Origin of the sequence: Saccharobesus litoralis, assembly GCF_003063625.1 — a bacterium.
Taxonomy (GTDB): Bacteria; Pseudomonadota; Gammaproteobacteria; order Enterobacterales; family Alteromonadaceae; genus Saccharobesus; species Saccharobesus litoralis.
Genome location: NZ_CP026604.1, coordinates 1,268,770 through 1,384,112 on the forward strand (window position 1 = coordinate 1,268,770; position 115,343 = coordinate 1,384,112).

A 115,343-nucleotide genomic window follows, 5' to 3' on the forward strand; every position below is an offset into this window, starting at 1 on the left:
TTTGGTTTTCTTACTACCTCGGTGCTTTCAACTGATCATTTTTTCTGGAAACAGTACTAGTCACTTGCTTATTTAGCGATTGAGTTTTTCACCGCCTCAGTTGGCATTAATCTAATATTGCTCCACACTTTTAAAAAGCCTGCTTGTTTGCTAGGCATAAATTGGGGGCTGGAATTATGATTAATAAGCTTTTAAGCCAAGCTGACTACTTGCCAGATTTAGCACAATTAACCCAATTAATCGCCGACACTTATTGCTGTGATGAACAGGACTTTATTAAGCAAATAGCCTTACCCAGTCAACAAAACTTAGCTTTGGATGAAATAAGCCTAACCTGCGAGAAAATAATTACAGATTTACGCCAACATCAATCCGTGTCTGGAATAGCCGCATTTTTGCAAGAGTATGGGCTTTCCAATCAAGAAGGTTTGGTATTAATGGGCTTAGCAGAAGCCCTATTAAGGATCCCTGATGCGATCAGTGCCGAAGCGTTAATCGAAGATAGGCTTAGTGCTGCCGATTGGACTAAGCACAGTCAACACAGCTCTTCGAGTTTAGTTAATTTGACAACTTGGGGGCTAGAATTAGGTAGCAAGGTTACCGCCAGCCATGCCACTGCCAATCCGTTAGCCAATATGCTTAAACGCTTAGGCAAGCCAGTTATCAAACTAGCTTTAGACACTGCCGTTAAGTTAATGGCTAACCAATTTATATTGAGTGAAAGTGTTGACAAGATCGGCGTAAATAGCCGTGCTTTACAAGCAAAGGGCTATTGTTTTTCCTATGATATGCTGGGTGAAGCGGCAATGACCCAAGCCGATGCCACTCGCTATTTAAAATCTTATCAACACGCCATCATAGCAGTGGCAAATCAACAAGATGCTCATATCTCAGTCAAACTTTCCGCTTTGCATCCCAAATTTCAAGCCAATAATCAACAACAAGTTATCGAGCAATTAGTACCAAACTTAGTCAAACTCCTGACATTAGCTAATCAGCACGGTGTTGCTATCACCTTGGATGCCGAAGAAGCAGACCGCCTAGAACTCACCTTAGCTGTGTTTAAAGCAACTTTTTGTCAAATAGCAACGCTTAACAAAACTCATTTTGGTTTAGCCGTACAAGCCTATTCAAAACGTGCGATTGCAGTCATTGCATGGTTAAGGGAGCTTGCGCGCAGTCACTATAAAGTTATACCTGTGCGCCTTGTAAAAGGTGCTTATTGGGACCAAGAAATCAAACACAGCCAACAACTGGCAATAAGCGATTATCCAGTTTTCACCCAAAAAGCGGCAACCGATATTAATTACCTTGCTTGCGCCCAACTCTTGTTTCAACAGTCTAGTCAACGTTGGTTATACCCACAGTTTGCGACCCATAATGTTCATACACTGTTATGCATTATCGCCCTAGCCAAACAAAAACGGCTGAATGGCCAAGCGGCGCAATTTGAATGCCAACGCCTATATGGCATGGGGCAAGCTATCTATGATTTAGCACTGAATCACCCACAACAACTAGGCGGCGAAACACTCGAGCCATTTAGTTGTCGTATTTACGCCCCAATTGGTGATCACAAACAGCTATTGCCCTACCTTGTTCGTCGCTTATTGGAAAACGGGGCTAACTCATCTTTTGTTCATCAACTATTAGATGACAGCATTAGTGCTCAACAACTCAGCCTATCGCCTTTTGGTACGTTAACCCAATCAAAACCATTACATAAACCCCGAGCTTTGTTTACTGATCGCTTGAGTGCCGCGGGTATCAATCTCAATCTGCAACATAATCAAAAATATGTAACCAGTCACCTTGCCCAATTCAATAACAAGCAATGGCAAGCAGCAAGTTTAGTGCAAGGGCAAAACGTGACTAATGACAAAAGTGTCAATGTTTTTAATCCCGCGTTTCCGCTGCGCAAAATAGGCAGTTACGCATTATGTCAAGAATCGGATGTGCAGCAAGCATTTGATTTTGCGCGCGCTAATCTGAGCCAGTGGCAACATGAAGCACTTGATCAGCGCTGTCACAAACTCCATGCTTTTGCCGACAAGCTGCAAAAAAATCAATTTGAATTGATGAGCCTATTGATCTGTGAGGCAGGTAAAACGTGGCAAGATGCGATTGACGAAATTAAAGAAGCTATCGATTTTTGCCATTATTACGCCCAGCAAGCTAAAGACACATTACTACCGTGTTCATTACAAGGCGTAACGGGTGAAAAAAACACCTTACACTTAACGGGGCGCGGCCTGTTTTTATGCATTAGCCCTTGGAATTTCCCACTGGCTATTTTTGTTGGGCAAATAGCGGCAGCCTTAGTTTGTGGCAATAGTGTTATCGCAAAACCATCTTCCCATACTAACTTGATTGCTTTTCGCACCACTCAACTGGCATATGAAGTTGGCATTCCATCTTTTGCCCTGCAATTACTGCTAATTGATGGTCAGCAGCTAACCGATTGGGTATTACATAAGCAATCAATCGACGGCTTATGTTTTACTGGCTCTAATCAAACAGCACATCACATACAACAGCAGCTCACCCTGCATCAATCCGCTATAGTGCCCTACATTGCTGAAACAGGTGGACAAAACTGTTTAATTGCTGATTCAACTGCACTACCAGAACAAATAGTCAAAGATGTTATCCATTCAGCATTTACCAGTTGTGGACAAAGATGCTCGGCACTACGAGTGCTGTATATTCAGAATGAAATAGCAGAAGAAATTGAAGCCATGTTAATTGGTGCTTTGCAAACCTTAAAAATTGATGATCCCAGTTTGTTTTCTTCTGATATTGGCCCTTGTATTTCACAAGACGCTCAACAAGCGTTAATCAGTTACATTGACAGCCAACGGAAATTAGGGCGCGTTGTTTTCCAAGCCAACAAAGTTCAAACAAGTACTGGATATTATGTGCCTCCTACCATTATCAAGATTAATAGTGTGCTGGCTCTCACCAAAGAGCACTTTGGTCCTATATTACATATTGTGCACTTTCAACGATCTGAATTAGAGCAAATCATTGCTGATATCAATCAATCACAATTTGGCCTAACGTTAGGCATTCATAGTCGCCATCAATCGACCATCGAGCATATCTGCCAAACCGCCAATGTTGGTAATATTTACATTAACCGCAATCAAATTGGTGCTGTCGTCGGTAGTCAACCTTTTGGTGGTAGAGGGTTATCTGGTACAGGCCCCAAAGCAGGCGGCCCACACTATTTAAGTCGTTTTGTGTGTGAAAAAACCATTAGCAACAATACTGCCGCAATGGGTGGCAATATAGAGCTGCTAATGGCTAAACGATAACGAAGATAAATAAATTAACCTGTGTTGAGGTTAGTTATTTTGTTTTTGATGTTTTTTAATTGCTTTGGCAATACGTTTGGCCGCTTTACGCGTGGTTTTATCATTTGGGTGTAAGCCATCACCTAAATGCTCAAAACCTTGCCACATATTGTCTAAGAAAATAGCTGAAGGTAATTCAGCTTGAATGCGACTTTTGTAAATAGAACCATATAAATTATAGGCATACTCACTAACTATCCAATCCCATCCTAACGTATCTCTAAATAACGGCAGATCTAAATTTTGATAGGCAGGTGCCGTACCATAAATTGGCGTAATACCAAGATCGATAGCGCGCTGGCCTACCGCAATCATGTTATCAACTGATTGATTAATTTGCTCAACGGTACATTCACTCGTTTGATCCATAGGGATACCGAAAGCATCAGGGTGATTACAATCATTGCCGCGCAATATTAAAACGTAGTCAGCGAAAATATCTGGGCCCGCCGTAACGCGAGCTAACGCTTTAGTTAGCTGTTTATCAAAACCCTGCCAACCTGGTCCCACACATTCAGGGCCAGGAAAACAAGCAAGCCGATCAAATGAGGTGGCGCCCGCTTGCGCTTCATTGATAACGTGGCCAGATAAACTGCGCTCACGCACTAATGCATCTCCTAAAGCCAAATAACGTCCTGAATTAACCGCAATGCCACCAAGAGGGGCTTGCATGCCACTAATAAACGGCGTCGATGCATTACCATACGATGCACCAATCACTAAAATGGCATTTTCATCCTGCTTACTGTTGGCAAATGCGGTAGACGATAACAACACAGTCGCCGCAACACAGGTGGTTAGAACAGATTTAACTTTTTTAACGCTAAAAAGATCTCGCATACTACTAAATTTCCTTTGTACAAAATCAATCAATTGAGTCCAGTTATACCTAATGCAGTACCACAAGCGGATGAGCTAATCTGCACAAGCAGTAAATGAACGAGTGAACAATTTAACAACTTTAATCAGTGTCAAACTAAAACTTAAGATATAACAAAAATTTAACAATTTAAACCATTTATTAATACTGTTAAATTAAATCGTATTTTTAGTGGTTTAAACCACGAATTATCCACCTAAACTATGAAAACAAAATGTAATGCTATGTATTAATCTGTTCTCACGCTTCACAACGAAAGAGTCGATGAGCCTAGGGTTTTATCTACACCACAAGCTATTAGGAATAATAGAGGCATAATTGAAGTATAAAAAACCAAGTGGTTAAAATTCAACCAACCTCGAGTCATTTGCGCTAAGCCTTTTTATACAAAATACGAAAACAAATATGAAAGAATGACGACTAAGAAGTGACAAGCAAGTTGCCCATCAATGACAGACAGAGGTTTGACCAGTAAAAAATTAAATGACCTTAGGACAACTATTTATTTACCCGTCAAGAGAAACCCCTTAAAAACAAATATAACCATAAAAAATCAACTATATATAAATTTTAAAATTCAGATACCCTGAGATTTAGCCAACAAAAAAATTTCATTGCTGTTCGTCACATTAGTATCAATTGGCCTTAACTGACTCGCAATCTCATTGTCATCTTTGCCCCTAAAACTTAGCCGCGGTTAAAAACAAAAATGATGGCGCTTATTTTTAACCCCAACATATCAATAAAAATAAAGCGCCTTTTACTATCCACGGAAAATACAAAATGACTAACTTAACTCTAAAACATTCGCTGTTAGCGCTTGCTATTAGCGGTATTCTTACAGGTTGTTCTTTAGAAGGTGACGATGGTGCACAAGGCGCTATCGGTGAAACAGGTGCAAAAGGCGTTCAAGGTGAAAAGGGCGATACCGGTGAAACTGGCGCGCAAGGTGAGAAAGGCGACCAAGGCGAAACCGGTGCACAGGGTGAAAAAGGTGACCAAGGCGAAACTGGCGCACAAGGTGAAAAAGGCGATACAGGTGAAACTGGTGCACAAGGTGAAAAAGGCGACCAAGGTGAAACAGGGGCGCAAGGCCAGTCTGGTTATATCAATCAAGGCTTAACGCGTTTAGCCACTGTGCCTTTAGGTGCCGAAGTCACTGGCGCATTTGTCAGTAAAGAAGGTTACTTGTTCTTTAATGCACAACACCCAGATTCAGCTAATACCGCTACCGACAAAGCGGGCAAAATGATCAACAAAGGCACTGTAGGCGCAGTCACTGGCATAAACTTAAATCAGCTGCCTAAATCATTGCCTGAATTACCATTGGCAAAAACTGATGCAGAAAAACAATCAGTGCGTGTCGCTATCGGTGAATACCAAGTATTAGGCCAAAACGGCGATACTTACAATAACACCATTCAAGGCGCTTCAGCGTTAGGTCACATCATGGACAGTACGCGCCAAAACCTAGTAGTTGACACTGATATGCCTGATTTCAACGGCTTTATCAGTACTGGCGAAGGCGAAGGCTATTTATTTACTAACTGGGAATATGTACCAGGTGGCATGAGCCGTATGCGCTTAAAAATGCAAGATGACTTTTCTTGGAAAGTGGACTTTGCTGATATGATTGACTTCTCAAGTGTGCACGGCACGGCAGCAAACTGCTTCGGTTCTATGACACCATGGGACACTCCATTAACTTCTGAAGAATGGACAATCGACGACGATCTCGATCGTACATCAGCCGGTTGGAATACACGCCCTAATAACTTCCAACAATCTCAGTTAACTAAATTTGTTGACTTTGACGCAGATGGTTCTGACTTCCCTAACCCATATCGCTACGGCTACATTGTTGAAATTAAAGATCCAACTGAAGCAAAACCAGAACCAGTTAAGCACTTCACAATTGGTCGTGTAGAGCATGAAAACTCGGTTGTCATGCCAGACAGAAAAACCGTTTACACCACGCAAGATGATACCGGCGGGTTACTGCTTAAGTTTGTTGCCGATCAAGCTGAAGATCTTTCTTCAGGTACTTTATATGCCGCTAAATTAACCCAAGACAAATCAAACGAACCTTTAGTAACAGGTTTCGACGTATCTTGGGTTGAACTGGCTTCTGGTAACAATGCACAAATCGAAGCTTGGGTAGCTCAATTTGACGGCGTAAAGGCTGACCCAGACGGAACAGGCGAAGAGCAATACTTAACAATAGCTGATGTAAAAGCGTGGGCGAATGGCGATGCTACTTATCCGCTTGTGACTAATGATAAAGATACAACAGGTAACGCCATAACAGCTGGTAAACCAATGGATAATCGCGTGGCCTTCCTTGAGACTCGTCAAGCCGCTAAAGCCAAAGGCGCAACTGCTGAATTCCGTAAATTGGAAGGTATCAACGTTAACATCAAGCGTGCGATGGAAGCGGTTGAAGGTAAGGATATGATTGACGGCGAAGACGTAAACAAAGCATACGTTTACTTCGCTATCTCTGATATCGACAGCACCATGACTGACGGTACTGGTGATATTGCGCTTAACACGCGTGTTAAAGATTGTGGTGGTGTTTACCGTATGCCGCTTGAAGCTAACTATAACGTATCTCGTATCGAACCTATCTTAATGGGTTCAACTATGGTTTCAGGCGTGAGCGGTTCAGAAAAATGTGCAGTAGACCAAATTGCCCAACCTGACAACGTATTAGTGCTAGACGACGGTCGCATCATGATTGGTGAAGACGGTAGTCAAACTAACAACACTTTATGGTTATTTGACCCTAAAGTAGCGCAATAATACGTAGTTAAGCGAAATACGGCGCAATAGCCAAATACCAGAGAGCTATAGTCAAAGCGATCAGGTTTTAGGGGCAGGTTTCTAGTTCCAGACGAAACCTAAGTACCTACATCCATGTAGGCAAAGCTGTCAAGCTTCGAGACCCCATGAGCATATGCTCTACTATGTGATTGGGGCGAGTAAGCGCAGACAATGAACCATAAGACCTGAGCGAGAAGACTATACCTTGTAGCTCTCTCTTTTATTTAGTTCGTCCAAGAAAGTCCATGAAAAAGTTTATTTTTAAATACGTTTTGTTGATTGCCAGTACCTTGCTACTAGGGTGCAATGAGTCACAAGTCACCGCAACTAGCAGCACTGCTACCGCCAATAGTAATCAGTCTTACCCTGCGACTGAATACCTTAAACACGATGAAACATATAACCCTGAAGCGGTTATTCCACCACAGTGTTATACCAAAACTAATGGGGTTAACAACCCTTGCTATGTTTGCCACCAAACTTATAAAGAAAATCCATCTCGTCCTAATGTAATGAACGACGGTAACTTACAAGGTGCTTATGAATTTTCTGAGGTTGGCGAAACCAATAGCTGGCAAAACTTATTTAAAAATAGAACAGACATCATAGCTAAAATTGCCGATCAACAAATACTTAGCTACATCGAACAAGACAACTACACACCGTTTATTAATACCTTAAAAAACAAGCAAGACTGGGTTGGTGGGATCCACCACATTAAAGATTTAGAAAAAGGGGCTGTCGCCTTTGATCATCAAGGCGTTGCCAAAGACAACAGCCATTGGGTGGCTTTTAACTACAAACCTTTTCCTAGTACGTTTTGGCCGACAAATGGTTCGACTGGCGATGTTATGATCCGCTTACCGCAAGCATTTCGTGAACTTAACGGACAATACCAACGCGACATTTACTTTGCCAACTTAGCATTGCTTGAAATGGTCATTAAGGATTTAAGCCAAATTTCAGTACCGACACTAAACGAAAAAGCGCTAGGTCTCGACTTAAACCAAGATGGCCAACTAACCACTATCGACCAATTAAAACGACACGCTTATTACTTTGGTGACGCTGCGCAAATTAAAACCACAACCATGCTGTATCCTGAGAATACTGAATTTTTACACACAGTGCGTTATTTAGGTGTCGACGAAAATGGCAATATTCATATTCCCAAGCGCATGAAAGAAGTGCGCTACATGAAAAAGACCCTATTTCGTGAGCCTGTTAGTTTAGCCAGTGCCTATTACAAAGAAGTCAAAGAAAAACATTTTGAAAACTTGCCGATCACAACCAACCTTGGCGATAGAGGGATAGGCAATGGTTTTGGTTGGGAGATCCAAGGCTTTATTGAAAACAAAAACGGGCAACTTCGTCAGCAAAATCACGAAGAGATGACATTTTGTAATGGTTGTCACAAAACCGTCGGCTCAACTATCGACCAAACCTTTTCATTTGCTCGAAAAATCGATGGTGTTGCCGGCTGGGGCTATATCGATTTAACCAAAATGCAAGATGTACCCAACAAAGGTGAATCGCAAGGCGAATACTTAACCTATATGCAACGAGTCGGTGGTGGCGATGAGTTTCGGCAAAACCAAGAAATGCTAGCCAAATGGTTTAATCTTGACGGCACAGTTAATACCCAAAAAGTTCTGGCCGTTGATAACTTGTATGACCTTATCATGCCTTCTAAAACCCGCGCGCTAAAATTAAACAAAGCGTATTACAGCATAGTGCAAGAACAGAGCTATATTTTTGGCCGCGACGCAACCGTGTTAGAAGCAAGCAATGTACTAACTCACATAGACGGTAGCCAAGCACCGTTAAAAGCCGAACACAGATTTCAATGGGATATGCGGCTTAACTGGCAAGGCAAGCAACACATAGCAGCTACTCAGGTAAATCCATAACCATGGACTCTTTACTTATTGATTTTAGCCTTGCTAGTTGCTTAATGGCCATCGGCATTGGCATAGATGTGGTGCTCGCTACTTTATTGCGAGCCGAACATTTAACATCGAATAAACAAAAATGGTTGTGGTTATCTGGCGTAACCGCAACCCACACATTATTCCCTATGCTAGGTTATTTAATCACCTTGTACAGCGTACAGTTTTTCCCGCAAATTACGCCACTTGTCGGCATAATAGCCTTTTGTTTAGTCGCTCATTTTTTATGGCAAGAGCTGACGACGACTGAAGATGAACCTAAGGGGTCTCTGGCCTTAATCAATGTGGCTATCATCTTAGCGATATCTTGGGATGCCTTATGGTCAGGACCTGCAAAATCAGCGCAAGTCACCGCATGGCCAGACTATTTAATTTGGTTATCCTTTATTTTGGTCGGTGCCATCGTTTGGTTGTTAGCTTATAGCGCATTGAATTTTAGCCAATCAATAACAATTAAGTCGTTAAACAATCAACTCGGTAAACAATTAAGTACATGGTTGCAGTACTCAATTATTGCCTATTTCGGTTTATTGGCTCTAGTAAAATATACGCTCAACCTATCACCGCCAGCCTTAATCATTTTTGCTTGCTCAGCATTAAGTATTGGCGTCGCGTTAAAAATATTACCTTTTAAAAAGCCAATGTTCGTGACGAATTAGTCCCTTAGCTGCAAAATTTATAGGGGTTAAATCGATAACCATGCACACATCGATGGGGTCAACTTACATAAACAAACCTTATGCTAGCCGAAATAAATTTAACCCTATAATAGATAGGGTCAATCGCAGCATCCTAACTAATCTCCCAGTCAAAACAATCACTGAACACTTCCAACAAAAATCGACAAATCAGTCTGGGTAAAAATTCCACCTAGTATTTACATAAAATTGCTAAATTAATCAGCAAGCTGCAAATTTATTAACTATGCTTTGCTTGTATCAAAAAATTTGTCTTAGATATGTGTAAGACACATAAATACGGGCCTTGATATGCAAATTAAATATAAAATTTATATTTTGTTTACAATTTTCAGCTTTCCAAATTTTATAAAATCTAATATTGTAAACGCACCTAAAAGCAAACATGGACGCTAACACCCTTAGGGTATACATAGGCACGGAACATCGATTTAGGCTAAACACGTAACTGGCAAGTATCAATAATAAAAACAACGGTCAGATAAGAAGTTCACAAGACACTGGAAAACATACGGTACTATGACTAACGCACAACAAGATACGCGCGATAGCCGCGTTTTGTATATGAGCCTTGCAACCCTTATTGTTGCAGGCGTTTTAACCAGCTTTACCCCCAATTTGGTGACATGGGGATGGATAGTCATTGCCATTATTGGGCTAATAGTCACTTACAAGATGCAACAGCAAACCGTTGTCGCTCATCAAGTTGAGCAGGACAATCGCGAGCTTGAAAAAGTACAAGCGGAAAAAGCCCAATTAGCCGAACAATTACAAACATTACAGCAACAGCTTGAAACCGCGCAGGCCAACGAAACACTATATCATTCAGTTCTCGACTTGATCCCAGATTGGATATACGTAAAAGATACGCAACATAATTATGTATTTGCCAACAAGTCTTTTCTGGAGGCCTTGCCTGATTTAGAAATTGGTTACAGCGACGACAAGTTTATGCCACCCGATTTTTGTAAAAAAATCTGGCATGATGAACAAGCAGTTATTCAGCGCAATATGCGCTTAAAAGATGTTGAAGAACAAGCCGGTGAAACTTGGTTTTCAACCACCAAAGTTCAATGGAAAGACCCAAAACAAGCCAATCAAGTGGTTGGTATCATTGGTGTCACTCGAAACGTTACAGAAGCTGTCAATGACCGTTTGACTGTACAAAATAACTCTGAACAGATTAAACAAAAAATTAGTCGAGTACATGCCATTCAAAGCGATACCACACAAGCCCGCGAAAAAGCCGCTCAGTGTTCAACGGTTGTTGACAAAATGTCGCAGATCATCGTTGAAATTAATTCAGGTAACGAACAAATTGAACAAACCATTGAACTTATCAAAGGTTTAGCTAGTCAATCCAAACTTCTCTCAATTAACGCAGCAATTGAAGCAGCAAAAGCAGGTGAAAGTGGCCGAGGGTTTGGTGTTGTAGCTCACGAAGTACGAGATCTCGCTGAGCGTAGCGAACAAGCGGTAACCGAAATCCAATCCGCAATTAATTCTAGCTCGCAAGTTATCAATACTGGAACAGGTACAATGGAAGAAACCAACAAAGCGTTTGAAGTGACCATTCAGCACATCGAATCAATTTCTGGTAGCTTGGATGAATTAAGTGACGACTTAAGCCGGTTTTAATAACCGTTCCTCGCTCAAATTTTTAATTCCTTCTTTAACCCGATCGTAATATACGGTCGGCTTTCCCCTAACAACTCCTAAACCCAAACACAGCAAACATAAATGCTCATCTGAATAAATCTAATTGCAAATTTTCGTAAACAACTTTTTATTCACAAATTTCATACGTATGATGTTTATATAAATCACTCATTGTATAACACCAGTATGCGACATTATCTTGCTGTGCAAAAATTATGGATTGGTTTTTTAAGCTTAGTTTGCCTAACCAATTGTAGCCACACAGAATCAAATGCGGCGGTTCTTGCCGTTAAGCCAAGCACCTCTAAAACTTGGTTTACACAAGTAGAACGAGAATTTCCAACCGCTAATAAAAAGTTACGCCAATGGGATGCCCCTGTCGTAGCTGATTTGGATCAAGATGGCTATCCAGATTTACTGCTCAATGATCACGGCTTTAGTATTCGGGTTATGTGGAACAATAAAGGGCGTTATAGCAAACCCTACGATTTAATTATGGGCGACATGCATGGTATTTCGGTTGCAGATTTTGATAAGGACGGCTTAAACGAGATTATTCTCGCGCCAGGTGGCGGGTCTGGCAGTAATGCGCGTAATGCTAAAATTTTTCGGGTAAGCAAAGATCGTCAATTTACCCGTGTTGCTGATTTTGATACGCCATTAGCCTACATGCGTGGGCGCACGGTTAAATTCGTCGATTTAAATAATGATGGTTTGTTAGATTTAATCGATTTTGCCTTCCCGTCCGCAGAAAAAAAGGGAGAAAGCGAAAACTACCTATATAAAAATAATCAGCAACAGCAACTTGTACTAGCGGCAAGGTTACCTGCCTCGCAACGCGACGGCCAAAAAGTTTTGCTCTCTGACTTCAATAGTGACAAGCAAATCGATATTTTGGTTTATGGCCACGGTACAGTAAAAGCTTATGAAAATAACGGCCAATTTACATTTAAAAACGTCTCTAAGCACATCTTCCCGAGCTTATATCAACACGTAAGTGGTATAGCCGAAATTGATTACGATAACGATGGCGATTTTGACCTATTACTAACAAGAGGCCAAGAGTTTAAAGGTGGCGAAACGTTTTACCATGCCGCCAGTCAAACTTGGGGATATTACACCAAACGTGGCGCTTTTCATTTTGATAATTTGGTTGCTGGCGACGTACTTAACATCATTAACATGCAGTCACAATGGCCAACTAAAGCCTTGTATTTAGGTGAGTCGGCTTATGAATATCAATTCGCAGGAGAAACTCACTCAGGGCGTGATATTCGCTTGGTCAACAGCGACACATTAGGTTTTCCAGACCAACTCAGTAGTGACAAAAAAGGCGCCTATTTAGGCTATGTTGGAAATCGCACTTGGCACTTCGCAACGAATACTTGGTCTCCTTCATCTGGTGTCATTCAGGGGATCGAAAGCGCGCCAACACCGACTCAAGAACCTGGGTTTAGCAACATTTTATTGGAAAACCGACAAGGTAAATTTATTGATGTTAGCCACAAGTTACCAAAACAAATTGCCCATACCATGGGATCAGCCATACTGGATATCAACAACGATGGCTATCAGGATATAGTGTTAGTGATGCGAGGCCAAATGGTTACCGCAACCCACTCGCCACTATTGGTCAATCAACAAGGCGCAGGTTTTAAACTAGCCAGTAATACAGGTTTAATCTCACCAGAGCTTGGCGCAATTGGTATGGGCGCACAAGGGGTAGATTATAATCTCGACGGTAAAATGGATATTATTCAAGGCAACGAACGCGGAAAATGGCACTTATTTAAAAACCAAATTGTCAAATCTCAACTAGGGGCTTATATCAAAGTGAATGTCGGCGAGTCACCTAAAGCCAACGCATCACCGCTAGGTGCACTTGTCAAAGTAACGGCCTGTGCAAACTCACAAACGCAACGAGTAGGGGCAACAGCCGCGCAGTACTCACAAAGTTATGACAAGTTAGTTCACTTTGGCTTGGGTTCTTGTCAACAAGCGCTACAGCTCCAAGTGACTTGGCCAAATGGTGAAGTGGCAAACCAAAAAATAACAAGCATCAATCAAATCATTAATATCTAGTTAAACAACCGGAGCTTTTGGCTCCGGTCATTTAACATCAACGGCGTAATAGCCATCCGTATATACGCATATATGATTACAGCGTTTTTAAGTACTCAATTAGGGCCCACGCCCCTTGCGGATTGTCGCTCCAATCTAACTTAAAGGTTTTGCCATCCATGACAATGTCTTTATCATGTCCGGCATGACTTAAAGCAGGCGAAGATTGGCTATCAAATAAATAACCTTCTTGTTGATCCCATTTTGCCACTTGCCAGTTAAAGCCAACCATTTTTTTGTCATAAGTTAATTGGCTTTTTACAAAAACATCGGGCCGTGTATTAGGCATTAACAAATGATATAGGGTTGGCACTGAACCATTGTGTAAATATGGGGCTTGTGCCCACAACCCTGGCAATGGCAGCGCGTTGTAGCCATTGTGTACGCGTGGTGGCAACATGGCTTGTTTACTTTGACCGGTTAACGACACGCCTCGGTATTCTGCGCAAGGGAATACCTCTTTACCTTGCATTACAACTTTAGTGGTCACTGAACAGTCGTTATCGCTAGTAAAGCCAGATTGTGCAGCAACCGTGATCAAGGTGCCTGCGACCTTAGCCCGCCCCATATCTGTGCCCATTTGGGTATACACTTTACCGTTATTAGGTTGGTGACAGACTGCACAATTTTCTGCAAATAAGATTTTACCCTGATTAGCCAAAGCTATATCGACATCAAACGGATAGCGCGGTGGTGGTAAAAATTGTAGGAGCTTTTCAGCATGAGCCGACACACTGACATCAATATCGTCAAAGCCAAGGGTAACTTGCGCAGCCACATTTTTATATATAGGTAATGGAATGTGACCCGTCCATTGACCACCACCATTAACCAAGCGTGTTTGATCATCGTTCCAGCGTGGATCATGTGAATCTTGATCCCACACCACCATAATATCTGTTAAGCCATGTGCGCCGGGCAAGGCCAAAGATGCAAAAGGTTTGGTATACCATTTTGCCTGTAAGTTTTGATAGGCAGCGGCGGCATTAAAACCAATCGCATCTTCCATACCCGCAAAACCAGAAGTTATACGTTGTTTAATGTCTGGATAAAATTTATCTGCGATGATTTGCCAACCCTGATAAACACTATATTGGTGCTGCATAAAAGCTGGAATAACTTGTGATGCCTGTTGCTTAAATAAGGCGATTTGCTGGGCTTCATATTCAGCATCAAAATGTCGATCTTGATACTGATAGTTATTGTAAAAATAATGAGGTTCAGCCTGTGCGACTTGATCTAACGCCGTTAAAAAAGCCTGGATCACGCGTTGTTCTTGCTTGGCGGGATCGGTTTCGTTGCCAATCACTTTATCTAGGGTTTGCACTATGCGTTGCCGGTAACCCACCACATTAAATTCTTGGTTTACACCGCCATCTAAATACTGATAACTGCCATCATCGTGGCGTAACCGACCAATATGACAACCTCCACAAGTAAACGATGCATAGTCTATATCAGCGTTAAGCTTGGCTCGTGTAAGTCCAGTAAAGCCTATTCCCCGAGGAAAAGGATAACCCTGCAAGCGTTCATCATTAAACAAGCCCATTACAGACAAAAAGTTTTGCTCATCACCCCAAAACTCCGGTGCGACTTTAGGCAATAACTTTAAAACAATAAGTGGGATCCCTTGAGTATGACTAACAGGGAAATTGGCAAAATGATCAAAATTTTCTTGGTGCTTGGCTAAATGTTGGGCAATAGCTAATTGACGCTCAGCTTGCGCTTGTTGCCAGTTATTTGGCACTGGCGGCACGTAAGGTGTGCCTGTCGGTGCAGCTAAACGACTCGCAAAAAGTCCGCTGGCATTGCCGTATAAAACAAAGCCAATTACCGGCAAGACCACCAGTAATATCATTGATATTTTTTTAAACATAGGGAGTACAATCTTGTTGTTAAATAAGCTGGAGAACTGAATTAAAAACGAAAAAAACAAAGGCTGCTGCGCAGCCTCTGTAATTAACTTAGCTTGACAATTAACGCCAAGCTAAATGATATTCCTCAGGGAACGGTCCATCTTTGTAGTCCATCTCAGAAGTCGCATTAATATCAGTACGGCGCAATACTTGGCGTACCATTTCTGGGATCATGACCATACCAACATACTTACCTAAGCAATCATGCGAAGCAAAACCATAATTAAAGTTGTGATACCAAGTGCGATCTGCGTCGAACAACTCAGGATTATCATAAGCATAGGTATCGAACATCGCTGATTGAGTTAGCATCAACACATTCGTACCGGCTGGGATTGTCGTAGCATGATCGGTACCTTTGGCAACCGTATAGTCTTGCGACGTTTGGCGAAACAAATACGGGCTAATCGGCACGAATCGCAGAGCTTCCCATACTAACGCGTCAATTTGCGCAGTATCGTCTTGTAAGCTGGCAGTTTTAGCTTGTTCAAGCAAATCAGGCCGTTGTAAAAAGAAGGCAATCACTTGCGAAACCGCCTGCGAGGTGGTTTCGACCGCGCCAATTAACAAGCCACCGGCGTTAACCCCAATACGAGTTAGTGGAAAGTCGACATGATCAGAAAATTGACTACGCAGCATACGCTTAACAATATCGTCTTTTAACTCTATGGGTTTGCGTTTAAATAACTGGCGGATCACATTAATAATTTTTAAGCCGCGACCAAAAATACGCTCTTTAATTTTAACCGTGAGCAATTTACGCACCATTAAAATAGCCATGTATTCGGTTAGCTCTTTGGTACACTCAGCGTGCGTATTAATTATCTCGTCATATTTTTGCTTAGTATTTAAATCAAACGGCTGATTATGAAAGGTATTGTATTGATTCCAAAACGACCATTTCAGTAGTTTTTTCTTATCGATACCATCTAAACCAAAGTAATCCTGTACCAATATTGCTGGCACCATACGGCAATAATGATTGACGATTTCAATACTGCCACCGGCTTTATCTAAAATGTCTTGGCTGGCTTTGGCGATCAGGCGGCGGACATCAGGCAAATCATCGCGATTTAACATGCCCTGCATTAACGACTTTTCGCGATAGTGTAAGGCATCGTCGTCATGCGCCATTAAATAGCCCGGTTCAGTGTCTGTCACACCCATTTTCGGTTTATATAAATTAACCGTAAATATTTTTGGCATTTGCAGCACATCACGTACATCCGTGAAATTGGCCAACAAGGTACATTCTGGCGTAACCAAAATAGGCCGTTCCGCACGTAACTGTTTAAAAAAGGGTAAAGGTTCCGTCTTCATCCACTTTTGCACTAAAGGATATTTATCTTGTGGTTCGGCGGCATCAAACTCTGCTAAATAATTGGTAGTCATTGTTTGTCCCTTACAAGGTTTTTAAATATTCAACTAAGTCCCAACGCTGTGCCTGACTTAATGCCGGTAACACAGTGCCATCCATTTGGGCAGTTTTGCCAGCAGCATATTCATGACCACTGTTTAAATCCCCTACCCGCATTGTTTGATATTTAAAGCCGTCATAACCACTCGAACGGAAACCGACTTTTTCAGTATCCAATTCACGGCTACCTACCACAAACTCATCAGGACGATATTCACCAACTTCAGGATCACCCGGACGCTTTTTCGGGAGTAATAAATCGTACAATGTCGGCACTGAGCCATTGTGTAAGTAAGGAGCCGTCGCCCAAATACCATTTAACGAACGACCTTTATAGGCTAATAACGAGTTGTAAGGTGCGGTCGTTGTATCGGGTCGATAATCGCCTTTTTTAACTGTGGCTGGCATATCATTGGTAAACAACGACAAGCCAATCACGTAAAGCCTATCCAACCAACGACGAATAAAGGTTTTGTCAGCATCTGGCGTTGCAATAACCCCTTTGGTCGCAGAAGTTAAAATTTGCACTACCGGTGCATCTACCTGAATAAAGACATCGCCGACACCGTCAACACTCTGCGTTGTATGCTGGAAGTTGCCTGATTTACCCGTATAGGTCACGCTATTCACCGCCATTGCAGGGTCCGTTTTCACCTTATCAATATCCATCATGTTGGCGATAACTACGCGATCATAGTTATTACGATCAATCACTTCATGACAAGATTCACAATACTGAGCGTACAGTAAACGACCTCGCTCAGCTTTTTGTTGATCAATCTTGCCCAAAATAGACTCAGGCCACACTGGCGATTTCAAGCTTTTTAAATGCGCTTCTAAACGCTGCAAATTGGTCACGTCGATAGACGATTTAAAGTCGATCACTTCATTTTTTCGATCTTGCTTGGTTAAGTAAGCAGACAAACTAAACCCGCTCTTTTTATGCGAAGTCCAATCTAAAATACCAAATACGCCAATCACCTCACCTGTATTTCGCCCCAATGGCCCAACGCTGGCGTTATTAGCTAACCCATTCCATTGCACATAATCTGATTGAGCAATATCCCATAAGAAGGGATAACTAACAGGCGCATCGGGTTCGTTAAATACAGCATTGCGCACACGCAGCATATCTTTAACACCTAAGCCTGGCATACCCGGTGCTTTCGACATTAAGCGCTCAATCACTTCTGAAAATTGGCTGTCGACAATAATATTCTCATCAATGCCCGCTAACACATTGTTAATTTGCGCATCAGTTAAAATACGACGACCACCCGGTGCTGTGACTAAACTCATGGCGCGCGCTAATTGCGGCTTGCTGATCATATGCTGTAAAACACGGTTATAAATACGGCCAAATGCGTCTAACCTCGCGTAACCGTAGTCGATATGGCTGTGGTTAACCGTGTTATATAAACGAATGGTTTTAGCGGCTTGCTCTAGCTCGGTCAGCACCTGGTCTTGATTGCTGTAATCATTGTTTAATGCAATTACATTTTTAACAAAGCGCTGTTGTTTGGCGCTGTCTTCTAACGTGGCCTGAAGTGACTTTTCTAAAGCGGTTAAAAAGCCCACCATGTCAGCCATGGCCGGACCACCGTCAATACGAATAGCCGTAGTTTTGCCATCTTTACCTGTGTAGTTAACCTGCCCAGTGTGACAAGCAGCACAGGTATAACCTATGTTGTCCCTGCCTTGATAAGTGTCTTTAACAAATCCCACTGGTAATCCATCAGGGTTAAAAAAGGTTGGCTTTTGCGGTAAGTAACGATACTTATCCATATTGGCATTGGAACGAAATAGTTCCTGTGAGTCGGCTTGTTCTAACGCAATAAACAAGTCATAAGGCATTAAACCAGACCCTTGTGTGGTGTTGTAAAACCATAAGCTGTCTGCTTCAGACCAACCTTGCTCAAGATAAATAGGCGTTTGGTAACTTTCGCCAAAAGCGCCATTTTCAATCGGGATCGCCCCACGATCTTGATCTTTATCTAGGTTTTGATAGATCTTACCGCCAATTAACGCTAAAACCATAGCACCAATGACGATGCCAAGGATTAACCATTTTCTTTTATACAGATGGTATAAAGCCGTAAGTAAATTTTGAAATAACGTGGCCATGCTCGTTCCTATTTTTAATGTTATTTTCCTAATACCAAGCATTAATAATTCAAGCAGTAACAATTATTGATGTGGCTCACTTGGCAACTGGAGTATGCAAAGCTTTAAAAAGCTTCTATAAACAGGGGATAAAATACCGGTTTTACTAACTAAACACCATAAAATTATCATTAAAAACCAGGGGTAATTTCCTATATTTGTCATGTTTATTAACTTTGCCCTTCCGTTTTTTATCGACTAGGATCAATACAAAACCCGATTTATTTCAATTACTTCCTTGGAGAAACCCAAATGGAAGCTAGCTTGTTATCACAAGTCATTCTGCCCTTATCATTATTTATTATTATGTGGGGGTTAGGCCTATCACTAACCTTGCAAGACTTTAAACGTGTATTACACCAACCCAAAGCCGCAGTAATAGGTATTGTCTGTCAAATGCTTATGCTTCCCATTGTTGGCTTTGCCATTATTCAGCTTTTTAATTTATCCGGTGAGTTGGCCGTTGGCTTAATGTTACTAACATTTTGCCCTGGTGGTGTTACATCGAATATGTATAGTTATCTCGCCCGTGGCGATACCGCCTTATCTATCAGCTTAACCGCGGTGGTCAGTGTATTAACCCCCTTTACCATTCCGCTTTTAACCCTGTTAATGATGCAAAACTTCATGAGTGAAGCTCAGCAATTTGATTTGCCTATTGGTACAACTATGATGCAGTTATTGGTGATCACGGTTTTACCTGTCGGGTTGGGTATGGCTATCCATCATAAATGGCCACTTTTTTCTGCCAAAGCGGAAAAGCCGATTAAAATCGTTTCGGTTGTTTTTTTATTTCTGATTATCGCGGGAATAATCGCTAAAGAATGGACCAATATGGCTAGCTTCTTTTTACAAACAGGGTTCGCAACCTTATGTTTAAATTTGGCAACTTTGGGATTAGGCTACTATATTGCGTTACTACTTAAGCTAAATAAACCACAAGCAAAAACCATTGCGATTGAAGTTGGCATTCAAAATGGGACTTTAGCATTGATGATTGCCGGTAGTATTTTACAAAGTACGCTTATGACTGTTCCCGCCATAACCTATAGCTTGATTATGTTTGCCACGGGGGGCGGATTTTGTATATTGATAAATCGTAACAAACCATCACTATAATCAGGCACTATAATCGAGTCTGCGATTAGCTAGAATCAAATAAGGACGCAATACATGATTTCCATTTCGTTTTCACTCGATCGCAGTATCGAAATTGCTAAACCAATTGAGGAAGTATTTCAATTTGTCGCCGATTTTAATAATTGGCGTAGTTGGTCTGCTTGGATCATTCAAGAGCCACAGTGCCCTGTCACCATTGAAGGGGAGCCTAACACACAAGGCCATAAACAAACTTGGGATGGCGACTTAATTGGCAAAGGCAGCATTAGCATCGCGTCTTTATTTGAAAATCAATATTTAGATTTTGATCTGCACTTTTTTGCACCTTGGAAAAGCCATTCCAAAACCCAGTTTAAATTTAGCCCAATAGAAATGGCTGACGGTAGCGAAGGCACAAGCGTAACTTGGGCAATGCAAGGTTCCCTACCCGTATTTATGTTTTTCTTTAAAAAGATGATGACTGCCATGATAGGAAGTGACTATGAACGCGGCTTAGCCATGTTAAAAGAAAAGCTAGAAACAGGCAGCGTCACCTCGGCAGTTGATATTAACGGCGTTAGCGAACAAAAAGGTTTTTACTATATAGGTTATCCAGTGACCTGCCATAAAAAAGACATTTCGCAAAAAGTCAGCCCATTGTTTGAAAAGCTTTGCACTGCCGATTTACCAAAACCTGATAAAGTACTCACCGTTGTCAATAAGTTTGACATGGTCAGTGAACAATGCGACATGGTAGTCGCCTTTGCCTACCCAAACAAACCTGACTTTACGGTTCCCGATGGCATGATTATGGCCGACATGCCCAACCACCAAGCACTTGAAGTATTGCATACTGGCAGCTATCACCATTTGTCCAATGGCTGGACAACGCTAATGTGTTATTTACGCCATGCTAAACTTAAAGCCAACAAGCGCTTAAAAGAATATGAAGTGTATTTAAACTCACCGGCAGAGGTTCCATCAGAACAATTAAAAACCGCGATTTATGCTCCGTTAAAATAGCCTAACATTGACCAACTCTAATTGACTATTGCACCTGACTCAGTTTTTCGGGTGCAATGCATTTTCTTCACAAAACACCCTTCACACAATATCAGCGGCTTAATTGTAATTAAATCAAAACTTGAACGATGAAATTGGTTTAACCAATAAAAATAAACTATATTTTTCATTAATTATCTTAAACTCCCATCAATAAACAACATTGATAATTGGCAATACCAATAAAAATAAAAACAACAAACCAAAACCAGATGAATAATAATTAAATATCAAACAGTTAAATGAATTACAATTAAAACAAATCATATCAAACAACTAAAACATTAAAACAATTTGTAAGATCTATTTGCCAATAAATTAACACCGTGTTAACTTTTGTTATGTATCTGGTTTAAATATGTATGACCAATTTACAAGGAGCGCTTACATAGCCGCGATGTCAATCCACAAAAATGAGATGTCGCGAGTTAAAAACAACCATAATTCACGGTAGTAGTTATGAAATTAATTAAAACATTAAGTTTGGCCGCTCTGGCACTCACAACAACATTCAGCAACGCAGCAACACTCAATATCGACAGCGCCCAAGACTGGGGAAATGGTCATAGCAGTTACCCTGCATCAAATACCATAGACGGTAGTTTAGATTGGGCATCTCGCTGGGCAGCATCGGGATCTCCGGTTAATTTACAACTCAATTTAGATTCAGTACAAACCGTTACTGAAGTTGGCGTATCTTGGGGTAAAGGCGGTGATCAAACCCACACATTTGAAATTTGGGCAAGACCCGCTACCAGCGGATCTTGGACAAAAGTTTATGATAGCGTCAGTTCAGGCACGACATCCAGCATTGAAGTGTATGATATTGATGATATCGACGCGCAACAGGTACGTATAAAAACATTTGAAAACAGCGCAGGCACCGAATGGACTAACATTAAAGAAGTAGAATTATATGGTGCGGGCGGTAATCAAGCCGACGGCGAATTAGCTGTTGATAACGCCTTTGATGATGGTACCAGCCATTCAAGTTATCCAGCTTCTAAAGCTATCGACAATAACACGGCATGGTCATCTCGATGGGCAGCACAAGCAGGGGGCTCAGCGGTTAATTTAACTTTAGAGCTAAACGAAGCCAAAACAGTTAAAGAAGTCGGGATTGCTTGGGGCCAAGGTGATTCGCGTACTCACACATTTGAAATATACGCACGCCCAGCAACCAGTGGCACTTGGACAAAAGTGTATGACAGTGTCAGTTCAGGCAGCACAACCGCTATCGAACTGTACGATATAACTGATATCAGCGCTCGACAAATTCGCGTTAAAGCCCAATCAAATAGCGCAGGCAGCGATTGGATGAATATCACTGAAGTTAAACTCTATGGTAATGAAGATTCAGGTAACGCAGATATCCCAAGCATTATTACTGATGGCTCATTATTCGACCTTGAAGGCGATAACCCGCATCCTCTAGTGGATAGCAAAACCTTAGAGTTTGTGCCGTTAACCACAAAGTATACAACATCTGGCGGCGGCGGCTGGCGTCATGAATACAAAATCAAAACCAGCAAGCGTAAAGCCATGTACGATACTTACGAAACATTTGCGGCCACCTATAAAATGGACTTATCAAATGGCGCTAAAACGATTGTTGCCCAAACCCATGGCTCAACAATTTCAACGCTGGTAAAAGTATTTGTTGCCGACTCAAGCGAATCTGGTTTTGGTGACAGTGTAGCGAATAACGGCGTGTTTGATGTATACGTTCGTTTACGCGGTACAGACAGCAAAGAAGTTAAAACCTCGTTATGTACCATCGAAAGTGGCGACTCGTTTGATATCACCTATGTTAACAACTACGGTACTGTAACCGTAACAGGTTGTGGTAACTCGGCCACACTCAAAGTAGAAGATGACGAAGCAACTTACTTTAAGTTTGGTAATTACATGCAATCGCAAGATCCGTATACCCGTGAAGAATGCGGTACTCGTGGCGATTCAGACTCTTGGGCGCAGTGCTTTGCCGATTTAGGTATTACGACATCAAAAGCAACTGTCACCAATGTCAGTTACAGCAGTAACCATTAATTTCATTAGCAAATAACTTAAAACCCACACTATGCCTGTTAAAAAAGTATAGTGTGGATTTTACTTATCTAACCAATGGAGCCCTAGCGTGGAGGCAATAACCTAACTCTTGATCACGCTAACACTCGAACAGGCTAAGGGTTGATCACTAGCCAATCTTCAGTATCGCGATGGTGTACGCCAGAGTTTTGCAAAATGTTTTTTATCGCCCCTACCGCGCGTAATTGTTCCAATCCTTTGTTTAATGCGCTGTAGATCTGCTGGCTATTCGGCATGGACTTATTGATCACAAAATGACGACTGCCCGACAATCGCACCTTAACGCCAGAAACAATAGCTAATGGAATGTTTTCCAATTCAAATTGCATGGCTTGATTAAACTCACCAAAACAAAAATCCGCCCGCTTAACATTAATCATTTTATGAATAGAGCTTTGACTCGGCGCACTCATTAATAATGGTGTGACTTGCTTAAGCACGCGCCAATCATAAATCCAATTATTAACCGTGATCCCAACATAGGAGCGTAACTGTTCAGCCACATTTTCAGGTGCAACCGACTGTAGAGGATGATCCTTACGAGTAAAAATACCCTTTTCTAATGCACCATCCTCAATAATAGCCGAGCTAACATAAAAGCGTTTTTTATCGGCTTGTTTCAACCAAATGGTTTCACCTGTCGTATGTAAATACTCACTACTGGCTAACAACAAACTACGGGCATAATTACCAGACATTAATAAATTTAACTCAAATGGCAAACCCGCAGCATGCAATGCCTTGCAAAAAATTAACAGCTCTGCCGCTCCTCGTGGCGAGTAAGCAGTAGAAAAATCGTCAACATCGGTACAATGTCCACCATCAAGCCAAGCGTTATAAACATCGGCCGTTTCTTTTGAAATGCCAACGTTAATAATAATTGGTTGACTTGCCGAAGCGCTATTTGGCGAATCAGCCCTGACAGGCAAAGGCTTTAATAAAAGCAGGCCACTGAGCGCCATCGCTAAAACTAGATAAAACCATATATAGACTCGCATATTAACTCCAAGCTCAAGGCGCTATGAAAAGTTTAGCTCTTAATTACATGTTAATTGTATACAATATACACGGTTAGACAAGCCATATATCAAGGTTTTCTAATAAAGCAACGGCCTTAGTCTTTAAGCTATAAGCGTTTAACCAATGCGACCCAATCTTGATTGTGTTGGCTTGGTGGTTTACCTAGCTCTTGGGTTACACTTTGAAAATAGTATTTTAGCGGCTTATCAACATTAATATGCTCAACACTGCCCTTGATAAACTTGCCACCGCTGCGAGGGTTGTACCATTGAACTGAGTAATTCGCTTGACCCTGCGGTAGTTTAATTTTCAAAGATTTGTCTGCCGTTTTGGCGTATACAATATAAAACTCACCACGAACGCCTAAAGCCCAAGCATTGATCATTGACGAGTCTAAGTTCTGGGCATTTTGATAAGGCACATCGGCCATTTTAAAAAAGTCTAATGCGTGCTTTGCTTGTGTCCAAAATTTATCGCGAGAGCGCCAGTCTTGCGCAGTTAAATCTGAATGTTCGCGCTTGTAGCCAAAGTACCATTCAGTACCCCAAGCACCGCCCGTTAACGCGCCCCACAAACCATTCATGCGCGCTAAATCATGGTTGGGATCAAACTTATCTGGCTGCAATGCAAACTCTGCATCTCCGGGTTCATCAACGGCAACCGCAAAAGGCTTGCCATTGGCAACCGGCCATGAGCGCACCTTTTTCACTTGATTGTGTACCGAACCAAAATCTTTCTGGCTGGTTTGAATAGAAACCCCAGTGTAAAAACTATCAGCACCGGTTAAATCTTCAAAAAAGTTACCATTGTGGATCACCACATGGTGATTATATGGATCCTGCTCTTTAAAGTAGCGCGCCATTGCAATACGCTGACTAGTGGATTGCGGCATAGTTTGATGACGCGGATACCAATTGCCATTTTCTTCTCCCATGTTCCAATTAAGCGCTAAATGGTGACCAAAACGAGCAATGAGTTCACGATAATACAACTGACGATGTAAACCTAAACCGCCGTTATCCAACAAACCTTGGTTTTCTGCCTCTTGAGTTTTGAAATGTAAAAATAACCCCAAAGACTGAGCATGACTAAAAACAATATTCCATTGCTCTAACTTGGATACATCAAACCTATCGTATGTATCGTAATCCACATAAGGAAACACATTTTGGTCATCGCCAACTATATTAAGGGTTAAGAAAGAAATTGAGTTCATGCCTTTGCTGGCAATATAGTTAAGTGCGCCAATTAAGCCTTTACCTTTGCCCTTTTGCCAACTTGGGTCACCTTGTTGCCAATCTTGCTCATGTGCTTGCCACGTTTTAACTAATTGGTCTTTATGACCATCGTTATGAAACGTTCCGTCGAAATCTTGATACGACAATAAGTTTTCAGGCGAATCAGGTCCGGCTTTAATAAAGTAGCCGCCCTTGTCAGCGAATCGCAAATAGGGTTGATTCACATATTGTAAACGCCCACGTTCACGGAAATCTGGCCATGTTTTATCACTGGCTTTTACATTAAACTGACCTTGGCTGTTATCAATTTCACCGCCAACAAAACCACTATAATCAAGTTCAGACACGGCAATAAATGGCGCTTTACGAAACGACACTCGCCATTGCCACTCACCTATTTCATCGGGCGTAAAAATAACTCGCCACTTGTTGCCTGAGCTGGCTCCCGTATTGGCTGCATCACCATCAGCCGCAAAAAAACCTGGGATCTTATACTGTTTTTGGCTTTGTTTATGGGTGAATACGGCGTTAAGTTGATAGTGAGTGAAAGGGTTCTCTTCATCGGTTTCTGACACATACGGACCATCAAAAGTCAGCGTAATGCTATGCCACTTTTTAAGCTCGCCTGACACATCAGGAGCAACAGCCGCATAAGTCATTGGCATTAACAGCAGCAATAAACAAAAAACAGAAAAGCGTTTGATAGAGTTGTTAAACATAGGTGTAATTAATTGAACTTAGTAATTACATAATGTTAACAATCAACTAAAATTAAACAGTAAAACAATTTCGTTATTTAATGCAATAAATTCGGCGTACTATTCCCGCCGTACTGTGCGACTAACTCACTATGCCACTGCAATCTGCCAACGCCACTATAAACAACTCGCTGGCATTTACGTCTCCTTGCGGGTAAATAATGATGTCTGTCCTCATAATTTGCTTTTACAATTCAGGACGGAAGAGCATAAAGCTAAACTTTTTAAGTCCTGCTGATTTGTTTATTTAGTGTGCCCTGTTACTATTGTAATACTATGTATTACAAATGGTGGCAATATGAAAACTGAAATGCTGAGCACTCGCATCGATCATGACACTAAGTTAGCTTTTACACAAATATGTGATGAGGTGGGTTTAAGTCCTTCTCAAGCGATAAAGTTATTTGCTAAGGCGGTAATAAATTATGGTGGTATTCCTTTTGAATTGCGTTCAAAGACACCTAACACAGAAACCATTGAAGCAATACAGGAGCTGGAGAGTGGAGCTGGTACAAAAGCAGAAAATGTAAACGAGCTTTTTAAAGATCTCGGAGTCAAATAAGCATATATGTATAGCTTAGAATACTCTAGCCAATTTAAGAAAGACTTTAAAAAGATAACAAAACTAGCGATACCAGATGTGATAGAAGTTGGTCATGTAATTACGCAATTACAAAGTGGCCAACAGCTCGCAGTAAAATATGTAGACCACGCCTTGTCAGGTAACTGGGCTAATTATAGAGACTGTCACGTTAAACCAGATTTAGTTTTGATTTACAAAATAGAAAACAACACTTTGAAACTTGCTCGAATAGGTTCACATAGTGAGTTGTTCCGTTAAGCTTATTACATCCTTTAGTAACTACATTATCAGTCATGTTTAACTCTTTGACTTTGCAATCACATAAACATCAAAAACAGCCCGCATTCAATTCAAACCTCGGCTGGCGGTGGTTTATTCCGCGTTAGCGGATGCTTTGGTGTTATGCAGATAAATCTGCACCTACATGGATGTAGGGAGTGCCGAGCGTTCGGGAATAAGCATCGGTGCACCTACATGGATGTAGGGAGTGCCGAGCGTTCGGGAATAAGCATCGGTGCACCTACATGGATGTAGGAAGTGCCGAGCGTTCGGGAATAAGCATCGGTGCACCTACAGGGGATTATTTTGAGACAAGTGAATAACACTAGCCTTAAATAATTTAAATGAGTCTCACGATCCCTAAAAAGGCATTAACTTAATAAAAGTAAACCGTAGGTCGCCCTAAGCGCAGCGAATCGCGACACGACCATGTCTCAGTTATATGCCATAAAAGAAATGATAAATTTTATATTTAAAGAATTGTAAAACTGTGTTGCGACCATTTACCAAACTCAATAACAAGATGTAACCTGTAAACAATTATCAAAAGTAATATCAAGAAACAACATATGAAAATTAAAACATTCGCCAAAATGGCGGGGGTAGTTGGCGGTTTAATGCTTAATCATCTGGTATTAGCCAAAACCGAGGCACCTTTTATTGTCGGTAATAGTGACAGAGATAAACAAGTCACACAGCAACAGTGGCAACGAGTTGAGGCTTTGTCTGACGAATTTACCACTGGACGTTTGGATCTCAATAAATGGAATAACGGCGGTGTGGTTCCGGGGAAATTTAATTGGTTAGGGCGTTATCCCGGATTGTTCGAAAAAGAAAACGTGCATGTTACGCAAGGCGAGCTCTGGCTAGAAGCGGAAAAATTTGCTCATCCCAAAGCTGACGAGCGCAACTCGCGTGACGACTGGACTCACGGCGGAGCCATTATTCGCTCTAAAAATATGGCTAGCCACGGCATGTATATTGAAGCAAAAATGAAAACCACAGATACCCTAATGTCAGGCACATTTTGGTTAATGATGCCGGCTAGTGATTGCAATACTTCGATCAAAAAAGAGTTGGATATTACTGAGAGTATTGGCCGACGCACTGGCGTTTTTAAACCGCTAAAACCAGGGCAAGATCCAAAGAGTGTTGCATGGTATGAGCCGACCTCTTACGAGTTTGAATACGGTATCAACCCAACGGCACGTCAACGCCGGACCTCGTGTTATAAAGCCAAAAACGTACAAACGAAAGATCCAAACAACACGCATTTTGATCCTTCGCTCGCTTTCCATGTTTATGGTCTTTATTGGAAATCGCCAACTGAGCTGTATTTTTACGTAGACGGTGAATATCAATTTGAAATTATCCCATCTACCCCGTTTGACGATCCCATGGTGATCATTATGGCCTTAGAAACCTATGACTTTAATTACCCAAGTGGTGACGATGTTAAAGATGGCTTTAAACTCGAAAATGGTCAGCCGCGCCCTTTAAAAGACAGATCAAGCCGTTATCAATGGGTTAGAACTTGGCAAATCGCACAGTAAAGTTGTTCCTTAGCCAAAAGCGTTGAACGGTTGAATGTATAGTCATTAGTTAAATTGTAGGGCCGGTTTTACATCGACAAACCTTGTACCAGCCGAAACAAATACGGCCCTGCAATGAAAATGCTCTTGGATCCTGCACGCTTTTTCTATATGTCATAACTTAGGCTTAAATTAACAGCATTAGCCTTTGTGCTGTGCTAAAGACAAACAAAATACGAATAACCTTGTTATAACCTTTTTCATATCTAATTCTTATTTTCTAATCTTAAAAAATCTCAATTTAACCATAACATTGCAAAACGGTTATTGTTATTTGTTTACAATGAGTCTAAAGTTATCTTACGTACGAATTAGAATTTACAAGTATAAATATCATGTTTAGCAAAAAGCTGCTTTCTTCTTTCATCATAGGTACAAGCCTAACCACTACATTGCTTACCGCTTGTGTCAGTAATAACAACCCAACAACAACTGAGGCTAAACATCAAGCGCACACAAGTCAGTTGTTACTCAATAAGCCCTTTGTGCTAAGCAATAATACACAGTACACAACGCCTTACACTACCAATACCAGTACACTGAAGCGGATTAGTATCACCGCATCCATTAGCAAAAACTACGCTAACTTATCCATACTGTCCCAAGGCCAAGTACTAGCTGACAACCTCGATTTACCAAAGCAAGGTAAGCAAACAATAAATGTATTGATTGACTTGAAAAACACGGGTTCTCACGAGTTAGTTTTTGTCGGCCGCAGTGCCGACATTACCCTGCATAACATTGAAATAGAAGATGTTAGCGACATAGCCCTACCAAGCTTTATTGATAATTCACAACAAGCCGATTTCGAAACCGAAGTGACTTTTAAATACGGCGGCCCTTCAATTGGTGACATAGATAACGATGGTGATCTGGATTTTGTATTAAACAATCATAATCATGTACCCACGCAACTTGTTACCAACCATGGGAATGGTAAGGTCAGTGTTAAACGTTTATTTAGCGGCAAGCCCGACTTACATGGCTCTGCGCTAGGTGATTATGACAATGACGGCGATTTGGATATTGTGGTTGCCCATGGTGGTGCCAACGGTACTAACCCGAGTTCATACACCTTGTTTCGTAATGACAATATGGAATTTAAACGCGTAACAGGTGAAGTCGGCATTAAAACACCGGCTCGTGGTCGTGCTCCACGCTGGAGTGATTTAGATAACGATGGCGATCTTGATTTAATCTTTTTCAATGCCAAAACCCCATTAAACAAAGGCCCACAAACCTTGTTTTTGAAAAACAAAGGCGACGGCACCTTTGAAGAAGTTCGCGTAGCTGGCATAGAAAAACCCGACGCATCAAAAGCCCTAATGGTCGACTTTGATCGCGACGGCTTTGACGATGTTTTAATGTATTACCCTGATGCCGTCACTTTGTGGAAAAACAACGGCGACTTTACGTTTAGCAATGTGAGTGAGCAATGGTTACCCGCCAATGTACTTAAGCTAAAAAACATTAACGCCACCACAGATTTAGATGTTAATAACGATGGTTTGGTGGATCTTTACTTCGCCAATGGCCGCTCTCATTACAGTATTTCACGCAAATCACTCGATTTTTCACCTAACCTGAAAAAGCTAGATGTTAATGACGACGGTGAAAAAGGCCGCACTCTAATCGACTTTACTGCCGACGGTAATATTCAATTATCTAATGCCAAGTTTGTTTTCCGCCAATACCGCGAAGGCTTCCCGTTATACTTGGGTAAAAACAAAAGCAAAACTTACATCCAGCCACATGATTATCATAAAAACGATAATCGCTACCCTAAACCTATGGAAGCAGCCCCGCATGATCTTGAGTTAAAACCAGAACAAGCGCTAGGCTGGCCAGAAGAGCGCAGCGAAAACGGTATTTATATTGGTTACCTCGGCAATAAACAATGGAAAGCCGAATGGGTACGCAACAAAACCATTTACTGGGCAATTGAATTCTCAATGACAGGCTTAAACAGTGTTGATTACGACTGGCCTGCCAACAACCGTAATGTGCAAGATGTGTTGTTAATCAATAAAGGCAGCCATTTCGAAGATGCAAGCCAAGCCTTTAATATTCCTAAAGGCGGTAACCATTGGGGCGTAACTCGTGCAGATTTCAATAACGATGGTTGGCAAGACTTGTTTATTCATCGCTACGGCTTTTTAAAAGAACGCGTCGCCGATTTACTGATGCTGAATAACAAAGGTAAAGGCTTTGAGATCACCACCGCGCATGGCGCATTTGATGCCAAAGACACAGGCCACGGCGACATGGGGCAAGCCTTTGACTTTAACCAAGATGGCTTAATTGACATGCTAAACGGCAGCGAAGATCGCGGTAAATGGTACTTATACCTTAATAAGTCGCCAGCGGTGGGTAACTATATTCAATTTCAAGTCGGCTATAGTCCAAAAGCCAATGTCGACCCACTTTCTGCCGAAGTTGTTATCACCACGACCGACGGGCAAACGTACTTTCAAACCGTTGGTTCAACCGGTGAAGCTCATTCGCAAAGTGTCATTAATACAGTGCACTTTGGCTTAGGTAAACAAACTAAAATAAAGTCTGCGAAAATTACTTGGCGCAATGGCGAAACCCAAACGTTTGGCCAACTTAAAGGCAATACTATAGTTAAAAGTCAGTAATTTTAACTCGTATTCGCATACCAAAGCCTCAATTCAGGTGTCTGAATTGAGGCTTTGGTTTTTTTGGGGATGATATTTTATTTATATATAAACGTTTATTTTTGTTAACAATTATCAAATCACATTATATCGTCAGTATTGTATGGTAGTTTTAACACTAATCAGCGACATATAGTCTTCTCGCTCAGATTTTATGGTTCATTGTCAGCGCTTACTCTCGACTTTGGCTCCTGCGTCGTCCTACTACCTAAATCCCTTTAGGCAGCCCCAATCACATAATAGAGCATATGCTCATGGGGTCTCGAAGCTTGCCTACATGGATGTAGGTAAGGAGCGTGAGCAAGGATGCGGAAGCTGCCCCTAAAACCAGATCGCTTTGACTATACTTTAAGATATAAACAATGAAACCGATCCAGATAAAAACGCCTTGGCTAGGTAAATTAGCCTGTGCAGCAGTACTTAGTAACGCCTTAGTCGGCTGCGAAAATACCAAAACCAATAACGATCTTGCCCAACCAGCGTCATCAAAACCCAATGTTATTTTAATTTATGCGGATGATATTAGTGCCCGTGAATTAGCCATTTATCAATCGAGCCAATGGTCAGGAAAACAAGGTAAAAGCGTCTCCGACCCAAGTAAATTAGCCGATATTCCTGTTATTAGCCGTATCGCTAATCAAGGGGCTTTTGTTGAAACTGCTTGGGCAGCTACGATATGTTCACCTAGTCGCGCCATGATGATGACAGGTCAATACGCTTCCATTCATAAATGGTGGCACAATAAAGACTATGGCAAAATTAAAGATCCGCTAAATGGTCGCCAACGTATTTCGCGCCTTTATGAAACCTCGCCATTGCAAATAGGTCATATTGCGCAACAAGCCGGCTATAAAACCATTTGGTCGGGCAAAACCCAAATGAAACACAATACGGATCATAGTGTTTATGGGTTTGATGAAGGCGTATTTACCCCTGGAGTTAACTACCCAACTATTGCGCCGCATACCACGTTTGGCATTATGCAACGTAAGCAAAAAGTTAATGGCAAACCTGTGTTATATAACGCTGACACCAATAAAGATTTGCCGTTCAAAAGCTATGTGCAACAAGCTTGGTACTGGAAACCTAATGTACAGTTAATGAACCACCCAGATGCCAAAACCAAATCAGAGTATTGGCCAAACACTCCGAATCCATTGCTAATTTTGGGGTCAATTCATACGGACCAGACATTGAGTTAGATTTTATTCTGCAATTCATGGAGCGCCAACATAAACAGAGTAATCCATTCTTTGTTTACCATACCACTCACTTAGGTCACGATGGTTTTGACTATTTACACCCTGAGTCGGGCAATAAATGGCCTGGTACGCCAATCGTTAACTGGGATGGTGAAAAATATACGCGCATAACGCCGAACATTACTGGCTCAAACGGCAAATACAATACTAATGGCACAGTATCTGAGCCGGGTATGCATAGCCACGTTAAGTATTTGGATTACCAAATTTGGCAGTACCTTGAAAAACTAAAAGCTCTGGGTATTGAAAATGACACCATTTTAATTATTACCGCTGATAACGGTACCAGTGGCTATGGTAAAGCCAGTCCAGTAAAACAACGTGGCACTCATGTTCCTTTAGTGATTTATGCACCAGGGGTAGAAATGACCAAACAAGGCAAACAACCTATTATCGCTTCAATCGCTGATATTTTACCGACATTAGCCGATATTATGGGGCAATCCATTCCAGCAGATTATGAAATTCATGGCGAAAGTTTATGGCCTTATTTAACAACGCAAACCCAAAAACATCGTGATTGGATTTACGCTTACCGTGGTAAGCAAACCTTAATTCGCGGCCATAAAGTGATGAAAGATGGACAAAATAATTGGTGGGATGTCAGTCAGACACCAGCCGATTTAGATAGTTTTCCTAAAATTACCAACTGGCAAACAATGTCGGCGGAACACCGCGCTGAAAAACAAAAATTACAAGCCGTCATTCCTAGGTTTGATAATTATCAAACCCAACACGACCCGCTAGTAAAATAAACGCCAACCCTAAGGCAAGATGCTGAGCAAATAAGCATCTTGCCATCTAGCATAATTTGTTTTACGCGCCTTGGTATTGCTAATTACCTCTTCTTTGCCGTGACTTAGGAAAATACCCTCGTCATCCTTGTGCATGGACGGGTGCAGTAATTAAAATTTGTCAGGAATAAAATTCTGTGGTCTTGCTCTTTTAGTCAGAAAGTTTTGCAGGCTCTGCAAGCATAAGCTCATATACATAAATACACAAATTTATCTATAGCTTATAACCATTGGTTTGCAGGTAACGTGACATTTTACTTAACCTTACAAACAGGTAATTGTTTATTGTATGCAAAATCAATAAAGTACATATAAATTCCCACTACTCTGTGTTTATAAGATATGTTTAATAAAAAGCTTGTTTCACTTGTTATCGCGGCTACAACTGGGGTTAGCCTGTTATCCTTAACCGCTTGTAAAAGCAATGACGCCCAATCAAATTTTGCAGCTAAGCCTAGTCAACATAAAGTGACAGTTAAAAACACTTTATTAAGTAAGCCTTTTTTACTAACTAATGACATTCATTACAAAACTAACTACGCTGTCTCGGGTTCGGCTATTAAGCGAGTGACGATCACCGCGTCTATCAGCAAAAACTACGCAAACTTATCCATACTGTCTGGTGAGCAAATCATCGCCAATAATTTAGATATTCCGCGTAAAGGCAAGCAAACCATCAATGTATTGGTCGACTTTAAAAGCTTGGGGCAAAAGCAGTTATCTTTTGTTGGTCGCAGCGCCGACATAACGTTACATCAAGTGGCAATTGAAGATGTCTACGGCTTAGATGTTCCGGCTTTTTTTGATAACTCACAAAATGCCGATTTTATCACTGAACAAACCTATAAATACGGTGGCCCTGCCATCGGCGATATTGATAACGATGGCGACTTAGACTTTGTGCTAAACAACCATAACCACGTACCAACCCAACTTGTAACTAACCTAGGTAATGGCAAAGTTAAAGTAGAACGCTTATTTAAAGGTGCTCCGGATTTACACGGCTCGGCAGTAGGTGATTATGACAACGACGGCGACTTAGACATTATTGCCGCACACGGCGGAGCCAATGGCACCAGCCCTAGCTCTTACACCTTGTTTAATAACCAAAACATGCAATTTAAAAATGTAAGTGGTGAAGCCGGATTAAAAACGCCTGCACGCGGTCGCGCGCCGCGTTGGATCGATTTAGACAATGATGGTGATTTAGATTTAGGTCTATTTAACGCCAAAACACCATTAAAAAAAGGCGAACAAACCTTATTTTTAACCAACAATGGCGACGGTACATTTAAAGAAGTGAATATTGCGGGTATTGAAGATCTCAATACTGAAAAACCACTAGTAGTCGATTTCGACCGCGATGGCTTAGATGATTTATTGGTCTACTACCCTGACAAACTCTCGCTATGGAAAAACAATGGCGACTTAACTTTTACTAATGTTAGCGACACATGGCTGCCGAAAAAAGCCGCTAATATGAAAAATATCAACGCCGCAACAGATGTTGATGTCAATAACGATGGTTTAGTCGACTTGTACATTGCTAATGGCCGTTCACACTACAGTATTTCGCGCAAATCGCTCGACTTTTCGCCGCAACTAAAACGACTTGATGTGAATGACGACGGTGAAAAAGGCCGTACCTTAATCAACTTTACCGCTGACGAAAATATAAAAATGTCAGATGTTAAGCTCACTTTCCGCCAATATCGTGGCGGTTTCCCTATTTTCTTAGGTAAAAATAAAACTAAAACCTTTATTCAGCCCCACGACTACAACAAAAACCAAAACCGCTACCCGCAAGCCCAAGAAGCGGCTCCGCACGACTTGGAATTTTCTCCTGAACAAGCTCAAGGCTGGCCAGAAGATCGCAGCGAAAACGGTTTTTATTTTGGCTATTTAGGCAATAAACAATGGCGCAGCGAATGGGTGCGTAATGGTATTGTTTATTGGGGAGTTGAGTTTTCACTATCAGGTTTAAACAGCGTCGATTATGACTGGAAAGCCAACAACCGCAACGTGCAAGACATATTGCTTATCAACAAAGGTAGTCATTTTGAAGATGGCAGCCAAGCTTGGAATATTCCTAAAGGCGGCAACAACTGGGGTGTAACCCGTGGTGATTTTAACAACGATGGTTGGCAAGATTTATTTGTTCACCGTTACGGTTACTTAAAAGAACGCGTGGCAGATTTAATGTTACTGAACAACGCAGGTAAAGGCTTTGAAATAACAACGGCACATGGCGCATTTGACCCACAAGACACTGGCCACGGCGATATGGGACAAGTTTTCGATTTTAACCAAGACGGTTTACTCGACATGCTAAACGGCAGTGAAGATCGCGGGCGTTGGTATTTATACCTTAACAAAACCAAACAAAGCGGCAACTACATTCAATTCCATGTTGGCTACAGCCCGAAACACAATATCGACCCTTTATCGGCTGAGGTCATCATTGAAACCGCAGCAGGTCAACAGTACTTTCAAACTATAGGCTCGACGGGTGAAGCACACTCACAAAGTGTTATCAATATTGCCCACTTTGGTTTAGGTAAAGAACAAAACGTAAAATCGGCAAAAATTGTTTGGCGCAACGGCGAAAGTGTCAAGTTAAGCGATTTAAAAGCTAATACGCTATACAAAAGCCAGCAGGGGAAATAATCTCCTGCCTTTTTAAAAATGACTGGAACAAGCCAACCAGTCATTTTTATATGATTATCGGAAAACTATATCGCGCTAAGTCAAACTAATTACTTTATTTTTATAGGCAACAGCGCGTCTATTCAACATGCCAAGCCAACTGTTCAACTAACACACCGCCAATGCAAATTAATGCATAATCTTGCTAAAAAACGGGCAATATGAGTTAAACCTATACCTATCTCTTGTATTTCAGTATAGTCAAAACTAATGAACGTAGAAACGCTACTAGCTAACTGCCACAAACCACAAATGGAATTGAAATCATGTTTTTACCGTTTGAAGCTACATTTATCATCAACAAACTTGAAAAAGAAGTCGAACAAAACCAACAAAAACTGACTAGTGAATTAAACGACTCTCAACGCACCGAAATTGAGCAAAACATCATCATCGCTATTGCTTGTATCACTAAATTACAAAAAGAATTGCCAGCTAAAGCCACTAACCGCCCAGCTAAAGTATTGGTAGTCGACGATGTTGAAACCATGCGCCAGGTTAATAAACATTTGCTGCTCGATATCGGATTTGAAAATATTGATGTCGCAATAAATGGTCATGATGCCTTAGTCAGGCTACAACAAGCTCTTGACGAAGGTAGCCCATATGACCTTGTCATTTCTGACTGGGAGATGCCTAAAATGTCGGGAATGGAACTATTAAAGCACATTAAAACGAGTCCACTCCTTTGGCGAACTCACCTATATTTGTTAACCGGATTATCAGAAAAACAAGATGTGATGACCGCAATTAAAGCTGGGGTTTCGGGGTACATGACTAAACCCGTTAATCAAAAAATCCTCAAAAATAAACTCGCTTATTATTTGTAAAGTTTATTACGCTGAAATAATTCAGTTGAATTAGACAGCTAAACAATCCACAAGCCAGAATTGATAACGACTGCATTAATAAAATCTAAAACCCAACCACCTCAACTATTTAAACATAATATGTTTAAATAGTTATTATCTTGTAAAATATATTACCAATTTAGCCGTTTTGTGTGGTACTTTATTTAAAAAGAGCAAGCGCTTGACCTTGAATTCAATTCAACAGTATTTCAGCCATTACGCTTTGCTCTGCACACAAAATCATGAACCGAACTCGGGAACGACAATGAAAAATAAGACAAGCAAGCTCAATTGCTATTGGCTTAAGCACACTTTATTACCAGCAAGCGCTTTGCTACTCGCGGCCTGTGGAGGTAGCGATAGCGAAAGTAAAGTCAGTGTGTCTGGCGACACTTCAGTGGTTGATGACGGCAGCGGGGCTGTTGCCGGTAAAGTATCACTTAGCAATGACGACACCTTCGTGGTCCAAGATAATGTTGATACAGATTTAGGGACGTTTAACCTAACTGTTGATGGAAATTGGACGTTTGAAGCACAAAAAACCACACCGGCTATTGCCGAGCTATTAGCAGGTGAAACCGTAGAAGAACAAATCACCATCACCACTGCCAGCGGCGCAACCCAGATGATCACGGTGACCATTCAAGGCGAAGACGATGCGCCCGTTATTGGCACGGGTGAAGGCGTTGACTCACTTACCATTGATACCCCTATCAGCGCACCGGTAACCGGTAAATTAACCATCAGCGATCCAGACAAAGGCCAAAGTCAGTTTGTGGCGCAACAAGATGTACAAGGCAGCTACGGTCGCTTCTCTATCAGCGTGGAAGGTGATTGGAGTTATCGCCTCAATTCAGTCATTGCTGCCGCGCTGAGTCAAGTATCTGCGGCAAGCACTGACAACAGCCAAACGCTAAGCGAAATATTTACCGTAACCTCTGCTGATGGCACCACACATGACATCACTATTGTGATCAGCGAACAAAGCTTGGTGGCAGACAATTTAGACACCGACAACGATGGTATCGTCAATAGCGAAGATCTCGATGATGACAATGATGGCGTTTCAGACATTGATGAAGCCACTAAAGGCACAGATCCGTTAAATGCCGACTCAGATGCCGATGGCGTGAATGATGGTCAAGACGCATTTCCATTAAACAACGCAGAAACCCTAGATTCCGATAACGATGGCATGGGTAATTTTGCAGATATGGATGATGACAATGACGGGATCAGTGATGCGGATGAAATCACCAACGGCACTAACCCGTTAAGTGCTGACTCGGACAACGATGGCGTAAACGACAATATCGACGCATTTCCAAACAACAATACCGAAACACAAGATACCGACAATGATGGCATAGGCAATAGTGCCGACACAGACGATGATAATGATGGTATCAGTGATGCCGACGAAGCCACAGCAGGCACGGATCCTCTAAAAGCAGATACCGATGGTGATGGCGTAAATGATAATCTCGATGCGTTACCACTAGATGATAAAGAAACCCTAGATACCGATAGCGATGGTACTGGTAACAATGCCGATCTGGATGATGACAATGACGGTGTCAGTGATGCGGATGAAACAACAGCCGGAACCGACCCGCTTAATGCTGATTCTGACAACGACGGCGTAAATGACGGTCAAGATGCTTTTCCACTTGATAACCAAGAATCGTTAGATACCGATAACGATGGTATCGGCAATAATGCCGATAGCGACGACGACAATGACACCATTAGCGATGCTGATGAAATAACCAATGGCACGGAACCATTAAAAATGGACACTGACGGCGACAATATTGACGACGCAACAGACGCCTACCCACTTGATCCGAATTTGTACATGCCGCGCCAAGTGCTATTCAGTTATGACTTTAACACCGATCAAATTCAAACCGAAAACAACAACTGGGAAGGCTGGGTGTACCCGACAGCGAATCGCGGTGTTATGACTTTTGCAGTGGATGCTGGGCCAGATGGTAGTGCCGCGTACTCGTTTGAAGATACCAATGCCAACACCAATATTCTGCAAACCGGTATTCGCTTTAACAACCGTACCAATAAAGACAATATCAACCCTTGGACCGATCTTCTGGGCGATGCCAAAGGCCAAACACTTAACTCAATTTCACTTTGGATAAAAGTTGAAAAAGCCACTGCTGGCGACGTCACCGTGCAACACAATTTGGTGCCTTATCCGCTGGTGGACGATACCAAAGGCAATACCATCAATGCTGGTTTAGCTGTGGGTCCACAATACCAAGCCATTGTTCCAGCCTCTGCCAACAACACTTGGGTACAAGCCGAATTTGTTGATTTTAATACCGGCGAACGTCAATTTACCATCCCTGACTCTTGGGTACACCACGACGGCAGCTCACCTATTCAAGTTTACCCACAAATACTTTTTGGCGGGTTAGAGGTTGGCGACAAAGTGTATGTGGATAGCTATGAAATTGGCGACGCTCCGCTGCTTAATGCCTGCTGTGCGCCAACTGGCAGCCCGACAGGCGGTGGTAACTCAGATACCAGTGCCGAAACCGGCGGTATTACTGGCGCAACCGGCACCGATGGTGCATTTAACATAGGCGATAATCTTACTTTTACTTACAACTTTGATGTGAATGAAGTGTCTCCTGCGCAAAATGAACAAGGCTGGGTGTACTCAGTGATCGATCGCGGCAGCTTAATGTTTGAACGCGAAGGCCGCAGTGGCGCTGCTATGTCGTACACCGATGCCAGCGTTAATGTTAACCCAGAGCAAAACGGCACATACTTGCAAGACTGGAATGGCAATCCATTTACCCCGCTATTTAGTCATCATGGCAACACCATCAATAGCATTAAACTTTGGGCCAAAACCGAACTTGCGACTGAAAAAGACATCGACATTATTCATTACTTAATGCCCTATGGCCTTGTGCAAGGCAACAAAAGCGCCAATATTGCAGCAGGCCTTGAAGCGTCACCACGCTTAGTCGGCACCATCCCTGCTGGCAGCTCTGACTGGGTTGAAGTCAATTTTGCAATTGAAGGAACTAACGCGATTGATTTTACTATTCCGTCAAACTGGATTCACCACGGAGATGGCGATCTGCAAATTTATCCTGAATTTAAATTTGCCAATACTGAAGAAGGTGACAAAGTTTATCTGGATGACTATGAAGCCAAAACAACGGTTGGTGCACCTTTACCTGTACCAACGGATTTTACAGTAGAATACGACTTTAACGATGCAAGCGTATCGCAACAAAACGGCTGGGGCTTTATTACAACAGGCTTTGGGGCAATTAGTCTTGCCGAAGGTGAAGGCGTAAACAGTAGCAATGCTATCGCCTATGAAGACACAAGCGACGGCACCAATATCAGCAATCACTCAATACTTTGGCATAAATGGGGCAACGCGAACCCATGGAGTAGCGAATTTGGCGGCGGAGCGATTGAAACAGAAATTACATCGGTCAAGCTCAGAGTCAAAGTAGAAAAAGGTGCAAATAATACGGGTACTAGCGATGTCACCATCAAACACCAGTTGTTACCTTGGAACATTGTCAGCAGTGGCGGTAAAACGGCAAAAGTCGCGGCGGCTCAAGCCATTACTGCCGACTATACAACAACCGTAAGTGCAGCTGATTTTGGCCAATGGCTGGAAGTAACATTTACGGATGCCAACACAGATTTAGCAACCTTCTCCATTCCTGATACATGGCAGCTAGAAGATGGCTCAAATATTGTTGATGTATTGCCTTCGTTCTACTTTGGTGGCTTAGAAGTGGGCGACAAAGTTATTATTGATGACTACGTATTAACTGGCGATAACGCACTCGCCAGAAGCGTTGATAATGGAGATAGCGGTACTGGCGGCGGCGATAATGGATCGCAAACCGACTATGGTTTACACGACGGTAGCGGCACATATACAACCAACGGCCGAGCAGCACCATTACCTGTGGTTGATAGCGATTTTTACACTGCACCAACCACATTTAATGTCGAGCGCAACGCGGTGACTGACTATCAAGTTAACAACGCAGATACCACAGATGACACCGCCACCATGCAAGCCGCAATTGACGATATTAGTGTCACTCATGGCGGCGGCAAGCTGACAATACCAGCGGGTGAGTACTACTTCCGCAGCTTACAGCTAAAATCGAATGTACATATCGAAGTTGATGAAGGCGCTACCTTCCATATGGTTACCGCGAATCGATACAACGAGTTTATGTTTGAAATTGGCTTTGGCGCTAAAGTGGAAAATGTCAGTGTCGTTGGCTTAGGCAATGGCTTTACTGTCGATTTAACAGATGCACCAAATGTCAGAACGGCCGTATTCAGAATGGGTGACATGGAAAACTTTAGAATTGCCAATATCAAGATCAAAGACAGCAAAACCATATTTGCGTCATTCTTGGTCGGCGTCGCGGTTCGCAACAATGATTTGCACTGGCCAGTTAATGGCATCATAGAAAAAATTGACCAAAGCAATTCCTTATTCGGTTATGGCGTGGTGCAAACCTATGGCGCCGACAATATTTTGTTCCGTGATTTACACAGTGAAGGCGGTATTACACTGCGCATGGAAACGGATAACTTGTCGATGAAAGAATACGGCAAAGGCGGCATTCGCAATATATTTGCCGAAGATATTCGCGGTACCGATTGTTTAGCACCAGTGATGTTTGGCCCACACTTTATGGAAAACGGCTCAGTTCAAGTTAATGGTGTCACCGCAAACAGTTGTGGTTTTGCGGTACGGGTTGATGAAGGGTTTGTCGAACTGTTTAGCCCAGCAGGCCAAAGCTACACTCGTGATTCATGGCGCGCAGAAGTCGATGCTACCTACGGCACTAACTGCTCGCTACAACCATATGCACGTGGTAACAACCAATGGGCGGCACGTATCAACCCAACTAAAGCCTGTTTGGATGCGGTACATCGTGCAACAGGTTTAAAACCGGGTTGGTATGAAGAGTCATTTGTATTCAATGTTACGGCAAACTATGGTACCGAGGCCGACTTGAAGTTAGAACATCTGTACTATATTCCAAGTACCGACAACCTTTGTATTGCAGCCAGTGATCAATGGGCAGGCCGTGGCCAAATATTTATTGGTGACTCAGTCGCACCGGTTGTCAATGCGCAACAAGCAGGAGTCGACTACAACTTTAATATTGATATTAAAAACCTCACCGCCAATGGCTATCCAAGCACGCACCACGATGTATTGGATGCAAACTCAGCGAGATTATCTCCTAGCATTACTAACTACAGTAGCGCAGTGGCACTACCAGACTGTACGGACACCCGCTGGGGAAACTAACCCTTAAGCGTGTTTCACGTTAGAAAAGCCCTGAGTGAAAGCTCGGGGCTTTTTTGTTTTGGGGTTGGGTGGGAATATCAAATGTTTTGTGGGCGAGCATTGGCTTCGGATCCTGCAAACCTTTCTACCCCAATAAAATAACAACGACAGGCATCGTAAATTTTATCGTTTCTTTTTTTGGCATATAACTGAGACAGGGTCGTGTCGCGATTCACTGCGCTCAAGGCGACCTACGGTTTACTTTAATTCAGTTTATGTCTCTAGGGAGCGTGAGACCATTTTAAATTATTTAAGGCTCGATGCTTATTCCCGAACGCTCGGCACTTCCTACATCCCTGTAGGTGCAGATTTATCTGCATAACACCGAGGTGTCCGCCAACATGGGTTCAACCACCGCCAGCCAAGGTTTGAATTTAGCGCTGTCTGTTTTTAATGTTTTTCTGTTTTGATATTGGTGTTTACGCGATTATAAAGGAACGCCCGAACGGTGTATTTGAGTCGGGTAGCAAGCCTACCTATCGGCCTAAAGGCACGACCTACAATTTTTTGTGGGCGAGCATTTGCCTGCATGGATGCAGGTACTTAAGATTTGTCGGGAACAAAATCTTGTATGCTTGCAAAGCCTGCAAACCTTTCTGCCAAAATTAAATAACAACGACAGGCATCGTAAATTTTATCGTTTTTTGGGTATGGAGCTGCAACATGGTCGTGTCGCGATTCGCTGCGCTCAAGGCGACCTAAAATCTCTTCCGCTCATGTCATGCATAAATAATAAATTCACGCGTTCATTCGCACTTTAATTAATTTGAATCTAAAGTTATATGGGTAGCATTCAGTTAATGAACATAAACTCAAATTCAAAAAGCGAGGAGGAAACACTAGCAATCGCTCCATATCAAGTTCATTAGGTAAAGATTTTAAGCAGTTCGCAAAATTCAAAACGCAAGTAGCAAGATCACAGTAACCCCATCGTTACATTACTTATGGCTTAAAAATGAGGATTCGTTATGTATTTAGATTTAATTACCCCATCCATTACACAACAAGAAATACCACAAGATTGTCGTTTTATTGGTTACGGCATAATGAACAACAACCAATATTTATTAGAGTTTGATCCTGATTTAGGCATGATCCAACAGGCTTGGGCCAATGCGCCACTACTTGCCTGCTCTTTTAAAGCTTATGAACAAGCCACAGTGATAAAAAATAAGATAAGCCCCAAAGCGCAGTTATGCCGCATTTATGAAAATAAACTAAATCGGTATATTTTGCTTAGTTAATTCGCTGCCGTTCAACTATTAACACCATAAGCTTAAAAAACTCTGTCAGATGCGCGACTAAAAAAACGCGTCTGGCAAGCAACGATTTAATAATTGAACACTGGGAAATAAGACAGGAATTTAGATACCCATCCTCGTACCCAAACCTCAAACAAGCTGGTTTGCCAGCTTCGCTGGGCAAACAAAAAAGCTAGGTATAAACCTAGCTTTTTTAACAACTAAATACCCATTACTTAGAGTTATTCAGTCACTTCAACAATCTCTATGTTATCTGCCACGAACGTTAATCCATTTGTAGGTGCAGGTAATACAAAACGAAGACTATTATCAGCATCTGCTAAACTATCTAACTCAGCCCCAATATCTTGCGCACCGGTAGAGTCGTTAAATTGCTGAATAGACCAACCATTAAACGTAAATTCGTACTTTTTCCACGTACCTAGCGGCGCATCTAAAGCGATACTTTCCGAAATTTTGTTTTCAAATCTAGGGGCTGAACCTGTACGCGTACCTATAACCATTTGAATAACATTGCCATCATTACCAGCTGGTAGTGCTAACGTTTTAGCCCAGAAAGACAACTTCCAAGTTTTGCTATCATCAGAGAATACTTGCTCGACAACAGATCCTCCTGGCACGATTGGTGTGTATACAAAGTTCGTTCTATCACCAGTATGAGTAATTGAAGCAGCATCACCCAAACCATTACCGCTAGTACCATCAGCAGCCATACGGTAATCATTTGCAACCAATACTGAATTCACTTCCGCGCCACGCCATTTCTGCCAACGAGTGGTCGCACCGCCTATTACGTCGCCATTTGCTCCGCCAGCTCCATTTCTCATATAAGAAAAGTCACCATCGTAGCGGCTATCTTTACCTGCAAATGAGTTATATGCACAAGTCAAGTTTTCTACTACATTGACCATAACATATTGATCTCTGCGCTCGGTTAATAAGTTATCGTTGGCATCTCGGTCATTATAATTTTCAAGGTCAAATGCTACTTTAAGCATGTCTCCCGGAACCGCTTCATTACCAACGCGAATACGATGGGCTTGAGCATTTCCGTCGCCATTTTCAACAACTAGTTTAGTTGCGGTAACATTCGCATCAAGAGATTCTGAGAAGAAGTTTATTGGTGCTTCTAAGTCTTTACCTTCCTCTGGGATCGCGGTGGGAATAATATCTGCAAAACTACACCGTGCCACATTAATAACATAACCTGGATTTGCGTCATCAGTACTTTCAGCTAAGGTTGCACCGGCCAGCTCATCAGACACTTCAATTTTTGCTAAGTTTTTCACAGTTGGTCGCTCTTGCACTTCCAATGTAGTCGAAGCAGATACACCATCATACAATGTCGAAGTAGCAGTAATCGTAAACGTACCTAACTTAGTACCCGTTATGATGCCGTGCTCATCAACTGTGGCAACACCCGTACCATTTTCAATACTCCAAGTATAATTGCTATGATCAACTGCTCGAGGAACGACCAAAGCAGGAGTTGATGTAAAGGCAACTTTACCTGAACCTTTTACTCCTTCCGGCACAATATAAACCGGATCACCCGCCCCGATTGTTACCGCAGTGAGTGGCTCGGTATAAATCACTTCAATCGCATCTGCAGCTAAGCGCGCCTCATCATATGTCGCAGATAATGTCGCTGTCCCTGACGCGGTCGCTTCAATAGCAGTCGGCATATCAGCACTTTCAACTAAGGTACCTGAGCCATTATCACCATCAATTAACGTCCAAGTGAAATCTGCTGTCGTAATATTCTGTAAAACATTAGCAGGCGTTAAACTAAAACTAGGCACTTCACTTGAGCCAACTTCAATGTACAAAGGTCCATTCAACGCGATAGCGTCCACTGGGTTGTAAACCGTTATCGCAATATCTTGTGATAACACAGTACCGTCAATTGAATTTTTACTCGTCACACGTAAGGTGTAAGAGCCTTCAACTAAACCTTCAATCGATAGTGCTCTGCTACCATCATTCAATGTTTCTTCAACAACCTTAGCTCCACTGGTATTTTCGCTTGCAGCAAAAACAACATTGCCATCAGCATCCAAAATTTCATAGCTGTAGTGGGCAAAGTTTAATGGGCGCGCATCCGACGGAATTTGATTTAAAGCTATACGCTGTGATTGCTCCATACCTATATTAAAAGCGGCTTGCTGCGTATTTCCTGAAACTGCAGCCACTTCAAACCCTGTTTGCTTAGCATACACGGTTACGTTTGCTGTTTGCTCTGCTAGTTCACCCGCTTTATGAGTAACAGTAAGCGTAGCTGGAGCATCCGTTGGCGTAACAGACAAACCAATGATTTGACCATTAGCATCCACAGTAAAAATAGTTTCGTCTGATGATGTAAAGGTAAAGTCAGTTAACGGTAAATCAACCTTATCATCACCTGAAAAAGTTAAAGCGACAGTGCTTGGTGTTCCTATTTCAGCAATATGGCCGACGTCTGCCGAACCTGAGTCATTATTGTGTAATACTGTGTTGTTAATTGAAAAATCGGTCGGATCTTGTGGGCCACTATTAACCGTAAACTTAGCCGTTCTTAGGTTAGGGTTGGCTAGCATTTCAGTTTCTGTACAACGTGTAGGGAAGTTGCGGCTATCTTCACAATGCCATTCATAGCCATTGTCCACCCAATAGGTCAAAGTCAATTCGAGTTGATCACCATTCGCATGCATGTAGTCGGTATTTATTTGATACAGGTCTAGCGTAAGCGTAGAGCCGTTTAACTTAACCGTGGTATCGCTTAGCCTATCTATTTCAAAGCTTTCACCGTTTACTGCAGCCGTTAATACTGTACTCGTATTATGCACACTATCGTTGCGAATAATAATATTGCTATTATCTTCGCCTTCAAGTGAAGCAATACCTTCTAGCAAATCAAAACGGGCATAACGATTTTCAACATCACTTGCAACTTTGACATCGTCTACTGCTGGAAAAACATATACACCAGCACTGGCTAAGCCTAAATCACTGCCATTTCGACCGGGATTATAGCCTTCATCAGGACCACCACACGCAACTAATGTTGCACCAGCAATAGCGACGGCCATTGCATTTTTAATAAAGTTAGGTTTCATCCTACTCTCCAAAATCTTTTTTGGAGCTTTGCTTAAACCAACGGCAAGCAAAGCCTCTCAATTTTTTTCAACGTTGAACGGTTTAGAAGTTAGCGCGAACACCAAAACGGAAAATACGGCCGGTACGGTAAGCATGTGACAAATTGTCTCGATTAAAATTAGAGTCACTTTGTACATTACCATCGCGTAATGGGTTACCTTGTAAATCAACAAAATCACGCGCACTTACAAAGTTGCGGATTGTTTCATCTAATAAGTTAGTCGCATTAAAAACAAAGCTAACATTTTTATTTAGGCGATATGACGCACTAAAATCTAAACGGTTAGTTGAGTCTTGCCAAAGCGTACACTTGTCACTACATTCAATTTCATTAATCAACTGTACACCTGTGTAGCGGCTTGCTAAACGCACCATTAAGCCGTCTTTCTCCCAGAAAATAGTCGCGTTAGCAGAATGCTCTGGTGTGTAAGGTTGTGGGTTCCCAGCAAATTCAACGCCATCTGAATTGAATGTCGGAGCGGATTCAGATTTTGAATACGTATAGTTAACACTAGCCCCTAAACCAGACCAAACTCCAGGTAAAAAGTCATAGTTTTGGGTATAACTTAGCTCAAGGCCTTTTACTGTTGCCGTGGTATTTTCTATGGTTGATACAACCACTTCTTGACAGTTAAGCGGAACTGGTGCGATAGAAGAAGGGTTGTCACCTTGATGAGAAATACGACGTGGCATACAACCATTTAACTCTGGTGTCTGCGCAACAGCACCATTTTCATCAAATTCCGCTGGTGTTAATAATTCCCAGAAACTATCTATGCCATCAAGATAGGCACTGTCGAGAATAACTTCTCCGTTCTCATCTCTATCATATTGTAAACGCTTGGTATCACGAATATCTGCGATTACAAATGAGTCTGAAGTCTCTTGAGCAAAACCTTCCATATCTTTATAGAAAAGCGCAGCAGAAACGAGTCCTGATTCGTTAAAATACCACTCGTATGAAATATCTAAGTTATTTGACTCTAGTGGCTTTAAATATGGGTTACGAGCTGAGGCTTGTGTTGGACCGTCAAAAATATAATCTTGTTGAAAGTTAATACTTGGACGCACATTGTCAAATGCCGGTCGAGACATGGTTTTTGACATACCAAAACGCGCAATGGTTTCGTCATCAATTGCCCAGTTTAAACTTAAGCTTGGCAATAAATTGTAATCCACTGTTGAAACTTGACCCACGCCAAATCGACTATTTGCTTGGCTATCGGCAACACCTAATGAAGGTTGAATGGTATTCGGGTTAGTCGAGCGGTCAGCCCACTCAATCATGCCACCTCGGTTTAAGTTTTCTTCATTTTTAAGTAAAACATACGAACCGTCGTCATTGTATTGCATCCATAATTTCAAGTTGTCATTACTTGCCACTAATTCAGTTGGGTCGACAAATTGTTGGAAGGTTCCGTTATGTAAACGTTCAACTGTTGCAGGCTTTGTTTCAAACATAAAGCGCCAATCGGCACACGTTTTAGCCGCTGGTAAGTCACCATATTGGTTATCATCTGCATTACGAATGGCTGCAGGGTCATCAGCAAAAGAGCATAAAGGCAAGTTTGTATTGGCTAATTGACGATGAACTAGCAAATCGTTGTAATCTAGCTGGCCGTTACCACCAGTATAGTTAAGTGCTTGGAACGCTTTAGAGTTACTTTCGGTTCGTACATAACGCACACCTATATTACCCGTCAATTCACCCTCTAGTAGCTCAAAATTAAGCTTGGTGTATAAAGCCGAGTTAGTTTGTTCTATTGAGCGCGTTTGGCCCGGACTACGGCGCAATCTTAGCTCACCTGGAGGCACAACTTCACCGGATTGCATTAATTCAAATACTGATAGCGGGTTAACCATACCCCAGCCATTAGGGATAAAATTGGTTCGATTATTATCAGGAACAATGCCATCCATAAAATCATTTACTGGAAAGCTATCGCTAGTTAATAAGTCTAAGTAGCTAATATTTAAGTTATCAACAAACTCGATATCGGCAGTAAAGTTATCGTCATTACCCAAAGTAGAGCTATTGAACGCTCTTAATTCTGAGTGTACGTCTTTCGCACGGTTTGACCATTTACCACCAAATTCTACGCTAGTGATAGTATCAAACCAGTCTACTGAGTAATCAAAATCTAAAAAGATAGATTTGTTTTCATCAACCGTCTCATCTTCAATTTGTTGCACTACTTGGAAGTGCAGTAAATTAGGGTCTAATACGTTACCATGGTTAGGCGCTTGTCCTTCTTTACGACCATTTGTACCTAAGTAATAGTCAAACAAACCATCACTGGTGACTAGATTACAGACGCCACCGGCACCACAATCATAACCTGTCGGATCCAATGTATGCCCGAAAGGATCGTCATTGGCACCTAGCTCATGAGGGATGGATTCACGTACATCGGCACCCATAACAAATGAATCTAGGTTAACAAATCCATTCGGCAACGAATAAGAATCAGTTTTGGAGTAACCAATCATTAAATTGGCTTTTAAGTCATCAGAAAAGTTATGATCAATAGACAAAGTAGCAACTTTGTTTTCTGTTTCATTACCTGAAACTCGGCGATTAATTTTATAACGACCCGCGCGATGTAAGTGTGTTACTAACGTATTATCTTTAATGATGTGCCAGTCATCTTGCGGATCGACAATCGAGCGATCTTCACAATTAGCGCCTGGTGTACCCTCTGCCGCACAATTTAAATTATTATGCGGTATATTTTGCATTTGGATTGCGTTGTTATCTATTTCGACTGTTTGTTTCGAGTAGTTAAGATCCAATTGGATATCAGTGTCTTCAGTTGGTCTAAACTGTAACCCCAGTGTGCCTGTCGTACGATCACGCTGGTTCATAATATTACGATAGTAACTAAAACGCTGTGATAATGGCATTAGCAAGGTATTGCCTTCTACACCCAGCACATCCGACATCAACTCACCCGTGTAGTAATCACGAGCGCGATCTGCACGAATACGTTCATTATTATTTTGATGTGCCCAGTTTGCTTCGTAGCGATCTTGACGCGTGCCCTGTGTTTCATCAGTAACCGTAAATACAACACCAAAGGTTTCATCAAAAAACTTGCGAGAAAGGTTAAAAGAGGCACGATAATCATCATCGCCACTGTATTCGTTAAACCGAGCTTCTACGTTAGCGGTTGTTCTTTCATTATTTAAGTTCAGCGGTCGCACTGTTCTAAGTACAATGTTAGCGCCTAATGAGCCTTCATCTTGATCGGCTGCAGCCGTTTTTTGCACGTCAATAGATGACAAAATATCGGAGGAAAAGGTACTTAAATCGACGCTTTGATCAGAGGTTAAACTCCCTGGTTCACCATTACCGCCGCTGGTCAACGCCATGCCATTTAAAGAAATTTGGTTTAATGACGAAGCTGTACCCCGCACCGAGATCCGTGAACCTTCACCATCGCTTTCCTGAACAGAGATACCTGTAACACGTGATAATGCATCCGCGATATTTTGATCAGTTGATTTACCTACGTCTTCGGCATGAATTGAATCTACAACTCCACCTGCAAAGCGCTTGGCATTAATTGCTTTTTTAAGGCTGGCTGCAAATCCAGTAACCTCAATTACTTCTGTGTCGTCTTCTTGCTTATTGTCAGCTTCAGCTGCAAAAGCTGATGTCGCCATAAAGGCCGCAAAAAGCCCCGACGAAATAGCTGTTAATTTAAAATTGCGTGTCATGTGGTGTCTCCACGTTTTCATACTTGTCATAGTTGTTTGTGTAAACGGCTTTGGGAGCGGCAACTAGCTTTATCACTAAGCCTAGCTCTCGTATTGCAACTCGCGACTTTTCTAACAAAAAGACAATCGCTTGCTCACAATGTAAAACCAATCTAAATCAAGCACAGAAATTTATCAATCTTGTAACAAAGCAGGGGGAATTGTTAAAAAAACGAAATGAACAGAAAAAAACTAAGCAGAAAAATCAATATTGGTATCGGTAACAAGCGAATTTTAGACCTTTTAAAGTCATATAAAAACGCCCAACCCCTTTAAACATCATATGTTTACATAATTAAAACTTTTGGATTCGATGCGCATACATATGATGTTTAAGTATAATAATTCGCCTACTACCCTGTAATTCAATATTCCTTGTTAATATTAAAAACCGCATTTTTAAGCCAAAAAAATCTATAAAAAGAGCAATCGATTGCTCTTTAAAACCGTATATCTAGCCTGAAGCGCAAAAAAAACAAACCACTTACTTTAAATGCCATTGGGATTGAGTCAGTATTAATTTGTTTGTAACTTTGCGGCCTTGATGTTGGAAAATATTGTGCAATTAGCTATGGTTAAAGGTGTCAGTTAACCTTAAGTTTTTTAAGGTTTTGTCGCTAATTGTTTTCGCTAATAAAAAGGTTTATACGCTTGATTAACACTTATGTGGCGCGCCACGCTATTTTAGACGCCTCATCCAATGTTATTGGTTATGAGCTGCTATTTAGAGATGGTGAAAATAATAGTTTCCCAATTGGTATGTGTGATGAAACCGCAACATCTAAACTGTTATCTCAAAACCACCTCACACAAGATCTCGATGAAGTCACACAGGGTAAAAAAGCTTTTATCAATTTTACCTCCGAAACCCTAATTGAACGCTTCCCTCGTTCATTAGACCCCAAGTTAATCGTAATTGAGATTTTAGAACGAGCAGATGCAAGCGCTAAGCTATTGTTTAATATTAAAAAGCTTAAGCAACAAGGCTATACACTCGCGTTAGATGATCATGATTTTGATCCCAAGTGGCAACGCTTTTACCCCTACATAGATATCATTAAAGTCGACATTCAAGATTTCAATGTATTACAAATAGCTAAATTTATTAAAAACTTACCTCAGCAAAACTTTACCCTGTTAGCTGAACGTATAGAAACCCATGAAGAGTTTGAGCGCTTTAAAATGATGGGCTTTAGCCTGTTTCAGGGTTTTTATTTTTCTAAGCCCGAGTTGGTGAAAGGTAAAGATCTTGCCAGTAATAAACTCAGTTTATTGCAACTGCTCGCTTCTGCCAGCCAACCCGATATTAACATTAAAGATATTAGCCAAATTGTTGAGCGCGATGTGGCCTTGTCGTATAAATTGCTGCGTTTCGTCAATAGCTCAGGGTTTGCGCATCAACAAAAAATATCGTCACTGAAACAAGCTCTGGCCTATATTGGCGAAACCGAGCTAAGAAAGTTTATTTCGCTGTTAGCCATGGCCGATTTAAATGATGATAAGTCCAATGAGCTGTTAAATATGTCGATGATCCGTGCACGTTTTTGTGACTTAGTTGCTCAAAAAAGCCAAGGAAAAGTCAGTACGCAGAGTGCATTTTTAACCGGTATGTTTTCTTTGGTTGACGCTATGCTTGATCAAAAAATGGATAGCATACTAGCCAAAATCCCTATTTTAGATGAAATTAAAAGCGCACTCACTGAACGTAAAGGCCGCTTAGCCGCCTGTTTACACCTAACTCAACATATTGAACAAGGCCACTGGGAACAAGCAGAGGCACTCAGTATAAAACTCGGGTTAAATATGCAAACCACCAACGAAATATTCTTAGCTTCGATTAAATGGGCAGATACGCTGCAATTGCAGCAGGAGTAACCTATACAAGGTGGTTTAGATTAAAAAGGGAGTTAAACTCCCTTTTAACACAACTTAACTGTTTATTGGTTTTTTGCGCCTAACCAATTAATACGATACAGATCCCGACGACGATCTAAATAATTTCGCACCGATCCCTCATTTTGTAATGTGCTGAGTTTTTCTAAATCAAGATCAACAATTAATGTCATTTCTGTATTGGGCGTGGTTTCTGCCATGGTCGCATCATGCGGAAATGAAAAATCAGACGGAGAAAAAACCGCAGACTGGGCATATTGAATATCGGCGCCATCAACATTGGGTAAATTCCCCACACTACCAGCAATAGCCACATAACATTCGTTTTCTATTGCGCGCGCCTGAGCACAACAACGCACGCGCAGGTAAGCATTTTTAGTGTCGGTCCAAAACGGCACAAATAGCAATTGCATACCTTGTTCTGACTGCAATCTAGCCAGCTCAGGAAACTCGATATCGTAACAAATTAAAATGCCGATTTTACCAAAGTCGGTTTCAAACACATTCAGGCTGTCGCCGCCTTGCATAATCCAAGCGGTTTTTTCATGCGGGGTAGGATGAATTTTATATTGCGATTCGATTGTGCCATCTCGTCGACAAAAATAAGACACATTGTAAAGCTGCTTGTCTTCTATGACAGGTAAAGAACCAGCAATAATATTAATGTTGTAGCTCACAGCTAAACGCGAGATAGCTTCTACAATTTCTGCAGAAAATTCGGCTAACGCTTTAATTGAATCAATTGAGCTTTGATGCGCTTCAATTCCCATTAATGGCGCGTTAAAAAACTCCGGCAACAAGGCCAAGTCACATTGGTAATCAGACAGCGCATCAACAAAAAATTCAACTTGCTGAATGAGCTCTTCAACCGAATCCAATGGTCGCATTTGCCATTGCACACAACCCACTCTGGCGGTTTTTTTTACCGCACCAAATAAGGGTGAACGGGCGGCTTCATAGTATAAATTGGTCCATTCAAGTAATGTTGCATACCCTTTAGACTCTTTGTCTTCTGGCAGGTAGTCGTTTAATACTCGCCGAACTTCAAAATCATTAGACAATTGAAAGGTTAGGATCGGATCATAAATTTCTTTCTTTTTGACCAACTCAATGTATTTCTGAGGTGACATTTTATCTGAGTGGTGCTGATAATTAGGTATACGCCCCCCTGCGACAATGGATTTTAAATTTAAGTTTTCGCACAGCTCTTTTCTGGCTTCATATAAGCGACGCCCTAAGCGCATGCCTTGGTAGTCTGGATGAACCACGACTTCAGCACCATACAAAACATCACCTAGTGGATCATGTGTGGTTAAGTAGGCATCTCCGGTGATCTCATCGTAAGTGTGATGATCACCAAATTTGTCGTAATCAACAATTAATGAAAATGCAGCGGCAATCACTTTGCCATGATCTTCTATACAAATTTGCCCTTCAGGAAAGTTGGTGAGTTGCGCCCTAAACTTATTTTTAGGCCAAGCACCGCCCATGTCCGGATACACTACATCCATTATTTCTTTTAAATCTTGATAATCACTTAACTCAAGATTTCGTAAATGTAACTTATGTTCAGAACTTTCAGTACCAATATGATCAACCATGAGGATCTCTACTATTAATGCACTATGCACCATTCTGTATATTTGAACTTTGTAAAAACGTCAATAACTCAATAGCAACAAAATAATCAATAAAAATCAGAGATTAAACTTTGGCTAAATCAGCGTAAAAATAAGGCTAAAAACAAGGTTGAAATTCCAGCTCTCTAAATTGACTTTTCTCTATCCCCCTTCAACTTTCTTCACTATAAAACCAATGAAACCAAAGCGCTTTACACATTTTTACGCAACTTCTGAATGTTTGTATGTTACATGAGCGTAATATCTGTTAACTTAAACATCATATCTTTAATTAAATAATATTAAGGTTTTGATTCATGCTATCTAAATTAAAACTCCGCGCTGGATTATTTACGCTGATATTCAGTTCAATTTTATTGAGTTGTTCGTCAACTAATTCCCTTAACGCCGTCAATCAAGTTAACAACTCAAATGCGTCTCTGTTTGCCACAACCAATGGCGTTATTCCTTTCCCTAACGCCTTACAACGTAAATGGGGATCAGCCGTCGTTGCCGATTTAGATCAGAATGGTTGGGAAGATGTCATTACCACTCAACATGGCACCAACGCGCTCATTTATTGGAATGACAACGGCAAATTTACCCAGCCAACCGTACTCATCAAAGGCGACACTCATGGCTTAGCGGTTTCTGATTATGACGGCGACGGCGAAATGAATATCGTTGTTGCCCAAGGTGGCGGGGATGGCGGCAACCCTCGTCGGCCCGTTTATTTTTCAGTGAGTAAAGAGCGAAAAGTTAAACGACTCGGGACTTTTGATCACTTTCGCGCCAGTCGTGGACGCTCGATGAAATTCTTAGATAGCAACGGTGATACCCAGCTAGATTTGTTTGCTACAGGTTTTGCCCCAAAAAAAGTTAAGGCGCTAACCACCAATCAGCTTTACAGCAACAATGGTAAAAAGTTTACCAATCCAAGAACTTTAACCATCCCAAGAGATGCGCTGTCAGTTAAAGCCTTAACCACTGATGTAAACAATGACGGTCTGTTAGATATTTTTACTTATGGTGGCCGAGATATGACCTTATCCGTGGGTCAAGCAGACGGTAGCTTTAAAGACTCAACCCAAGACATATTAGGAGAGCTAGCTAACTTAAAATATGTGAACAATATTACTGAAATCGATTACGACAATGATGGCGATTTTGATTTGTTCCTAGTGCGCAGCCCTTACCAGTTTGAAAAAGAAGCCTACTATGATCCGGTTGACAAAAACTTCGCATTTTTTGTATTCCGTGACAAATTCATGTTCGACAATATACAAGTCGCAGGGGATAGCCTAGTACTGAAAAACATTCAAGAAACCTATGCAACTTATGATATTCAGCTAGGTAAAAATCGTACTCGGGTTGAAGCCACTCGCGACACCAAATACACAGGCGGTACATTAACCATAAATGCGCAAGACGCCCAAGGTTGGCCGACTGGCGAAAAACTTAAAGGCCTGCATATCGGTTACATGGGTAATGGTAATTGGCGAATTGGCGGCTTTGTTAAATCTCGCTTAAGCGCTGTCGTTACCAATGTCACATCACAGCCAGCGGAAATAAAACGCAAACCATTAGCCGCTAAATTATTAGAAAACCGCAACGGCAAATTTGTTGATGTTACAACAGCAATGGGCATCAATATCACAGAGCAAACAACCAGTGCCGCCGCAGGTGACTTCAATAACGACGGATATGTTGATTTAGCCATTTCACCTTATGGCAATATGGCTCTGCCCGTTGAGCATTTTGTTTTAATGAATAACGCAGGCCAAGGCTTCAGTAAACACCCTAATTCAGGATTAACTTCACAAGAAATTGGCGCAACCGGCGTTGGTGTCACCACGATTGACTTTGACCAAGATGGACGTTTAGACATTATTTACGGCAATGAGCGCGGTCGTTGGTACTTAGCAAAAAATCAATTAAGTGCAGATCAGCAAGGCAACTTTGTCACCATTAACGTATCAGCTTCACCTAAAAATAACGCACAACCCGTTGGTGCTAGAGTGTCGATTTCCGCTTGTGGTAAACAACAAGTACAGTTAGTTGGCTCTAGTGGCGATGGTTTTCATCAAATGCTCAACAATCGTATTCACTTTGGCTTAGGCGACTGTTCAATTGCAAGTGAGGTGAATATCAAGTGGTCTAATGGTGAAAGCAAAGTCATCAAAAACGTTAAGGCTGGAACTAAAATTTCAGTTTAAACATCAAGAGCCAAGCACTAGCTTGGCTCTATTTATTACCCAAATAGAGCATAAACCTTAACTCATTCTGAGCCATGCAATAAGCTATTCGAACAACAGCGCCTTTCCTTCTTTCCATTTAACCCGCTATATTCACCTCCCCCCAAATTTCCATCTCACTCATCAACATTCATCCAAAAAACTCATCAATACAAAACGCCGATAATTTTGCATTCGACTCCGAAATTATTCTAAAACCTAGGTTAACAACATGTTAAATTACATATCAAAATATCAATTTACCTATTACATGACATGAAGAACAGCTACCTAATCCTGACTGTAATGATCAGTCTATTACTCTCGGCCTGTAACATCACTTCTGCATTTTCAACGACAAAATCAGCAAAAGCGCCGCCAATTAGCGTGCAACTTTGGTCTGTGCGTGAAGGCGTTAAACAAGATTTCAAAGGTTCATTAAAACGAATTGCGGCAATGGGCTATCAAGGCGTTGAGTTTGCCGGTGACTATGGCCCTTTTAAAAATGATCCTGAAGGCTTAAAGGCTTTTTTAGCATCGCTCAACTTGGTAGGCAGCGGAGCGCACGTAAATACTAAAATCATGCAAAGTGAAAAACTGGACGAAACTTTAAGTTATTTGCAAAAAGCCGGATTTAAATTGGTGATTATCCCAATTGATGGTCGTGCTTGGCAGCCCAATAAAATCCATTCGTTAACACAAGATTTGACAAAATGGCATGCTAAAGCCAAACAGTACGGTTTAAAGCTGGCTTATCACAATCACCACCAAGAATTTCGCGATTTTAAAGGCAGCACATTTTGGGACTACATAGCGCAAAACACGCCTAATGACCTCATGCTACAACTTGATATTGGCTGGACTAACTATTCTAATAAAGATCCTATCGAATACGTTAAGCGCTACCCCAATCGCACAATTGCGACCCATATAAAAATTCGCACCCAAGGCAATACTGGGATCAACACCATTATTGGTCAAGATAACTTTGATTGGACAGAGCTAGTTAAAACCTTTAAGGAACATGGTGGCACCGAATGGTTAGTGATAGAGCAAGAAGAGTGGCCACAAGGTTACGATGCATTTTCTGCTATTGAGGCTTCTAAAAAGGGCTTAGAGACATTTATAACTAAGCTGCCTTAATTTTTACCAATACGCTGTTTTTTATTCAATTTGTCATTACTAGTTAATCATTTTTTCACAATTTCTGTGCGCACACTAAATTAGTGCAAATATTCTTGACTCAATGCTTGTGAATAGGTAAAAAAGCTGGGCTCTAATGAATAGAGACCAACAGATAAAGAAAATATATTTAAGGAATATAACTATGAAAAAAACGGCTATTGCTTTGTTATTAAGCACTTTCGCAGCAACTTCTTTTGCTCAAGGCTTCTCAGGGGAATTATTAATTAGCAAGACTGATTTCGATCAAGATGGATTCTCTGATTCTGCAACTATGTTAGGTCTACGTGGTAGTTACGAGTTTTCAGAAACTATTTCTGGTGAATTAAGTTACACATCTGGTGAAATGGATGACACTAAAATTGATTTCTCTACCTTAACTTTAGGCGCAAAATTCTCTCACGCAGTATCTGACGTAGCAAGCATCAATGCACGCCTAGGTTTTGGTTCATGGGAAGCAGAAGGTAACGGTGGCAGCGTTGATGGTACAGATTTATATTATGGTATTGGTGGTCAGTACTCATTCAACGAAAAGGCTTACGCTGGTTTAGAATATATCATGATGGATGCGGACGATACTGATGTATCTGCGCTTACATTATCGATTGGTTACAAGTTCTAATTGAGCTAATGATTATTAAGAAGCCCTACTCTGGGCTTCTTTAAAGCCGCTTAAAATACTTCCCTCACTTTTTTGCCCCACTGCAACCTTCTTAAATTAATTTTAAATTTTTAGTGCAAGTCATACAAACACAACCTCGCCCTATCTCACTAAACCTCTCACTTCCATTCGTCTGTTCGCACCTAATACTAGCCAAATAATCTATAAACTTTATGCCTCCTTCATAATTCGTTTCACATAAAGCAACAATAATAATTAAAAAATACACAAATATTTACATACAAACATCACATTCATATATGTAAAAGTCAAATTTATTTGTTTATGATACACATATTGTTAACAAATGACTTTTTAGCCATGGACCTAATTCAGTTTTTTGGGCGTTTTCACGTCTTAATTTTGCATATCCCCATTGGTATTTTGCTAATGGCCGCACTAATGGAGGTGCATCTTGTCTTTAGTAAAAGACAGCGTTCCTCACTTCTCAATTGGATTTGGTTGTGGGGAGCTGTTTCTGCCATTAGTGCTTGTATTCTGGGTTACCTATTATCACTTGGTGGTGGCTACAGTGACGAAGCCATCTTTATTCACAAGGCCTTTGGTATCTCGACTGCGGTTATCGCGATAGTTGCAACCCTTGTCTTCTTTGTAGTGGGTAACCGTAGCAAACTTGTGACGCTTGGTGCATCAGGCGTACAACTATTACTGCTTTTTGCCACAGGTCACTATGGTGCCAATATGACGCATGGCGAAACTTACCTTGTTGAGCATGCGCCTAATTTTGTCAGAGTGTTAGCAGGCTTTGAGCCACACCAAGGTGAACGTCCGCCTATTACCTCAATCGAGCAAGCTGAAATTTATGCCGATGTGATCGCACCTATTTTCAAACAAAACTGTGTCAGTTGTCATAACGATGCTAAAGCCAAAGGTAAGTTAAATCTGGCTAATATTGATGGGATACAGCAAGGTGGTAAAACGGCCAGCACACTGGGTGATGGGCAAATTGCTAATAGTGAGCTGTATAAACGTATCACTATGGATCAGCAAAATAAAAAGTTTATGCCTGCTGAAGGTAAAACACCACTAACTGATACCCAAGTTAAAGCCATCGCCTGGTGGATTAAAGCCGGCGCGCCGTTAACAGGTAATATTGTTACCGCAGATATCGACAAGTCTGATCGCAAGATACTCGCCAAAATTCTTGGTTTAGCCGCAGATAATGATTGGCCGTTACCGCAAAAAGACCATGCTCCAAATCAAGTGATTGTGGCCTTACAGCAGCAAGGTTTCTTAGTAAAAACCGTCGCCGACAAAATCAACTACCTAGATGTCGATTATTCGTCAAACTACAAAGCCATCTCCGACCAAGCTGTACAAACGTTAGTCGATGCCAAAGATCATATCGCCTATTTGAACTTGGTTAATTCACAAATTACGCTAGAACAATTCGCCAAACTAAACCAATTACAAGCGTTAATGCGTTTGCGACTGGATAAAACGCAAGTCAGCAGTGCAGCGTTAAAAGCCATCGCTAGCTTGCCTAACCTTCAACACCTTAACCTATTCGCCAGTCAAGTCGACGATACGGCGATCGAATATCTGCAAGCCTTTCCAACATTGCAGCGTGTTTATTTAGGCCAGACTCAAGTCAGTGCCCAAGCTATTAGCCAACTGCAACAAGCTCGCCCTGACTTAAGTATTTTAGGGTTATCAACCAAGTTGAACGATTTCACCAAGGCAACCCAAGACGTATTAGCTGCGCAAAAACAGAAAGAAGCCAAAACGAAACAAATAAAAAAGAACAATAAGACCAAATCTTAAGAGACAGATCATGACCACGGAATTTGAAATTACAAAACAAAACAACAACAGCGAATTGATTAATCCAGATAAACGCAGTTTCTTAAAGAATTCGGCGGCACTCAGTTCAATGTTATTACTCGCTGGCGTGGGTGGCACGAGTAACCAAGCTTTCGCACATCAGCCACCCAAACAACCAACACCACAAGCTTTGCGTAACGCGCATGGCAAAATTGTGGGTCATGGCGATTTTCGCTACAAAGTGAACTACTTTTGGGGTGACCTCGATCCTGCCAAAGTACCAGTCGAAAGCTGCCATGGTTTAGCTTTCGACTCCAAAGGTCGCATCGTTATGGTGACCGACAATGGCGTTAATAATTTCATCATCTACGATAAAAGCGGCAAGTTAATTGACGCGTGGGGTACGCAATTCCCCGGTGCTCATTCGGTAAAAGTGGTCAACGAAAACGGCGAAGATTTTATTTATATCGTTGATTGTGGCTGGGTATTAAATCGCCATTGGGATGGCAAAGGCCGTAAAGGCAAAATGCGTAAACAAACTGGCTTTGTGGCTAAATTAACCATTGAAGGACGCTTGATTTACACCATAGGCCATCCGCAAACCATAGGTGTGTACACACCAGAAGAAGACTTTAACCCCACAGACGTCGCGATTGCACCAAATGGTGATCTGTATATCACCGACGGCTACGGTTCAGACCGAGTGCTGCAATACGATAACAACGGCAGATACATTCGCCACTGGGGTGGCCGTGAAAACAACAACAGCAGCTATAACCTTAAAAATACCCACGGCATAGGTGTTGATCTGCGTAATCCGGCTGATCCGCATTTAATTGTCAGTTCACGCGCAGCTAACGAACTTAAACTATTCGGTATGGATGGTAGCTATCGCAGTACTTTACAAACCCCGGGCGCTTTTGTTGGTGGCCCAATCTTTAAAGGCGACTATGCCTATATCCCAGTTTGCTGGTCGGTCGTTGATGGTAAACGTCGTGCCAATTCGGGCTTTATTACTGTGCTCGATAAAAACAACAAAGTGGTATCCAACCCGGGTGGCACTGAGCCCATCTATAAAAACGGCAAGTTACAGCCCATGCATACCACTTGGGATGTGTTTAACCACTGCCATGCCGTTTGTGTCGACGATGAAGAAAACCTTTATGTCGGCCAATGGAATGCCAATGAAACTTATCCAATAAAGTTGGAGCGTATCTAACATGCCAACCAATACCTTATCGCGCCTGCTACTGGCAGGCTTAGCCGGATTAGGCTTAAGTGCCTGTGGTGACAAAGTCGATCCCGATGTCGCTAAATATAATCTGCCTGAAGTGGTGGACTATAACTTCCATATTAAGCCGATTTTATCCGACAGTTGCTTTTTATGTCATGGCCCAGACACCGCCAATGCCAAAGCGGGTTTAAGCCTAAATACCTTTGAAAAAGCCACAACCCACAAACTCGACTCGGGTAACTTCGCCATAGTACCGGGTGATGCCGATGCCAGTGAAGCGTTACAACGCATATTAACTGATGATCCGGGCATAATGATGCCGCCATCAAACTCAAATTTACGTTTGTCGGATCGCGATAAAGCCTTAATCAAGCGCTGGATCAATCAAGGCGCTGAGTACAAAAAACATTGGTCGTTTATCAGTCCAGAAACACCAAACTTACCAGAAGTAGCGCAACAAGATTGGCCAGTTAACCCCATCGATAATTTCATTCTTCATAAAATAGAAAGTAAAAAGGTTGAAGATAAACAACTTAAGCCAAATGCTGAAGCGGATAAAGAAACCCTTATTCGCCGCGTAACGTTTGATATCACGGGTTTACCGCCAACGTTGGAAGAAATCGATAGTTTCCTTGCCGATAACAGTGCCGATGCTTACGAAAAACTCGTTGACCGTTTACTGGCTAAACCAGCTTACGGCGAACGTATGGCATCGGAATGGCTCGATGTCGCGCGTTATGCCGATACCCATGGTTACGCAACTGATCCGTATCGCGATGTTTCGCCATACCGCGACTGGGTAATTAAAGCGTTTAACGAAAATAAACCGTTTGATGAGTTTATTACTTGGCAGTTAGCTGGCGATTTATTACCGACCCCTAGTGACGAACAGCTACTCGCCACCGCTTTCAACCGTATGCATACTCAAAATAACGAGGGCGGGATCGTTAACGAAGAATTCCGCGTTGAGTACGTAAAAGACAGGGTTCAAGCCGTTGGTACAGGTTTACTTGGTTTAACCATGCACTGCGCGCAATGTCATGATCATAAGTACGATGATATTCCAGCCAAGCACTACTACCAAACCTTCGCCATGTTCAACAATATTGACGAATCAGGGCAGATCTCTTGGGATGCGGGCGATATGCCAGTGCCGACTATGTTGTTGCCGAATGACGAGCAAAAGGCCAAAGTCACAAAACTTAAACAACAAGTCGAGAACCAAGAAAGCGCGCTAGAGGTTGTCGCTAGCAAGAGCCAATCGGGTTTCACGAATTGGTTAAAAAACAAAGCTAAGGCAGATCTTTTCGCTAACGATGTGCTAATAGCACATTACCCATTTAGCCAAAAAGACAGTACCAAAACCATTCACAATGCCTTAGATAAAAAGCAAACAGGTAAAGTCTTGTTTAGCTCCAGTAAATACCAAAAAGACGGCCCAGCTTTGGTAGTGAAAACCGACCAAGGTAATGAGGCCATTGAGGTTAACGGTGATGACGCTTTATTCTTCCCATCCATGGATCACTTTAATCGCGCAACCCCCTTTACCGTGGCGATTAAAGCTAAGTTCCCTGCCGATTTAACCGATGGCGTATTATTCCACTTTAATAAATCATCGATTTTGTATAACTACAAAGGCTTTGATGTCACCGTGGAAGACAACCATTGGGTAGTACGATTAGCTCATACTTATCCATACAATGCCATTGCCTTGCGCTCTCAACAGCCAGTTACAACCGACGTTTGGCAACATGTCGCCCTTACCTATAATGGTTCGTCGAAAGCTGATGGTGTAACCCTATATGTAGACGGCCAACCTGTGGCCATGAATGTCGAACGCGACAACCTTTACAAAGATATTCGCCATCGTCCAAAAGACGAACTCGGCTTAGTAGTAACACTTAAAGTTGGTGCACGCTGGCGTTCACGAGGCGCAGCACTAACATTAGTTGATGACTTAAAAGTGTGGTCAACCGACTTAACTCAAGTTGAAATATTAGCCAATGCTAATCAAGCCTTAGGTAAAGACTTTTCAGTTGGTGATGTTGCAAGTGAATCGCAATGGTTAGCCTACTACAACCAACGCGTAAACAAGCAGTATGTCCAAGCTTTGGACAAACTAACGGATGTGCGTAACCAATATAACGCGGCCAATGAAGACATTCCTGAGATCATGATCATGCAGGAATTAGCCGAACAGCGCCCAACTTATATTCTTGAACGCGGTTTATACAACAACTATGGTGAACAAGTAGAAGCAGGGGTGCCAGAGGCTGTGTTCCCGTTTGATCCAAATCTACCGAAAAACCGCATTGGTTTAGCTAAATGGCTAACCGATCCACAACATCCTTTGTTAGCTCGTGTAGTCAGTAACCGCTATTGGATGATGCTAATGGGTACAGGTATTGTGCGTACGCCAGAAGACTTTGGTAGCCAAGGCCAATTGCCTACCCACCCTGACGCTTTAGATTGGCTAAGTCGCGAGTTTATCGATTCAGGTTGGGATATTAAGCACATAGTTAAAACCATCGCGATGTCAGCAACCTATCGCCAAAGCTCAATTGCTAGCGAGCTGAAGCTCGAAGCCGATCCGGAAAATACCTTATACGCTCGCGGGCCAAGTAACCGTTTAACCGCAGAAATGTTGCGTGACAATGTGCTTGCAGCCAGTGGCTTGCTGGTTGAAAAGCTCGGTGGCAAAAGTGTTTACCCCTATCAGCCTGAAGGCTTATGGGTAATGAACCGTGGTAAATATCAGCAAAGCACAGGTGACGATTTATACCGCCGCAGTTTATACACAATTTGGAAGCGTAATGCGCCACCACCCAGCATGCATAACTTTGATACACCCACTCGTTCATACAGTGTGGGTACACGTCAATCAACCAATACGCCATTACAAGCATTAACCCTGATGAATGATCCGCAGTATGTGGAAGCTGGGCGAATTTTGGCCGAGCGTGTCATGACAGAAACACAAGATGGCGACCAACGCTTGGTGAATTTGTACCGCCGCTTAACCAGTAAGTTCCCAGACGAACACGAATTAAGCCTGATGCAAGATATGTATAAAACCTTCGCGGATAAATTCCAGAAGGCACCAGAGCAGGCTGACGAGCTACTCACAGTCGGTGAAAAGCCAAGCTCAAAGCAACTTGATAAACATAGTTTGGCTGCACTCAGCACAGTCGCCAACCTAGTGATGAACCACGACGCAACGGTTATTAAGCGTTAATCGAACATGTTAAGCGAATATGTTGAGCGAACATAAGTAAAGCGCTAAGGAATCATTATGAAAACCCTAGATCAATTATTAAAAACGCCGGAAAACCCAATAAGTCGTCGTCAGTTTTTAAAAGGCGCATCGGTAGCCGGTGGCGCCGGAGCACTCGCCAGCATCCCAGGTTTAAGTTACGCCGATGCTAGTAAAATAATATTGCCGGATGACAAGTTAGACCTTGCTCCTGACATTAGCCCAGATACCAGCTTAAACGGAGTAATGGGACAACCGCATTTCCCTGCCAAAGCCAAACGCATGATCTACTTGTTCCAAAGCGGTGGTCCATCGCAAATGGAATTGTTCGACTACAAACCCATGCTTAACAAAATGCACGGGCAAGAGATCCCAAGCGAAGTAAAAGGCGATACCACGTTAACCAGTATGACAGCCGATCAAACTTCACTGCCTTTGGTTAAATCAATCTTTGACTTTAAGCAGCACGGTGAATCCGGCGCTTGGGTCAGTGAGCTATTGCCACACACCGCCAATATCGCCGACGATATCTGTTTTATAAAATCGGTGCACACCGACGCGATCAACCATGATCCAGCCGCCACCTTTATGCTAACCGGCTTCCCAATTGCTGGTCGCCCAAGCCTAGGTGCTTGGTTAAGTTATGGCTTAGGCAGTAACAACAACAACCTGCCGCCATTTATTGTATTACTGACCAACCAAATTAAAGGTCAACCAGTCTTTGCGCGTTTATGGGGTAATGGCTTCTTACCGTCAATCCATCAAGGCGTACAGTTCCGCTCGGGTAAAGATCCGGTACTATTCGTTAATAACCCGCCGGGTATGAGCCGTTATGATCGCCGTGAAATGCTTAGTTATCTAACCAAACTGCATGGTATTCAGCATGCTAAAACCATGGATGATGAAATTCATTCACGTATTGCCCAATACGCCATGGCCGAACGTATGCAAACCTCAGTACCAGAAGTGACCGACTTCTCGGATGAGCCAGATTGGGTATTTGATATGTATGGCCCAGATTCGCGCACACCGGGTACATTCGCCGCAAACTGCTTGCTAGCCCGCCGTTTAGCCGAACGTAACGTTAAGTTTACTCAACTATTCCATCGTGGTTGGGATCACCATGCCGGATTACCAGGTGGTATAAAACAAATGTGTCGTGAAACCGACCAAGCAGCAGCTGCACTAGTCACCGATCTTAAACAACGTGGCTTGCTAGATGATACCTTAGTCGTTTGGGGTGGCGAGTTTGGCCGTACTAGCTATTGCCAAGGTAAATTCCATGAGAAGAAATACGGCCGTGATCATCATCCAAATGCGTTTACCATGTGGATGGCTGGTGGCGGCGTTAAGCCGGGTATCAGCTATGGTGAAACCGATGATTTCGCCTACAACATCACCAAAGATCCCGTGCATGTGCACGACTTACAAGCCACTATAATGCATTTAATGGGTATTGATCACGAGCGCCTAACCTTTAAATACCAAGGCCGCCGCTTTAGATTAACCGATGTCCATGGCCATGTGGTGAAAGGGATATTGGCGTAAAGTTTGGAATGAAATACCACACCGCTTTTTTAACAAGAAAAATGGTGTGGTTCGTTGAATTTGGGCTTCACATTTTTAGTTGTTGACGACAATGGTTTCACCATAAACAGGTGGTGTTGACTTATAATCATCTCGTACAGCTATATCCTATTTAACGCTAAAAATACTCCGACCAAAACACCTAATACAGAGATACATAACCTCAAATTAAAGTAGATAGCGTTTTCTGATTTTTTAATGACACCTTCAAGGCTGGAAACTTCTTTTACTATCAAAGCGAATATCAACTCCAAAAGAAAGTTCTGCGCAATAATTATTGCAAAATATAGCAACTTTTGTTGATCATTTATCATTCCTAAATGGTGAAAAAATATTACAAGAAGAAACAATGAAACAGTAAACCCGATAGAAAGCCAAAATATTAACGTATAAATAGGCTTGCTAAACTTTTTATGACTTGACAACATTAAACTAATCTTCTGAAGTTAAGTTTATAATTAATTCACTGGCGTTAACTGCTGAATCAACCACACCAAATTGTGGATAACGAATAGCTAATGCACCACTTACTGTCGAAGCGTCAGAAGCATCACAAAAGCACTGCGTTGCACCATAGTTTGTAATTGCAACTGTACCCGCACCTATTTTAACATAAGGATGAGGAGCAACATCCAAAGTAATATTCGCTCCAATTGTAATGACTGGTGATACCACATTACAGTAAACGTAAAACATTATCCCCCTTTAAACACAAGTTTTAAGAGGTGCGGTTCGTGGAACTCACAGCACCCTACCAAGATCATTAGCGATTATACTCCGCCTGCCAATCTTGCATCACGGCTTGATAACCTTGTTGGGCAATAGCCTCGCAGATAGCAGGAGTATTGCGGTTATCATCAATATCAAACTGGCTTAACTCTTGTGCGGATTGTTCGGCGTAGCCACCGGGTTGGGTGCTGGATTCGGCTGACATTGTGGTGATTCCGAGTGGGATCAGTAGATCGCGAAATGCGGCGCGCTCGCGAGTAGAGAGGGATAGCTCGACTTGTGGGAACATCAATCGTAAGGCGCAAACCAGCTGTAATAAGTCGCGTTCGCTTACCTTATTTTGAATCGAGATTTCACCTAATGCTGGTCTTAAACGTGGAAAGGATAGCGAATAGCGGCTGCGCCAGTAGTGTTTTTGCAAGTACGCAAGGTGCTGAGCAAGTACCAAACTATCGGCTCGCCAATCCCTTAAGCCAAGTAATATACCTAAACCAATTTTATCCATTCCGGCTTGGCCTAACCTTTCAGCGGTTTTTAACCTATGTTGATAATCGGCCTTTTGGCCTTTTAAGTGGTAGTTTTGGTATGTATTGGGATCGTAAGTTTCTTGATACACCAATACAGCATCGACCCCGGCTTGTTTTAAACGCTGATAATCGGCAACCGACATCGGCTGTACTTCCAAGCTAATATGTTTAAACAAGGGCCTTAGCTGCTTTACTGCGGCACACAAATAATCAGTATCGACCTTTTTAAGCATTTCGCCCGTTACTAACAATATATGCTGGTATCCCTTGGCAAGAATGGCTTTGGCTTCAGCTAAAATTTGCTCCGGCGTTAAGGCATTACGCCTAACTTTATTATTGGCAGAAAAGCCGCAATAGGTACAAACATTGCTGCACCAGTTAGATAGGTATAAAGGAATATACAACTGGATAGTTTTGCCAAATCGTTGTTGGGTTAATTGCTGGCTAACTTGGGCCATTTGCGGCAAATAAGCTTGGGCAGCGGGTGAGATAAGTGCTGCGAATTGATCAAGCGATAAACCCAAACCAGATTTGGCTTGCACAATGATCGATTCAATATCAGCTTTTTTGGTCGCAAGGATTTGCTGATTGAGTTGTTGCCAGTTAATTAATTGACTGGTTTGGTAAAAAGATTCTGCCACGCGTTAGCTCGCTTTATTATTGTATTTATGGAAAAGGATTTATTATTCGAATAGCAAAGCTATAACCTTTTCAATAAAGATATGATCAATTGAATCCCTTGTAGGTCGAAGCTGCTGCTTCGTCAAAACCTTAAAATACGACGCGAGCGTCGAACCTATAAAAATAGCTAGCCTTGTTTCAACTAATCAAAATTGCAGATCGAGGTTCGTTTAAAGCGCCTACATTATTGCTTGTTCTTGTGCCTGCAAAAACTCAGTTAGCGGACTACTTGCTTGGGCTTCAAATGTTTTATTAGCCATGCCGGCTTGATAGGCTAAGCGTCCGGCTCGTACGGCATAGGCAAATGCTTTAGCCATGGCGACAGGATCATGTGCGACCGAAATAGCGGTATTGACCAATATGGCATCGGCGCCCATTTCCATTGCTTGTGCAGCATGCGATGGCGTGCCGAGTCCGGCATCGACTATGACTGGGACATTAGCTTGCTCAATAATAATGCGTAAAAATGCTGCGGTTTGCAGACCTTGATTAGAGCCAATCGGTGCGGCTAGCGGCATAACTACCGCGCAACCGGCTTCTTCCAATTGCTTACACAATACCGGATCAGCATGAACATAGGGCAGTACGGTAAAACCTTGCTCGCATAGGACTTGTGCGGCTTTTAAGGTTTCAAGCGGATCTGGCATTAAATAGCGCGGATCGGGATGGATCTCTAATTTTACCCAGCGGGTACCAAAGGCCTCATGTGCCAAATGCGCAGCATAAATAGCTTCTTTAGCATTGGTTGCGCCAGAGGTATTTGGCAGTAAACGCACACCTGTATCTTGCAGTGAGGTTAAAATATCATCTTGGCCGTTAGTCACTGGATCAATACCAACTCGCCCAACATCTACCCGTTTTAGCGCCAATGTCGCCATTTCGGTTTCGGACGCCCTAATGGCCAAACGCATTAGCTCTGTGCTTGCAAATTTGCCAGTACCCATTAATAAACGCGAGTTAAATTCAACATCGCCTATTTTAAGTAGCATAATTTGGCTTAACCTCCCGCAATCGCTTGAAATACGTCGACTTTATCGCCGGCTTGTAAGGTAAATTCGGGCCACATATTTTGCGGGATCACTTCAAAGTTAACCGCGACGGCTAAGCCCTTGTTATTGGGCAATTGTGCAATCAAAGCTGCAAGATCAGGCTTGGTTACTTGTTGGGATTGACCGTTTAATTGAATTGCGATCATTGGGTTTACCTATTTATTTTTTGGCGATTACAACACTGGTCTTGGTCAAGCAACAGTCGAAGGGAAAGTGTTATAAAACAACTCTTTCCCTTCGACTGCCTTGGTTTATGGTGAGCTCGACGAACTACGCTCAGGGTGAAGGTCTTTATTACCTTCCTACTGAAAAAATGCTCTTTACCTAAGCCACTTTTCTCGGTTGTTTATGATAATGACGTAAGCCGTGTTCGGTTTGGCGTGGTGAGCTAAAGCTGGATACTTTTTTCAAGTAGCCAATAATACGCGTCGCCCAGTCTATCTTGGTTGAGCCGCATTGCTGGCAGCTATGACGGGTATGTTTATCAATATAGCCACAGTCATTACATAAGGTGATCTTGACGTTGGTTGTCCAATAGTTGCAGCCGGTTTTCGCAGCAATTCTATACAACTTTAGGTATTGTTCTTGATCTGGATATTCTTCCAAATTTAAGTGTAGCGCCGAGCCGCCATCTAAAAATTGATTTAACGCTTTACCATGCAAAATAAACTTATCGAGTAGGTTTACGTCGTTATCTTCGACCGCATAAAAGTACGAGTTATAGCAATCGCGGGTTACTTCTAAACCTTGTTGTCGATCCCATTTAGCGTTTTTGACTCCAAGGTTTTCGGCCGGTACAAACTCGGTATTAAACTTATAGCCCCATTCTTTACTCGCTGCGCGGTTGGCATCAAAGATCACTTTAAGTTGGTTGGTAACAAACTCAACATAGTCTGGATTGTTACCGGCTCTTAGCCCTTGCGACTCTGCCGCTTCGACCATGCCGTTGATGCCTATGGTCAAAAACTGCTTATCGAGATGAATAAAACCTGCGTCATATACTGGCATTAAGCCATTGTCTTGATAGTCTTCTAAAATTTTGCGATAAGCCACTTGGTACTTATGAATATTGTCGACTTGTTTTTGTAAGTCTCCGCCCTCTTGCACTAAACGATTAATATTTAGGGTCATGACATTAATCGAACCCGTCGCGACTCCACCAGCACCCAAGGTATAAGAGAAGGTATTGTCATTAATTTCATTACGTAAGCGGCAGCAGGAAGCTAATGAATCTGGGTTATCCGACATATACACAAAGAAGCTATTGCCGTTAGCGTTTTGTTGAGCGCAGAAATTGGCGAAATCGAGATCAGACGGCTCACCATCATTAGTAAGCATAGCCGCAGTGACTACAGGATAGGTCAATAATGCTTTATTGCGTTCTTCGTTAAACCAGTTCATAAAGAAGCACTGTAAGCGATCTATGCTATCCCAGTTTGGTTGATGTAACTGTGGATCATCAGATGTCGCGGCCTCAGGAAACACAAAGTTCTCGAACATGGCTTGACCAAACTCTCGCGAGAAAATACTGATATTCCAAAATACAGATTGATAACCGCGTGCCGCCGCTGGTTGATTTAAGCTATACACCACATGCTGTAAATGCGCTTCAATGGTAGTTTTATGGGTTGTTAAGTAATCGTCACCATAGTCTTTGCGGGCGAAATAATCGAAGTAGCACAAAAACTCAACCGTCGCGACTGCACCAGCAAACTGGGCGCTAACCGCAAACACTAGATTGATAAAAGCCCCACAAAATGATTCCAGATGTTGAGGCGCTTTAGATTCACCACCAAGTTTAACTAGGCCATCTAATAACAAAGGATACAAGGTTAGGCTTACGCAATACGGTTTTAATGAACTTTCATCATGGCAATATAACAGATGAGAATCTAAGTCCGCCAAGTACTGCTGGGCTAGCTCGTCACCGAAAAGTTCGCGAATTTTTGCGGTTAATAACTGGCGATTAACCGCTATATTAATGTCCTTGTTTAACTCATTTTCTAACGTCGCTAAGTTCTTACAACTGACGTTGGCATTGGCATCATATTTCGAGCCATCGGCGGCGTTACTGGCATGAATATAGTTATCTATAAATTGGACTTTATGTTGAACTAGGCTATCGGATAAGTGCTGCATTTTATTCTTGTTCCTATCTGCAATTAAGTAATTCGTCGAGCAACCGGTGACACTATATCTTGTGTCTTGGAGCAGTATTAAGCACCACATATAGTATTAATTCCAGTTGAGAAGAGATCTCAATTGACGCAAATCAAGCCGTTTTTATAAATACTTTACAAGCCTATTTTTGTTGGTTTAAATCAAAGAAATTGTGTTTACTGCCTAGTGTGTTTGAAACTTGGCATTGAGCAGCTCTCCCGTGTGTACGTTAACAAACCTTTGGTTAGTGGTGGCTTTGTCTAGGCCTCCCAATTTGGGCTGCCACCGTCCATATTTAACATAATCTAATTGAGCCAATATAGGTTTGCTCAACTTATCTTTACCTGTATACAAACACGTCTTAAGCCCACGCTTTTTAGCAATACTCAAGCAAATAATGAGTTGATCACTTTGCCACTCACCGCCAAAAAACACCACACAACTGATCAAGGCTTGGTACTTATCTAACCATTTAATGTAATCTGCTTCTGTTAATGGTTGACCATAATTGGGGTCGTGGATCTCTGGGCTATGGCAACCTTCGCACTTTAGTGCGCAGCCGGTGATAGTGAACAATAACGACACTTCACCTGGCACTTCTTGCAATACCACTTGTGGTGTTAAGTAATTAAACATGACTTACCCCTTGCGACACATGCAGCTCAGCATAAAAGTCGATAAATTGATTTAATGGTTTGGCTAACACATCGCGATCAAACGCATCTAAGAAGTTTTTCAAAGCCAAGCCAAAATCTGTATCACCCGTGATCTGCAATTGGCGTCGAAAAAATAAGGTATCGGGATCACACTGTTGCGCTGCCATTAAGACAAAGGCTTTATGTTGACCACTAATGGTGACGTCAGCCTCTTTACTGTCTCTAGCATTAGCCGTACCTGGTCGCCGACAGGTGATCTTGGCTTTCTGATCTTTTCGCTTATTGGCTGATGGTGTAACAGAGATCTGCACATGCAATGGAATATCGAGCATTTTTAAGCCTAGCCATTTGCCTTGCAAAAAATTTAACTCTCCATTGTTTAATGGTTCAGCAAAGACTTGGTTAAACATCTCAGCCAACACGCTATCCATTAAACGTTGTGGCAATATTTGCTGACTAAAAGCGAGGAGTTTAGGTACTACAACATTAGCGGGTGCTAGACGGTTTAACTGAGAAAATAATTGGGTCATGTGAGTCTTATGGGTTAAAAATTTGTAAATCAGTATAAGAAGCTAATAGCCCGCACCTTTAATCTAAATCAACGAAACCCTGCTTCTAGGCTTTTATACTGCGATTCATTCCTTCATCATGATGTGGATCAATTATGCAATTATTGAGCCCCGCTGGTAGCCTGCCAGCGGTAAAATCAGCCTTAAAGCAGGGTGCTGATGCTATCTATATCGGCTTAAAAGACGACACCAACGCCAGACATTTTTCCGGCTTAAATTTTGACAATAAAACCATCGGCCAAGCCGCCCAATTAATCCAACAGCAAAATAAACTGTTACATATTGCCATTAACACTTTTGCTCACCCAGGCCAGTTTAAGCGCTGGCAATACGCGGTTGATCATGCCGTCGATATCGGCGCCAATGTGCTGATACTAGCTGACATAGGTGTGTTAGATTATGCAGCCAATCGCTATCCTGATATCGAGTTGCACTTATCGGTGCAAGCGTCGGCAACCACAGCACAAGGTATTCAGTTTTATCAAAATAACTTTGGTATTAAGCGCGCGGTATTGCCGCGCGTATTGTCGATACATCAAGTAAAACAGCTGGCGCGCACAACCAAGGTGGAGCTTGAAGTCTTTGCTTATGGCAGCTTGTGTATTATGGCAGAAGGACGCTGTTATTTATCTAGCTATATGACTGGCGAAAGCCCCAATACAGCTGGTGCATGTTCCCCCGCCAAATATGTAAGATGGCAAGAAGACGGGCGATATTTAGAATCTCTTCTTAACGACGTGATGATCGACCGTTATGCGCCGGATGAAAACGCTGGCTACCCCACCCTATGCAAAGGCAGGTTCGATGTTGGCAGCCATACCTACCATGCGCTTGAAGAACCAACCAGTCTTAACACCTTGCAATTATTGCCGGAGCTAATTAACACCGGCATTAGCGCAGTCAAAATCGAAGGGCGACAACGCAGCCCAGCTTATGTTGCCCAAGTCACCCAAGTATGGCGCCAAGCGATAGACGCCTGTTTGCAAAACCCGAGTGATTTTGAAGTCGAGCAAAGCTGGAATACCAAGTTAGCCCAGTTATCGGAAGGCAGCCAAACCACGCTGGGCGCTTATCACAGAAATTGGCAATAATTAGATGGAGAAAAACCTATGCAATATTCCCTTGGCGCCATTCAATATTATTGGCCAAAAACAACAATCGAAGACTTTTATCAACAAGCCGCGCAAAGCCCGGCTGACATTATTTATTTAGGCGAAAGTGTTTGTAGCAAACGTCGTGAACTTAAATACAAAGATTGGCTTGATGTCGCCCAACAGCTAGCGGCGGTAGGTAAACAAGTAGTGCTATCCACCATGACATTATTAGAAGCGCCGTCTGAAGTTAATGTATTAAAACGTTATTGCGATAATGGTGAGTTTTTAGTTGAAGCCAATGATATTAGTGCTGTGCAACTGTTGAGTGAAAACGGTGTGCCTTTTGTCTGTGGTCAGCCGATTAATATTTATAATGCGCGTAGCCTCAAACAGCTGCGTAGTTCAGGCATGATGCGTTGGGTGATCCCTGCTGAGCTGAGTCGCGACTGGATCACCACTTTGCTAAATGAGTATGCCGAGCTTTATCATAATCAAGATTTTGAAGTGGAATTGTTTGCCTATGGTCATTTGCCATTAGCATTCTCAGCCCGCTGTTTCACCGCCAGATCAGAAAACCGCGCCAAAGATGATTGTGAATTGTGCTGTATTAACTATCCGCAAGGGCGACCGACTTATAGCCAAGATGGCCAGCAATTGTTTGTACTTAACGGTATTCAAACTCAAGCCGGAAAATGCAGCAACTTAATTAATGATTTGGTAGATGTTGATGATTTAATCGATATTATTCGCATCAGCCCGCAAGCGGAAAACACGTTCGATATTCTGCAAAACTTTATCGCACAAGAAGCCTCGCCGGTTAAGCAGCCATTAAGTAAACAACAAACCAATGGTTATTGGCACAATATTGCGGGTATGCACTCAGTTTAAAGACAGGCTAAATAGGCTTTTGTAGCGCCAGTTAATCTATATCAATTAACATTGTCATTGAGGTTTTTATACTGCGCGCTATCAATAAATGACACCTAAGGTGATCCTATGGATTTAGCAAACCAACGCCGCGAATATAGGTATGCTAATTTAGATCTTGAGCAAGCTAATAAAGATCCATTACCTCAACTATTGAGTTGGTTAGATCAAGCGCAAGCAGCACAAATAGTCGATGCATCCGCTATGACTTTATCAACAGTCGATGAGCAAGGCATGCCAAGCTCACGTACTGTATTACTAAAAGGCATAGATCAAAAAGGCTTGGTGTTTTATACCAATCTCGCCAGTAGTAAAGCCAAAGATATCAGCGTAAATAACCAAGTTTGTTTACATTTTGCTTGGCTTCAACAAGATCGCCAAGTACGAGTTCAGGGTGTCGCCAATCGGTTAAGCACAACACAAGTGTTACACTATTTTTTAACTCGACCACGCAATAGCCAACTCAGTGCATGGGCTTCTGAACAGAGCCGAGTGCTCCAATCACGTGAGGTTTTAATACAACAATATGAACAAATGAAGCAAAAATTTAAAGACGGTAAGATCCCACTACCCGCTCATTGGGGCGGCTATTGTGTTACCCCTATTCGTTTTGAGTTTTGGCAAGGAGGGAACGATCGTTTACATGATAGGCTAGTGTATCGTCGACAATCTGACCATGCATGGTCTATTGAAAGGTTAGCCCCATGATCACAAAACCCCGCTTAGGGCGGGGTTTAAAGGCATAAGAAAGTTAACTTCGTTTGCAATAAACGACAATTATTTCGCTTTTTTAACTGCCTTTTTCAGCTTTTTGATTTTAGCTTGCTGCTTAGCTACTTTCGCTTTACGTGCTTTAATTTCTTTCTTAAGTGCTTTTACTTTATTAGCCATGGTTTTAGACCTTTTTTGATTAATTAACAGACATCACAACAGGATGCACTATTAACGGTGTATATCACCCGTTAATTCGATTATCTATTCATTGTTATGTTGCTTGATAAAATCACGTATAAAACGGCGGATCTCACGAGCTGCACTGGTGTCGAGTTCTTCACACAAGGAGACAAATTCATCTCGCTCGTCGCCATTTATGCGAATGATCAACTGACTGTCCTTTTTGCTCGCTTTTTTACGCTCCTTTTTCATACAACCCAACAACTAATTAGATATACTTTGTATATACAAAATATATGCACATATTTAGTTTGTCAAATTTCCCCTTAGGAAAATTTCTGCTCAGGGTTGGGTTTTCAGGCTCAACAAGCATAAATGTTCACCCACAAAGAAGAGTTGTTTGCAGGCTCTGCAAGCATAAATGCTAACCCACAAAAAAAGGTTGTTTGCAGGCTCAACAAGCATAAATGCTAACCCACAAAAAAAGGGTTGTTTGCAGGCTCAACAAGCATAAATGCTCGCCCACAAAAAAAGAGTTGTTTGCAGGCTCGGTTTGGATAAAAGAGCCCACAAAGGTTTTATTTAACAAGAGCTGAAATCGTTACACTGGCTCCAGCTTAATAACCCGCTACTTGCACTTGATCTTTACCCAATTGCTTTGCTTGATACAAGGCTTTATCAACTCGGTATAGCAATTGATTAACTGACTCTTGAGTTTGCCACTGTGCAACGCCAAAACTCGCGGTAAATTGAATAGGTTGAGTTTCAAAATAGCTGATGCGTTCAGCCATTTTATAGCGCAATCGTTCTGCTAATTGCTGAGCTTTGCGTGCATCATGTCCAGGTAATACTAACAAAAACTCCTCACCGCCCCAGCGGATCAAACTTTCTGTTGAGCCAAAAACACTACGCACTACGTCAACGGCATCAAGGATAACTAAGTCCCCCGCCATATGCGTATAAGTATCGTTTATTTGTTTAAAGTTATCTAAATCAAATAAGATAATGGAACAGGGCTGCTTGTCTCGCAGTTGTTTTTTGCTTTGCTGAATGATCATGTCGAAGCCATGACGATTAGCCACATTGGTTAATTTATCGGTTATCGCGGTTCGCTCTAACTCACTCTGATAGCGTCTTAACGTATAAAACACCACCATAATCACCAACACAGAGATACACAAACCAATAAATAAATTAACCATTAACGGCCGCACAATTCGATTATCCCAGGGTTGTTCAGTATGACTTATCATCAAATACCAACCCAGTTCTTGAATAAAGCGACTGTTAACATGCGTGGTGCGTGTGCCTTGTTGAAAACTTGCTGTGCTGTTTGGCGCACCAAGCAAAGTTTGCGCTTGAGGCTGTGACAAACCTTTAATATCCGTTAATGATAAAATCGGTCGAGGGCTTTCGCCTTGCAGCATAGCCTTGCCTTGCTTATCGGTAAAAAAGATAAAAAACTGCTGATGCGGGTTATGACTGTCGAGTAATTGCTTGACTGAATGGACAGACAAACCAATGCCAATGGCGCCCAAATACTCACCATGGGTATCTAACACTTTATAATTAATAAACACAGTGAGTGATTGTAAATCTCGGGTATCTATGTCGATATTTACAATGTAATCTTGCTGACTTTGTCGAACCGCAAAGTACCAATGATCTTGCGGATCATTAGCTGAAACACGACGTAATATGCCGTTAGGGTGGTAGTAATTTAGGGTTTTATCTGAAACAAAAAAACTGGTAATTGCGCCATTGCGTTGTTTAATTTCACGTAAATATCGCTGCATTTTATCAGGATCAGCTTCACCGTTTTTAACCCAATCATGGACAAAGGTATCTTGCGCCATTAACGAAGATATATGAATTGGCGCCATGAGCTTTTCTTTAATCTTTGAGTAAATGCTAATGCCAGTTAAAGGCACCACTTCAGATACTATCTGCTCAGATAAAGATTGCCGCGCGGACCAATAACTAATGGTACTGACAGTAATAAAGCCAATAAATAAGATAAATGAGACTAAGCCCAACGCCCTGTTTTTACTATTCATTTGATCAACAACAATAACCCTGTTGTGCTTAGCATATAGAATTTTTAACTCAGGAACAAAAAGAAAGTCACCGCTATGGCGCGTAAACATTCACATGATGGTTTACACCGCATAACCACTCAAATTAAAGGCTTTATAACGTATCGTCCAACAAGTGCTTTATAGTCGGCTCTAGCGCTAAAGCCATTTCAAGATACATAGCTTGATTAGGGTGTAAACCGTCAGACATCACGTCTGGTTGAATAACGCCTTGCTCATCTAAAAAGAGTTCGCCAATGTCTAGCCAAAAGAGATTTTGTTGGTTAGCTAGTGGCTTGATCAGCTTATTAATTTCGTTATTGCGAAGTCGCATAGGATCATCCGGCGACGCTTCGCGCGGTAACAAGCCCAGTAATAATATGCGAGAATTGGCTAGCTTAGCTTGAATGGCTTGAATAATCAGCTCGATACCTTTAGCGGTTTGCTCGGCAGGGTCCATGCGATGTCCGGTATTATTAGAGCCTATCATTAATACCAATAGCTTGGGCGCTATATTGTCTAACTCACCGTGTTCTATGCGCCACAATACATTCTCGGTACGATCGCCAGAAAAACCTAAATTGAATGCGTGCCGCGGCTGGTAATACTTTTGCCAAACGGCAGCACCGCGGTCTTCCCATGCTTGGGTGATGGAATCACCCAAAAACAGCAAATCAATTTGGCCTTGGATCTGCTTAGCATGCAACTTAGCTTGATGGCGTGGCAGCCACCAAGGCACAGCCCATTCATCCGTTTGCTGTGCGGGAACTATGGCTGGATGTTGTTCTTGCTGTAGTTCTTGTTTTGACTCTTGTTGTGGCTCTCGCACTTTCGTGATCACTTAAGCTTTAGGGTCAAGCGGTAAAATATCAATGCGCTTGAACTGGGTAGGATGGGTTTCTGCTTGAATAGCAATATGGCCAGCACTCATCATTTTGCCACCATACATGGTTTTATATTTATCGAGGGACTTTTCATCTAATTGAATTTGACCATACTCGAACACGACTTCTCCATCAATAATATGGCGGATCACTTCACTACCGCGCACTTCAATTTCCACATCGACCCATTGATCACCATGATAGGTTTTAGAGACAGATTTGATACAGTGATCTTTGACTAACTTATTGTTGATCACGACATGTGAGTCTGGCGTACATACGTTCAATGTATTACGTTGATTAGTGCCATCACCGCCTAACAGCTGAGCCTCAATACTGGCAGGAAAAGATTGATCAAGCTCCATGGTTTTTGGATCTTGGCTGTGTAACATAAAACCATTGTTACGATACGCCCAACCAATACCTTGGCGATAGTCATCACTCTTTTTAAGCTGTTCACCGACAAAGCGATAAGTCGCTCGCAGTCGATAATGAGAAAAGCTTTGGTTAGTAAACAAGTGGCCAAACTCACCATTAAACGATTCATGCTGATCAAAGTTGACACTTAATAAACCATTTTCCACTCGAAAGGTATTTTTATAGTTTTCGCCAACAGGAAAGCCTGCAAATTTAACTGTCCAATTGGATAAGTCTTCGCCATTAAATAGCGGCTGCCACTGTTCTGTTGTGCCCGCAGTGACAGCTGTGGTGTCGTTTTGACTGCAAGCGGTTAATCCCAAAGCCAGTATGCAACTAAAAAGAGTAAGGTTGGTTTTCTTCATTATTTTAATAACCTCAACAGAGTTAATTTTACAGTTCAATCCTAATAGACCATCCGGCCTTCATCCTACGTGAGGTCGAAAAGTCGTGTTTATCAAAAATAGCTATTCCAACTGCCCTAGTACTTTTTCCAGAACGAAATAATCAGTTGAATCACTCGCATAATTTACTATCACTAGTGATGTTTTTAGCCATATTTAGATTAAATAAACAACTTCAGGCTGAGCTTGTCGAAGTCTTATTACTTTCTAATTTACCGACACTTCGACTGCTTCGCGCTCAGTGTGAAAGTGATCACCAATGTTTTCAACTAATCAAAATTAAATTGAAAAGGTACTAGTACTGTTTCCAGAAAGAAATGATCAGTTGAATCACTCGCATAATTTACTATCACTAGTGATGTTTTTAGCCATATTTAGATTAAATAAACAACTTCAGGCTGAGCTTGTCGAAGTCTTATTACTTTCTAATTTACCGACACTTCGACTGCCTTGGTTTATAGTGATCTCGACGAACTACGCTCAGTGTGAAAGTGATCACCAATGTTTTCAACTAATCAAAATTAAATTGAAACAGCACTAGTTTTCTATCAATTTTAGTGGCCTTTGGCCTTTTTCTTAACGGGACGTTTTAACGTTTTTAAGAACGCCATCACATCACGCAGTTGGCGCTTAGTCAGCATATAATTCATAGGAGGCATACCTGATATTGGACGCTGGATATTCTTGAGCGTCGATTTTAGATGCGTTTTGGTATCTTCATGGCCAACTTTAACTTTAATGCTGTCGCTGTCTTCCCCCCAATAAACACCACTGATCACATCGCCATTATGCTTCTCTAAAGTAATCGAGCCAAAACCTACCGCGGTATCTGCACTAGGGTCGACCAACGCTCGTAATAAATACTGCTCATTGTGGGCAAGGCCAACGCTAGACAAATCAGGTCCCATTTTTCCACCTTGCCAGTTCACTCGATGACAACGACTACACTGACCACTGCCACTAAAGAAAATATCGCGTCCTTGTTGAGCAATTCCCCCTTCGAGTGTGCTGGCATATTGCTGCTCAATGGGTAGCTGGCTTAGCTTAGTATGATAACGCTGTAGTTCACTTAACACTTGAGGATCAGTACTGGCCTGCGCTGTTTCAATGACTTCAAGTGCGATCCCCGTTGGCAATACATCATCATTTAATTTCGCCAATAGCTTCAACAACATATTTGTCACGCTTGAATGCTTAATACCATGTAGTTGAGTTAGCGCCGCTTTTTGTGAAGTTTGCTTGCCTGAGGCAATTAGAGCCAACGCCTGTTGAATGCCATTTTCAGTATCATGCTCAAGTAGCACTTTAATGGCTGTAGATTGTAAATTGAGCTTAGTTTCAGGTAATACTGTTTTGGCTAAGCCAACAGCTTGTTGCGGCAATGACTGACTTAATAGCGTTAAGGCTTGTACACGAATGTCTTCATTAGCCAACGGATCTTCAGCAATTGCCATTAGTAAATTAGGCGCAATATCATAATTAAAATGACCCGCCATACGCATGGCCTGCACTTGAGCTTTACCAGTGGTATTAGCCAAAATATCGGCCAAGTACTCATGAACTAACGCTGTAATATCAGGTCGCAGGCTGTTCGCTTGAGATTTAAAGCCCACCACATGATCAATCGGGTTAACATCCTGCCAACCTTCAATAGCACCCAAGGCATCTGCCGCTAAATTTTCCGGTAGCTCTTTAGTCGCAGCATAAGCTAGCAGGCGCTTAGCATTGGCTATTTTACCTTCATTGTAGTTAGCATTAATTAACCTATGGTGAGCAAAAACATCACTTTTGCTATTGGTCGGCTTGGTAGGTGTAAGTAATGCCGCCATTTGAGAACGCAATGGTGTTATTTGCAGATCATCAATCGCATAAATAGCTTCATTAACAATGCGTTGATTTTTGTCCTGTAAAAAGCCAACTAGCTCTGGTGCTTTTGTTTGACGCAGCGCCAATAACACTGCCATTCTTACATGCTGTGAATCATGGTTTTTAAACGCCAACCAATGTTGCTTATCTATACCGGCCAACGCCATCACCAAAGCGTGACGTAACCACAAATCCTCTTCTTCTACATCAAGCAGTTTATCGATAACATTAGCCACCGCTCGTTGATCACCAATCCACCCTAAACCTATGGCTGCATACATAGCCACTCGATTATGCGTATCGTCCAACGCATTGCGTAAACCGTCAAAAGCAAAATCAGCCCTATGATCACCTAACACCCGTGCGACTTGAATGCGAACTTGTTCCTGCTGATCATTCAATAAAGGCAACAATACGCCTAAATCTTGTTTAACCATATTGTGTTGCCATACTAGCTGACTTAACCCCCAAATAGCATGGATCCGGGTAAATAACGGCTGGTTAGTGTCCAAGGCGAGATCTTGAAAATAAGGTTGTGCCAAATGCCCACGTTTAGCCATAGCAAACTGAGCACGCTGGCGAATATGCTGATGATCTTCATTCAATAGTGCAATTAGCTGCTTAAATGATTTATCAGCATAATCTTGCGTAAGTAAGGTTTGATAACGGTTTTGTTTTGTTCGTTGCTCGCTACTTAACTGTTGAGGCTCAATTACATGAATGGCACCTTCATTTTCAGGTTGCCAACCGCCCCAATTAAATTCCGACAAATAAAAACGGCCGTCAGGACCAAAATCAACGTCGACCAAGTTAATACCACGCAACATTTCTTTGCGGTCTTTCATTAAAAATGAAGCGCCGTTAGGCTCAAGTTTAAATGTGGTGATATACCCACCGCCGATCGAACCGACAAAATGCGCAATAAAAAAGCTATTGCGCCATTCTTCACCTAAATAATTACTCGGATTGTAAGCAAACCCTGACGGCCCTGTGTATAACGCGCCAATGCTGGGTAACATAAAGGCTGGCTGATTGTCATTACGCGGGCGCGACATATCAAGCGCTAACCAAGCGACAGGCCCCATTGTTTGCCCGACATACTTAGAGGCACGCAATCCAAATTTTCGGGTAAAGCTCATTATGCTCTGATGACCGGCGTGCCAACCTGAATCACCGCCCTCAATTAAAAAATTAACCCTTTCAATGTCACCATGATCACCGTCGTTATCCGCGGTAAATAAATTACCAAACTCATCAAACACCAACTCTTGCGGGTTGCGCAGGCCGGTATAAAAAACTTCAAGGTTAGAGCCATCTGGGTTTGATCTAAATACGGCGCCATAGTTAGGCGCATGATATTTTTTACCTTCTTTGGTGGTAAAAGAATAGCCGCGATCACCCAGCGACCAATACAAACGACCATCTGGTCCCCAAGCAAGGCCATGCATGTCGTGCCCCATAAAGCTAACTCGGGTACCAAAACCGCTTTGCAGAGACTCGCGCTCGTCAGCTATCCCATCTTGATCTTTGTCAGTCAGTTTCCATAAATGAGGAATATTGGTGTAATACACGTCGCCATCACGCTCAATGACGCCCGCACCTAAGCCATCTAAAACGTCATTAAAACCCGTTGCATAAATATGGCTCTTATCAGCAATACCATCATTATTAGTGTCTTGTAATAAACGAATTTGATCGGTCGCTTGAGTGTAATGCGACATAGGAATTTTATCTGCATAGCGTTGATACATGGCAAGACGATCGTCAAGTGTTTCAATTGATACATCATCTATCGCCATAGCTAACGAATAATGCCGAATATCATCCGTACCTTTCATGGGTCGGGCTAGTTCAGTAAGCAACATGCGACCTTGGCTATCAAAGCTAAAGTAAGCGGGGTTTTCGGTTAATTGACTCTCTGTCCATAAAGAGGCTTTTAATCCTGTGGGTAAACTTAAACTATTCAGGCGACTTTGCAGCTTATCTTTATCAAACTCGGCGTAAGCCACACCACTCGTTAATAAACATCCAAGCAATGCAACCATGTTTAACATTAAAGTTGAGCGAAAACACCCAATATTAACTTTATTATTCATACCTTTTTTCATTTACAACAAGTCGCCAACAATGTTAACAATCCTAAAAAGCATTGCTAATTAAAGATAGATAATTATCGGTTTTTAATAAAAGAAAATCGGCGTTGTTAAAAATAGCTGAACAACGTGGACGGCATTAACGCAATTTAAAGTGAGATAAAGCTTATATTTTATAAGGCTTTCACTTGTTTAATCACTTTGTTTACCTTTGTGTTGCATTTATCCAAAACCTGCAACTTGTACACCATCTATTGTTAACAATCTATTTATGACATATAGTAATACCCTAAACAGAGTCATTGAATTCTGTTCAAGCAAAACAAACAGCACAATTCTATTTAGGTAGGCACATATGAAAGTTCGCGCTGGAAAACACAGGTTTACGTCCTTAACCACAGCCATTGTCACATCACTAGCTTTAGCCGCTTGCGGCGGGGGGGGCGGCTCATCTGACGATGGACAAAACGGCGGTCAGCCACAAACCGATACCACACCCAATCAATTTACTTTTATCGACCAAAATAACGTCGCTTTAGCCAGTCAAATCACGTCTGCGGCTATTACCGTTAATGGTATCAATGCCGAGTCCACTATCAGTATTAGCGGCGGCGAATACGCCATAGGCAATGGTAGTTTTACCAGTGCATCCGGTACGGTTAGCAATAATCAAAGTGTTAAAGTGCGCTTAACCAGTAGCAGTACCAACAATAGCGAAGCCAAAGCAACATTAACTATTGGTGGTGTCAGTGACGAATTTAATGTCACCACGCTTGCGGCCAATACACCCGATACCACGCCCAATACCTTTAGTTTTAGCGCGCAAACCGATGTTGCGAAAAACAGCGTTATCGAATCTAACGAGATCACGGTTACCGGTATTGATGCCGCCGCCACTATTAATATCAGCGGTGGTGAATACGCCATTGATGGCGCGAGTTATACCACTAACGCAGGTACGATTACCAATAATCAAAAAGTGAAAGTGCGTTTAACTAGTGCCAGTCAAGATAACAGCGCAGTACAAGCGACATTAACCATAGGCGGCGTAAACGCAGTGTTTACCGCTACCACAGCGGCAGCATTTAGCGGTATTCAAGTCGATGTGAACTTTGATACTAAGCACTCGATTGGTGGCATCGACAGTTTTGATCGCCGCAAATACATTACTATTCACTCCACTCAATCAGAAGGTGATTGGGGACAAGGTGACAACCATAGCCTCGGCGCGAATAACAAAGATCCAAACTTAGCGGTAAATTTCGTTACTGATTACGATGTATATTTTGGCCGCTCGACCGGTGCCAATAAATGGCAGTTACGCAACGTAGAGCAAGATGCAAGTAAACCCGGCTTTGCTGACGAAGCATCACTTAGCAAACAAGGCGGTAACGCACGTTGGGCTTATTCAAATGGTACTTGGAGCGAATCATTAAAAATAGGTCGTACCATTGAAGATCGCGGTACAGACAATATTGAAGGGGCGCAGCAGCATCCATTTTGGCCTGAGGGCACGTTAGTCAAGACGCTAGTAAAGGATGAGAATGATAATCTTGTCCCAGACTGGGCCTTCTCAACCACAGATTCCGACGCCGAGCCATTAGGTACAGCCACGGGTCACTACTTAGCTCACTACTTAGCGAACTATTACCGTAAGAAAGCCGGTGGTGATGGTGGCCTTAAGCCTAAATATTTTGAAGTCATGAATGAACCCTTATATGACTTAGTGACTGACCGAACTGGTAGTGAAAAAGTCGATCCTAAGGTCATTTTTGATTTCCATAATACGGTGGCAGCCGAGATCCGTAAGTTACCAGAAAACGACGATATTTTAGTCGGTGGCTATACAGTGGCCTTTCCGGACTTTGACAAAGACAATTTCCAACGTTGGCATGACAGAGATAAATTATTTATCGATACAGCCGGTGCCAATATGGATTTCTATGCTATTCACTTGTACGACTTTCCTTGTTTAGGCCAAACGGAAAAATACCGCAAAGGCAGTAACATGGAAGCCACCATGGATATGATGGAGCACTACAGCCGGATTAAACTAGGCGAAATGAAACCTTACGTCGTATCGGAATACGGCGCGGCTATTCATTGTATGTATAAACAAGGCTGGAGCGCCGCTCGCAATACCTATCAAATGCGTGCTGCTAACTCAATGTTAATGTCATTCTTAGAGCGTCCAGATGTAATCGCTAAAACCATTCCTTTCTTTGTGGTTAAAGCCGAATGGGGGCGTGAAAAAGAAGCGCCATTCTATCCTTATGGTCCACGTTTAATGATCCAAGAATTCGAACGTACAGGTGACGATACACAAACTGACTGGGTTTATTCTGATCTCATCTTGTTCTATCAACTATGGGCCGAAGTCAAAGGTACCCGAGTAGACACTTGGGCATCGGATTTGGATATTCAAGTTGACAGTTATGTTGATGGTAAAGACGCTTATATCATTCTCAACAGCCTTGAGTTTGAAGACAAAGAAATCAAACTCAATACGTTAGGCCTAAACGCCAATACGGTTGCTGGGGTTAATATAAAACACTTAGTTGCGTCGAAAGACGATGATCAAGTGTCATCTATTGTCGAAACTAACCCTGTTGGTATTCCAAGTACGGTTACGTTAAATGCGGAATCAACCATGATCATCAAAGTCACTTTTGCTAACGATGTCACGATTGATCAAACCAATGAAGAGTCAAAATATTACGCGACTGAATATCTCAAGCCGATTTCAGCAAACACTGAGATTGAGTTTGATATCAACAACGTTAACTTAGGCTCGCAAGGTGAAGCCATTTTACGCTTAGCCATTGGCCGCGATCACGGTAAATCATTATTACCAACCGTTAAAGTTAACGACACCGCAGTCACTGTACCAAGTGATTTTAGAGGCTATGACCAAACCAAAGGTAAAGTCCATACTGGTCGCGACAACTTCTTTGGTGCGATTGAGATCCCAGTACCTTACTCGGCTCTACAAGGTAGCAACAAAATCAAAATTGAATTTAATGATGACGGCGGCTATGTAGCCAGTGCGGCTATGCAGGTATTTAATACCAGCAAAGCGTTAGCGCGTAGTAACTAAACTCATTGTTATAAAAGCTTAAACATTAGGGCGTGTTGCACCTTCGTCGACACGCCCTAATTATTTAACACGTTTATACTAAACTCTATTCCTATAAAATCTCTGTCTATTAGTACTACAGCCCCTTCGAGAAAGAAATAATCTGTCGACCCCTTGTAAGTCGCCATTCGCTGTTCCAAACGCTTAACTGCATACCCTACATCCGTGTAGGTCGAAATTTATTTCGACAATTGTAGCAACGCTGCAAGAAATATAGTTTTCGATAGCCACATAACTTTAGATTTTGAGCCTTTGTCGGGTCACCCCAAGTAAGCCACATGCAAGAACCTAGTGTCTTTAACAAAAGTTACTAGATCCCACGAGCGCTAGAATGACGAAGGTATCTTCCTAAACCACGGAGATAAAATTTCACCCCATTGACGTAAAAGAGCGCTTCTGAAACTTGTGTATAAGTAACTTGGATTTGGTACTTGGGATCTGTCTGCAACAAAAATCCCACAAACTAATATTTAAATCGCTGTAACTAGCGTACCTATCGGCCTAAAGACCGACCCAATGCCATTAAGTTAACGATTTCTGGTTGGGCTGAAGAATGAAGCCCAGCAAAACCGCGGCTTGTGTTGGGCTTCGCAAGCTCAGCGCCAACCTACTTTGGCTTAAGTTAACGGCATTACCTTGTAATTCGACTCGCTGCAGCGTTCAAAGATTTAGCAACACTTTGGTCTTTAACCATCACCTCATATAAAGCCGTATCCATATGCGTCCAGTAGCGGGACATTTTGGGAATATTTGGCATTGGCTCGCCGTTGTCCCACACTTGACTGGCCGCAGCGAGTTTTTTATTTCCTTTAGCAAGTTGCTTCATAAATGTTTTGTTAGCAACGGCTCCCATGTCTTTATCGTCGTTTATTAATTTTAAACCCGACGGCTGGGTGAAGTATTGTTCGATAAATTGACTTGCCAATACTTGGTTAGGTGAAGACGGGTTTAGCATCGCAGATAACACACCAATGAATACTTTGGGTGTACCAGATTTTACTTTTGGTAGATTACCGATCAGCAAATCTATACCGGCTTTTTCATAATCGCCCCAAGACCAAGGTCCATTAACAATACAAGCGACTTGGCCTTGCTTAAACGCGTTATCGACTACCCCGTAATCCACTTTCTTCGGTAATAAATTTTTGTCTAATAAACGTTTGATCGCGGTAACACCGGTGATAGCGCCTCGATTGTTCGCGCCAGTGACAGCAGGGTTATAACTACCATTGCTAAACTGAAATGTGAATCCCCCCTCAGAGGTGACAAAGCCATAGCTAAAGTAGTTATTCATATAATCCCAGATAAGTGGTTTTTTACCCAGCTTACGTAAACGGGGAATATCTTGTTCAACAGCGGCTAAAGTCTCGTAGGGTTTTGCCACCAAATCAGCATTACAGATTTGCGTAACGCCCTCTACCGCTATTGGGTAACCATAAAGCTTGCCATCGTAACTCACCGCATTCCAGTAATTACTATTAACTGAGTTGAGGGTTGATTGACTTGGTTTGACTTGTGCGATTAGCCCAGCTTGAGCTAATTCGCCGACTCTATCGTGCGTGCGCAAAAAAATATCGGGGCCACGCTTTAACACAACTTGGCGGTTATAATCGCGAGTCGCTTGGTCGTCTTCTTTGTTTTCAGGCACAACAACGGTGACTTTAATACCGGTTTCTTTTTCAAAGCGCTGCGCTAATTTTTTAAAACCATCATTGCCAAAATCGTCTGGTTTAGTCCATATCACCAACTCATCTTTAACCCAAGCATTGGCAAATGGTGCAACAAGGAAACTCGCAGTAAGTAAACTGATTGTGCATATTTTACGGAACATGGTATTCATTAAAGTCGTTTCCCAGTTACGAATGGAAGATTGAAATAGCAGAGTGTAAAGCATGGCCTTGTTGTGACATGCGTTGACCACCTTGTTGATTTTCATTGGCCACTTGCAGTAAATCATATGACGCGTCAGACAAATTTGATACTTGGTTGGCAATTTCTGCCGATGCCACTGATTGTTGGTCTGCTGCCGTTGCTATCAACTGGGTTAAATCCATTATGTCGGTCAATGATTGGCAAATATCTTCAATGGCTTTATTGGTTTCTTGCGCGCGCGACACACTTTCTGAACTGGCTTCAATCGAAGATTGCATTGAATCAACCACTAACGATGTCTTTGACTGTAAGCTTTCAATCGTTTTACGGATCTCAACCGTGCTGTCTTGGGTTCGACTGGCTAACGAGCGAACTTCATCAGCCACAACAGCAAAGCCTCGGCCTTGCTCGCCAGCCCGTGCCGCTTCAATCGCAGCATTTAACGCCAGTAAATTAGTTTGTTCAGCAATGCCTTCTATCACTTCTAAAATACCGCTGATACTCGATACATCATGAGCAAGCTCATTAACACTGCGTTGCGAGCTATGTAATTGATCACTTAAATGTTGAATGTTGCGAATACTGGCGTTAACCACATCCGAACCATTTTGACCAATTTGATTCGCTTGCTGGGTTGTCGTGGCTGTCACGGCAGCATTCTTTGCCACTTCTTCGGCGGAAGCCGACATCTCAGTAACAGAAGCCGAAGCCGCTTCAAGCGATTGGCGCTGATTACCGATAAGTTGGTTTAAGTCATCACTACGTTGACTCATCTGGGTTATTTCAGTGCCGACACTGATTTCCGTTTGAGTGACTTGCTGAACGACTTGCTGAAAGGTCGCCATCATAGCGTCAACGTCGTTGGCAATAAGCCCCAACTCATCTTGTTCTTGGCGGTTAATACGGATAGCTAAATCTTTACTTTGGCTAATTTCGGCCAGTTTAGATACCACTTGTTTGGTGGCTTTACGCAGCGTGCGAGTAAACGAGATAACCACGACAGTAGAAATACCAATTAGAATAACACTCACTATAACCACTAACTGACTGACGGTGTCTGCTTCTTCGTCTATGGTTTCAACCCCTTTATTTACTGCTTGCGCACTCTTATTCACTTCGTTGATATTAGTTACCACATTGGCAACATTGGCCGTTACTTGGTCAGTACTTTGTCGGCTTAACTTATCCAGTGTTTGAGAAACAATACTAATTTGATTACGTAAACCAACCGCCATGTCACCCGCGATAGCTGATAAATCATTTAATAAGAACTGGTTCATTTGATTGCCGTAAATACGCGAAGCCCAAAGCGCATCCTCGATAGCAGGCATATCATTTGATAATTCGGGGAATTTGTTTAAAAAGCTGATGACTTTAGGTGACAGCGCATCCATTTGACTATTCGCCCGCACTAAATCACTGGTTGTTAAGGTTAAACTAGCATTGGCAAAAGCATATTGCACAAGCGCTAGTTCTTGTTTTAGCTCTGCTACTTGGTTCATCAATGTAAGCGCTGGCGCTATTTTACTCGCGTTATCCTGTAACTGGATAACCTGTTGGCTTTGCTTACTAACCTGAATTTTCTGTTCTTCAGCTATATTGGCCACGCCAGTGGTCGAGGTAAAAATAAAAGTTAAGCTACCAATAACCAGCAAACCAATGATGACCATCGAAACTATGAGTTTCTGTTGTAAGTTCATATAAAGCCTTTAGGTGTTCTAACTAGAACTTTAGTTTTTAATGTGTCTAACTAAGCGGTAATGATGTAGCAGGAGATTAAAATACAAGCGCTTGATTTGCTTAAGCCTTAAAGATGAAAACGTCCACTATACATACCTAAGATAAGTATATTCCAAAGTTAAAAAAGTGTTAGTTTATTGTTGATTAAGGTAGGAGGTGGGTTGAAAACCGACAAATGATATGTAGTCGATCCTATCTGACGTTTAGAGTTAGGCAAACGAACAAACAGCCATAGGCACAAAGCGGTCATAAATAAATTAAGGAAATATTAACCGTAGGTCGTCTTGAGCGAAGCGAACCACGACACGACCATGTTGCAAATTTAAGCCTATCAAATAGACGTTGCAGAACTTGAAAAGAATATAATTGATATAAAATGGTTAATAAAAAATGCTCCACGTGGAACATATTCAATAAAATCATAAGCTTAGCTTCAAAAACTAAATATCATCTTTTTTGAAGCTAAACCTGCTGTTTATTGCGCTTTATTTCTCTCGTTTGCCCATTGCACTAACTTATCTAAATGCGTTGCGGTAATCAGGAGCAAATGACAAATTTGCAGCACACCTGTTTTATGGCAAGTCTCCAACGCCTCGCCAGTCAACGTATTTAAATTCTCGGCTTTGACAGAATATAAGCCACCTAAAACAGGTTGCTCTTGGCCTTCAAACTTAATGTTAAGTTCTACCGGTTCAATCAAATCATACTGCGCAGCCGTTTGTAGGATTTTTTGAGTCTGCTGAGAGCTAGAGATTAATTGCGAAAACATAGTTTGAATACGCTGTAAGTAATCAGTTGGTGCGCCATTATCTGTAAATAATCGCTCGCCAGTTTGATTATTAATTTGTGGGCTATTCATATCTAACGCAAATGTCGCTTTTTGCGGGTCGTTTTCGTCTTGGGCTAATTGAATGGGTCTACGTAAAATCTCCATCGGCAAATATTTAGCCCGCCATGAGTTATCTTGTAGATACAAATTTTCACCGGATTTTAAACCGAATAAAGCACTAAGCTGAAACAGCCCTGAATGGTTATTTTTAGTAATAAAGATAGGATATTCATGGACTAAATTGGCTAACTCAGCCACAGTCACTACACAAGAGTTAACGTGATTATTGGGTGTATCATAATGCGTGGTATCAATATAAATTTGTGAATGTTTTTTCGGGTCTAGTTGTTCTGGTTTTAAATCTGTCATAACGTCTCCTATCTAAATTTTTGCAAAGCCAAATTTCTGAACCTTATTAAGCAGCTCTCTATTTGAAGGTAATGTGGAAAGTAATTGTTGGGTTTTGAGTTGGTTTTGCTGAAGCTGTTGCTCAATGTATTGCATATGACTTGCCTCAACGTTTTGCAATAACTTGCTGCGATAGCTCGAGCCATACAACACAAATTGATAACTCGCCGCTTGAAATAATTCACCAGTCGCGTCAAAGTCAGTCAATTTCGGCACATCATGCTGCCATAAAGTAAGCAAATCTTGTAATCGCGAAGGAATAGACTCTGCTGCTCTATTATCTTGCCAAAATGCCGATTGGCGTTCACTCAGCACATAATGTAATTTTAAAAATTCAATCGCACGACTCCAGCGATAAGCAAACTTGTCGTTAAATCGTTGTGCTCTGATGGGCATATCCGCCTGCGTATTCGGTAATTGTTCTGCTAACATATTGGCTGACAATTCCACGAGTACTAAAGCTGAGGCTTCTAACGGTTCTAAAAAGCCTGCGGATAACCCGATAGCAACACAGTTTTTATGCCAAAAATGTTTTCGATGACCGGCTCTAAAACTGATTTTTCTGATCGTGTCGGGATCAAATGTGCCGCCAGATTGTTTAATGTAGTGTTCCAGCGTTTTAATGGCTTTATCTTCATCCATGTGCTGACTAGAAAATACATGCCCCACTCCACGTCGAGTCGGTAAGCCAATGTCCCAAATCCACCCTGCATCCTGCGCTGTAGATTGCGTGTAAGACTTTATTGGCGCGTCATCCGTTGGATAAGCGACTTGCGCTGCTAACGCGGTATCGGCAAATAGCACATCGTTAACATCGACAAATTCGACATTCAGCGCCTTACCTAACAAGAGAGACTTAAACCCTGTGCAATCTACGAATAAATCTGCAGCTAATACACCATATTCTTTTAAACTAATGGATTCGATATTGCCATTAGTCGCCAACGTAACGTCGGTCACGTCATCAACACAGTGGCGTACACCCAACTTAGCGATACAATGTTTTTGTAAAAATGTTGAAAATGCGCCGGCATTTAAGTGATAGCCATAATGAGCGTAGTTCGCATACTCTGGCGTAGTAATGGTTTTAGGCGCTAACCCTGCTTCACAAATATCAAATTGGGATGAAAATTGTTGAGCGTAAGCCGTACCGCTAGCAGTATTTAACCAATAAGTTGGACACAAGCCTTCAAAGGCACCGTTAGGTATATCAAACGGATGATAGTAAAAATCGCCAGACTCTGTCCCCCAGTTAACAAATTTTGAGCCTTGCTTAAACGAAACTTCGCAGTGTCGAAGAAAGTCTGTCTCTGATATGCCCATGGCTTTTAACGTAGTTACCATGGTTGGCCAAGTTCCTTCACCAACCCCAACAGTCGGCACGTTAGCAGACTCACATAACGTAATTGATAATTGACCAGCTTGAATTCTAGACTGAAATTGCGCAGCTAAAATACCTGCGGTGAGCCATCCAGCCGTACCACCACCCACAATCACTAAAGATTTAACCATCGACATTTTCTTTAATTTCCAAATACTTAAGCTCTAAGCTTAGAACAAAGATAGCGCTTGTAAGCCTTTTTTTATACTAAAAATAAAAAGCCCCGCGATTGCAGGGCTTTAGGCTAATGACACAGTGTCGTTTACTTCACTTGAATTAACTTCACGTTATCAATAATTAACTCACCAATACCGTTCCATGAGCTTGGGCTAAAGGAAATACGTACTCCTTTAGTCGCCCAATCATTAACATTATTGAATGAGTCTGGGTCGATAAACCGTTCAACCTTAGTCACGCCACCAAGAGTTTGCTTCAAGAAGTTACGACCACGAGGGAACGCTTTAGAAGCAATTGGGTCACCAAGAACCGCCGCGGTTCCATCTGCCGTTTCCAAATCCATACGAATTGGGCTTTGACTACCAGCAGGTGCGTCATAAGCAGTTAACCTAACATCGACAGATAAAATATATTGTTTGCCATTTTCGATAGTACCAGCTGGTAAGGTTAAGTTTGCCCCCCAAGCGGATAACACCCCAGAAGTTGTTCCGGAAAGGACTAAGTTAGCATCAGTCGTTACAGCAATAGAACCGGTCCAGTTACCAACTGTGCCACCTTCAAAGTCAATACTATCTGTAATTGGTTTGTCATTACTATCTTTAACAATAGCTAAGTTATTCAAACTTTCAGTTGAATATCGACCCGCAAATACCGAATCAACTTCTTTGGCTGAACTGGTAAATTTGATCTCAAACGTAGAATTACCATTCGCATTAGCGCTAAATGAACTGACTTGGTGTTTATAATCATTCCAATCTTGCCCAACATTGGCAGAGTCGAATGACGGATGGAAGTTATAGTCTTTAGTATAACTATCTACCGTAGTTGAAAAGCCACCTTGACCCCAAGTGTTGGCTGGTACATTAGAACGGTCAGTGGTTTTTACGTAATAACTGCCACCCGCTTGTACCGCAAATTTGGTTTCTGCTGTTGTTTCAGCCGTTGAAACCAACATGTTACCACCTTGCCAAGCGTCGCCAACGGTTTGGACGTTAACTAAAGTATTGTCACTTACTGTCCAATTAGTTAAATCGCCAGTTTCAAAGTCACCGTTAGAAATTAAATTAGCTGGCGCTTCTTTAGTGACCGTAACTTTAAATTCAGCATCCATTGTATTGCCACCGGCTGTTTCACCAGAAGCTGGGCCATCATCAACACCAAAGGTGTAAGTAAAGGTTTTAGTTTCACCGTCTTGCAAGTGAGCGTAAAAATCAACCGGATCAACCGCTAATACAGAGCCTTGCGTTTTGTTGAACGCAAACTTAGGTGCATCACCAACCGGTTTAATATCAGATAAGTCGATATTGATGTCATCACCGTTACGGTCATTGAAATAAACACCAGAATCTAACTCAACTTTTTGGATTGGATCGTTAGTCGTTACCGTTGCTTCGTATACAGCTACAACTTGTGGTGCTTCACGCGGTACTCGATGATCTTGCACGGTTACAGTTGCTGTGCGCATTTCACTATTCCAACCATCGGTTACATACCAAGTGAAAACAACATCAGCCGATGCACCTGGTGCTATATTTAACGCTGCAGCCGTTGCCTGAACGTCTAGGGTAATAACGTCGCCAGAACGTGAGTAAACTGCCTTGTCATTGTTCACGGTAACCGTTTTATCGCCGCTTAAATCCAATGTTACCGTATCGCCGTCACCGTCTGTGACATTCGACAACAAATTAACCTCACCAGCAGTATCTAGCGTAGTAAAAGACTGTAAAATATTTTCAAACTCTGGTTTGAAGTCTTCACCGTTGACTGTTAGTGTCATTTTTCGATTAACAGAGTCACGGCCGTCTGAAATATCATAGCTATAGGTAGCCGTATATGTTTGCCCAGTATGTAATTCATCAGCAAACACTGATGGAGTTACCTTCACCATTACACCGTTAGTCAATACAAAGCCATCAGCGTTAATATCAACTTCATTACCATTTTCGTCGGTATAAGCAACAGAAAGGTTTTCAATTTTAATAAAGTCTCCATCACTATCTACTGCAATACCTGCACCGGTTTCACCACCTTCAGGTGAGCCCAATAAATGATAAAAAGCAAATTCATTTTTTTCACCGATGCTTACGGCAATATCGCCTCCATGTTGAGGGGCAGCGTTTTCAACTTTTTGTGAAGGAGTGTAATCTTCAGAACACCCCGCTAGCGTCATTGCAATAGCGCCAGCCAATAGAGTATTGTTAAATTTTTTCATTTTAAATCACCAATAATTCTTGTCAGCATAGCAAGAAGGCTCCCCTTCTTGCGTTTCAATAACCTAAATTTAGAAGTTTACGCGTACACCAATACGGTAAGTGGCGCCGACTTTATAACGGTCGTAAGTACGACTTGTTGGCGCTTCACCTTCTAACGGGTTACCTTCTTCTAGCGGAACATATGTGTAGCCCGAACCTGTGTCATTTAAAACAGGAAGGACCTTCAACTCTCGGTTGGTGTAATATCTTCTGTATTGCTCGTTAGTGATGTTGATAGCTTGGAAGTTAACGCTAACATTTTCATTAATTTGGTAATTTGCTGACAGATCTAACGTATCACGCCCCTCATTCCAAATTGAACCGCCATACCAGTTGGCTCCACGAGACAAGTTAGGATCATCCCAGTCGATACCAACTAGAGAATCAGATGAACCGCGATAGCTTAAACGCACTTGATGACCGTGTTGTTCCCAGAATAAAGTCGCGTTATAGCTATGTTTTGGCGTTTCTGCGACAGGCATAGGGGTCAAAAACTTGCCTTCAACAAGTGAAGACTCCTGAGCCTCTGTTTCACTTTTTTGATAAGTATAGTTAGCTGACAAGCCTAGGCCGCTAAGGAAGCCTGGTAAGAAGTCGTATACCTGACTATAACCAAGCTCGAGGCCTTCAATTGTTGCGCCTTTACCATTGATTTTCTTAACAATATCAAACTCATGACAGATATCTCTAAAGTCATTGCTGATCGATAAAGGATCGCCACTAATCCAACCTAAATCTGTGGTAGTACGCACCGGCGTACAACCCTCTAAACCAAAGTTGGGCGCACTTTCATCAACGGGCAGCAATAAACCACTGGCATCGAATGAACCTTGGACATTTCTCAGGTCTGTGATGTATGAAATTAACGTTTCGTTATCTACGAAGTTACTCATGTCCTTTCTAAATAGCGCAAGACTTAACATAGAGACATCATTAAAATACCACTCTAATGAAAGGTCTAGGTTTTTAGATTCTAATGGCTCAAGTTGGGCGTTAAACATATTTAACACACCTTTACCGATATTTGATCTAGCTCCTCCCCCCCAATAAGTTTTCCACATAGTATTGAAGTTAAAGCCCGGACGAATATCTTCAAACTCAGGACGCGTCATGGTTTTTGATACCGCGAAGCGACCAACAAACTCATCTGAAAATGCGTAGTTTAAGTTTAAGCTAGGTAAAACATTGGTATATTCATGTGAACCTTGAGTCGCAAAAGCAACACGTGAGGCATCACGCGACTGTAACGATTTATAATTCCCCATATGGCCGTCAGTGCCCTGATTCCATTCATAAAAATCAGTAGCAACCGCATTAGGATCTGTTGTCCAGTTGTGATCATTAGTCACCTGCACGTCAGCATAGCGCCACATAGTATTCCAACCAGGGTTTACGGTATCGCCCCAGCCAGGTACAACAGCAACAAATGGTGTACCATTAGCTTGTGACTCAGCCCATGCTGCATAGTTAGGATCATGACAGGCATCTTGCACACCATCGCCATTTTGATCGAACATAGGAATGCGCGTCCAATCAGCTGGGTTGTTAGATCCGTTGGTATTCCAACCACGACCATCAATACGTGACAGCTTTTGCTCTATTTGCGTTGGTGAATCAGGGTTTGCATAAGTCGGTTGAGGACATGCTGGTAAACTCGTATCGCGCAATTGACTTAAGGTTTTCCAATCAAATTCAGTTTCATCGGCATGTTGTGGGAAGTCATGGAATTGACCACCAGAAAAACCACTAGATTCCACTTCGGTTTTAACATAACGCACACCTAAATCACCGGTTAAGCGGTCATCGAGTAATGAGAAATTAGCTTTTAAGTAAAGTGATCCTGTGTCCATTTCAACCGAGCGTGTTTCACTGTCATCAGCATTACGCGCAACACGGTCGTCATCCATTGCAAGATGGAATGCTTTCCAAACGTCAATCGTTGTAATGTCATCCGTTACGCCTGGCTGAGCTAGATCAAGGCTTTCCATAAAGTCGTCATACTTTTGACCACCTTCAGCCAAAATATCACGCGCTAGAATTTCATTAATAGGGCCTGCCGGTTGACCTAACAAACGACCGTCTTCACCTCGTGGTGAATCACTCTTAGTAATTGAAGCAAATTGATAACTTTGGTCATCAACAAACTTTGAGCGGCTAGTGAACTTAGCACCAAATTCAACGGTAGTAATACCAAACGCATCTAAGTCAAAATCAAAATCAATTTGTGCGTTTTGAATTGTGTCTTCAACTTGTCTATCGGCTTGACTGATAGAACCCATATGGAAGCTATTATCATCGGAAGGATTAAAACCAGTTAAAGAGATATTGTCTCGCCAACCTTCAACAAGGTTGCCGTCGTCATCTTTAGTATCACCAATATTTTGACCAAGGATAATGTCGTGCGTACCCGCAATCATCACACACTTACCCGAAGTACAATCATAGCCAACAGGCTGAATATCCGCTCCAGCTAAATATTGCAAAGCTTTATTGGTCTGCTTAAAGTTTTGTAAGTTAGCGTATAAATTAGGCAAGCTTTCTGAGGTACTTTCCGACATACCAACCAAAGCTTCCATACGCAATGTATCAGTTAGCTCAGTTTTAAAGCTTAACGTCGCATTAAAGTTTTCGTTCTCTGTACCACCATCCGAGCGACTAATATCCCCAGCACCGTATCTGTCTATACGCTTAGTAAAAGTGTAAGTATCAGTGTCGACTGTGTACCAATCTTCTTGCGGGTCGGTAAAAGGGGCATACACAGGATTACCAAAATCATCAGTAACATTAGTTACTAACTCGCCTTCTACAAAGTTATCTCCGGGTGGGAAACGAGAACGAATAGAGTCAAAAGTGCGTTCTTGAGTTTGCTTACTATAGGTTAAGTTAAGCATTAACTCGCTAACATCAGTCGGTAAGAACTGAATACCAAGAGAACCACCTTGCCTATCACTGGTGTTTTGGTTTAGACGATAGTTAATCGCATTAGGCTGCATCACTTTGAAATTTGAGATGATGTCACCATTTTGATCACGAGCAACGCGGATAACATCTGAAGTTTCCCAAATCCCCGTAATCATTTGATCTTTACGATAGGCATTGGTTTCTGAATAAACCGTTGCTGCAACACCTAGGGTTTCATCTAAGAATTTTTTAGTACCCGATAGTTGTAACTTGTAGTTAGCTTCTTCAGAAAAATCACTGTAACGACCTTGGAGTGTGGCCGATAACACTTCGTTTGATAAATCTAACGGGCGAGTCGTTACAAGATTTACGTTTGCACCTAATGAGCCTTCATCATGATCAGCACTTGGCGTTTTAACAACTTCTAATTTAGAAAGAATATCAGCAGAGAACGAACTTAAATCAACCGCTTGGTTAAAGTCGGTAGACGATAATTGCTGGCCATTTAATGAAATATTGTTTTGGTTAGCTGACGCACCACGCACGGTAATTTGCGTACCTTCACCGTCGCGACTGACTACCGAAACACCCGTTACACGGCCTAAAGCATCTGCGATATTTTGGTCAGTATTTTTACCAATATCTTCGGCGTTGATGGTATCAATAACACCACTGGCGTATTTTTTGTCATTTATCGATTTAATTAAGCTACCTTTAAAACCGGTAACTTCGATAACTTCAGTGTCATCGTCTTCTTCTTTTTCGTTTGCATAAGCCATCATACTTGCGCTGCTAGCAAGTATTGCTAGCGATAAGGCGCTAAGCTTAAAGCGTTCTCTCGTGTTAGACATATGTGTCTCCTAAAAGAAATTGTTCCAAGCTTAAATAGCTAAGCTAATTTGCTATTTAAACTCACAAGTTGTGCCGTAAATTATTATTTTCAGTTCTACTATTTTGCGAACTGTATAAATATTCTACCTAAATAAGATTAATGTCAATATTTCATTGTTAACAATTTTACTAAAACAATGTTTATTTTTTGACATTTGTCGATTAGGTATTGGAGGAAGAAGATCGCCATTGTTGACAATGTAATTGTTGATTTCACTGCGATACAGTGTAGTACACAGATATCTGTCTTGCTGTAAAAACCCCAATCATTTCTCAAACCTGTAAAGTAATGTTTACAAACCACTGATTTTTCGGAAAAAATATTTTTTAAATAAATTCACCATCAAGTGTCAAAACAAAACATTAACAACAGTCGACAATTAAATAACGACGATTCATTAGCAAAATAGGACGGTTAAGCTAAGCTTTTAACTAGGTATTACTTTAAGTATGTTGTTAACAAAACCTTAAAATAACCTAATTATTGATATATACTGTTTAATGTATACATTAAGGTATGAGATTAAACGATGACTACAGCCAAAATTATCCCTATTCGAGAGCAGATCGCCGATATTATGCGCTCGGACATTATTTCCGGTGAATTAACACCAGGTGAAAAATTAAATGAGCAAGAATTGGCTGCTCGTTTTGGTGTTTCACGTGGTCCCATCCGTGATGTGTTACTTAAACTAGCAAAAGAAGGCCTAGTGGTAAGTAAAACCAATATCGGGACTTATGTTGCTGCACCTCTAAGCAACGAAATGCAGAAGGTTTTGATGGACATTCGTATTCGTATTGAAGAGTTTGCGGTACGCCATATAGAAGACAAAGCCAATGAGAATGATCTGCAAGCCTTAGCCGATATCATTGACCGTATGCGTCAGCATTATGAACGTGAAGAATTTACTGACTTAACCAAAGCTGATATTGATTTCCATCAGTTTTATGTGGAGTTAGCCGGTGGTGATGACTTACTCAATATATGGTATCCAATTGTGATGCGTATGCGTATGAATTACGATCGTATTGAGCGCAAAGAAACCTTAGTCGAAGAGCATCAAGCCATTTTAGATGGCATAAAAAGTAAAGATTCAAAAGCTGCTATTGCGGCCATACGTAATAATATAAAGTAAGCAGACTCTGTTTAGGCTAGGTATTAATAAAACTTAGCCTTTTCTTTATTAATCTTAGCCAATATCCACCAACTTCATTCCCACATATTAAAGCAATATATTTGTCAGTTACCCATTTACATTGTTAACAATTAATTGTATTGTTGCATGATTATTTTCACTTACTATTTTGTTATTACTGCATAGCTTTGGTTTTAACTAAGCTGATAGCGGTTTTATATAACAATTACCCTTGCGTTTAATCGGTTTGTCGATTTGGGACAAGTTGTTGTTTTTAATGGTTAATCCAACTTGAAACGCAGACACGTTTCTCTAATTGGGATGGATCCCCCCCTGTCACCTTGGGGTAGTGTGTGCATCTGTTTGTGTGTGCAGATGTTGGCCGCTTCTTTTGAAGCGGCTTTTTTTTGCCTATACTTTCTTGCCTATACTTTCTTGCCTAGGCTTTCCTACCTAGAATTAGGCCGTTTTTCCCGCCTGCGTCTATAAAAACTAATTTGCTCAACGCGATGTGGTGAATCTTTTGTCATCGAAGCGGCTGCTTCGCAAAGCGATCGGATTTTAGGGCAGGTTTCTAGTTCCAGACGAAACCTAAGTACTTACATCCATGTCTCTTAATCACAACTTTCAAAAGCGCTCTTTTCGGTTAATGGGGGGAAATTTTATCACCGAAGCTTAGGAAAGTACCCTCGTCTTCCTCGCGCATGCGCTGAGGGATCCCCATTTTATGTTAAAGGCGTTAGAATTTGTTTTTGATATTCGTGTTGAAGTGAGCGTATTGCTTGCTTCAACAACCCCATCACTGTTCTCATTCTATGTTGTACGATAATGTTTTTTGCTAACGTTAAAAACGATAAAACTCGCCGTGTTTTAATGGTGTTTGCTTGAAATTGTAAGTGCATTTTTCGCTTTTCAGCCTGATAACCCATTAGCCAAAGTACTAGAGTCGCGACATGTGAAATTAGACACAATGCACTAATTCTTCTCACTCCTTGAGTTTTACTGTGCCGCCACGAGAATCCATATCTAAGGCTTTTATCATCTCTGAAATTTTGTTCTATTTGCATTCGTTTACTGTAATAAATAACCGCAGTTTTAGCTGTTAAATCATCATCATTTGAGACCAATAACCAAGGTTCTTTGGCTATCGATTTATACATTTTCTCAGTATCTGGATACCTTCCTTTGAGCTTCTTCCGTCCCTTAATTTTTCCTTTGTATAAGTGAAAACGACAGTTAACTCGAGTTGGCGATGTTTTGCCTAGTAAACCGCTGCCTAAGCTTTTCGGTTTCGTATTCGCACCTTTACTCAACTGACTCACGCTCTTCCATTCCTGGTCTTCAATTTTCCCTGTAATTCGCCCTCTGACTCGGCCAATATAAAACCAGCCTAGTGAATCCACTTTATGGAACCAAGGCGTTTTAAACCCACCATCTGTGACAATATAGACTGGTTTTTCTTTGGGTAATATAGTGGCTAAATCGTCAAGAAAAGCATCGTGACTCTCATTAGTTTCTAAGTCTTCTTTTTTAACGACTTTGTTATATACCGGTATAGAACGACCATCAACTAACAGACTTGCACGAAGTAGCCAAAAATCAGCGCTACAGCATCCACTCCAATCAACACCAATAACGACTGATGGAAGAGAACCGAATAGACTGACAAATAGCTGTTTATAAACGAGTAATTCGTCGTCAGATAATGTCTTGCTCTTTAAAAATCTATCAACACGCTTTATTTTGTTTTTAACTTTCGCTTTACCAGATAAATGTCGACCTATTGAGGTTAACGTCAGTTCATTACCTTTAATGAGTGCGTCACCGCATTGAAGCAAGGTTTTCATTCGAGCTTGATTAAAGTTCTCAAGCGATTTTGTAAGAAATTTATGGCAATATTGTGTAGCAAGCATGGTGATTTTTGTATTCTCTTTGTTGTTTGGCGATAACATAAGATCATAAATCGCCATGCTTGTCACTTCTTAAAATTTTGGGGATTCGTCAGCGCGCATGCGGGGATCCAGCGACTTTTGTTGGATAAACATAGTTTGGTTTAAGCAAAAGTCGAGAGTAAGCGCAGACAATGAACCATAAAACCTGAGCGAGAAGACTATATAACCATTTACTAAATTATAGGGTCATTTTACATCGATAACCTTGTGCTAGCCGAAATAAATTCGGCCCTTGGAACAGGTCTTTAATCTTGCACTTTTTAAAATTGCTAATAAAAACGAGCTCAACATGTCATAACTTTTCTGGAAACAGTACTCGTTTGCTTTTTTACGACTTAGGTGCTTCCAACCAATCATTTATTTCTGCCAATATTTGCGAGTTATGCCAGCATAAATGCCAATGCCATTAAGTTAACGATTTTTAGTCGGATTTTTAGTCGATTGGGCTTCGCAAGCTCAGCGCTAACCAACGTTAATTTAAGAAAAGGTGAATGCTGGGGGCAAAAATATGGTAAAATAAGTGCTTAATAATTCGATGATTTTTTTGAAAAAAACGGTTGATCTAATGACACTTATCCCGCAAGAAAATTGTTCAAAATATAGCCAATCTGATAAACAACCCTGAGTTTATTGCTCGTTATAAGTCTTCTCCTAAAGATTTTACTCGTAATCGTTCGTTAACCTTCAGTCACCTTGTCTCTTTTCTGCTGAATTTTGTAAAAGGCTCTGCTGCACAAGAGCTCGATAACTTTTTTGATATCATTGAGCAAATCAATGGTACTTATTCTCACGTAACCGCTTCGGCTTTCACGCAAGCAAGAAAAAAGCTCGACCCCTCGGTGTTCGTTGAATTAAACCGCGTGTTAGTTAACCAATATAGTCAACATTGCCGTCAACGGTGGCATGGGTTTCGCTTACTCGCTGTTGATGGTTCAACTGTCAATCTCCCTGCAACAAAGGAACTGAAAGCCCATTACAATCCAACAGATGAAAGTCGAAAGAGACCCTTAGCCCGCCTGTCTCAGCTCTACGATATCAGTCATCGAATGACGATTGACGCGTGTATTGAGGGACATCACACAGATGAACGCACGATGGCGCTGTCACATTTACCGCATACTCAGCAAGGTGATTTGGTTATCTATGATAGAGGTTACCCAGCGTTCTATATGTTTGCTTATCATCGTCATATCGGTGTCGATTTCTGCATGCGGACGCTTTCCAACTATAACACTCAAGTTCAAAACTTCATTCAATCTGATGAGAAAGAAGAAATGGTTGAATTGCACCCGAATCGGTTTGCCATCCAGCGTTGTAAGGAGCTGGGGGTATCAATAGCACCGCTCAAGGTGAGATTAGTCAGAGTGCCACTATCAAGTGGTGAAACGGAGGTGTTAATGACGTCAGTCGATGAAGACAGATTGCCTTATGAAGAATTTCAACCCTTATATCACAAGCGTTGGGGTGTTGAAGAAGATTACAAAATCATGAAAAGTCGACTTCAAATCGAGCAATTCTCTGGGAAGTCACAGGTCGCTATCGAGCAAGATTTCTATGCAAAAGTCTTAAGTAAAAATATCACCAGCCTTTTCGTCAACGAAGCGCAGAGTACGATTGATGAAACGTTAGCGCATCGCAAGCGGCGCTATCAAATCAACTTCACAGCGGCCCTTAGTGTAATGAAGCAAAACATAATTGTGCTACTTCAACTAAAAGACATCACGTTGAAGATAAACAAACTAATATCTAAAATGCTCCGGCATACCAACGCTATCAGACCAGGCCGCTCTTTTGTTAGAAACGTTAAATTGGGAGCCAAGCATCATATGAATTATAAGCGGCCTAACTAGGCAAAGGCTTAACTTAATGACATTGGCATAAATGCTCATCGACGAGGTAAACTAAAACACAACATCAAAAAGAACGTACCTATTTATGTACTATTGATAAAACGATAGGTAATTGGTAAACGTTAGTGAAGATCGAACTATTTTTAATCTTTCGCTATTGGTAGTTGCCCTTTTAACGCCACACGTCACAAACAGTGCCAAGTGTCCAACCATTGGACAATTATTGATCTACGCACATATATCTTATGTTTTACCCACAGCACGTCTATTTGCAAACTTAAACCAATTAAAAACCGTATTTTTAAGTAAATCGATCTAAATGTACCTATTTGTGTACTAATAAATTCGGCCAAGTACCTATTTATGTACTAATCCTCATTCTAGCTGCGCATTTTAGTACATAAATAGGTTCACCTAGATAATCTGAAGATCGTTTATATGTACTATTAGTACATAATTAGGTTCATTTGAGCGCTCAAAGATCGTTATCACGTACTATTAGTACATAATTAGGTTCATTTGAGCGCTCAAAGATCGTTATTACGCACTATTAGTACATAAATAGGTACATTCTAGCGAAGTCGAGATCGCTAAAAAGCACTATTAGTACATAAATACGTTCTTTTGGCTTTTCAAAAACAGCAATGACAGGAGTAATTTTCAGGTTTAGGCGAGACACAAAGGTCTAGCTCCTCAACTCAAAAATTATGAACGGTTGAATTTACAACCTTTGCTAAATCGTAGAGTCGGTTTTATATCGACAAACCTTGTGTTAGCCGAAATAAATTCGTCTCTGCAATGGAAGGGGGGAACGGGTCTTTAATCTCGCACGCTTTTCTACTTAGATTGCTAATAAAAACGAGTTCAACATGTCATAACCTTTGTGTCGGAATACTAGTAATGTCGTCATGTTTAAACAGTTAGCGACACTGCGGCTTAAGATGATGGATAATTACAAATGCAGAGGGAATAGTGCAAAATTTGGTACATGAGTGAAAAGCAAAGCATATACCATGATGGTGACTTGTAAAAAATGGCAGACTTTAGCAACCTGCCATCATATGCGGGGCGATTTTAAATTCTAAACAATTTATTGCTCAAAAAAGTTTTGAATTAAGCTATCTAACGCTTGTAATTTATCAGCAGCCAGTGGCTTATTAAATTTAACTGCAGTTAATTGACCTTTTTTGTTGGTTGTAACGTTCGCTACACTACCAATAGCATATACTTTACTCGGTATAGAGCCTGATTCCGTAAGGTGTTTATTCTCGACTAAATATTCTTTTAACGCTTTTATCAACTTATCAGCTGAAAACTGACTATCGCCTTCAATATAATAGCCATACATTTCCGTAATTAATGCTGTTTGCTCAACCTGAAAATCATGCACTATCGCGTTTAACAACTCAGCATCAAACGTTGCCGGCGCAATTTCCGATTGAATACGGTCATATACGCGTTTAGTCACTACGTCAGGGCTAGGAAATAAATCAATGATTGACAGAGGTAATCGAGCGACATCAATACCGTTTTGCACGGTCGATTTACTCACTTCGCCACTTTCTATTAATTCAGCAATTTTACGAACACTAAGATTTTGCTCTTCACTTAAACGTAACCAATAGCGGCCGTTTTCATACAAAGAAATAGGTTTATGTTCATTTTCACTGCGCGATAATATTTGCGCTTCTTCTTGCGTAACGTCGTCACTAACTAAAATGCGAAACGCAAAACCAGCAAAATGGCAGGCCATACGACGGCGAGAACCAAATATCACTTCAATTTTATCACCAACTCGACGTCCTAAAGCCGGTGTATGCTGGCCATTACTAGAGACAATTTGTGCAATCAAAGGTGACAAGCTTTGTTCACTCAGTAGCTCTTGCACACGTCGATTATAATTAGGCACCGACGTTTCTGATAAAATATGCTCAGGCGCTAATTCAACTAGCTTAAATTCAAGTTTGCGTTCTAATTCAATTGGCGAATCAATAGCAAAAACGCCGTCACTGTCTAAACCAACGTCTTCTAAATCAAACAGGTTTCTATTGCTCTTTTTTTTCGCCATGTTAAATATCCAACTCCTGATTATTTGTCCAGTTTAACAGTATTTGTTGCTCTAACTCATTGACATAGGCTTTCATATTCTCAAGCCCTTGCACCAATTGCTTAGTCGTTCGAGGATAATCAGACTGCCGCAAATCAAAAATAGAGGCTAACATTTCACTACAGGTTGGAATAGCGGGAGTGTTATTAATGACACTGCTAAACGTATCGGCACCAAATACGCTTCTAAACTCGTTAACTAAACGTTGTTGAGTTGCCTGTCCTTTACTACGAGCAGCTGACGCAGCATCAAAGTTAGTGATAAGAAATCGCTCCATATCAAACCCTTGATGCCCAGCACGTTTAAGCGTCATATAAATACTTTGTAAGCGCTCTACATATTTTAAGGTTGAATCATAGGCTAAAAAGTCAGGTGCAAATGGGATAACAATCGCAGTTGAAGCGTATAGTGAATTAAGAAAAACTTTATTAAACGACGGCGGCGTATCAATAACAATAATATCAAACTTGTCTTCAACAACGTCGATAATACGTTCTTTCAATAAACGATAAGCACAGTATTGATCATCAGAACTAAATTGCATTTCCTCAGCATACTGCTCAAACATAAAGTCATCTATTTTAGCCGGTAAAAACTTTAAGTTAGGAATATGAGTATCTTGGAAGCAGCTGTAAACAAACTCTTCATTGGTTTCACCATCATCGAGTTCATAGTTTTCAGACAGTAAATCTCCAACCGTAAAATCATCCTGATTATTCGCATCAGGGCCATAAATAGTAGCTGAGCCTTGAGGATCACAGTCAATAAAGCCAATACGATAACGGCGATTATTACAAGTTGCTAAGCCAATTGCACTATGAATACTGGCCGTGGTTTTTCCAACACCGCCTTTAAGGTTAGCAAATGCAATAACTTGCAGCTGCTCTTCGTCAGTACGCTCAAAAGCAGGAATAGATAAACGATCCGCTATTTGGTGCAAATTTTCTAACGTAAAAGCAAAGTTCTTATTATCAGAACGCTGAATATCAATATCTTGGCAGTGTTCTTCAAAGTCACGCGTAAACTGAGTTGTATAACGATAACCTAGCCACTGTCCAGCTTCTGTTTTATTAAATGTGCGAAACGTGCGAACACGTTTTTCAGTGCGATCTTCAAGGTAATGCTGACGACGCGCGGCCGCAACTTTCTTAGCTCGAGCCGACCAAGTACGCAATTTATCAGCTGTTTTATCCGCTTGTTTATCAGTAGCCATACATTTTATAGGTTAACAACAATACAATGATGTAAATAATACATTCTGTTTGAAAATTTACAATAAAAAATAAAAATACAAACAAGATTTTATTTTCAATACAGATATTAAAATAAAAATATGTGTGGATAACAGAATTTAGATAGGGAACGATGACGATCTTAATAGGTCAAAATAGCGATCTTATAGTACATAAATAGGTGCAAGCCCAAAAACAACTCAATATAAACTGTGAATAACTAAGGTAAAAACAGCCTGTTTTAGTACATAAATAGGTTGTTAATAAAAACCAAAGTGTGAATAAGTATGTGCTTAACTTGTTAGTAAAAAAACAATAGTACATAACTAAGATCTTGATTAAGTCATATTAACGATCCTAATAGTCCACAAATCAGTACACGCTAAGTGCATAATACAGATCTGAATAGTACATAATAAGATCCAATAACCAAGATAACCAATTGAATTTATTGATAAAAAATTAATCTCCCTATACCCTATAACCCTAAACCTAAAAAGATCCCTTCCATAAACCTAAATAAAAAATAAATTATTTTTTATTTAGCAAAAAAGAAAAAATCACTAAATCCACAAACTTGATAGCCTTTAAACCTATTTATGTACTAAAACGAGCAATATATAATCAATAAGAACCTATTTATGTACTAAAAATAGGGATGGATCAGGATCTAAGCACCAATATATGTACTAAACAGGCAAAAAATCACTATAAAAAGAATGCCATCGCTTATTTTAAGAACGGAATAGTACAAAATAAGGTTCATCGAAATAGTATAAGTGTTCAAATCAAAATAATTGATTCTCCTAATCCACCCTCGTTTATAAAAAAAGCACCTATTTATGTACTAAAAAATACAAAAAAATCGCAGTATGTAACAAGAAAGTAAAAAAGATCGTCATTTAGTACTATTAAGATCGTTATTTAGTACTATCGAACAGTAGATATAAATTTCAAATGCTTTAAGGTTTGCATAAATTTAAAAGACAATCACAAACGCTATGTCTACAGGCTTACAGAAACAAGATAAAAAGAAAATGGAACAGCTACAAATTGGTTTATTTGAAGCTGTTGACCTTGGACATGCACAATCAGGCAATGAAGTTAGCTATAGTAACTTAATTGGTGATATTGATTTAATACCTCGATATGTACGAGGTAAAAATACATCCGTATCTGCTCTCGACCGTGATTTATCGAGTAAACTTGTTGTTGAACGTAAATATCGAGCAATGGGACGTGAGCTTTCTTGTCGAATTAAACCTGCACTCATTACCCGAAAAATTGACCACGAAGAACAAGAATTTCATGTTTACCCTGGTGAACGGGAAGAACTCATCGAGCGTGTGCTCTTTTTATTGGGTACAAAAGGTCAAATGATTAAGCGAGCTGTACCAGGACAAGCAGAACGTTATGGTATTGCCTTTACCTTATATCAAATCCGCCAAGAATTAAAACGCATAGGCAAAGATAAAAGTTACGATCAAATTCGCGAAGCTTTGATCGTTATCCGCGACTCAAAAACAACTATCGTTGAGACTCAAGGCGGACGTAATATTGAAATTACCAACGATATTTTTAGCGACGCTATGTTAGAGACATCTGGCCATGGCCGAGGTAAAGATCGTTATTTTGTGACATTTAGCGATTATGTTATTGAACAAATTTATCAACTAAATTATCGCCAATATGATTTCATTGGTGTTAATAGTTACTCTATTGGCTTATCACGCTTTATTCATAGTTTTCTTTCTTGTAACTGGTTGAACTGTGAAAAAGGAGCACAATACCCACTAGAGGTCGATGAAATAATGGAAGCCTACGGTAAACCTAATCTGACTAAAATTGTTAAAAGACGTGACATGCGTGCTGCACTAAAGTTATTAGCCGATAAAAATATGGTGACTTGTGTTCCACCTCTTACTAAAAACTCTTACGTGATCACAGCAACTAAAGAGCTAGCTGATGAAATTGTGTTAGCTAATAAAAAGAAAAAAGGCTTAATGAAATTAAGCACTGAGATCTTCGATGGTGAGCGAGAATCCTTACCTGATCCACGCCTTTATAAATAATGACATCAAATTTTTGTGAGCAAGCATTGATGCTTGCATTGCCTGCAAGCACCAAAAATAGAGGCTTGGAAGCCAAGTCTCACCAACAGTCTTATTAAGTTATAGTCAAAGCGATCTGGTTTTAGGGGAAGCTGTCAAGCTTCGAGACCCCATGAGCATATGCTCTACTATGTGATTGGGGCGAGTAAGCGCCGACAATGAACCATAAGACCTGAGCGAGAAGACTATATAACAGATAGATGGTTTGGCGCTTACTGCTTGAAATACTGAATAATTACTAATACTCCGACACAAAGGTTATGACATGTTAAGCTCGTTTTTATTAGCAATCATAAAACGAACGAATTTAAAGACCAGTTCCATTGATAGGGCCAAATTTATTTCGGCTAACACAAGGTTTGTCGATGTAAAATCGACCCTACAATTTAGCAAATGGTTATAAATTCAACCGTTCAAAACTTTTGAGTTAAAGTACTCACTATTCTTGTTTTAATAACTCTTGTTGTAAAGTTTGCAACGCTTGATAAATAACATCGTCAACTGTTGCAAATTCATGCGGGTGTTCTTTTCTTAATTTTTCAATTAATTCACCACTCGATTTTGATAATTTAATCGACTTAGATCCTAACGCTTGTTCCGAATTAAATTTATTCATTCGTTGGATCAATAATTGGTAAGTTTTATCATCAAAAAATTGATTTAGATAACGCGTCGCAATAGGACCAGCTGTTTTAAGACCAAGTTCAGCATTTTCTAAACTATTTAACAAAATAGCACGATCACCATCATTTAATTCATTTAGCTCTTCAGGTTTATTTCTAAAATAAGTTAACAGGCTAATTAATCGCCTATTCTGATACTTTCGCTCTGCCAATTCTACAGATCCTTATTGTTGACTAACCTAAATAATAAAACAGTGAACCATCATTGTAAATACAGCATTTATTTAACCCCTTGCTATAGTTGCCCAAAAACAGTGCAATAAATTATTTATTATAAAGATAAATGATAATACTTATCACTTGCCTTATCATAAATATTAATTAGAATGCAGTTGATAATTATTCTCATTACAAAAGAATTTGAACTATTTATGAGCGGTTTTGTATTCACTAAGATTGGCAAGCCAAGTGCTTTAGCTTTACTAGCAGTTACATTTGTTGCACCTGTTATAGCACTAGCAAAGCAAAATAATGCTGAAGGACCAGCTCAAGTTGAAAAAATAGTCGTCACTGGCACTCGTACGCCTAAGTTGTTGTCTGATTCACCAGTTTCGGTAGATATTATTGATGGAGCAACTGTTGAGTTGTTAACTCAAGGAACGATTGCAGAAGCGCTTAACTATATTCCAGGTGTAGTGGTCACGCAGAATCAAAAAGACGGCGTTAATGTACAAATGCAAGGTTTTGACGGCGACAACGTACTGGTTTTACTTAACGACAAACCTCTAATCGCCCCAACGGGTGCCGCAGCAGATCTAGCGCAAATTAGTGCTCTAAACATTCAACAAATTGAAGTTATCCGTGGTGCTGCATCTGTTATGTATGGTAGCTCAGCCATGGGCGGTGTAATTAATATCATTACCAAACCACCTGAAGAAAATGAATTAAAGGTGACTTACGAAGTGGGGAGTTATCTCGGTAATGAAATTGAAGGTGAAGAGATTAGTCACCGCAGTCAAGTTAACGCCAATCTCATTTTTGATAATTGGGCTCATCAATTAACTTTGCTTTACTCAGACAATACCGGTTACGACCGTGATAATGACCATAGCCATACACCAGCAGGAAATATTCAAAAGACCTTCGTTAATCTTAATACCTATGGCAAGTTTTTTGGTTTAAAAACTGAAATTCGTTTTCAAAATTTCACTGAAGATAAAAAACGAGCGGATGGTGCAATCGCTGGCCAATTAGTCAATCTATATTACTTGTCAGATGTCGAACAATATCAATTTGATGTCATGCTTGGCAACGATATTGATTACCACATGAACGCTGGTTCATTAGTCAGTTGGAAAATAGATTTCAGAAAGATGAACCATAAAGAAACCAGTGGATCATCGACCAAGCGCTTAGCAGATATTAGCTTGGATGAAATATCTGGTCAGTTTGTATATTCCACTACTGATTTTGAATGGGTCGCTGGTGCTTTATATCATGAGGATAGCTTAGAACAAGTTAACCTTATATCAGGTAAATTCGAAGTTGAGCCAACAAGCAAACGAGCTTTAGAAGCCTATGCTCAGGGAGATTGGACATTTGATAATGTTGAAACTCTCCTTGGTGGGCGTGTACAAGAAGATACCGACTATGGCTTTCATTCGGCATTGCGTTTGAGCAGTAAAATTGAGTTGAGTGAGAGGCTCAAATGGCGACTTGGGGTTGGTCAAGGCTATCGAGTTCCTACACTGAAAGAAAGAGAGTACGTATTCGATCACTCTGCATTAGGCTATATGGTACTGGGTAGTGTTGATCTTGAGCCTGAAGAAGCTTTGTCTTACAACTCCACTTGGACATTTAGTACCAATACAAACGATCATTTTTTAGGTGGCTTTGACTTTGAATCTGAACTAAATCTCTATTACACCGATGCTGACAATCTCATCACTACCTTTACCGATCCTGTGCTATCCGCTAAACAAGGTTTAGCTATCTCTGTTTATGACAATGTTGCTAAAGCGACAATGCAAGGTGCTGATATTAGCATTGAATTCACTTTTGACTCTTGGGCTGCTGGCTTTCACTACAGTTACTTAGAAGCACGAGACGGTGATAATAAAAAAATAGCTGAACGCCCTGCTCACCAAATGAAAGTTAACCTTGATTACAGCGTAGTAGAATGGGATTTAGATACCTCACTTAACGCAGTCTATAAACAAGATATTGCTTATAACGCCGACCAATATATTAACGGTGAATTAGCTAACAACACGCTAACACTCAACTTCAAGTTGCAACAACATATCAATCAACACTTATCTTGGCGCTTCGGTATCGAAAACGTCTTAGATGAACATAAAGATGAAACTGCAGAGCAACAACTTAAATTCGATGCTCGACCTATTTCTAGCCGCTACCTGAGTTTAGGTATCGGTTACCAATTTTAAGACGACGATATCGTCGCTTATCAATAATTAAAAAATTCTGGAGATAAACATGAAAACTCAATTTAAATTAACTGCATTAGCAGTAGCAACACTAGCATTAACGGCTTGCGGCGGTTCTTCGTCAGATGATGATAATGCGGCTCAAAAGCCAACAGATACGATTTATGGCCCATTTAACACAGGGACGACATCTGAACCAGCTAGCGTTTATTTTGATTTAGAGACAATGGCAGTTGTTACTGAATCAGCTGATTGGGATATCTCTTTCCGTCGTACAGATGTTTTCTTAAACAACACTGATAGCGACAACCCTGTTAAAGCTTACTTTACAGGCAATAACGCTGATTTTTATGATGCTGACAGTAAAGCCGTGGCTGATAAATTCGCCAATGCCACGCCAGAAACTGAACTAGCCGATTTTGAAGCGGTTACGGCGGCCAGTATCCCAGCAGACGATATGTTCGTAGCTGATGTAGCAGAAAAAATATTAGACGGTTTTTATAGTTACAACCCAACGACTCATCAAGTCAGCGCTGCAGATGACAAATACTTTATCGTTAGCTCGGACGATAGTTACAGTAAATATCGAGTTTCTAGCTTAACGCAAGCGGGTTTTGCTATGAGTGCTGTAACATTTGCAATTGCTAATCAATCAGCATCTGACGCTGCTTTTGCCACATCAGAAACTCAATTAGTGGTAGATTTGGCAGCTGAATGTGCCAATGATGCAACTGTATACGTTGATTTCGATACTGCAATGGTCGTTGCGAGTACAGATGCTTGGGATGTTTCATTAGCCTGTAATGCGGATAAAACGGGTACAGGTTTCGAAATTAGCTTAGCGACTGATGCTACCGCAATTCAAGATTTCACCAATAGTTATGATTCTATTACCGCGTCGCATCACTTCGGATACGGATTCAAAGCCAATGAATACACAGATCCTGCATTTAAAGCTAACCCGTGGTATGCATATGGCGTAAATGGTGGTCACACATTATGGTCGCAATACGGTGTTTACATCATTAAAACGGATATTGCTGATTATAAGCTACAGATCACTAGCTACTACAACGATGATGGTGCTTCTGGAAATTATAGTTTCCGTGCCGAGCGTTTAGACGATTAGTTCGTTATTAAAACGACTTAGTTAAACAAGAAATAGAGTTAGCTTATTAACTCTGTAAGGAAAGGCTTAATTGGCCTTTCCAGCTTTGATTCCCACGGAAAAGAATAATCGAACCTAGCGTTCGTCACCTAAGTAGTAAAGGTAACTTCAATGATCCGCCAAATCGAAATATTAATGTATCAGTTGTCAGATTTTTTTATGGCTCCTGTTCTGCTTCTTATCAGTGTTTTATTTATTTATGCGTTGTTTGCGACAGGCAGTTATGTTGCGCAAATCGCTCAGCGTAAACAAAATAAAGGCAATTTTTACGCCTTGCTTAGTACACAATTAGGTACAAACAAAGAAACTAATCTTGCTGGTTATCCTCTGGCTCACTTAGCTAATCAACACCCTAAAGTGTCCAAAGACCAACTCGATGTTGCCGCACTTGGTGAACTGGAAGGTGTACGTAATGTTAGCCGTTTAGCGCCTATGTTAGGTCTTATCGCAACTATGGTACCTATGGGACCTGCGCTTAAGAGTTTAGCAGACGGTAATATCCAAGGTATTAGTGAAAACCTGATTGTTGCCTTCTCTGCAGTTATTTTCGGTTTGGTGATCGCGTCGATTACCTTTTGGATCGCTTCAGTGAAAAAGCGCTGGTTAGCAGAAGAATTAGTCGCAATTACTCCGCTTTTAGCGCAAAACCAAGTAGAGCAAGCTAAGCCGGCCTGTAACGAACAATCACAACCAGATACTGCAGCAATTAAAAAGGAACAAGATTATGCGGCTGCTTGATGAAGATGAAGGTATCAACCCCGCTCTTTCGGTCGTTAACCTAGTCGATGTTTTTTTGGTACTTGTCGCCGCTTTATTAATTGCTATCGCGCAAAACCCGTTAAATCCGTTTATGGCAGAAGATGTCACAGTGATCAAAAACGAAGGTAAAGACAATATGGAAATTATTGTCAAAAAGGGCAATAAGATCGAAAGCTTTAAAAGTGAAGGTCAAACCGGCAGCGGTACCGGCAAAAAAGCCGGTACGGCGTATGAGATGGCGGATGGCTCCATCATTTATGTTAAGGAATAGGCTTCGTATTTGAAATTTATGCGGCATTGCCTACATGGATGTAGGTAAGGAGCGATAGCATGACGCGGTAGCTTTGTCTTCGCTTTTTCCCCTAGTCACATATAAAAACACATATGCTCCCAGGGTTAAAAAACTCGACGGCTTTGCCTACAAGGATGTAGGTAAGGAACGATAGCAGGACGCGGTAGTTTTGCCTAAATCCCAACTACTTTGCCTATTTCACTGAAGACGCCATTCTCGCTCATAGAGCTCAATCTATAGAATTAAAAACTATGAAACCAATAACCAAATTAATTTCATTGCTGCTTGTTGTGTTTGGCTTTTGTTTGCCATTACAGGCAGAGCCGCAAGAACAATCCATTAAACCTCAAGTGCTTTTACTGGGCTCTTCGCATGCAGCTAAAGCCAAAAGTGACTTACTGGCGAACCTTGCTCAAGGTAAAAACTTTGATTTAAAAATTACTACCACAGCCAAACTATCAGAAGACGAGTTAAAGGCTGTTTGGAAAAACTCGGCGTTAGTCATGATGGATGGTATTAACCCTGCCCTAACCCAGTTTATGTTTGCCAAATACACGCCTTGGTTACAGCAAATGCCTAACGTACCAGTCATTTCGTTAGGTGATTTAAATAACCAATCTTTAAATCAAGGTTTATCTAAGGAACATCATCAAGCGATTGGCGCTTATTTTAACAATGCGGGTCGGCAAAACTACGCTAGTTTGATGGATTACATCGCTAATCGTTTTATTGAATTTAATCCTAGTGTTGCAATAGCCAAGCCGTTTATCGTGCCTAATGTGGGTTTGTATCATCCGAACTATGACGGTCAAGTGACTAAAGACGAAAGCGCGTTTTATCAATTTTTACAGGCAAGCGAAGCTCAACCTAAGATTGCTATCGCGATGCACCGCAGTATCGTTGATTATGAGCAACAACAAATTGTCGATGCCATGATCAAAGGCTTGGAAGACAAAGGCGCAAAAGCCTTTGGTTTCTTCTTTGAAGGCGAAGATGAAGACTTAACCTACCCTGAGTTATTACTGGGCGACAATAACCAAGCACGTGTCGATTTATTGATTAACTATCGTGCTCTGCACTAT

The 115,343-nt window shown here is 41.4% G+C and carries 70 protein-coding genes (1 of these 70 running past the window's edge); 39 read left to right on the plus strand and 31 right to left on the minus strand.

The features are described from left to right. Positions 1–176: 176 nt before the first annotated feature. Positions 177–3,317 (plus strand): bifunctional proline dehydrogenase/L-glutamate gamma-semialdehyde dehydrogenase PutA, encoded by a 3,141-nt coding sequence (gene putA, locus C2869_RS04475; RefSeq protein WP_108601813.1) that lies wholly within the window; start codon positions 177–179, stop codon positions 3,315–3,317. Between the two features lie 30 nt (positions 3,318–3,347). Here the strand turns inward: putA and C2869_RS04480 are convergent, their stop codons facing one another. Continuing rightward, a complete protein-coding gene (locus C2869_RS04480; protein ID WP_108601814.1) occupies positions 3,348–4,196 on the minus strand; it encodes an SGNH/GDSL hydrolase family protein in 849 nt (282 codons plus the stop codon). 823 nt (positions 4,197–5,019) lie between these two features. Here C2869_RS04480 and C2869_RS04485 point away from each other — a divergent pair. The 5 genes from C2869_RS04485 to C2869_RS04505 all read left to right on the plus strand — a co-directional run bounded on the left by C2869_RS04485 (position 5,020) and on the right by C2869_RS04505 (position 13,447). Then, a complete protein-coding gene (locus C2869_RS04485; protein WP_108601815.1) occupies positions 5,020–7,038 on the plus strand; it encodes an alkaline phosphatase PhoX in 2,019 nt (672 codons plus the stop codon). Positions 7,039–7,304: 266 nt separating this feature from the next. After that, positions 7,305–8,969 carry a hypothetical protein gene (locus C2869_RS04490; protein ID WP_108601816.1) on the plus strand — a complete coding sequence of 555 codons (1,665 nt, stop codon included), beginning with the start codon at positions 7,305–7,307 and terminating at the stop codon, positions 8,967–8,969. 2 nt (positions 8,970–8,971) lie between these two features. Continuing rightward, positions 8,972–9,667 carry a hypothetical protein gene (locus C2869_RS04495; RefSeq protein ID WP_108601817.1) on the plus strand — a complete coding sequence of 232 codons (696 nt, stop codon included), beginning with the start codon at positions 8,972–8,974 and terminating at the stop codon, positions 9,665–9,667. A gap of 558 nt (positions 9,668–10,225) precedes the next feature. Continuing rightward, on the plus strand, positions 10,226–11,344 hold the full coding sequence (locus C2869_RS04500; RefSeq protein WP_108601818.1) for a methyl-accepting chemotaxis protein: 1,119 nt from the start codon (positions 10,226–10,228) through the stop codon (positions 11,342–11,344). A 207-nt stretch (positions 11,345–11,551) separates the two neighbouring features. Beyond that, a complete protein-coding gene (locus C2869_RS04505; RefSeq protein WP_108601819.1) occupies positions 11,552–13,447 on the plus strand; it encodes a CRTAC1 family protein in 1,896 nt (631 codons plus the stop codon). 76 nt (positions 13,448–13,523) lie between these two features. Here C2869_RS04505 and C2869_RS04510 read toward each other — a convergent pair whose 3' ends face one another. From C2869_RS04510 to C2869_RS04520, 3 genes are all read right to left on the minus strand, one after another. Next, positions 13,524–15,362, minus strand: coding sequence for a c-type cytochrome (locus C2869_RS04510; RefSeq protein WP_199915625.1), 1,839 nt, complete (start codon positions 15,360–15,362; stop codon positions 13,524–13,526). Between the two features lie 100 nt (positions 15,363–15,462). Continuing rightward, entirely contained in the window at positions 15,463–16,794 is a 1,332-nt protein-coding gene (locus C2869_RS04515; RefSeq protein ID WP_108601820.1) for a cytochrome P450, read from the minus strand. Between the two features lie 10 nt (positions 16,795–16,804). Further along, on the minus strand, positions 16,805–18,943 hold the full coding sequence (locus tag C2869_RS04520) for a di-heme-cytochrome C peroxidase (RefSeq protein WP_108601821.1): 2,139 nt from the start codon (positions 18,941–18,943) through the stop codon (positions 16,805–16,807). A gap of 291 nt (positions 18,944–19,234) precedes the next feature. Here C2869_RS04520 and C2869_RS04525 point away from each other — a divergent pair, with 291 nt between their 5' ends. The 3 genes from C2869_RS04525 to C2869_RS22760 all read left to right on the plus strand — a co-directional run bounded on the left by C2869_RS04525 (position 19,235) and on the right by C2869_RS22760 (position 23,191). Continuing rightward, complete coding sequence (locus C2869_RS04525) at positions 19,235–20,101, plus strand: bile acid:sodium symporter family protein (RefSeq protein WP_108601822.1); 867 nt, start codon at positions 19,235–19,237, stop codon at positions 20,099–20,101. Positions 20,102–20,155: 54 nt separating this feature from the next. After that, on the plus strand, positions 20,156–21,103 hold the full coding sequence (locus C2869_RS04530) for an SRPBCC family protein (RefSeq protein WP_108601823.1): 948 nt from the start codon (positions 20,156–20,158) through the stop codon (positions 21,101–21,103). Between the two features lie 498 nt (positions 21,104–21,601). After that, a complete protein-coding gene (locus C2869_RS22760; protein ID WP_228710762.1) occupies positions 21,602–23,191 on the plus strand; it encodes a discoidin domain-containing protein in 1,590 nt (529 codons plus the stop codon). Positions 23,192–23,325: 134 nt separating this feature from the next. On the opposite strand, the gene C2869_RS04540 is transcribed toward C2869_RS22760, so the two are convergent. Beyond that, positions 23,326–24,228 carry a hypothetical protein gene (locus tag C2869_RS04540; RefSeq protein ID WP_108601824.1) on the minus strand — a complete coding sequence of 301 codons (903 nt, stop codon included), beginning with the start codon at positions 24,226–24,228 and terminating at the stop codon, positions 23,326–23,328. Between the two features lie 128 nt (positions 24,229–24,356). Then, positions 24,357–26,153, minus strand: coding sequence for a DUF5060 domain-containing protein (locus C2869_RS04545; RefSeq protein ID WP_228710763.1), 1,797 nt, complete (start codon positions 26,151–26,153; stop codon positions 24,357–24,359). Between the two features lie 391 nt (positions 26,154–26,544). On the opposite strand from C2869_RS04545, the gene C2869_RS04550 reads away from it, so the two are divergent. The 10 genes from C2869_RS04550 to C2869_RS04590 all read left to right on the plus strand — a co-directional run bounded on the left by C2869_RS04550 (position 26,545) and on the right by C2869_RS04590 (position 43,612). Then, complete coding sequence (locus C2869_RS04550) at positions 26,545–26,808, plus strand: type II toxin-antitoxin system RelB/DinJ family antitoxin (RefSeq protein ID WP_108601826.1); 264 nt, start codon at positions 26,545–26,547, stop codon at positions 26,806–26,808. A gap of 6 nt (positions 26,809–26,814) precedes the next feature. Next, positions 26,815–27,087 carry a type II toxin-antitoxin system RelE/ParE family toxin gene (locus C2869_RS04555; protein ID WP_108601827.1) on the plus strand — a complete coding sequence of 91 codons (273 nt, stop codon included), beginning with the start codon at positions 26,815–26,817 and terminating at the stop codon, positions 27,085–27,087. 590 nt (positions 27,088–27,677) lie between these two features. Next, positions 27,678–28,661: a LamG domain-containing protein gene (locus tag C2869_RS04560; RefSeq protein ID WP_108601828.1), complete on the plus strand. Its 984-nt coding sequence runs from the start codon at positions 27,678–27,680 to the stop codon at positions 28,659–28,661. A gap of 374 nt (positions 28,662–29,035) precedes the next feature. Then, the gene (locus C2869_RS04565) at positions 29,036–31,339 is read left to right on the plus strand and encodes a CRTAC1 family protein (RefSeq protein ID WP_108601829.1); all 2,304 of its coding nucleotides are present in this window, start codon (positions 29,036–29,038) and stop codon (positions 31,337–31,339) included. Positions 31,340–31,740: 401 nt separating this feature from the next. Continuing rightward, positions 31,741–32,580: a sulfatase-like hydrolase/transferase gene (locus C2869_RS22555; protein WP_199915626.1), complete on the plus strand. Its 840-nt coding sequence runs from the start codon at positions 31,741–31,743 to the stop codon at positions 32,578–32,580. After that, positions 32,514–33,395, plus strand: a complete 882-nt coding sequence (locus C2869_RS22560) for a sulfatase-like hydrolase/transferase (RefSeq protein ID WP_199915627.1) — start codon at positions 32,514–32,516, stop codon at positions 33,393–33,395. The genes C2869_RS22555 and C2869_RS22560 overlap by 67 nt, the downstream gene beginning before the upstream one ends. A 381-nt stretch (positions 33,396–33,776) precedes the next feature. Continuing rightward, positions 33,777–36,101: a CRTAC1 family protein gene (locus C2869_RS04575; RefSeq protein ID WP_108601830.1), complete on the plus strand. Its 2,325-nt coding sequence runs from the start codon at positions 33,777–33,779 to the stop codon at positions 36,099–36,101. A 305-nt stretch (positions 36,102–36,406) separates the two neighbouring features. Continuing rightward, the gene (locus tag C2869_RS04580; protein WP_108601831.1) at positions 36,407–36,970 is read left to right on the plus strand and encodes a response regulator; all 564 of its coding nucleotides are present in this window, start codon (positions 36,407–36,409) and stop codon (positions 36,968–36,970) included. Positions 36,971–37,256: 286 nt separating this feature from the next. After that, entirely contained in the window at positions 37,257–42,329 is a 5,073-nt protein-coding gene (locus C2869_RS04585) for a VCBS domain-containing protein (RefSeq protein WP_108601832.1), read from the plus strand. 1,007 nt (positions 42,330–43,336) lie between these two features. Beyond that, positions 43,337–43,612, plus strand: coding sequence for a hypothetical protein (locus C2869_RS04590; protein ID WP_108601833.1), 276 nt, complete (start codon positions 43,337–43,339; stop codon positions 43,610–43,612). A 239-nt stretch (positions 43,613–43,851) separates the two neighbouring features. On the opposite strand, the gene C2869_RS04595 is transcribed toward C2869_RS04590, so the two are convergent. Further along, a complete protein-coding gene (locus tag C2869_RS04595; protein ID WP_108601834.1) occupies positions 43,852–46,725 on the minus strand; it encodes a hypothetical protein in 2,874 nt (957 codons plus the stop codon). 82 nt (positions 46,726–46,807) lie between these two features. Next, on the minus strand, positions 46,808–50,485 hold the full coding sequence (locus tag C2869_RS04600; RefSeq protein ID WP_159084032.1) for a TonB-dependent receptor: 3,678 nt from the start codon (positions 50,483–50,485) through the stop codon (positions 46,808–46,810). Between the two features lie 690 nt (positions 50,486–51,175). Between C2869_RS04600 and C2869_RS04605 the strand changes: the two genes are divergently transcribed. Continuing rightward, positions 51,176–52,399: an EAL and HDOD domain-containing protein gene (locus C2869_RS04605; protein ID WP_228710764.1), complete on the plus strand. Its 1,224-nt coding sequence runs from the start codon at positions 51,176–51,178 to the stop codon at positions 52,397–52,399. 62 nt (positions 52,400–52,461) lie between these two features. On the opposite strand, the gene C2869_RS04610 is transcribed toward C2869_RS04605, so the two are convergent. Then, on the minus strand, positions 52,462–54,018 hold the full coding sequence (locus C2869_RS04610; RefSeq protein ID WP_108601836.1) for a bifunctional GNAT family N-acetyltransferase/carbon-nitrogen hydrolase family protein: 1,557 nt from the start codon (positions 54,016–54,018) through the stop codon (positions 52,462–52,464). Between the two features lie 335 nt (positions 54,019–54,353). On the opposite strand from C2869_RS04610, the gene C2869_RS04615 reads away from it, so the two are divergent. From C2869_RS04615 to C2869_RS04645, 7 genes are all read left to right on the plus strand, one after another. Next, the gene (locus C2869_RS04615) at positions 54,354–56,252 is read left to right on the plus strand and encodes a CRTAC1 family protein (RefSeq protein ID WP_108601837.1); all 1,899 of its coding nucleotides are present in this window, start codon (positions 54,354–54,356) and stop codon (positions 56,250–56,252) included. Positions 56,253–56,576: 324 nt separating this feature from the next. Beyond that, entirely contained in the window at positions 56,577–57,413 is an 837-nt protein-coding gene (locus C2869_RS04620; protein WP_159084033.1) for a sugar phosphate isomerase/epimerase family protein, read from the plus strand. 184 nt (positions 57,414–57,597) lie between these two features. Then, on the plus strand, positions 57,598–58,074 hold the full coding sequence (locus C2869_RS04625; RefSeq protein ID WP_159084034.1) for a porin family protein: 477 nt from the start codon (positions 57,598–57,600) through the stop codon (positions 58,072–58,074). A gap of 429 nt (positions 58,075–58,503) precedes the next feature. Beyond that, complete coding sequence (locus C2869_RS04630) at positions 58,504–59,898, plus strand: c-type cytochrome domain-containing protein (RefSeq protein ID WP_159084035.1); 1,395 nt, start codon at positions 58,504–58,506, stop codon at positions 59,896–59,898. Between the two features lie 10 nt (positions 59,899–59,908). Further along, positions 59,909–61,117: an NHL repeat-containing protein gene (locus C2869_RS04635; RefSeq protein WP_228710765.1), complete on the plus strand. Its 1,209-nt coding sequence runs from the start codon at positions 59,909–59,911 to the stop codon at positions 61,115–61,117. Between the two features lies 1 nt (position 61,118). Next, on the plus strand, positions 61,119–64,367 hold the full coding sequence (locus tag C2869_RS04640; RefSeq protein WP_108601841.1) for a DUF1553 domain-containing protein: 3,249 nt from the start codon (positions 61,119–61,121) through the stop codon (positions 64,365–64,367). A gap of 57 nt (positions 64,368–64,424) precedes the next feature. Then, a complete protein-coding gene (locus C2869_RS04645; RefSeq protein ID WP_108601842.1) occupies positions 64,425–65,933 on the plus strand; it encodes a DUF1501 domain-containing protein in 1,509 nt (502 codons plus the stop codon). Between the two features lie 471 nt (positions 65,934–66,404). Here C2869_RS04645 and C2869_RS04655 read toward each other — a convergent pair whose 3' ends face one another. The 7 genes from C2869_RS04655 to ubiT form a co-directional block, all read right to left on the minus strand. After that, on the minus strand, positions 66,405–66,668 hold the full coding sequence (locus C2869_RS04655) for a hypothetical protein (protein ID WP_108601844.1): 264 nt from the start codon (positions 66,666–66,668) through the stop codon (positions 66,405–66,407). A 67-nt stretch (positions 66,669–66,735) separates the two neighbouring features. Beyond that, positions 66,736–67,869: a 2-iminoacetate synthase ThiH gene (thiH, locus tag C2869_RS04660; RefSeq protein ID WP_108601845.1), complete on the minus strand. Its 1,134-nt coding sequence runs from the start codon at positions 67,867–67,869 to the stop codon at positions 66,736–66,738. Between the two features lie 219 nt (positions 67,870–68,088). Then, the gene (locus tag C2869_RS04665; RefSeq protein ID WP_108601846.1) at positions 68,089–68,898 is read right to left on the minus strand and encodes a thiazole synthase; all 810 of its coding nucleotides are present in this window, start codon (positions 68,896–68,898) and stop codon (positions 68,089–68,091) included. Positions 68,899–68,906: 8 nt separating this feature from the next. After that, a complete protein-coding gene (thiS, locus tag C2869_RS04670; RefSeq protein ID WP_108601847.1) occupies positions 68,907–69,104 on the minus strand; it encodes a sulfur carrier protein ThiS in 198 nt (65 codons plus the stop codon). A gap of 178 nt (positions 69,105–69,282) precedes the next feature. After that, a complete protein-coding gene (gene nrdD / locus C2869_RS04675; RefSeq protein ID WP_108601848.1) occupies positions 69,283–71,097 on the minus strand; it encodes an anaerobic ribonucleoside-triphosphate reductase in 1,815 nt (604 codons plus the stop codon). Between the two features lie 204 nt (positions 71,098–71,301). Continuing rightward, the gene (gene nrdG, locus C2869_RS04680; protein WP_108601849.1) at positions 71,302–71,754 is read right to left on the minus strand and encodes an anaerobic ribonucleoside-triphosphate reductase activating protein; all 453 of its coding nucleotides are present in this window, start codon (positions 71,752–71,754) and stop codon (positions 71,302–71,304) included. Beyond that, positions 71,747–72,304: a ubiquinone anaerobic biosynthesis accessory factor UbiT gene (gene ubiT / locus C2869_RS04685; protein ID WP_108601850.1), complete on the minus strand. Its 558-nt coding sequence runs from the start codon at positions 72,302–72,304 to the stop codon at positions 71,747–71,749. The genes nrdG and ubiT overlap by 8 nt, the downstream gene beginning before the upstream one ends. Before the next feature lie 134 nt (positions 72,305–72,438). On the opposite strand from ubiT, the gene ubiU reads away from it, so the two are divergent. The 3 genes from ubiU (at position 72,439) to pdxH (ending at position 75,072) form a co-directional block, all read left to right on the plus strand. Next, positions 72,439–73,434, plus strand: a complete 996-nt coding sequence (gene ubiU / locus C2869_RS04690; protein WP_108601851.1) for a ubiquinone anaerobic biosynthesis protein UbiU — start codon at positions 72,439–72,441, stop codon at positions 73,432–73,434. 18 nt (positions 73,435–73,452) lie between these two features. Next, complete coding sequence (locus C2869_RS04695; RefSeq protein ID WP_108601852.1) at positions 73,453–74,325, plus strand: U32 family peptidase; 873 nt, start codon at positions 73,453–73,455, stop codon at positions 74,323–74,325. A 108-nt stretch (positions 74,326–74,433) separates the two neighbouring features. Beyond that, entirely contained in the window at positions 74,434–75,072 is a 639-nt protein-coding gene (gene pdxH, locus C2869_RS04700) for a pyridoxamine 5'-phosphate oxidase (protein WP_108601853.1), read from the plus strand. A 267-nt stretch (positions 75,073–75,339) separates the two neighbouring features. Here the strand turns inward: pdxH and C2869_RS22565 are convergent, their stop codons facing one another. The 5 genes from C2869_RS22565 to C2869_RS04720 form a co-directional block, all read right to left on the minus strand. After that, positions 75,340–75,510, minus strand: a complete 171-nt coding sequence (locus C2869_RS22565; RefSeq protein WP_199915628.1) for a hypothetical protein — start codon at positions 75,508–75,510, stop codon at positions 75,340–75,342. Positions 75,511–75,875: 365 nt separating this feature from the next. Further along, entirely contained in the window at positions 75,876–77,315 is a 1,440-nt protein-coding gene (locus C2869_RS04705; protein ID WP_159084036.1) for a sensor domain-containing diguanylate cyclase, read from the minus strand. Positions 77,316–77,448: 133 nt separating this feature from the next. Then, positions 77,449–78,162, minus strand: coding sequence for a GDSL-type esterase/lipase family protein (locus C2869_RS04710; protein WP_159084037.1), 714 nt, complete (start codon positions 78,160–78,162; stop codon positions 77,449–77,451). Positions 78,163–78,174: 12 nt separating this feature from the next. Beyond that, positions 78,175–78,999 carry a 3-keto-disaccharide hydrolase gene (locus tag C2869_RS04715; protein WP_108601856.1) on the minus strand — a complete coding sequence of 275 codons (825 nt, stop codon included), beginning with the start codon at positions 78,997–78,999 and terminating at the stop codon, positions 78,175–78,177. 593 nt (positions 79,000–79,592) lie between these two features. After that, positions 79,593–83,000 carry a PVC-type heme-binding CxxCH protein gene (locus tag C2869_RS04720; RefSeq protein ID WP_159084038.1) on the minus strand — a complete coding sequence of 1,136 codons (3,408 nt, stop codon included), beginning with the start codon at positions 82,998–83,000 and terminating at the stop codon, positions 79,593–79,595. A gap of 352 nt (positions 83,001–83,352) precedes the next feature. Between C2869_RS04720 and C2869_RS04725 the strand changes: the two genes are divergently transcribed. Next, entirely contained in the window at positions 83,353–86,094 is a 2,742-nt protein-coding gene (locus tag C2869_RS04725; protein ID WP_108601858.1) for a hypothetical protein, read from the plus strand. 670 nt (positions 86,095–86,764) lie between these two features. On the opposite strand, the gene malE is transcribed toward C2869_RS04725, so the two are convergent. From malE to C2869_RS04755, 6 genes are all read right to left on the minus strand, one after another. Next, positions 86,765–88,069 carry a maltose/maltodextrin ABC transporter substrate-binding protein MalE gene (gene malE, locus C2869_RS04730; protein WP_159084039.1) on the minus strand — a complete coding sequence of 435 codons (1,305 nt, stop codon included), beginning with the start codon at positions 88,067–88,069 and terminating at the stop codon, positions 86,765–86,767. Then, complete coding sequence (locus tag C2869_RS04735) at positions 87,990–89,705, minus strand: methyl-accepting chemotaxis protein (protein WP_108601860.1); 1,716 nt, start codon at positions 89,703–89,705, stop codon at positions 87,990–87,992. The genes malE and C2869_RS04735 overlap by 80 nt, the downstream gene beginning before the upstream one ends. A 515-nt stretch (positions 89,706–90,220) precedes the next feature. Then, positions 90,221–90,943 carry a SapC family protein gene (locus C2869_RS04740; protein WP_108601861.1) on the minus strand — a complete coding sequence of 241 codons (723 nt, stop codon included), beginning with the start codon at positions 90,941–90,943 and terminating at the stop codon, positions 90,221–90,223. 12 nt (positions 90,944–90,955) lie between these two features. Then, positions 90,956–92,494 carry a tryptophan halogenase family protein gene (locus C2869_RS04745; protein WP_228710766.1) on the minus strand — a complete coding sequence of 513 codons (1,539 nt, stop codon included), beginning with the start codon at positions 92,492–92,494 and terminating at the stop codon, positions 90,956–90,958. Positions 92,495–92,625: 131 nt separating this feature from the next. After that, entirely contained in the window at positions 92,626–94,752 is a 2,127-nt protein-coding gene (locus tag C2869_RS04750; protein ID WP_108601863.1) for a COG1361 family protein, read from the minus strand. Between the two features lie 69 nt (positions 94,753–94,821). After that, the gene (locus C2869_RS04755; RefSeq protein WP_108601864.1) at positions 94,822–98,544 is read right to left on the minus strand and encodes a TonB-dependent receptor domain-containing protein; all 3,723 of its coding nucleotides are present in this window, start codon (positions 98,542–98,544) and stop codon (positions 94,822–94,824) included. Between the two features lie 570 nt (positions 98,545–99,114). Between C2869_RS04755 and C2869_RS04760 the strand changes: the two genes are divergently transcribed. Then, positions 99,115–99,720, plus strand: a complete 606-nt coding sequence (locus C2869_RS04760; protein ID WP_108601865.1) for a GntR family transcriptional regulator — start codon at positions 99,115–99,117, stop codon at positions 99,718–99,720. Positions 99,721–100,445: 725 nt separating this feature from the next. On the opposite strand, the gene C2869_RS04765 is transcribed toward C2869_RS04760, so the two are convergent. Further along, positions 100,446–101,690, minus strand: a complete 1,245-nt coding sequence (locus C2869_RS04765; RefSeq protein ID WP_108601866.1) for an IS4 family transposase — start codon at positions 101,688–101,690, stop codon at positions 100,446–100,448. A 593-nt stretch (positions 101,691–102,283) separates the two neighbouring features. On the opposite strand from C2869_RS04765, the gene C2869_RS04770 reads away from it, so the two are divergent. Next, positions 102,284–103,522, plus strand: coding sequence for an IS4 family transposase (locus C2869_RS04770; protein ID WP_228710816.1), 1,239 nt, complete (start codon positions 102,284–102,286; stop codon positions 103,520–103,522). A gap of 1,090 nt (positions 103,523–104,612) precedes the next feature. Here C2869_RS04770 and C2869_RS04775 read toward each other — a convergent pair. Both C2869_RS04775 and C2869_RS04780 read right to left on the minus strand, forming a co-directional pair. Beyond that, positions 104,613–105,590, minus strand: a complete 978-nt coding sequence (locus C2869_RS04775; protein WP_108601867.1) for a ParB/RepB/Spo0J family partition protein — start codon at positions 105,588–105,590, stop codon at positions 104,613–104,615. Position 105,591: 1 nt separating this feature from the next. Next, positions 105,592–106,842, minus strand: a complete 1,251-nt coding sequence (locus C2869_RS04780; RefSeq protein WP_108601868.1) for a ParA family protein — start codon at positions 106,840–106,842, stop codon at positions 105,592–105,594. A 1,020-nt stretch (positions 106,843–107,862) separates the two neighbouring features. Between C2869_RS04780 and C2869_RS04790 the strand changes: the two genes are divergently transcribed. Next, positions 107,863–108,933 (plus strand): hypothetical protein, encoded by a 1,071-nt coding sequence (locus tag C2869_RS04790; protein WP_108601870.1) that lies wholly within the window; start codon positions 107,863–107,865, stop codon positions 108,931–108,933. A 478-nt stretch (positions 108,934–109,411) separates the two neighbouring features. On the opposite strand, the gene C2869_RS04795 is transcribed toward C2869_RS04790, so the two are convergent. Continuing rightward, positions 109,412–109,807, minus strand: coding sequence for a hypothetical protein (locus tag C2869_RS04795; protein ID WP_108601871.1), 396 nt, complete (start codon positions 109,805–109,807; stop codon positions 109,412–109,414). A 219-nt stretch (positions 109,808–110,026) separates the two neighbouring features. Between C2869_RS04795 and C2869_RS04800 the strand changes: the two genes are divergently transcribed. From C2869_RS04800 to C2869_RS04820, 5 genes are all read left to right on the plus strand, one after another. Next, positions 110,027–112,042, plus strand: a complete 2,016-nt coding sequence (locus tag C2869_RS04800) for a TonB-dependent receptor plug domain-containing protein (RefSeq protein ID WP_159084040.1) — start codon at positions 110,027–110,029, stop codon at positions 112,040–112,042. 49 nt (positions 112,043–112,091) lie between these two features. After that, positions 112,092–113,171, plus strand: a complete 1,080-nt coding sequence (locus tag C2869_RS04805) for an HmuY family protein (RefSeq protein ID WP_108601873.1) — start codon at positions 112,092–112,094, stop codon at positions 113,169–113,171. 150 nt (positions 113,172–113,321) lie between these two features. Next, entirely contained in the window at positions 113,322–113,948 is a 627-nt protein-coding gene (locus C2869_RS04810) for a MotA/TolQ/ExbB proton channel family protein (RefSeq protein ID WP_108601874.1), read from the plus strand. After that, entirely contained in the window at positions 113,935–114,240 is a 306-nt protein-coding gene (locus C2869_RS04815; RefSeq protein WP_108601875.1) for a DUF2149 domain-containing protein, read from the plus strand. Before C2869_RS04810 ends, C2869_RS04815 begins: the two co-directional genes overlap by 14 nt. A gap of 272 nt (positions 114,241–114,512) precedes the next feature. After that, on the plus strand, positions 114,513–115,343 hold the 5' portion of the coding sequence (locus C2869_RS04820; RefSeq protein ID WP_108601876.1) for a cobaltochelatase subunit CobN. The gene runs 3,333 nt beyond the window's last position; the window shows 831 of its 4,164 coding nt (coding positions 1–831); its start codon is at positions 114,513–114,515; its stop codon lies off the right edge, out of view.

Excerpts from the sequence above, each read along its gene's own strand:
- C2869_RS04560 (WP_108601828.1), top strand. The coding sequence starts at position 27,678 with ATGAAAATTAAAACATTCGCCAAAATGGCGGGGGTAGTTGGCGGTTTA.
- C2869_RS04750 (WP_108601863.1), bottom strand. The coding sequence starts at position 94,752 with ATGAAAAAATTTAACAATACTCTATTGGCTGGCGCTATTGCAATGACG.
- C2869_RS22760 (WP_228710762.1), top strand. The coding sequence starts at position 21,602 with ATGAAATTAATTAAAACATTAAGTTTGGCCGCTCTGGCACTCACAACA.
- C2869_RS04775 (WP_108601867.1), bottom strand. The coding sequence starts at position 105,590 with ATGGCGAAAAAAAAGAGCAATAGAAACCTGTTTGATTTAGAAGACGTT.
- C2869_RS04780 (WP_108601868.1), bottom strand. The coding sequence starts at position 106,842 with ATGGCTACTGATAAACAAGCGGATAAAACAGCTGATAAATTGCGTACT.
- pdxH (WP_108601853.1), top strand. The coding sequence starts at position 74,434 with ATGGATTTAGCAAACCAACGCCGCGAATATAGGTATGCTAATTTAGAT.
- C2869_RS04520 (WP_108601821.1), bottom strand. The coding sequence starts at position 18,943 with ATGGCCACGTTATTTCAAAATTTACTTACGGCTTTATACCATCTGTAT.
- C2869_RS04735 (WP_108601860.1), bottom strand. The coding sequence starts at position 89,705 with ATGAACTTACAACAGAAACTCATAGTTTCGATGGTCATCATTGGTTTG.
- C2869_RS04800 (WP_159084040.1), top strand. The coding sequence starts at position 110,027 with ATGAGCGGTTTTGTATTCACTAAGATTGGCAAGCCAAGTGCTTTAGCT.
- C2869_RS04625 (WP_159084034.1), top strand. The coding sequence starts at position 57,598 with ATGAAAAAAACGGCTATTGCTTTGTTATTAAGCACTTTCGCAGCAACT.
- C2869_RS04580 (WP_108601831.1), top strand. The coding sequence starts at position 36,407 with ATGTTTTTACCGTTTGAAGCTACATTTATCATCAACAAACTTGAAAAA.
- thiS (WP_108601847.1), bottom strand. The coding sequence starts at position 69,104 with ATGATCGCAATTCAATTAAACGGTCAATCCCAACAAGTAACCAAGCCT.
- C2869_RS04805 (WP_108601873.1), top strand. The coding sequence starts at position 112,092 with ATGAAAACTCAATTTAAATTAACTGCATTAGCAGTAGCAACACTAGCA.
- C2869_RS04530 (WP_108601823.1), top strand. The coding sequence starts at position 20,156 with ATGATTTCCATTTCGTTTTCACTCGATCGCAGTATCGAAATTGCTAAA.
- C2869_RS04760 (WP_108601865.1), top strand. The coding sequence starts at position 99,115 with ATGACTACAGCCAAAATTATCCCTATTCGAGAGCAGATCGCCGATATT.
- C2869_RS04695 (WP_108601852.1), top strand. The coding sequence starts at position 73,453 with ATGCAATATTCCCTTGGCGCCATTCAATATTATTGGCCAAAAACAACA.
- C2869_RS22565 (WP_199915628.1), bottom strand. The coding sequence starts at position 75,510 with ATGAAAAAGGAGCGTAAAAAAGCGAGCAAAAAGGACAGTCAGTTGATC.
- C2869_RS04645 (WP_108601842.1), top strand. The coding sequence starts at position 64,425 with ATGAAAACCCTAGATCAATTATTAAAAACGCCGGAAAACCCAATAAGT.
- C2869_RS04545 (WP_228710763.1), bottom strand. The coding sequence starts at position 26,153 with ATGCCAATGACTTATGCGGCTGTTGCTCCTGATGTGTCAGGCGAGCTT.
- C2869_RS04480 (WP_108601814.1), bottom strand. The coding sequence starts at position 4,196 with ATGCGAGATCTTTTTAGCGTTAAAAAAGTTAAATCTGTTCTAACCACC.
- ubiU (WP_108601851.1), top strand. The coding sequence starts at position 72,439 with ATGCAATTATTGAGCCCCGCTGGTAGCCTGCCAGCGGTAAAATCAGCC.
- C2869_RS04815 (WP_108601875.1), top strand. The coding sequence starts at position 113,935 with ATGCGGCTGCTTGATGAAGATGAAGGTATCAACCCCGCTCTTTCGGTC.
- C2869_RS04550 (WP_108601826.1), top strand. The coding sequence starts at position 26,545 with ATGAAAACTGAAATGCTGAGCACTCGCATCGATCATGACACTAAGTTA.
- C2869_RS04495 (WP_108601817.1), top strand. The coding sequence starts at position 8,972 with ATGGACTCTTTACTTATTGATTTTAGCCTTGCTAGTTGCTTAATGGCC.
- C2869_RS04765 (WP_108601866.1), bottom strand. The coding sequence starts at position 101,690 with ATGGCGATTTATGATCTTATGTTATCGCCAAACAACAAAGAGAATACA.
- C2869_RS04600 (WP_159084032.1), bottom strand. The coding sequence starts at position 50,485 with ATGACACGCAATTTTAAATTAACAGCTATTTCGTCGGGGCTTTTTGCG.
- C2869_RS04590 (WP_108601833.1), top strand. The coding sequence starts at position 43,337 with ATGTATTTAGATTTAATTACCCCATCCATTACACAACAAGAAATACCA.
- C2869_RS04500 (WP_108601818.1), top strand. The coding sequence starts at position 10,226 with ATGACTAACGCACAACAAGATACGCGCGATAGCCGCGTTTTGTATATG.
- nrdD (WP_108601848.1), bottom strand. The coding sequence starts at position 71,097 with ATGCAGCACTTATCCGATAGCCTAGTTCAACATAAAGTCCAATTTATA.
- C2869_RS04655 (WP_108601844.1), bottom strand. The coding sequence starts at position 66,668 with ATGTTTTACGTTTACTGTAATGTGGTATCACCAGTCATTACAATTGGA.
- C2869_RS04640 (WP_108601841.1), top strand. The coding sequence starts at position 61,119 with ATGCCAACCAATACCTTATCGCGCCTGCTACTGGCAGGCTTAGCCGGA.
- C2869_RS04740 (WP_108601861.1), bottom strand. The coding sequence starts at position 90,943 with ATGACAGATTTAAAACCAGAACAACTAGACCCGAAAAAACATTCACAA.
- C2869_RS04790 (WP_108601870.1), top strand. The coding sequence starts at position 107,863 with ATGTCTACAGGCTTACAGAAACAAGATAAAAAGAAAATGGAACAGCTA.
- C2869_RS04525 (WP_108601822.1), top strand. The coding sequence starts at position 19,235 with ATGGAAGCTAGCTTGTTATCACAAGTCATTCTGCCCTTATCATTATTT.
- C2869_RS04515 (WP_108601820.1), bottom strand. The coding sequence starts at position 16,794 with ATGACTACCAATTATTTAGCAGAGTTTGATGCCGCCGAACCACAAGAT.
- C2869_RS04575 (WP_108601830.1), top strand. The coding sequence starts at position 33,777 with ATGTTTAATAAAAAGCTTGTTTCACTTGTTATCGCGGCTACAACTGGG.
- C2869_RS04630 (WP_159084035.1), top strand. The coding sequence starts at position 58,504 with ATGGCCGCACTAATGGAGGTGCATCTTGTCTTTAGTAAAAGACAGCGT.
- ubiT (WP_108601850.1), bottom strand. The coding sequence starts at position 72,304 with ATGACCCAATTATTTTCTCAGTTAAACCGTCTAGCACCCGCTAATGTT.
- putA (WP_108601813.1), top strand. The coding sequence starts at position 177 with ATGATTAATAAGCTTTTAAGCCAAGCTGACTACTTGCCAGATTTAGCA.
- C2869_RS04755 (WP_108601864.1), bottom strand. The coding sequence starts at position 98,544 with ATGTCTAACACGAGAGAACGCTTTAAGCTTAGCGCCTTATCGCTAGCA.
- C2869_RS04510 (WP_199915625.1), bottom strand. The coding sequence starts at position 15,362 with ATGTTTAAAAAAATATCAATGATATTACTGGTGGTCTTGCCGGTAATT.
- C2869_RS04620 (WP_159084033.1), top strand. The coding sequence starts at position 56,577 with ATGATCAGTCTATTACTCTCGGCCTGTAACATCACTTCTGCATTTTCA.
- C2869_RS04585 (WP_108601832.1), top strand. The coding sequence starts at position 37,257 with ATGAAAAATAAGACAAGCAAGCTCAATTGCTATTGGCTTAAGCACACT.
- C2869_RS04665 (WP_108601846.1), bottom strand. The coding sequence starts at position 68,898 with ATGCTACTTAAAATAGGCGATGTTGAATTTAACTCGCGTTTATTAATG.
- nrdG (WP_108601849.1), bottom strand. The coding sequence starts at position 71,754 with ATGTTTAATTACTTAACACCACAAGTGGTATTGCAAGAAGTGCCAGGT.
- C2869_RS04715 (WP_108601856.1), bottom strand. The coding sequence starts at position 78,999 with ATGAAGAAAACCAACCTTACTCTTTTTAGTTGCATACTGGCTTTGGGA.
- C2869_RS04485 (WP_108601815.1), top strand. The coding sequence starts at position 5,020 with ATGACTAACTTAACTCTAAAACATTCGCTGTTAGCGCTTGCTATTAGC.
- C2869_RS04565 (WP_108601829.1), top strand. The coding sequence starts at position 29,036 with ATGTTTAGCAAAAAGCTGCTTTCTTCTTTCATCATAGGTACAAGCCTA.
- C2869_RS04635 (WP_228710765.1), top strand. The coding sequence starts at position 59,909 with ATGACCACGGAATTTGAAATTACAAAACAAAACAACAACAGCGAATTG.
- C2869_RS04595 (WP_108601834.1), bottom strand. The coding sequence starts at position 46,725 with ATGAAACCTAACTTTATTAAAAATGCAATGGCCGTCGCTATTGCTGGT.
- C2869_RS04725 (WP_108601858.1), top strand. The coding sequence starts at position 83,353 with ATGAAAGTTCGCGCTGGAAAACACAGGTTTACGTCCTTAACCACAGCC.
- C2869_RS04505 (WP_108601819.1), top strand. The coding sequence starts at position 11,552 with ATGCGACATTATCTTGCTGTGCAAAAATTATGGATTGGTTTTTTAAGC.
- C2869_RS04540 (WP_108601824.1), bottom strand. The coding sequence starts at position 24,228 with ATGCGAGTCTATATATGGTTTTATCTAGTTTTAGCGATGGCGCTCAGT.
- C2869_RS04610 (WP_108601836.1), bottom strand. The coding sequence starts at position 54,018 with ATGGTTGATCATATTGGTACTGAAAGTTCTGAACATAAGTTACATTTA.
- C2869_RS04745 (WP_228710766.1), bottom strand. The coding sequence starts at position 92,494 with ATGGTTAAATCTTTAGTGATTGTGGGTGGTGGTACGGCTGGATGGCTC.
- malE (WP_159084039.1), bottom strand. The coding sequence starts at position 88,069 with ATGAAAATCAACAAGGTGGTCAACGCATGTCACAACAAGGCCATGCTT.
- C2869_RS22555 (WP_199915626.1), top strand. The coding sequence starts at position 31,741 with ATGAAACCGATCCAGATAAAAACGCCTTGGCTAGGTAAATTAGCCTGT.
- C2869_RS04720 (WP_159084038.1), bottom strand. The coding sequence starts at position 83,000 with ATGAATAATAAAGTTAATATTGGGTGTTTTCGCTCAACTTTAATGTTA.
- C2869_RS04555 (WP_108601827.1), top strand. The coding sequence starts at position 26,815 with ATGTATAGCTTAGAATACTCTAGCCAATTTAAGAAAGACTTTAAAAAG.
- C2869_RS04705 (WP_159084036.1), bottom strand. The coding sequence starts at position 77,315 with ATGAATAGTAAAAACAGGGCGTTGGGCTTAGTCTCATTTATCTTATTT.
- C2869_RS04615 (WP_108601837.1), top strand. The coding sequence starts at position 54,354 with ATGCTATCTAAATTAAAACTCCGCGCTGGATTATTTACGCTGATATTC.
- C2869_RS04490 (WP_108601816.1), top strand. The coding sequence starts at position 7,305 with ATGAAAAAGTTTATTTTTAAATACGTTTTGTTGATTGCCAGTACCTTG.
- C2869_RS04810 (WP_108601874.1), top strand. The coding sequence starts at position 113,322 with ATGATCCGCCAAATCGAAATATTAATGTATCAGTTGTCAGATTTTTTT.